109 protein-coding genes, 1 tRNA gene and 2 pseudogenes (2 of these 112 only partly in view) are annotated in these 110,646 nt (G+C 63.7%); 58 read left to right on the forward strand and 54 right to left on the reverse strand.

The genetic code is table 11. The features are described 5' to 3' along the window. From BMG00_RS09485 to cysQ, 7 genes are all read right to left on the reverse strand, one after another. Nucleotides 1–1,526: the 5' portion of a DUF5927 domain-containing protein gene (locus tag BMG00_RS09485; protein ID WP_078574123.1), read on the reverse strand. The gene continues 172 nt to the left of window position 1, outside the view; 1,526 of the gene's 1,698 nt are visible here — the first part of the coding sequence; it begins with the start codon at nt 1,524–1,526; its stop codon lies beyond the left edge, outside the window. A gap of 13 nt (nt 1,527–1,539) precedes the next feature. Continuing rightward, entirely contained in the window at nt 1,540–2,550 is a 1,011-nt protein-coding gene (locus BMG00_RS09490) for a glycosyltransferase family 2 protein (protein ID WP_078526757.1), read from the reverse strand. Nucleotides 2,551–2,745: 195 nt separating this feature from the next. Continuing rightward, nucleotides 2,746–3,768, reverse strand: coding sequence for a glycosyltransferase family 2 protein (locus BMG00_RS09495; RefSeq protein ID WP_078574124.1), 1,023 nt, complete (start codon nt 3,766–3,768; stop codon nt 2,746–2,748). A 27-nt stretch (nt 3,769–3,795) separates the two neighbouring features. After that, nucleotides 3,796–4,782: a UDP-glucose 4-epimerase GalE gene (gene galE, locus BMG00_RS09500; protein ID WP_078574125.1), complete on the reverse strand. Its 987-nt coding sequence runs from the start codon at nt 4,780–4,782 to the stop codon at nt 3,796–3,798. A 3-nt stretch (nt 4,783–4,785) separates the two neighbouring features. Further along, nucleotides 4,786–5,679, reverse strand: a complete 894-nt coding sequence (gene galU, locus BMG00_RS09505; RefSeq protein ID WP_078526763.1) for a UTP--glucose-1-phosphate uridylyltransferase GalU — start codon at nt 5,677–5,679, stop codon at nt 4,786–4,788. 188 nt (nt 5,680–5,867) lie between these two features. Continuing rightward, a complete protein-coding gene (locus tag BMG00_RS09510) occupies nt 5,868–6,668 on the reverse strand; it encodes a 3-deoxy-manno-octulosonate cytidylyltransferase (protein ID WP_078574126.1) in 801 nt (266 codons plus the stop codon). Further along, on the reverse strand, nt 6,668–7,465 hold the full coding sequence (cysQ, locus tag BMG00_RS09515) for a 3'(2'),5'-bisphosphate nucleotidase CysQ (RefSeq protein ID WP_078574127.1): 798 nt from the start codon (nt 7,463–7,465) through the stop codon (nt 6,668–6,670). The genes BMG00_RS09510 and cysQ overlap by 1 nt, the downstream gene beginning before the upstream one ends. Before the next feature lie 128 nt (nt 7,466–7,593). Between cysQ and BMG00_RS09520 the strand changes: the two genes are divergently transcribed. Then, nucleotides 7,594–8,415 carry an ABC transporter permease gene (locus BMG00_RS09520; protein WP_078526769.1) on the forward strand — a complete coding sequence of 274 codons (822 nt, stop codon included), beginning with the start codon at nt 7,594–7,596 and terminating at the stop codon, nt 8,413–8,415. 12 nt (nt 8,416–8,427) lie between these two features. Beyond that, nucleotides 8,428–9,042 carry an SH3 domain-containing protein gene (locus BMG00_RS09525; protein WP_078574128.1) on the forward strand — a complete coding sequence of 205 codons (615 nt, stop codon included), beginning with the start codon at nt 8,428–8,430 and terminating at the stop codon, nt 9,040–9,042. On the opposite strand, the gene BMG00_RS09530 is transcribed toward BMG00_RS09525, so the two are convergent. Continuing rightward, on the reverse strand, nt 9,043–10,071 hold the full coding sequence (locus BMG00_RS09530; RefSeq protein WP_078574129.1) for a LacI family DNA-binding transcriptional regulator: 1,029 nt from the start codon (nt 10,069–10,071) through the stop codon (nt 9,043–9,045). A 260-nt stretch (nt 10,072–10,331) separates the two neighbouring features. Here BMG00_RS09530 and BMG00_RS09535 point away from each other — a divergent pair. Next, a tRNA-Arg gene (locus BMG00_RS09535) sits at nt 10,332–10,408 on the forward strand. Nucleotides 10,409–10,466: 58 nt separating this feature from the next. On the opposite strand, the gene BMG00_RS09540 is transcribed toward BMG00_RS09535, so the two are convergent. The 4 genes from BMG00_RS09540 to BMG00_RS09555 form a co-directional block, all read right to left on the reverse strand. After that, a complete protein-coding gene (locus BMG00_RS09540; RefSeq protein ID WP_078574130.1) occupies nt 10,467–11,714 on the reverse strand; it encodes a saccharopine dehydrogenase family protein in 1,248 nt (415 codons plus the stop codon). A gap of 50 nt (nt 11,715–11,764) precedes the next feature. Continuing rightward, nucleotides 11,765–12,859 (reverse strand): carboxynorspermidine decarboxylase, encoded by a 1,095-nt coding sequence (nspC, locus tag BMG00_RS09545; protein ID WP_078526777.1) that lies wholly within the window; start codon nt 12,857–12,859, stop codon nt 11,765–11,767. A 63-nt stretch (nt 12,860–12,922) separates the two neighbouring features. Beyond that, on the reverse strand, nt 12,923–13,627 hold the full coding sequence (locus BMG00_RS09550) for a hypothetical protein (protein WP_078574131.1): 705 nt from the start codon (nt 13,625–13,627) through the stop codon (nt 12,923–12,925). Then, nucleotides 13,599–13,880 carry a hypothetical protein gene (locus tag BMG00_RS09555; protein ID WP_038075798.1) on the reverse strand — a complete coding sequence of 94 codons (282 nt, stop codon included), beginning with the start codon at nt 13,878–13,880 and terminating at the stop codon, nt 13,599–13,601. The genes BMG00_RS09550 and BMG00_RS09555 overlap by 29 nt, the downstream gene beginning before the upstream one ends. 169 nt (nt 13,881–14,049) lie before the next feature. Here BMG00_RS09555 and BMG00_RS09560 point away from each other — a divergent pair, with 169 nt between their 5' ends. Continuing rightward, a complete protein-coding gene (locus BMG00_RS09560; RefSeq protein WP_078526781.1) occupies nt 14,050–14,598 on the forward strand; it encodes a hypothetical protein in 549 nt (182 codons plus the stop codon). 63 nt (nt 14,599–14,661) lie between these two features. Here the strand turns inward: BMG00_RS09560 and BMG00_RS09565 are convergent, their stop codons facing one another. Then, entirely contained in the window at nt 14,662–15,279 is a 618-nt protein-coding gene (locus tag BMG00_RS09565; RefSeq protein ID WP_078574132.1) for a LysE family transporter, read from the reverse strand. Beyond that, entirely contained in the window at nt 15,276–15,728 is a 453-nt protein-coding gene (locus BMG00_RS09570; protein WP_078574288.1) for an Lrp/AsnC family transcriptional regulator, read from the reverse strand. Before BMG00_RS09570 ends, BMG00_RS09565 begins: the two co-directional genes overlap by 4 nt. A 163-nt stretch (nt 15,729–15,891) precedes the next feature. Between BMG00_RS09570 and BMG00_RS09575 the strand changes: the two genes are divergently transcribed. From BMG00_RS09575 to BMG00_RS09650, 16 genes are all read left to right on the forward strand, one after another. Further along, nucleotides 15,892–16,527, forward strand: a complete 636-nt coding sequence (locus BMG00_RS09575) for a ribonuclease HII (protein ID WP_078526785.1) — start codon at nt 15,892–15,894, stop codon at nt 16,525–16,527. 103 nt (nt 16,528–16,630) lie between these two features. Then, nucleotides 16,631–17,734, forward strand: coding sequence for a site-specific DNA-methyltransferase (locus tag BMG00_RS09580; protein WP_078526787.1), 1,104 nt, complete (start codon nt 16,631–16,633; stop codon nt 17,732–17,734). Nucleotides 17,735–18,149: 415 nt separating this feature from the next. Further along, nucleotides 18,150–19,352, forward strand: coding sequence for a cytochrome P450 (locus tag BMG00_RS09585; RefSeq protein WP_078574133.1), 1,203 nt, complete (start codon nt 18,150–18,152; stop codon nt 19,350–19,352). A gap of 43 nt (nt 19,353–19,395) precedes the next feature. After that, nucleotides 19,396–19,581, forward strand: a complete 186-nt coding sequence (locus BMG00_RS09590) for a ferredoxin (protein WP_078574134.1) — start codon at nt 19,396–19,398, stop codon at nt 19,579–19,581. 6 nt (nt 19,582–19,587) lie between these two features. Beyond that, on the forward strand, nt 19,588–20,805 hold the full coding sequence (locus BMG00_RS09595; protein WP_078574135.1) for an NAD(P)/FAD-dependent oxidoreductase: 1,218 nt from the start codon (nt 19,588–19,590) through the stop codon (nt 20,803–20,805). A gap of 8 nt (nt 20,806–20,813) precedes the next feature. Further along, on the forward strand, nt 20,814–22,130 hold the full coding sequence (locus BMG00_RS09600; RefSeq protein ID WP_158521706.1) for a type I glutamate--ammonia ligase: 1,317 nt from the start codon (nt 20,814–20,816) through the stop codon (nt 22,128–22,130). A gap of 29 nt (nt 22,131–22,159) precedes the next feature. Beyond that, nucleotides 22,160–23,638: a glutamine synthetase family protein gene (locus tag BMG00_RS09605; protein WP_078574137.1), complete on the forward strand. Its 1,479-nt coding sequence runs from the start codon at nt 22,160–22,162 to the stop codon at nt 23,636–23,638. Between the two features lie 30 nt (nt 23,639–23,668). Then, the gene (locus tag BMG00_RS09610; RefSeq protein ID WP_078574138.1) at nt 23,669–24,862 is read left to right on the forward strand and encodes a PAS domain-containing protein; all 1,194 of its coding nucleotides are present in this window, start codon (nt 23,669–23,671) and stop codon (nt 24,860–24,862) included. 14 nt (nt 24,863–24,876) lie between these two features. Then, complete coding sequence (locus BMG00_RS09615) at nt 24,877–26,265, forward strand: sigma-54 interaction domain-containing protein (RefSeq protein WP_158521707.1); 1,389 nt, start codon at nt 24,877–24,879, stop codon at nt 26,263–26,265. A gap of 33 nt (nt 26,266–26,298) precedes the next feature. After that, entirely contained in the window at nt 26,299–27,345 is a 1,047-nt protein-coding gene (locus BMG00_RS09620; RefSeq protein WP_078526799.1) for an ABC transporter substrate-binding protein, read from the forward strand. 107 nt (nt 27,346–27,452) lie between these two features. Further along, nucleotides 27,453–28,550 carry an ABC transporter ATP-binding protein gene (locus tag BMG00_RS09625; RefSeq protein ID WP_078574140.1) on the forward strand — a complete coding sequence of 366 codons (1,098 nt, stop codon included), beginning with the start codon at nt 27,453–27,455 and terminating at the stop codon, nt 28,548–28,550. After that, on the forward strand, nt 28,547–29,413 hold the full coding sequence (locus tag BMG00_RS09630) for an ABC transporter permease (protein ID WP_078574141.1): 867 nt from the start codon (nt 28,547–28,549) through the stop codon (nt 29,411–29,413). Before BMG00_RS09625 ends, BMG00_RS09630 begins: the two co-directional genes overlap by 4 nt. 2 nt (nt 29,414–29,415) lie before the next feature. Next, a complete protein-coding gene (locus tag BMG00_RS09635; protein WP_038073648.1) occupies nt 29,416–30,222 on the forward strand; it encodes an ABC transporter permease in 807 nt (268 codons plus the stop codon). A 19-nt stretch (nt 30,223–30,241) separates the two neighbouring features. Further along, nucleotides 30,242–31,738 (forward strand): aldehyde dehydrogenase, encoded by a 1,497-nt coding sequence (locus BMG00_RS09640; RefSeq protein WP_078574142.1) that lies wholly within the window; start codon nt 30,242–30,244, stop codon nt 31,736–31,738. Nucleotides 31,739–31,791: 53 nt separating this feature from the next. After that, entirely contained in the window at nt 31,792–32,514 is a 723-nt protein-coding gene (locus BMG00_RS09645; protein WP_078574143.1) for a type 1 glutamine amidotransferase, read from the forward strand. Then, entirely contained in the window at nt 32,511–33,761 is a 1,251-nt protein-coding gene (locus BMG00_RS09650) for an RNA polymerase factor sigma-54 (RefSeq protein WP_078574144.1), read from the forward strand. Before BMG00_RS09645 ends, BMG00_RS09650 begins: the two co-directional genes overlap by 4 nt. 111 nt (nt 33,762–33,872) lie before the next feature. Here the strand turns inward: BMG00_RS09650 and BMG00_RS09655 are convergent, their stop codons facing one another. Genes BMG00_RS09655 through BMG00_RS09670 form a run of 4 tightly spaced genes read right to left on the reverse strand, consistent with a single transcriptional unit; the run spans nt 33,873 to nt 36,208 of the window. Continuing rightward, nucleotides 33,873–34,316 (reverse strand): MarR family winged helix-turn-helix transcriptional regulator, encoded by a 444-nt coding sequence (locus tag BMG00_RS09655; RefSeq protein ID WP_078526811.1) that lies wholly within the window; start codon nt 34,314–34,316, stop codon nt 33,873–33,875. Beyond that, complete coding sequence (locus tag BMG00_RS09660) at nt 34,313–35,143, reverse strand: carbon-nitrogen hydrolase family protein (RefSeq protein ID WP_078574145.1); 831 nt, start codon at nt 35,141–35,143, stop codon at nt 34,313–34,315. The genes BMG00_RS09655 and BMG00_RS09660 overlap by 4 nt, the downstream gene beginning before the upstream one ends. A 4-nt stretch (nt 35,144–35,147) precedes the next feature. After that, nucleotides 35,148–35,405, reverse strand: coding sequence for a glutaredoxin 3 (gene grxC / locus BMG00_RS09665; protein WP_078574146.1), 258 nt, complete (start codon nt 35,403–35,405; stop codon nt 35,148–35,150). Between the two features lie 35 nt (nt 35,406–35,440). After that, nucleotides 35,441–36,208, reverse strand: a complete 768-nt coding sequence (locus BMG00_RS09670) for a ComF family protein (RefSeq protein WP_245794979.1) — start codon at nt 36,206–36,208, stop codon at nt 35,441–35,443. Between BMG00_RS09670 and BMG00_RS09675 the strand changes: the two genes are divergently transcribed. Beyond that, a complete protein-coding gene (locus BMG00_RS09675; protein WP_078574148.1) occupies nt 36,207–37,043 on the forward strand; it encodes a methyltransferase domain-containing protein in 837 nt (278 codons plus the stop codon). The genes BMG00_RS09670 and BMG00_RS09675 overlap by 2 nt on opposite strands. Here the strand turns inward: BMG00_RS09675 and BMG00_RS09680 are convergent, their stop codons facing one another. Continuing rightward, nucleotides 37,044–38,390, reverse strand: coding sequence for an alpha,alpha-trehalose-phosphate synthase (UDP-forming) (locus tag BMG00_RS09680; RefSeq protein ID WP_078526821.1), 1,347 nt, complete (start codon nt 38,388–38,390; stop codon nt 37,044–37,046). Nucleotides 38,391–38,392: 2 nt separating this feature from the next. Then, complete coding sequence (gene otsB, locus BMG00_RS09685; RefSeq protein ID WP_158521708.1) at nt 38,393–39,133, reverse strand: trehalose-phosphatase; 741 nt, start codon at nt 39,131–39,133, stop codon at nt 38,393–38,395. A gap of 119 nt (nt 39,134–39,252) precedes the next feature. Here otsB and hemH point away from each other — a divergent pair, with 119 nt between their 5' ends. From hemH to BMG00_RS09705, 4 genes are all read left to right on the forward strand, one after another. Beyond that, nucleotides 39,253–40,308: a ferrochelatase gene (hemH, locus tag BMG00_RS09690; protein ID WP_078574150.1), complete on the forward strand. Its 1,056-nt coding sequence runs from the start codon at nt 39,253–39,255 to the stop codon at nt 40,306–40,308. 62 nt (nt 40,309–40,370) lie between these two features. Next, entirely contained in the window at nt 40,371–41,054 is a 684-nt protein-coding gene (locus BMG00_RS09695) for a lysophospholipid acyltransferase family protein (protein ID WP_245794980.1), read from the forward strand. Continuing rightward, nucleotides 41,044–41,991 (forward strand): phosphatidate cytidylyltransferase, encoded by a 948-nt coding sequence (locus BMG00_RS09700; RefSeq protein WP_078574151.1) that lies wholly within the window; start codon nt 41,044–41,046, stop codon nt 41,989–41,991. Before BMG00_RS09695 ends, BMG00_RS09700 begins: the two co-directional genes overlap by 11 nt. 290 nt (nt 41,992–42,281) lie before the next feature. After that, the gene (locus BMG00_RS09705; protein ID WP_078574152.1) at nt 42,282–42,566 is read left to right on the forward strand and encodes a hypothetical protein; all 285 of its coding nucleotides are present in this window, start codon (nt 42,282–42,284) and stop codon (nt 42,564–42,566) included. A gap of 77 nt (nt 42,567–42,643) precedes the next feature. Here the strand turns inward: BMG00_RS09705 and BMG00_RS09710 are convergent, their stop codons facing one another. After that, entirely contained in the window at nt 42,644–43,249 is a 606-nt protein-coding gene (locus BMG00_RS09710) for a L,D-transpeptidase family protein (RefSeq protein ID WP_078526832.1), read from the reverse strand. A gap of 167 nt (nt 43,250–43,416) precedes the next feature. Here BMG00_RS09710 and dalA point away from each other — a divergent pair, with 167 nt between their 5' ends. After that, on the forward strand, nt 43,417–43,932 hold the full coding sequence (dalA, locus tag BMG00_RS09715) for a divisome-associated lipoprotein DalA (RefSeq protein ID WP_078526834.1): 516 nt from the start codon (nt 43,417–43,419) through the stop codon (nt 43,930–43,932). A gap of 58 nt (nt 43,933–43,990) precedes the next feature. Here dalA and BMG00_RS09720 read toward each other — a convergent pair whose 3' ends face one another. The 6 genes from BMG00_RS09720 to hslO form a co-directional block, all read right to left on the reverse strand. After that, the gene (locus tag BMG00_RS09720) at nt 43,991–44,491 is read right to left on the reverse strand and encodes a L,D-transpeptidase family protein (protein WP_078526836.1); all 501 of its coding nucleotides are present in this window, start codon (nt 44,489–44,491) and stop codon (nt 43,991–43,993) included. 62 nt (nt 44,492–44,553) lie between these two features. Beyond that, the gene (locus tag BMG00_RS09725) at nt 44,554–45,774 is read right to left on the reverse strand and encodes a class I SAM-dependent RNA methyltransferase (protein WP_078574153.1); all 1,221 of its coding nucleotides are present in this window, start codon (nt 45,772–45,774) and stop codon (nt 44,554–44,556) included. A gap of 39 nt (nt 45,775–45,813) precedes the next feature. Further along, nucleotides 45,814–47,640: an ABC transporter ATP-binding protein gene (locus BMG00_RS09730; protein ID WP_078574154.1), complete on the reverse strand. Its 1,827-nt coding sequence runs from the start codon at nt 47,638–47,640 to the stop codon at nt 45,814–45,816. Nucleotides 47,641–47,679: 39 nt separating this feature from the next. Further along, nucleotides 47,680–48,813, reverse strand: a complete 1,134-nt coding sequence (locus tag BMG00_RS09735; protein ID WP_078526842.1) for a CCA tRNA nucleotidyltransferase — start codon at nt 48,811–48,813, stop codon at nt 47,680–47,682. Further along, nucleotides 48,810–49,406, reverse strand: a complete 597-nt coding sequence (locus BMG00_RS09740; RefSeq protein ID WP_078526844.1) for a CoA pyrophosphatase — start codon at nt 49,404–49,406, stop codon at nt 48,810–48,812. The genes BMG00_RS09735 and BMG00_RS09740 overlap by 4 nt, the downstream gene beginning before the upstream one ends. Continuing rightward, the gene (hslO, locus tag BMG00_RS09745; RefSeq protein WP_078526847.1) at nt 49,399–50,415 is read right to left on the reverse strand and encodes an Hsp33 family molecular chaperone HslO; all 1,017 of its coding nucleotides are present in this window, start codon (nt 50,413–50,415) and stop codon (nt 49,399–49,401) included. Before hslO ends, BMG00_RS09740 begins: the two co-directional genes overlap by 8 nt. A 98-nt stretch (nt 50,416–50,513) precedes the next feature. Between hslO and BMG00_RS09750 the strand changes: the two genes are divergently transcribed. From BMG00_RS09750 to BMG00_RS09770, 5 genes are all read left to right on the forward strand, one after another. After that, entirely contained in the window at nt 50,514–50,966 is a 453-nt protein-coding gene (locus tag BMG00_RS09750) for an NUDIX hydrolase (protein WP_078526849.1), read from the forward strand. Between the two features lie 187 nt (nt 50,967–51,153). Beyond that, complete coding sequence (locus BMG00_RS09755; protein ID WP_078574155.1) at nt 51,154–54,306, forward strand: Ig-like domain-containing protein; 3,153 nt, start codon at nt 51,154–51,156, stop codon at nt 54,304–54,306. Nucleotides 54,307–54,321: 15 nt separating this feature from the next. After that, nucleotides 54,322–55,662 carry a TolC family protein gene (locus BMG00_RS09760; RefSeq protein WP_078574156.1) on the forward strand — a complete coding sequence of 447 codons (1,341 nt, stop codon included), beginning with the start codon at nt 54,322–54,324 and terminating at the stop codon, nt 55,660–55,662. Between the two features lie 15 nt (nt 55,663–55,677). Further along, nucleotides 55,678–57,915, forward strand: coding sequence for an ATP-binding cassette domain-containing protein (locus tag BMG00_RS09765; RefSeq protein WP_425444001.1), 2,238 nt, complete (start codon nt 55,678–55,680; stop codon nt 57,913–57,915). After that, nucleotides 57,912–59,084 (forward strand): beta-barrel domain-containing protein, encoded by a 1,173-nt coding sequence (locus tag BMG00_RS09770; protein WP_078574157.1) that lies wholly within the window; start codon nt 57,912–57,914, stop codon nt 59,082–59,084. The genes BMG00_RS09765 and BMG00_RS09770 overlap by 4 nt, the downstream gene beginning before the upstream one ends. Here the strand turns inward: BMG00_RS09770 and BMG00_RS09775 are convergent. After that, entirely contained in the window at nt 59,051–60,346 is a 1,296-nt protein-coding gene (locus tag BMG00_RS09775) for a PP2C family protein-serine/threonine phosphatase (protein ID WP_342745846.1), read from the reverse strand. The genes BMG00_RS09770 and BMG00_RS09775 overlap by 34 nt on opposite strands. A gap of 142 nt (nt 60,347–60,488) precedes the next feature. On the opposite strand from BMG00_RS09775, the gene BMG00_RS09780 reads away from it, so the two are divergent. Then, a complete protein-coding gene (locus tag BMG00_RS09780; protein WP_078526858.1) occupies nt 60,489–60,818 on the forward strand; it encodes an Hpt domain-containing protein in 330 nt (109 codons plus the stop codon). Between the two features lie 6 nt (nt 60,819–60,824). Here BMG00_RS09780 and ilvA read toward each other — a convergent pair whose 3' ends face one another. Further along, the gene (ilvA, locus tag BMG00_RS09785) at nt 60,825–62,072 is read right to left on the reverse strand and encodes a threonine ammonia-lyase IlvA (protein ID WP_078574159.1); all 1,248 of its coding nucleotides are present in this window, start codon (nt 62,070–62,072) and stop codon (nt 60,825–60,827) included. A 183-nt stretch (nt 62,073–62,255) separates the two neighbouring features. Between ilvA and BMG00_RS09795 the strand changes: the two genes are divergently transcribed. The 3 genes from BMG00_RS09795 to mog all read left to right on the forward strand — a co-directional run bounded on the left by BMG00_RS09795 (nt 62,256) and on the right by mog (nt 65,150). After that, on the forward strand, nt 62,256–63,281 hold the full coding sequence (locus BMG00_RS09795) for a hypothetical protein (protein WP_093469962.1): 1,026 nt from the start codon (nt 62,256–62,258) through the stop codon (nt 63,279–63,281). Nucleotides 63,282–63,387: 106 nt separating this feature from the next. Further along, entirely contained in the window at nt 63,388–64,617 is a 1,230-nt protein-coding gene (locus BMG00_RS09800; protein WP_078574162.1) for an argininosuccinate synthase, read from the forward strand. Then, entirely contained in the window at nt 64,614–65,150 is a 537-nt protein-coding gene (mog, locus tag BMG00_RS09805) for a molybdopterin adenylyltransferase (protein WP_078526869.1), read from the forward strand. Before BMG00_RS09800 ends, mog begins: the two co-directional genes overlap by 4 nt. 178 nt (nt 65,151–65,328) lie before the next feature. Here mog and ubiG read toward each other — a convergent pair whose 3' ends face one another. Further along, nucleotides 65,329–66,072: a bifunctional 2-polyprenyl-6-hydroxyphenol methylase/3-demethylubiquinol 3-O-methyltransferase UbiG gene (gene ubiG / locus BMG00_RS09810; protein WP_078574163.1), complete on the reverse strand. Its 744-nt coding sequence runs from the start codon at nt 66,070–66,072 to the stop codon at nt 65,329–65,331. Between the two features lie 67 nt (nt 66,073–66,139). Here ubiG and pip point away from each other — a divergent pair, with 67 nt between their 5' ends. The 7 genes and pseudogenes from pip to infB form a co-directional block, all read left to right on the forward strand. Next, a complete protein-coding gene (gene pip, locus BMG00_RS09815) occupies nt 66,140–67,111 on the forward strand; it encodes a prolyl aminopeptidase (RefSeq protein ID WP_078574164.1) in 972 nt (323 codons plus the stop codon). A gap of 30 nt (nt 67,112–67,141) precedes the next feature. Further along, nucleotides 67,142–67,594, forward strand: a complete 453-nt coding sequence (gene tspO / locus BMG00_RS09820; protein ID WP_211274118.1) for a tryptophan-rich sensory protein TspO — start codon at nt 67,142–67,144, stop codon at nt 67,592–67,594. 140 nt (nt 67,595–67,734) lie between these two features. After that, nucleotides 67,735–68,316, forward strand: a complete 582-nt coding sequence (rimP, locus tag BMG00_RS09825) for a ribosome maturation factor RimP (protein ID WP_078574165.1) — start codon at nt 67,735–67,737, stop codon at nt 68,314–68,316. A gap of 1 nt (nt 68,317) precedes the next feature. Further along, on the forward strand, nt 68,318–69,934 hold the full coding sequence (gene nusA / locus BMG00_RS09830) for a transcription termination factor NusA (protein WP_078526890.1): 1,617 nt from the start codon (nt 68,318–68,320) through the stop codon (nt 69,932–69,934). A 29-nt stretch (nt 69,935–69,963) separates the two neighbouring features. After that, a complete protein-coding gene (locus BMG00_RS09835; protein ID WP_078526905.1) occupies nt 69,964–70,593 on the forward strand; it encodes an RNA-binding protein in 630 nt (209 codons plus the stop codon). Beyond that, nucleotides 70,590–71,025, forward strand: a pseudogene (locus tag BMG00_RS17935) (translation initiation factor IF-2 associated domain-containing protein); the annotation flags it as partial. The gene BMG00_RS09835 and the pseudogene BMG00_RS17935, both read left to right, overlap by 4 nt. Before the next feature lie 191 nt (nt 71,026–71,216). Further along, nucleotides 71,217–73,121: pseudogene (infB, locus tag BMG00_RS09840) on the forward strand (translation initiation factor IF-2); the annotation flags it as partial. Between the two features lie 93 nt (nt 73,122–73,214). On the opposite strand, the gene BMG00_RS17875 reads toward infB, so the two are convergent. The 4 genes from BMG00_RS17875 to BMG00_RS09855 form a co-directional block, all read right to left on the reverse strand. Next, nucleotides 73,215–73,343: a hypothetical protein gene (locus BMG00_RS17875; RefSeq protein ID WP_093469965.1), complete on the reverse strand. Its 129-nt coding sequence runs from the start codon at nt 73,341–73,343 to the stop codon at nt 73,215–73,217. A 127-nt stretch (nt 73,344–73,470) separates the two neighbouring features. Beyond that, nucleotides 73,471–73,869, reverse strand: coding sequence for a (deoxy)nucleoside triphosphate pyrophosphohydrolase (locus BMG00_RS09845; protein ID WP_078574166.1), 399 nt, complete (start codon nt 73,867–73,869; stop codon nt 73,471–73,473). Next, nucleotides 73,866–75,230, reverse strand: coding sequence for a bifunctional glutamate N-acetyltransferase/amino-acid acetyltransferase ArgJ (gene argJ / locus BMG00_RS09850; protein ID WP_078574167.1), 1,365 nt, complete (start codon nt 75,228–75,230; stop codon nt 73,866–73,868). Before argJ ends, BMG00_RS09845 begins: the two co-directional genes overlap by 4 nt. 19 nt (nt 75,231–75,249) lie before the next feature. Next, nucleotides 75,250–76,161, reverse strand: coding sequence for a peptidylprolyl isomerase (locus BMG00_RS09855; RefSeq protein WP_078574168.1), 912 nt, complete (start codon nt 76,159–76,161; stop codon nt 75,250–75,252). A 181-nt stretch (nt 76,162–76,342) separates the two neighbouring features. Between BMG00_RS09855 and secA the strand changes: the two genes are divergently transcribed. Together secA and BMG00_RS09865 are read left to right on the forward strand one after the other, a co-directional pair. Then, complete coding sequence (gene secA, locus BMG00_RS09860; RefSeq protein WP_078574169.1) at nt 76,343–79,054, forward strand: preprotein translocase subunit SecA; 2,712 nt, start codon at nt 76,343–76,345, stop codon at nt 79,052–79,054. Between the two features lie 184 nt (nt 79,055–79,238). Further along, complete coding sequence (locus BMG00_RS09865; RefSeq protein WP_078526917.1) at nt 79,239–80,303, forward strand: hypothetical protein; 1,065 nt, start codon at nt 79,239–79,241, stop codon at nt 80,301–80,303. Here the strand turns inward: BMG00_RS09865 and radC are convergent. From radC to dnaK, 3 genes are all read right to left on the reverse strand, one after another. After that, a complete protein-coding gene (radC, locus tag BMG00_RS09870) occupies nt 80,297–81,058 on the reverse strand; it encodes a RadC family protein (RefSeq protein WP_078574171.1) in 762 nt (253 codons plus the stop codon). The genes BMG00_RS09865 and radC overlap by 7 nt on opposite strands. 85 nt (nt 81,059–81,143) lie before the next feature. Next, complete coding sequence (dnaJ, locus tag BMG00_RS09875; protein WP_078526921.1) at nt 81,144–82,304, reverse strand: molecular chaperone DnaJ; 1,161 nt, start codon at nt 82,302–82,304, stop codon at nt 81,144–81,146. A 75-nt stretch (nt 82,305–82,379) separates the two neighbouring features. Continuing rightward, complete coding sequence (gene dnaK, locus BMG00_RS09880; protein ID WP_078526923.1) at nt 82,380–84,293, reverse strand: molecular chaperone DnaK; 1,914 nt, start codon at nt 84,291–84,293, stop codon at nt 82,380–82,382. Nucleotides 84,294–84,475: 182 nt separating this feature from the next. On the opposite strand from dnaK, the gene BMG00_RS09885 reads away from it, so the two are divergent. Beyond that, nucleotides 84,476–85,111, forward strand: a complete 636-nt coding sequence (locus BMG00_RS09885; RefSeq protein WP_078574292.1) for an alpha-ketoglutarate-dependent dioxygenase AlkB family protein — start codon at nt 84,476–84,478, stop codon at nt 85,109–85,111. 64 nt (nt 85,112–85,175) lie between these two features. Here the strand turns inward: BMG00_RS09885 and BMG00_RS09890 are convergent, their stop codons facing one another. Continuing rightward, nucleotides 85,176–86,318, reverse strand: coding sequence for an alkane 1-monooxygenase (locus BMG00_RS09890; protein ID WP_078526925.1), 1,143 nt, complete (start codon nt 86,316–86,318; stop codon nt 85,176–85,178). A 58-nt stretch (nt 86,319–86,376) separates the two neighbouring features. Beyond that, the gene (gene mutY, locus BMG00_RS09895; protein ID WP_078574172.1) at nt 86,377–87,426 is read right to left on the reverse strand and encodes an A/G-specific adenine glycosylase; all 1,050 of its coding nucleotides are present in this window, start codon (nt 87,424–87,426) and stop codon (nt 86,377–86,379) included. A gap of 85 nt (nt 87,427–87,511) precedes the next feature. Between mutY and BMG00_RS09900 the strand changes: the two genes are divergently transcribed. Together BMG00_RS09900 and BMG00_RS09905 are read left to right on the forward strand one after the other, a co-directional pair. Next, complete coding sequence (locus BMG00_RS09900) at nt 87,512–88,057, forward strand: DUF721 domain-containing protein (RefSeq protein WP_245794981.1); 546 nt, start codon at nt 87,512–87,514, stop codon at nt 88,055–88,057. A gap of 3 nt (nt 88,058–88,060) precedes the next feature. Then, nucleotides 88,061–88,741: a DsbA family protein gene (locus BMG00_RS09905; protein WP_078574174.1), complete on the forward strand. Its 681-nt coding sequence runs from the start codon at nt 88,061–88,063 to the stop codon at nt 88,739–88,741. Nucleotides 88,742–88,792: 51 nt separating this feature from the next. Here BMG00_RS09905 and lpxK read toward each other — a convergent pair whose 3' ends face one another. The 4 genes from lpxK to BMG00_RS09925 form a co-directional block, all read right to left on the reverse strand. Then, nucleotides 88,793–89,782 (reverse strand): tetraacyldisaccharide 4'-kinase, encoded by a 990-nt coding sequence (gene lpxK, locus BMG00_RS09910; protein WP_078574175.1) that lies wholly within the window; start codon nt 89,780–89,782, stop codon nt 88,793–88,795. Beyond that, complete coding sequence (locus tag BMG00_RS09915) at nt 89,782–91,008, reverse strand: 3-deoxy-D-manno-octulosonic acid transferase (protein WP_078574176.1); 1,227 nt, start codon at nt 91,006–91,008, stop codon at nt 89,782–89,784. The genes lpxK and BMG00_RS09915 overlap by 1 nt, the downstream gene beginning before the upstream one ends. A gap of 24 nt (nt 91,009–91,032) precedes the next feature. Beyond that, a complete protein-coding gene (locus BMG00_RS09920) occupies nt 91,033–91,290 on the reverse strand; it encodes a DUF4170 domain-containing protein (RefSeq protein ID WP_078526950.1) in 258 nt (85 codons plus the stop codon). 88 nt (nt 91,291–91,378) lie between these two features. Continuing rightward, nucleotides 91,379–92,200 (reverse strand): sugar phosphate isomerase/epimerase family protein, encoded by an 822-nt coding sequence (locus BMG00_RS09925; RefSeq protein ID WP_078574177.1) that lies wholly within the window; start codon nt 92,198–92,200, stop codon nt 91,379–91,381. 76 nt (nt 92,201–92,276) lie between these two features. Between BMG00_RS09925 and zapE the strand changes: the two genes are divergently transcribed. Continuing rightward, on the forward strand, nt 92,277–93,368 hold the full coding sequence (zapE, locus tag BMG00_RS09930) for a cell division protein ZapE (protein ID WP_078527268.1): 1,092 nt from the start codon (nt 92,277–92,279) through the stop codon (nt 93,366–93,368). On the opposite strand, the gene BMG00_RS09935 is transcribed toward zapE, so the two are convergent. The 4 genes from BMG00_RS09935 to BMG00_RS09950 all read right to left on the reverse strand — a co-directional run bounded on the left by BMG00_RS09935 (nt 93,365) and on the right by BMG00_RS09950 (nt 97,770). Further along, entirely contained in the window at nt 93,365–94,387 is a 1,023-nt protein-coding gene (locus BMG00_RS09935) for an LLM class flavin-dependent oxidoreductase (protein WP_078574178.1), read from the reverse strand. The genes zapE and BMG00_RS09935 overlap by 4 nt on opposite strands. A 93-nt stretch (nt 94,388–94,480) precedes the next feature. Next, nucleotides 94,481–95,752: a bifunctional folylpolyglutamate synthase/dihydrofolate synthase gene (locus tag BMG00_RS09940; RefSeq protein ID WP_078574179.1), complete on the reverse strand. Its 1,272-nt coding sequence runs from the start codon at nt 95,750–95,752 to the stop codon at nt 94,481–94,483. Nucleotides 95,753–95,891: 139 nt separating this feature from the next. Next, nucleotides 95,892–96,821: an acetyl-CoA carboxylase, carboxyltransferase subunit beta gene (gene accD, locus BMG00_RS09945; protein WP_078526982.1), complete on the reverse strand. Its 930-nt coding sequence runs from the start codon at nt 96,819–96,821 to the stop codon at nt 95,892–95,894. A 67-nt stretch (nt 96,822–96,888) separates the two neighbouring features. After that, complete coding sequence (locus BMG00_RS09950; protein WP_158521709.1) at nt 96,889–97,770, reverse strand: CPBP family intramembrane glutamic endopeptidase; 882 nt, start codon at nt 97,768–97,770, stop codon at nt 96,889–96,891. A 194-nt stretch (nt 97,771–97,964) separates the two neighbouring features. Between BMG00_RS09950 and BMG00_RS09955 the strand changes: the two genes are divergently transcribed. Beyond that, the gene (locus tag BMG00_RS09955; RefSeq protein ID WP_078526986.1) at nt 97,965–98,723 is read left to right on the forward strand and encodes a TSUP family transporter; all 759 of its coding nucleotides are present in this window, start codon (nt 97,965–97,967) and stop codon (nt 98,721–98,723) included. On the opposite strand, the gene BMG00_RS09960 is transcribed toward BMG00_RS09955, so the two are convergent. After that, nucleotides 98,720–100,045, reverse strand: coding sequence for a FliI/YscN family ATPase (locus BMG00_RS09960; RefSeq protein WP_078574181.1), 1,326 nt, complete (start codon nt 100,043–100,045; stop codon nt 98,720–98,722). The two genes, BMG00_RS09955 and BMG00_RS09960, sit on opposite strands and share 4 nt — an antisense overlap. Nucleotides 100,046–100,126: 81 nt before the next feature. On the opposite strand from BMG00_RS09960, the gene BMG00_RS09965 reads away from it, so the two are divergent. The 9 genes from BMG00_RS09965 to BMG00_RS10005 are packed head-to-tail and all read left to right on the forward strand — an operon-like array spanning nt 100,127 to nt 104,669. After that, nucleotides 100,127–100,513, forward strand: a complete 387-nt coding sequence (locus BMG00_RS09965; protein WP_078526990.1) for a FlgB family protein — start codon at nt 100,127–100,129, stop codon at nt 100,511–100,513. A gap of 2 nt (nt 100,514–100,515) precedes the next feature. After that, the gene (gene flgC, locus BMG00_RS09970) at nt 100,516–100,908 is read left to right on the forward strand and encodes a flagellar basal body rod protein FlgC (protein ID WP_078526992.1); all 393 of its coding nucleotides are present in this window, start codon (nt 100,516–100,518) and stop codon (nt 100,906–100,908) included. 17 nt (nt 100,909–100,925) lie between these two features. Next, nucleotides 100,926–101,216: a flagellar hook-basal body complex protein FliE gene (fliE, locus tag BMG00_RS09975; RefSeq protein WP_078526994.1), complete on the forward strand. Its 291-nt coding sequence runs from the start codon at nt 100,926–100,928 to the stop codon at nt 101,214–101,216. Continuing rightward, nucleotides 101,216–101,482, forward strand: coding sequence for a flagellar biosynthetic protein FliQ (locus BMG00_RS09980; protein ID WP_078574182.1), 267 nt, complete (start codon nt 101,216–101,218; stop codon nt 101,480–101,482). Before fliE ends, BMG00_RS09980 begins: the two co-directional genes overlap by 1 nt. 1 nt (nt 101,483) lies before the next feature. Continuing rightward, nucleotides 101,484–102,200 (forward strand): flagellar hook-basal body complex protein, encoded by a 717-nt coding sequence (locus BMG00_RS09985; RefSeq protein WP_078574183.1) that lies wholly within the window; start codon nt 101,484–101,486, stop codon nt 102,198–102,200. A gap of 12 nt (nt 102,201–102,212) precedes the next feature. Then, a complete protein-coding gene (flgG, locus tag BMG00_RS09990; RefSeq protein ID WP_078527000.1) occupies nt 102,213–102,998 on the forward strand; it encodes a flagellar basal-body rod protein FlgG in 786 nt (261 codons plus the stop codon). Then, nucleotides 102,998–103,417 carry a flagellar basal body P-ring formation chaperone FlgA gene (flgA, locus tag BMG00_RS09995; RefSeq protein ID WP_078527013.1) on the forward strand — a complete coding sequence of 140 codons (420 nt, stop codon included), beginning with the start codon at nt 102,998–103,000 and terminating at the stop codon, nt 103,415–103,417. The genes flgG and flgA overlap by 1 nt, the downstream gene beginning before the upstream one ends. Nucleotides 103,418–103,427: 10 nt before the next feature. After that, nucleotides 103,428–104,153, forward strand: coding sequence for a flagellar basal body L-ring protein FlgH (gene flgH / locus BMG00_RS10000; RefSeq protein WP_078574184.1), 726 nt, complete (start codon nt 103,428–103,430; stop codon nt 104,151–104,153). A gap of 9 nt (nt 104,154–104,162) precedes the next feature. Next, a complete protein-coding gene (locus tag BMG00_RS10005) occupies nt 104,163–104,669 on the forward strand; it encodes a flagellar basal body-associated FliL family protein (protein WP_078527017.1) in 507 nt (168 codons plus the stop codon). 8 nt (nt 104,670–104,677) lie between these two features. On the opposite strand, the gene BMG00_RS10010 is transcribed toward BMG00_RS10005, so the two are convergent. The 6 genes from BMG00_RS10010 to BMG00_RS10035 form a co-directional block, all read right to left on the reverse strand. Next, nucleotides 104,678–105,019, reverse strand: a complete 342-nt coding sequence (locus BMG00_RS10010; RefSeq protein WP_078527019.1) for a hypothetical protein — start codon at nt 105,017–105,019, stop codon at nt 104,678–104,680. Further along, nucleotides 105,016–106,095: an EscU/YscU/HrcU family type III secretion system export apparatus switch protein gene (locus BMG00_RS10015; RefSeq protein WP_078527021.1), complete on the reverse strand. Its 1,080-nt coding sequence runs from the start codon at nt 106,093–106,095 to the stop codon at nt 105,016–105,018. The genes BMG00_RS10010 and BMG00_RS10015 overlap by 4 nt, the downstream gene beginning before the upstream one ends. After that, nucleotides 106,092–106,868 (reverse strand): flagellar biosynthetic protein FliR, encoded by a 777-nt coding sequence (locus BMG00_RS10020; protein WP_078574185.1) that lies wholly within the window; start codon nt 106,866–106,868, stop codon nt 106,092–106,094. The genes BMG00_RS10015 and BMG00_RS10020 overlap by 4 nt, the downstream gene beginning before the upstream one ends. Beyond that, entirely contained in the window at nt 106,865–108,949 is a 2,085-nt protein-coding gene (gene flhA, locus BMG00_RS10025; protein ID WP_078527025.1) for a flagellar biosynthesis protein FlhA, read from the reverse strand. The genes BMG00_RS10020 and flhA overlap by 4 nt, the downstream gene beginning before the upstream one ends. Beyond that, nucleotides 108,949–109,734 (reverse strand): transglycosylase SLT domain-containing protein, encoded by a 786-nt coding sequence (locus BMG00_RS10030; protein WP_078527027.1) that lies wholly within the window; start codon nt 109,732–109,734, stop codon nt 108,949–108,951. The genes flhA and BMG00_RS10030 overlap by 1 nt, the downstream gene beginning before the upstream one ends. 93 nt (nt 109,735–109,827) lie before the next feature. Continuing rightward, nucleotides 109,828–110,646, reverse strand: the end of a protein-coding gene (locus BMG00_RS10035; protein ID WP_146642595.1) for a hypothetical protein. The gene runs 1,470 nt beyond the window's last position; only the last 819 of its 2,289 coding nucleotides appear in the window; the start codon falls outside the window, past its right edge; the stop codon is at nt 109,828–109,830.

Raw genomic sequence — 110,646 nt, forward strand, 5'->3', positions numbered from 1 at the left:
GCGCGGGGGCTGATCTCGTCGATGATGGTCTGCAAAGGCTCCATCGGGTTTTCGATGAACTCGGCCACTGTCCAGATCCGAACGCGCGCCTTCACATACATGGAGCGCAGGATCTCCAGATGTTCCAGCTCGCGCTTTTGCAGCCGTGCGGCCTCGCGGCGGATCGTGGCGAAATTCTCGTTCATCCGCGAGAGCGGCAAGGCCCAGGCGCCGGTGATCACCGAGATCTGCGCGTTCGGGTCGGTCGCGGTGAACCAGTTGTTGGCCTGATTGTCCCGCGGCGAGAACATGTAGCACTGTCGCTCCCCGCGGGAGTTCCAGATCAGGTTGGTCAGGAAGGCGCGCGGGTTGTAGTCGCGCAGTGCCGGGTCATCGGTCAGGCAGCCGTTGAACATCGTATCACCGCCCGCGAACTTGGCGCCTTCAGGGGCGAAGAGATGGCCATGCACCCGCGCGCCCACGTATTTCGCGAGCCAGCCATCGAAATTCTCGAAGAGATCCGAGAAGCCATGGAAGACCGAATAGGGTGCCGAGGTCTTGCCGTTCTCGTGGTCCTTCTTCGGAAAGCGGCTTTGCATGTAGAGGCCGGGGCGACCGCGTGTGCGCCGCTCGATCGATTTCGAGAAAAGACGGTCGATCTTGGCCGGGTTGGGTTCGGCCATCGCCGGGCTTTGGGCATTCTTCGTCAGGAATGTCTGATAGAGCCGGTCCGCACGCGGCCAGATCTTGCGCGCGATGAAGCAGTCCGAACGGCGCAGAAGCTGGAGGTGGTCGTCGTAGAAGATATGCGGCTTGCCCTGGAAATCGAACTTGGTCAGCGTGAGCGAGCGGCTCTCGATCGAGGTGGCATAGAGCCTTGAAAGGGTCTGGAAATAGCTCTCGTCAGGGATCCAGACGCGCTTGAAATAACGGTCGTAGAGCGGTCGGTCCGGGTCTTGCAGGATCGCGGACAAGGTCTGGCGCGTCAGGCACCACCACTGACTTCCGAGATGCGGCACGAGCCCCGACGGGATGCGGCGCTTGAAGCCGACGCGGCGCTGAAACTCGACATAGCGGTCGAAGAGGCGGCGCTGCTTCTTCCACGAGAAGGGGAACCGCAGGGTGAAACGCTCGATGTCGATGCCGCCGACGGTCCAGCCGACTTCGGTCGTGGTCACGCTCTCGATGAAATCGGTATAGGGGCGCGCGTCGAGATAGTCGGTCAGTTCCTTCAGCGGCCGCAGCGGCAGGCACGAGCCGGAGGCGAGATAGACGTGGCGCACCTCGGCATGGCGTTCCAGCATCTGCTCGGCCGCGGCCTGGCTGGCGGCGACGAGCGACCAGGTGCCCCATTCGCATTTGTAGCGCCGAGAGAAGGAGACATTGTCGAGATCGGCCAGAGCCTTCTGGAAACCCTTGTAATCAGGGGCGCTGACACGGGCATCGACATGGATCACCACCGGCGCGCCACCCTCGGCCCAGAACCGCGCGACCTGAGCCGCACGGTCGAGCGCGGTGTGGCACATCATGATGAAACCGACGGTCACGGGTGAAATCCTCTCATGCCCAATTGCCCTTGGACATCAGTCCGAGGATCTCGAGCTGGCGCCAATTGATATATTTTTCCGACCATTTGCACCACAAATCGGGCTCTTTTGAGATGGTCCGGGCATAAGCGTGATATTCGCGCGACCCTGCATAATGCTGTTTGCGTTGCAGCTCTTCCTCGACCTTGGCGGTGAGCGGCGAGAGGAATTTCGCGTGCAGCAGGCAGCCCGAGGCCATCTCGCCGCCGATCGTGTCATAGACCTGATTGAGCCCGCGCGGCAAAAGCATGTGGGTCGAGGAGAGATAGACATGCCCTCGCTCCCATTTCACCAGCGGGATCTTGTTGAGCGACGGCGCGCGTTTGGGCTCTTCGGGGAAGAAGATCCGGGCCCGCGGCCCCCCCTGAATCCACAAGTTGCGGTATTCCGGGTTGGTCTTGATCATGTAATTGCCGCTATCGAACCAACAGGCCAGATCGAAGGGGTTCTGGCCCTCGCGATAGGGCTGCGCGTCGATCGGGCCTTTCGGATACATGTCCAGAAGCATCGCCGGGAAAGAGCGGATGCCATAGGTGTCGAGCCAATCCGTGAGCGCCTGGATGGGGCGAGTGTCGCAGAACGGGTAGACGAGGAACTCGTCGGGATCGAGCGTCAGCGTCCAGTGCCCGGTGCCGTATTTGCGCAGCAGCCAGTTCATCCAGTCCATGCCGAAATTCGCAGCCTTGTAGGAAGCCGACGTCGTCCAGACAGAGCAATCCTCCTGCTCGGCGAGATAGTCCGCCGATCCGTCATCGCTGCCATTATCGACAAAGAGGAAATGGCGCACCCCCATGTCCCGGTAGTAGCGCAGGAAATAGGGCAGGCGGATGCGTTCGTTGCGCGCGGTGACGAAAACGAGAACGTCATCGGGTCTGATCTGGGCTGTGCGATCGGACAGCGGGCTCAGTTCCCGCCGTTTCCGAATGGCGCGAAACTGTCTCAACCTGCGTTTTCGACGCAGCCTGACCAGATCTCTCAGTCCCACGTGTCGTCCCTTCCGCAAATGCGGCCTGTTATTGCTGAATATACTTAGCAGAAGGTTAACTGTCGCCTTGGCCAAAACGACAAGTTTTCCCCTTTGGATTCAATAGTCTCCTGTGTCTTAGCCTCTTTGTGGGTGCCTGAGAAGAGACGGCATTACCTTTGCGTCACCTTTTGTTGCAAATGTGACGACAATCAATCAGACCCAGCCGCCGCGCGACATCAGGCCCTGTGCCTCGAGCTGGCGCCAGCTGCCAAGCGGCGCGGAGTAGGGCGTCCAGAGCTGCGGGTCGGCGATGAGCGCGTCGTAATAGGGGTCGAACTCCTCCGGACGGCCGAAATGCTCGCGCCGCGCTTTCTCTTCGGAAGATTTCTCGATCACCGTGTCGAGGAACTTGGTGTGCAGCAGGAGCCCCGAGATCGCCTCGCCGCCTCCATCGTCGTAGGTCTTGTTGAGGTGGCGCGGCAGGAGCGCGTGGGTCGAGTTCAGATAGGCGAAGCGACGATTCCAGCGCACGAGGGGAATCTTCGACAGGGTCGGCGCCCGACGCGGTCGCTGCGCGAAGAAGCTGCGCGCGCGTGGCCCGCCCTGGATCCAGAGCGCCTGGCTGCGCTCCTGCCGGGTCATCGTGTAATTTCCCGCATCGAACCAGCTCAGGATCTGGCGCGGATCCTGACCCGCCTGATAGCTCTGCGCACCGATTCGCCCCTTCGGGTAGAGTTCGAGCATCATCGCCGGAAAGGCGGGGATGCCCGAGGCGTCGAGCCAGCCCGTGAGCGCGGGCAGCGGGCGCGTGTCATGGTAGGGGTAGATCAGCAACTCGTCGGCATCGACGGTGAGGCACCAGTGATCGTGACCGTGACGGATCATCAGCCAGGTGATCCAGTCGAGCCCGAAGCGCGAGGCGCGATAGCTCGCCGGCGTCGTCCAGAGAGAGACATCGCGCGCTTCGGCCAGAAGGCCCGTGGTGCCATCGGAGCTGCCATTGTCGACGATGAGGAAGTGATCGACGCCGAGATCGCGGTAATGACGCAGGAAATAGGGCAGGCGCAGGGCCTCGTTGCGCATCACCGCGAAGGCGAGGATATCGCCAGGGCGGATCTTGCGAGTCCGGTCGGAGAGGCGTTCGAGCTGATGGCGCTTGCGCAGGGCACGCCAGAGGAATTGCTTGCGCTTGAGGCGCAGCCTGTAGGCGTCCCATAGCTCCCGGCGCGATGCCATGCCCTCTCCCGATCCGCTCGGCGCGGATCAGTATTCATACTCTTTCGCCTGATGCCAACGCCATGCATCGCCGATCATCACGGAAAGATCGGAGCGTTGCGGTTGCCACCCCAGTTCCTCAAGCGCGCGTTTCGAGCCCGAGACGAGGCAGGCGGCATCGCCGGCGCGGCGCTCGCCCTCGACGATGGGCACATCGCGATTGGTTACCGTGCGCGAGGCGTCGATCACTTCGCGCACCGAAAACCCGTTGCCCGAGCCAAGACAGAAGACGCGCGAAGGCTCGCCGCTCTCCAGCCATTTCAGCCCTAGAACATGCGCATCGACCAGATCGGAGACATGGACGTAATCGCGGATGCAGGTGCCGTCGCGCGTGGGATAGTCCGAGCCGAACACCGTCAGTGCCGGGCGCTTGCCCGCGATCGCGTCGAGCATCAGCGGGATCAGGTGGGTTTCCGGCACATGCTGCTCGCCCAGCTCGGCGTCGGGGTCGGCGCCGGCCACGTTGAAATAGCGGAAGATCACCGAGTTCAGCCCGTGGCTCGCGCCGAAATCGCGCAGCATATCCTCGATGGCGCGTTTCGAGCCGCCATAGGCGTTGATCGGGCGCTGCTCGGTGTCTTCGTCCAGCACCACCCCGTCCTGGTCACCATAGGTCGCGCAGGTCGAGGAGAAGACGAAATTCTTGCAGTCGGCCTCTACCGCCGTTTCGATCAAATTCAGCGCGCAATTGACGTTGGTGCGCCAGTATTTCGAGGGGTTCTGCATCGACTCGCCGACGAGGCTCAGCGCAGCGAAATGCATCACCGCGATGGGCTGATATTTCGCGAAGACCTCGTCGAGCCGCGCCCGGTCGGCGAGATCGCCTTCCTCAAGCGGACCGAACTTCACCGCCTCTTTCCAGCCGGTCGAGAAATTGTCGAAGCAGACCGGAACATAGCCTGCGCGGCTCAGAGCCTTGCAGGCGTGCGAGCCGATATAGCCCGCACCGCCCGTCACCAACACATGAGGTTTCATCGCTTACTCGGCGGCCGTCCGCATGTTCATGATGTCGCCCAGATAGTCGCCGAACTCGTCCTTGAGATCGGACCGCTGGAGACCGAAAGCCACGGTGGCCTGAAGGAAGCCCGCCTTGGAACCGCAGTCGAAACGCTGGCCCTTGAAGCGATAGCCGTAAACCGGATTGCCGTTGGCGATCTCCTGCGCGATCGCGTCGGTCAGCTGGATCTCGCCGCCCGCACCGGTTTCCTTCTTGTTGAGGTTCTTCATGATCTCCGGCGTCAGGATGTAGCGCCCGATCACGGCGAGGTTCGACGGCGCGACGTCGGGCTGCGGTTTCTCGACCATGCCCTTCACCTTCACCAGCGGCCCGTTCACCTCGGAAATATCGAGCACGCCGTAGGACGAGGTCTTCTCTGTGGGCACTTCCATCGCCGCGACGATGTTGCCGCCGGTTTCCTCGTAGGCTTCCATCATCTGCTGGAGGCAGGGCTTCTCGGCCGCGATCACGTCATCGGTCAGGATGACCGCGAAGGGCTCGTCATGCACGAGGCGGCGCGCGCACCAGACCGCGTGGCCAAGCCCGAGCGGCTTGTTCTGGCGCACATAGGCGATGGCGCCGGAATCCATGTTGGTTTTCTTGAGCTCTTCGAGAAGGTCTTTCTTGTCCTTCTTGCGCAGGGCGGTCTCGAGCTCGGGCGCGTCGTCGAAATAATCTTCCAGCGCCGACTTGCCGCGCGAGGTCACGAAGATGAATTCCTTGATGCCGGCCGCGCGCGCCTCGTCGATGGCGTATTGAATGAGCGGACGATCCACCAGCGTCAGGATCTCTTTCGGGATCGATTTCGTGGCGGGGAGGAAGCGGGTTCCAAGGCCGGCAACCGGGAAGATTGCCTTCGTCACCTTGCGTTTCATTCATCACCTTTATCGTTACTGCGCCGAAGCGCTAATTGCCGCCATTGTGGCGAGTCTTGCGGCGCGTAACAAGGAACCTGCCGCACTGCCGCATCATCACGCGCTGTTTGTTGCGCATGTAAGGGGAAAATCGCCCCAATCGCTTCAGGTTCCCGCGAAATGGAAACTTTGCGTGATGCAGGTTCGCGTCAGGCCAGACCCATTTCGCGCATCATCGACTCGATGCGTGGCACGTCCGAAGGGTTGTTGAGTTCCCAGAACTGCCGCCCGCGCGCCTCGACCTCGGTGCACAGCACGGCACGACCGTTCTCGAGAAACCGCAGCTGCTCGAGCCCTTCAAGCGTTTCCAGCGGTCCGATCGGCCAGGTGGCGTAATCGGCGAGCGTGTCGGGACGGTAGGCGTAGACGCCGACGTGATGGAAGACCGGGGTGGGATCGTGCGGTAGGTAGCTTTCGGCGGTGTAGGGGATCACTTCCTTGGAGAAATAGAGCCCGCGATTGCCCGCGCCAAAGACGGCGGTGGTGCCGCCGACTCGGCCGTGATGGCGATCCTCCCGCAGACTGGCGAGCATCTCGCCCTCGCAGCGCAGCACCGGGGTGGCGAGTTCCGCCCAGTCATTCGCACGCAGCCCAGCGACCAGATCCTCGATGAACCAGGCCGGCGTCAGCGGCGCATCGCCTTGCAGGTTGACGACGATCTCGTAGTCACCGCCAAGCGTCTCCGCCGCCTCGGCGCAACGCTCGGTCCCGTTGCGGCAGGTCTCGGAGGTCATCACCACCTCGGCACCGAAGGTTTCGCAGGCCTCGCGGATGCGCGCGTCATCGGTTGCGACGACGACCCGATCGGCGCCCCGCACGTCCTGCGCGGCCTCCCAGCTTCGCTGGATCAGGGTCTTTTTCACGCCCGTCGCACCGGTCAGTTCGACGAGCGGTTTGCCGGGATAGCGCGTCGAGGCGTAGCGGGCGGGGATGACGATGAGAACAGACATCATTTCACCAGAAGAACGCCGGGGGCGTAGGCGATGAAGAACGGGTTCTCGAAGCCGGGCTTGCCATAGGTGAAGGGCGTGTGATCGTCGAAGCGGACCATCTCGCCACCCGCGCCGCGCAGCACCGCGTCACCGGCCGCCGTGTCCCATTCCATCGTGCGCCCGAGCCGCGGATAGAGATCGGCCTCGCCGGTCGCCACGAGGCAGAATTTCAGCGACGAGCCAGCCGAGCGCATATCCTTCACCGCGTATTTGCCGATGTAATCGTCGGTCGCCTGATCGCGGTGCGATTTCGATGCGACCACCATCAGCCCGCGATTGTCGGGCATTGAGACGGTGATCGGCTTGTGCGGGCCCATCGCCTGTTTCGGGAAGTTCGGGCCTTCCTCCTCGACCGCGCGGCCATCGGCCAACGTATAGAAGAGCCGCCCCTTTGCGGGCGCATAGACCACGCCGCGCACCGGCTTACCGTCTTCGACATAGGCGATGTTCACGGTGAAATCGCCGCGGCGCTGGACGAATTCCTTGGTGCCGTCGAGCGGATCGACGATGAGGAAGGTCGAGACGTCCTGATCATGGCTCGCCGCCTGCTCCTCGGTCACCAGCGCGACATCTGGGAAGGCCTCGCGCAGACCGGCCGAGATCAGCGCGTCCGCGGCCTCGTCGGCCTCGGTCACGGGCGAATTGTCGGATTTGGATTTCACTTCGAAGTCAGGGGAATTGTAGATCTCCATGATCCTGTCGCCCGCTTCGAGAGCAAGCCGGCGCATGACTTGCATCAGATGCTCGAAATCCATGATCACTCCGTTCCGCCAAATTCAGGCCTGATTGCTATGATTTATCTCCCCCCTTATGATGCGGCGACAAGGCTTGGGCAAGGTTTGCCCGATAGGCTGGCGGCGCGCCGCACCCGATTGGCAGGAAAATGTTCAAAGCAGATCGCAGCAATTCCACGCTTGGATCGACCTTCAGCCTGCTGGAGCTCATCTATCACGCCACCGTTCGCAAACTGCGCCAATCGCATGGCAATGCGCTGGTCGGCCTGTTGCTGAACATGGTGCAGACGATCCTGCTGATCCTGACCTTCTACATCATGTTCGGCGTGCTCGGCCTGCGCGGCAATTCGGTGCGCGGCGACTTCCTGCTTTACGTGATGAGCGGGATCTTCCTGTTCCTGACCCATACCAAGACCATCGGCGCGGTGTTCGGGGCAGAGGGGCCGACCTCGGCGATGATGAAACACGCGCCGATGACCACGGCGATCTCGATCTCGGCGGCGGCGCTGAGCACGCTCTACATCCAGATGCTCTCGATGATCACGGTGCTCTTCATCTACCATGCGGCGTTTCAGCCGATCGAGATCTACGACTGGGTCGGCGCGCTGGCGATGATGCTTTTGTCTTGGTTCGTCGGGCTTGCGATCGGGCTCGTCTTCCTCGCCGCCAAGCCCTGGGCGCCCGATGTGGTGGGCGTGATCCAGCAGATTTACAGCCGCGCGAACATGATCGCCTCGGGCAAGATGTTCCTCGCCAACAACCTGCCGCACAAGATGCTCGTGCTATTCGACTGGAATCCGCTCTTCCACACGATCGACCAGGCGCGCGGCTATACCTTCATCAATTACAACCCGCATTTTTCGAACTGGCACTATCCGCTCTATGTCGGTCTGGCGCTTTTGATGATCGGGCTGATGGGCGAGTTCTACACGCGGCAATATGCCTCGCTGAGCTGGAGCGCGCGGCGCTAGTAGGCTGACCCGATGAAACGTCTGGTCCTGATCCTCCCGCTCGTCCTCATGTCCCTGGCGGCACCCGCCTTGGCCGAGAGCTTCCCGCATTATGCCGATGTGAGCGGTGTCGCCGCCGATGACGTGCTCAACATCCGCGCCGAACCCTCGGCTTCGGCCCCGATCATCGGGGTGATCCCGCCAGACACGACACTGATCGAGGTGACCGGCGCGTCGGAAGATGGAAAGTGGCGGCGTCTGAATGCGGGTGAGCGGTCGGGGTGGGTCTCGGCGCGCTATCTGGAATCAGAGCCGATGCCGCCCTGGTGGACCGAACGCGTGCCGCTGTTCTGCTACGGCACCGAACCGTTCTGGAGCGTCAGCTACGAACCCGGCCTTCTGAGCCTCGAGATGCCCGGTGAGGAACCGCGCAGTCTCGGGATCGAGTGGAGCGGCGCGCCGCAGAGCGGGGCTTTCGAGACCATCGGCTGGAAGATCCGGGGCGGCGGGGCCGAGGGGTTCTCGGTTCTGCGCAATCGCGAATGCTCGGACGGGATGAGCGACAGGAAATATGCGATCGGGATCGATTTCTTCCTGCGCACACCCGAGGAAGACCTCGTATTCACCGGCTGCTGCGCGCTGAACTGATCAGGTCTTGCGGATTGTCTCGCCGGGTTCGAGCACCGGCTCGAGTTCGATCACCTCGCCGCCGATCATGCCGCTTTGCGATCGGCCCGCGATGATTTGCGCGGCCTTCTTGCCGATCTCGCCGCGACAGGCATCCATCGTGGCGAGCTGCACCGAGAGCCCCTCGAGAAGTTCAAGCCCGTTGAACCCCGCGAGGCCGACCTTGCCCGGAACGTCGATCCCGTTATCGCGACACCACAGCAGGCCACCGGCGCCGATCATGTCGTTCGAATAATAGAGGAAATCGAGGTCCGGCGTGCGTTTGAGCATCGCCTCGGTCATCTCGCGCCCTTTCGCCAGCGCCGAGCCGCCGGCATAGAACTCGGTATCGGCAAGTTCGATGCCCGCTTTCGCGAGCCCTTCCTTGAACCCTTCGAGCCGTTTGCGCGCCCGGTGATCCTCGGGCATCTTCGTGCCGAGAAATCCAATTCTGCGATAGCCAGCGGCGATGATCGCCTCGGCCATGTGCAGACCGGCACGGCGATGCGAGATACCGACGACGGAATCCACGCCCTCGCCATCGACATCCATAATCTCGACAACCGGAATACCGGCGTTTTCCAGCATCGCGCGGGCAGCCGGTGTGTGCTCGAGCCCGGCGATGATCACGCCCGAGGGCCGCCAGGAGAGCATCTCGTAGAGAACCTGTTCTTCCTTCTCGGGCGAATAGTTGGTCACACCCACCACCGGCTGGAGCCCGGTATCCTCAAGCTCGTCGGAGATCGCCGAGAGCACTTTCGGAAAGACGAGGTTCGACAGCGACGGAATGATCACCGCCACGAGGTTCACCCGCTGCGAGGCCAGTGCGCCGGCGATCTTGTTGGGCACATAGCCCAGCGTCTTGGCCGCATGCAGCACCTTCTCGCGCGTCGCATCGGAGACGTCGCCGCGATTGCGCAGTACGCGGCTGACCGTCATTTCCGAAACGCCCGAGGCTTCGGAAACGTCGCGCAGCGTCAGGGGGCGGCGGGAGTCATTGGGACGGGACACGGCGGAATTCCTCCAGTTTCATTCTTGTTAGCGCCAAACATTTCCCTTGCGCAAGCGGATGATGCACCATATGTTAGCGATAACGGCGACCGGGCCAGACTCCAAACAATCCGGCAGCCGGCCAAACTGGACCCGCGTGTAGACTCCGATCGTGGTGACAGATCTAAAAAGGGGATGCGGTGGGCCAATACGCATCCCCTTTTCATTTGCCGCGCTCCCGACTTGCACAGCCGCCGCTTTGGCGGCATCAAGAGGCGCGTGGTCCCGTGGCTCAACTGGATAGAGCAGCCCCCTCCTAAGGGGCAGGTTGCAGGTTCGAATCCTGCCGGGATCACCACTCTTTAAACGAAAAAGGCCCGCATCGCGCGGGCCTTTCGTATGTCTGGCGGTCCGGATCAGATCTCGGTCCAGGCCTTGTCCTCACCCTTGAGGCCGCCCACCAGCACGCGCGTCGGAAGGCCGATGCGGTCGAGCTGGGTGAAGAACGGTTTCGGATCGAGCTCTTCGACGTTCTTCATCGTCTTTGCGTCCCACTCCCCCTGCGCCACGAGGATCGCGGCTGCGACCGGCGGCACGCCAGCGGTGTAGGAGATGCCTTGCGAGCCGACCTCTTCATAGGCTTCCTTGTGATCGGCGACGTTGTAGACGAAATACTCCACGTCCTTGCCGTCCTTGGTGCCCTTCACCAAATCGCCGATGCAGGTTTTGCCCGTGTAGTTCGGTGCGAGCGAGGCGGGATCGGGCAGCACGGCCTTCACCACTTTCAGCGGCACGACTTCCAGCCCTTCGGCGGTTTTCACCGGCTGCTCGGACAGCAAACCAAGATTTTTCAGCACGGTGAAGACGTTGATGTAGTGGTCGCCGAAGCCCATCCAGAAGCGCACATCGGCCTGCGGATAGTTGGTCGCCAGCGAATGCACCTCGTCATGACCCGACTGATAGGCCTGCGACGGACCGACGACCGGCAGATCCCATTTGTGGCCCGAGGCGAACATCGACGTCTCTTTCCACTGCTGGTCTTCCCAGTAATAGACGGTGCCGGTGAATTCGCGGAAGTTGATCTCGGGGTCGAAATTCGTCGCGAAATATTTGCCGTGCGAGCCCGCGTTGATGTCGACGATGTCGATGGATTTCACCTCGTCCATCTGGTCGATCGCGAAACGCGCGAAGGCATTCACCACGCCCGGATCGAAGCCCGCGCCGAGGATCGCGGTCACGCCCTTCTCGGTGCAAAGATCGCGCTTCTTCCATTCGTAATTGGCATACCACGGCGGGGTTTCGCAGATCTTGTCGGGCTCTTCGTGGATCGCAGTGTCGATATAGGCGGCGCCCGTCTCGATGCACGCGTCGAGCACATACATGTTCACGAAGGCGGACCCCACGTTGATCACGATCTGCGCGCCGGTCTTGCGGATCAGATCCGCCACGGCGGCCGTGTCGCGCGCGTTCACCTGATGCGCCTCGAACGTGCCCGCCACTTTCATCGCGCCCTTTTCACGCACGCTCTCGATGATCGCGTCGCATTTCGATTTGGTGCGCGAGGCGATGTGCAGATCGCCCAGGATGTCGTTGTTCTGCGCGCATTTATGCGCCACGACCTGGGCGACGCCGCCCGCTCCGATGATGAGCACGTTCTTTTTCACTTCGGCTGTCTCCTTTTCGACAGGACAGGGGAAGGGGGCGCGAAAGGCCCTCAGGACAATGAGGCGCGGTAGTCCTCATAGGTGAACTCGCGAATCCGGTCGATGCTACCATCTTCGCGACGTATGGCGATGGCGGGCATCGCCACGCCGTTGAACCAGTTCTTCTTGACCATCGTGTAACCGGCCGCATCCGCGATCGAGATCCGGTCGCCGATTTCCAGCGGTTTGTCGAATTTCGCGTCGCCGAAGATGTCGCCCGCAAGGCAGGTCTTGCCTGCGATCTGGTATTCGTGTTCGCCTTGCTGCGGCAGTTTCGCGGTCTCACGATAGATCAGCAGGTCGAGCATATGCGCTTCGATGCTACTATCGACGATGGCGATCTTCTTGCCGTTATCGAGGATATCCAGAACCGTCACCTCGAGCGAGGCGGTCTGCGTGATCGACGCTTCGCCGGGTTCGAGATAGACCTGAACGCCGAAATCGTCTGAGAATTTCTTCAGACGGTCGGCCAGCGCGTCGAGCGGGTAATCCGGCCCGGTGAAATGGATGCCGCCGCCGAGGCTGACCCAGTTCAGGCGCTTGAGGATATCGCCGAACTCGGCCTCGATCCGCGACAGCTGATGGTCGAAGAGCGCGAAATCGGAATTCTCGCAATTGTAGTGGATCATCACGCCCGAGATCCGGCCCATCGCCGCCTCCAGCCGCTCGGTGTCCCATTCGCCCAGCCGCGAGAAGGGCCGCGCCGGGTCCGCCAGGTCGAAGCCCGACGTCGAGAAACGCGGGTTCAGACGCAGGCCGCGCTCGATATGCGCGGCCTTGTCGCCAAAGCGATCCAGCTGGCTCAGCGAATTGAAGATGATCTTGTCGGCGTAGCCGATAGCCTCGTCGATCTCGTCATCGGACCAGGCGACCGAATAGGCATGGGTTTCCTTGCCGAATTTCTCGCGTCCCAGATGCAGTTCGAAGAGCGAGCTCGACGTGGTGCCGTCCATGTAAGGCTTCATGATGTCGAAGGCCGACCAGGTCGCGAAACATTTCAGCGCCAGCAGGGCTTTCGCGCCGGAACGCTCGCGCAGGCGCTCGATCTTGCGCATGTTCTCGCGCAGTCGGGCCTCGTCGATCAGGTAGAAGGGCGTGTCGGACATAGGCTCCCCCGCAGGTCAACAGACCCTGCGATATAGGGCGCATGTAACGGCCACGCAACCGGATCAGTCGACGCGGATCGCGTCCTTGGACACGCTAAGCGCATAGCCCTTGCGGGAAATGTTGCGCACGAGAAGCTCGCTGACGAGCTGATTGCCGAGGCTGTCGCGCAGACGTTTGATCCGGGTCGCGCCCGCTGCCTCGTCGCAATCGGCCTCGTTACGGCCCGAGATCATCGCCTCGATCTGTGCGCCGGTGAGGATATCGTCATCCATCCGGGCTTCGGCCAGCACCGAGAGCGTCTCGATCGCCGCCGGGGTCAGGGTGAAGCCCATGTCGTTGAGCATCACCGCGTTTTCGCTGCGCAGGATGCGCAGGCTTTGCACCTCGATTCCGGCGCGGCGGATCTCGATCATCCGGCGGTTCAGTCCGATCAGCAGAAGCAGGAAGATGATCGCCGCCAGCAAAAGCGCGGCGGCGAAGATCAGCAGGATGAAGATGATCACCCGATAATTCGCCAGCACGTCAGAGAAGGCCGTGCCCGATTGTGCCAGGACCTCCAGCAGCTTGATCTCGGCCTGCGAGGTCAGGTTGTCGTTTTGCACGAAGATCTGCTCGACCCGGGCGTTGAACGCGTCCGCATCGGGGAGCTTGGCAAAGAGGAACCCCGCCGTGGTCGCGAGGATCGCGACCACCGCCACGACCCCGGCCACGACCGCGCGCGAGCCCAGCCGCAGGCTGTCAGTAACGGAGGAAGTATTTTCCGGCACTGGCTTTCCTTTTCTCCAACCCTTCGGGCCCGAATGTGGAGAGGACCGTCAGCAAGGTCCAGCCCGCAGCCTCGAGCCTCGGCGCCAATTCGCGCGCTGCGGCCTTTTTCGAACAGGCCGAATCCGAGACCTGCGCGACACCGTATTGCAGCTGCAACGGGTTGTCGCGCTTGGCCTTGTAATCGGCATAGCACTGGGCCTGAGCGGCCGAGGCCGAGGCGAGAAACGCCAAAATGAGAAATGCGTGTTTCATGCCGTTCACGCTGCGCTCAAAGCCGCTGTTATTCAATAGCCGAAGGGGGTTGCGGGCGCTGTTATCGGATATCAAGCCCCCGTTATTGCCTGACTCCACCGCTTCGCCGCACGGTCGTTCCATCGACTTTATCGCGGCCCTGGGGGCTGCCCGACCGGAGGACCGAAGGATGAGTTTCAAGACAAAGGCGACCGCGCTTTTCACCGCCACCACCGTCGCACTGGGCACGATGGCTGCAAGCACCACGCCTGCCGCAGCGTTGGGTGACAAGGATCGCGACACGCTTGCCGTGTTGCTCGGGATCGGGGCTGCGGCGCTGATCATCGACTCGATGAATGACGACAAGAAAAAGCGGAAGACGGTTCCCCCGTCGGTCTACCTGCCGCGCGAGACCTGGAAACAACGCGAAAGCCGTCTGGAACGCGAGAGGATCGAGCGTGAGCGCCGCGAGGCCGAGGCCCGTCGCGAGCGGGAGCGGGAACGTGAGCGCGACCGCTATGGCCGCGACCGCATTCATCTTCCCTCCTCCTGTGTGCAGAAGGTGAAGACGCGCAATGGCTGGGGTGAGGTCGTCTCGGCTGATTGCCTCGATCGCTACACGCGCACCCGTCTGCCGCGCAACTGCGCTTTCACCATCAAGACCGGTCGCCACGACAGCGAGACCGTCTATGGGCGCAACTGTCTCGAGGATCAGGGCATCCGCCTGTCGCGGCGCTGAAGATAAGGCAGACGTCATCAAGAACGTCGAGCAGCGGGCGGGGACCATCGGTCTCCGCCCTTTTCACATCGCGAGCGACCCGATCGCCCAGAGACCGAAGCCGATCAGCACGAGACCCGAAATCTGCGCGACGCGATGGGCGAAGCCCTCGGGCAGGCGGCGATGGGCCAGCGCGACGCCCCCGCTCAGCGCGGCCCACCAGATCAGGGAACCGCTGAACACGCCCGCCACCACCGGAAACGCCCCGCGCGTGCCCTCGGCCTGTGCCAGCCCCAGCCCGGCAAAGATCGCGGCAAAGGACAGAATCGTCATCGGGTTGGCGCTGGTCAGGGCGAAGGTGGCGGCGATCGTCCCCATCAGATCGCGCGCGCCAACCCGCGCCGCCTGCCGGGCCGGGGCGCTGCGAAAGCTCCGCCATCCCAGCCATAGAAGAAACAGCCCGCCCCCGAGTTTCAACGGCATGTCGATCCGCGCAAGCCCGGCAGAAAAAGCGGCGAATCCCGCGGCCGCCAGAAGGGCATAGGCCGCATCCGCCAGCGCGGTGCCCAGCCCCCCGGCGAGCCCCGCCCAGAAACCGCGTTCCAGCGTGCGCGAAATGCACAGCGCTCCGATCGGGCCCAGCGGTGCCGCGATCGCAACGCCCAACACGAGGCTTTTCGCGAAAAGTTCAGTCCCGGTCATAAGTCACCCCGCGGGCTGAAGCCCGGATCGACTGGTGAAGACAGCGCGATCATCGTTTCGCTGCGGGCGAGGAATCTGCGCTCCTTGAGGGTGGAGAGAAACGCCTCGATGCCCGCGAGAGAGGGCGAATGGATCTTGAGCAGGTAGGACCACGGCCCGGTCACATGGTGGCATTCCGAGATTTCGGGGCGAGTCTGCGCAAAGCTGCGAAAGGCCGCTTCGTCACTGTCTGGCGCAAGGGCGACCCAGATGAAGGCGGTGACCGGCAGGCCGAGCGCTTCGGGATCGGCCTCGACGGTAAATCGCCGGATCGCGCCCGAGGCGGTGAGACGGCGGATTCGCTCATTCACGGCCGAGGGCGAAAGGTTCACCCCCGCGCCGATATCGGCAAGCGACCGGCGGCAGTCTTCGGCGAGAAGGGTGATGATTTTGTGGTCGATTCTATCCATGACCGAAATATCGGCGGCGAAACGCGCATTGGCAATAAATTTTGCTATCAATTCCGCTTCAAAGGGAAAGTTTGCGGAATTTTGCGGTTTGGCCGCAAAAGCGACGGTTCCAGCCGCATAAATCACGGTTGATCGGCGCGGGGATCCGGTGCATCCGGGAGCAATGGTACAAAACCCCGATTTCTCTTTCGAAGAGGCCGCCCTTGCCCGTGGGCTGACCCGCATCGCTGGCGTGGATGAGGTCGGTCGCGGCCCGCTTTGCGGCCCGGTCACCGCTGCGGCGGTCATTCTCGATCCCGCATGCATCCCCGAAGGGCTCAACGATTCGAAGAAGCTCAGCGCAAAGCGCCGTGCGGAGCTCGCTGCGCAGATCATGCAGAGCGCCGACTATTGCGTCGCCCATGCCAGCGTCGAGGAGATCGACGAGATCAACATCTATCACGCCGCACATCTCGCGATGTGCCGGGCGGTCGCGGGGCTCGCGCAAAAGCCCGATCACGTGCTGGTCGACGGCAACCGCGTGCCGCGCGATCTGGGCCTTTCGGCCGAGCCGATCGTGAAGGGCGATGCGCGCTCTTTGTCGATCGCGGCGGCTTCGATCCTGGCCAAAGAGGCGCGAGATTTGCTCATGGTGGATTTGGCGCAACAGTATCCCGGCTATGGCTGGGAACGGAATGCGGGCTACCCCACGAAGGACCATTTGCAGGCCCTTCTAGATCTAGGGGTCACCCCCGTTCATAGACGAAGCTTCAAGCCCGTCCACAATATCTTGTGCCAAGCAAAAAGTGTAACCCCTTGATTCAAAAAAGAAATTGACGGCGAATCACCTTTGACTCATCTTTGACGCCATAGATCGGCACAAGCCGGCATCCCCCGAGGCGGGCAGTTAAGAGGCAAAAAAGATGGCAAAGACGAAGTCCCCGGCGGCGCAGCAGGCGCTGCCCCTGAACCAAATTCTTGCAGGCGATTGCATCGAGATGATGAACTCGCTCCCCGAGAACAGCATTGACCTGATCTTTGCCGATCCGCCTTACAATCTTCAGCTACGCGGCGACCTGCACCGCCCCGACAATTCCAAAGTCGACGCTGTCGACGACGCCTGGGATCAGTTCGGTTCCTTCTCGCATTACGATGGGTTCACCCGGGACTGGCTCACCGCCGCCCGCCGCATCCTGAAGCCCAATGGGGCGATCTGGGTGATCGGTTCCTATCACAACGTCTTCCGCATGGGGGCCGAGCTTCAGAATCAGGGCTTCTGGATCCTCAACGATGTGGTCTGGCGCAAATCGAACCCGATGCCGAACTTCCGTGGCAAGCGCCTGACCAACGCGCATGAGACGCTGATCTGGGCGTCCAAATCGGAAGGCGCGAAATACACCTTCAATTACGAGGCGCTGAAATCGCTCAACGAGGGCGTCCAGATGCGTTCCGACTGGGTGATCCCGATCTGCAATGGCGGTGAGCGCCTGAAGGATTCGAATGGCGACAAGGCGCATCCGACGCAAAAGCCCGAGGCGCTCCTGCACCGCATCCTCGTCGGCACCACCAATCCCGGCGACGTGATTCTCGACCCGTTCTTCGGCACCGGTACGACCGGCGCCGTCGCGAAGATGCTAGGCCGCGATTTCATCGGCATCGAGCGCGAGGCCGCCTATCGCGAGGTTGCCCTCAAGCGCCTCGCCCGGGTTCGCAAGTTCGACAAGGAAGCGCTGGAAGTTTCCACCTCGAAACGCGCCGAGCCGCGTGTGCCTTTCGGTCAGCTCGTCGAACGCGGCATGCTGCGCCCGGGCGAGGAGCTCTATTCGCTCAACGGCCGCCACAAGGCCAAGGTGCGCGCCGACGGCACGCTGATTGGCGACGATGTAAAAGGCTCGATCCATCAGGTCGGTGCCCATCTCGAAGGCGCGCCCTCCTGCAACGGCTGGACTTACTGGACCTTCAAGCGCGACGGCAAGCAGGTCCCGATTGACCTGCTGCGCCAGCAGATCCGCGCCGAGATGAACTGAGGCCAGCCCCCCACGACATTCAAAAGTTACCGCCGGTGTCCGAGGGCCGTCCTGGGACACAGCCTTGCCCCGCCGTGTCTAACGGCGGGGTCTTTTCGCGTTTGGCGAAGTTCATTGAGCATCCTTTTGAGCGCCCATTTTGACGGGCTTTCGTGCTCGGGAGAGCGAAGGATTTCCCCGGGCTCGAACGTCTGAACAGGCGATGCGAGGCGGGTGCTGCATTTCCTCAGCATTGATGCGCCTGTGCAGCGATGAAGGGAATCCGCTGGAATTTGTAATATGCAAAGCTGAGAAATCTTGGTCGAAAATATAAAATAACATTATCTATCAATTAATTACAGATTGACGGAGAAAACTGGAACGTAACTTGCATGAAGTCTCGGTGAAACGCGAGTTTGACCGGGAGTTTCTCCAAATGACGCAAGACAGCCTCGTCGCCGACAATCTGCCCTATCTTGATATCTCGGATCCCGGGTTCTCGATCCGCTCTTCCGAAGTGATGAATGCACGCGAGGCGTCCTGGTGCGCGCGCACGAATTATGGCCTCGCGGTGCTGCGATATGACGATGTGCAAAAGCTTCTTCGTCATCCCAAGCTCCGTCAGGGCTCCTATCGCTGGCCGGCGCTGAACGATGTCACAGGCGAATTCGCGCGCTGGTGGGAAAGCATGCTGCTCAGCCAGGAGGGCGACAACCATGCGCGCCTGCGGCGAATGGCGAACCCGGCTTTCTCGCCGAAGCTCATTACGACGCTCGCGCCGAAATTCACCGAGCTTGCGACGATGCTGATCGACGAGTTCGCCCCTAAGGGCGAATGCGACTTCATCGCCGAATTCACCGAACCCTACGCGACCGGCGTGATCTGCGAGCTTCTGGGCCTGCCCTTCGAACGCTGGCGAGAACTGGCTGATATCGCTGCGGAAATGGGTCTCGCTCTCGGCGTCACCTTCAAGAAGGACCTGCCGACGATCGAGGCGGCAACGAAGCGGCTCTTCGACTATGTCGAGGAGCTGGTCGAGGCCCGCCGCGCCGCGCCGAAAGACGATTTCATCGGCATGCTGATCAAGGCCAACGAGGACAAGAGCCAGCTCTCCGATCAGGAACTGCTCGACATGATCGTTCTGGCGATCTTCGGCGGCATCGACACCACGCGCAACCAGCTCGGCCTCGCGATGGCGACCTTCATCGAGCACCCCGAGCAATGGGCGCTTCTGGCCGAACGGCCTGAGCTGGGCCGCGCCGCGGTCGAGGAGGTGATGCGCGTGCGTCCCACCGTGACCTGGGTCACCCGCGAGGCGGTCGAGGACTTCACCTATAATGACACGCCGATCGAGAAGGGCACGACGCTGCACCTCTTCTCGCAATCGGCGACCTCCGATCCGCGCGTGTTCGACGATGCGAGCTTCGACATCACGGCCGAGCGCAAGCCGCATTTCGGTTTCGGCGGCGGGGCGCATCACTGCCTTGGCCACTTCATTGCCCGCGGCGACATGACCGAGGCGCTCAAGCTGCTTTCGCAACGCCTGAAGAACCCGCGCTTCAACGGTGAGGTCGAGTGGCTTCCCGACAGCGGCAATACCGGCGCGATCCGGATGCCGATCGCTTTCGACCCGGCTTGAGCCACGCAAATCCAGCCGAAAAATTGCAAGAGGGACCAGTAAGATGAAAGTTCACGTCAACATGGATATCTGCCTGCTGCACGGGCAATGCGTGATCGCCGCGCCGGAGATCTTCTCCTTCGACGACAGTGGCGATCTCCATTGGGTCGAGGTGATCGACGACTCTCAGGTTGCCGATGCCGAAGCCGCTTCCGATGCCTGCCCCGAGCAGGCCATCATCCTCGGCTGATCGGTCATGGCAGGGCCCCGGATCACCGTCGTCGGCGCCTCGCTCGCGGGGCTGCGCACGGCCGAAGCGCTGAAGGCGGCGCTTCCGCAGGCGCAGCTCACGCTGATCGGCGACGAGCCGCATGCGCCCTACAACCGACCGCCCCTGTCGAAGGACGTGATGGAGAGCTTCGCAGGGGGCGATGCGGATGAAACCGAGGCTTTCGGCAAGCTCCTGCTGCGTTCGAAGCTGACACCGGAAGACGTGTCGATACGTCTCGGCGTGGCCGCGACGGGTTTCGAGAATGCCGGTGTGCGTCTTGCCGATGGTTCTCTCGTCCGCTCGGACTGGGTGATCGCGGCGACCGGCATCCGGCCGCGCCGGTTGCCACTTCCCGGAAACGAAGACATCCGCCATGTCCTGCGGCGCTTCGACGACGCCCGCGCGCTCGCGCCGATGCTGCAACCGGGCAAGCGTCTGGCGGTGATCGGGGCGGGGTTCATCGGCTGCGAGATCGCCGCGACCGCGCGCAAGCTGGGCCTGCATGTCACGATCGTCGAGCCCGGGCCGCAGCCCATGATGCGCGCGCTCGGCCCGCGTGTCGCGGCTGCGATGGCCGCCTTGCACCGGCGCCATGGGGTGACGCTGCTTACCGGGCGCATGGTCGAAGCGTTCCAGCCGGGCCGTGTGATCCTCGACAACGGGAAGGAAATCGAGGCCGATGTGATCGTCGAGGCGCTCGGCTCGCTGCCCAACACGGAATGGCTTGCCGGGAGCGGCGCGGATCTCAGCGATGGCGTTCTGGTCGATGACACGATGCGGGCGATTGGCGCGCCGAACCTGCTCGCGGTCGGTGACATCGCACGCTTTGCCAATCCGCTGTTCGACGATGTGCCGCGCCGGGTCGAGCATTGGTGCATCCCCGGCTTCACCGCCAAACGCGCCGCCCAGACCATCGCCGCGCTTGAGGCGGGCGATACGCCCGAACCCGGATTTTCGCCGCTGCCGAGCTTCTGGTCGGACCAATACGGCATGCGCGTTCAGGCCTTCGGCGCCCCGGCGCTGGCCGAGACGCAAACCGTTGTCGAAGGCGATCTGAGCCAGATCGGCGAGGCCCCCGTGATCGTCGAATACGCCCGCGACGGCGCGCTGACCGGCGTGATCGGCCTTGGCGCTCCGCCCGCACTGATTGCCAAACACCGCGCCCGCCTGATGGCCGCGCTCACCCCGAAAGAAACCGCATGAGCCCCCAGATGAACGACCCCCTCGAAGCCGCCCTCGCCAAGTTCGACGCCGAGATCGTGCATGTCGGCCAGTTCGATTACGCCTCGGTCCTGCGCGAACGCCGGTTGCGCAAGGCGCAGTTCCTCGACTGGGCCGGGGATGCGCGTTTCGCCAATGTGCTGGCCTATTGGGACAGCGGCGACAATCTCTTCGGCGGCAGTTCCTATTTCACCGAGACGGTCGAGATCGACCCTACCTCGATGCGCGCGAACCCCTCCGAGCCCTATGCGGTCACGGTCATCGCTGAGCTGTCGGGCGAGGCGAAGGAGCTGATGCCGCGCCAGGTGCTGCGCCGCCAGTTGGAGCGCGCCGAGGCGATGGGGTTCAAGGTCGATGCCGCGTTCGAATTCGAGCTGATCGTGCTTGAGGAAGACGCGACGACCGCGCGCGAGAAAGACTTCGCGGGGCTTGCGAAATTCGCCCCCGACAACAAATGCTGGTCGGGCGCCACCGCGAATACCCATGCCGAATTCATCGCCGGCATGGAGGCCGAAATCCTTGGTCATGACGTCTCGCTCTATGCGCTGAGCGTCGAGCTGGGGCCGGGCTGTCTCGAAGCCACGACTGCCGCGACCGAGGGGCTGCGCGCTGCCGACGACGCGAGCTTCCTGCGCTTGGCCGCGCGCTCCTACGCCCGCAAGCAGGGCAAAACGGTGAGCTTCATGCCCTATATGGGCGCGGACTATCCCGGTATCGGCGGCCATTGTTCGATGAGCTTGCGCGATGCGAAAACCGGCGCGAACGTCTTCGCTTCGCCCGATGGCAAGACCAGTGATCTGGCGAAGAAATTCATTGCCGGGATGATGTCGGTGGTGCCCGAGGCCTTCGCCATGTGCACCTCGAGCGTGAATGCCTATCGCCGCCTTGCGCCGGGAAGCTGGGCTCCGAAATCGCTCACCTGGGCGGAATATCCCTTCACCGTCGCGGTGCGTTCGGTGCCGCATTCCGGCGCGCGCGCGCGGCTCGAATTCCGGGTGCCGCCCGCCGATTGCAATCCTTACCTGACGATGGCGCTGATGCTGGGCGCGGGGCTCGACGGGATCGAGCGCGACCTGCCCGCACCCGAACCGAGCGCCGCCGCGCATCCCGATTTCGTCCCCGAAGGCGCAAGCCGCTTCCCGCGCGATCTCGCCGAGGCCGCCGAGCGACTTGCCGCGAGCGACGATGCCGCGCGGATCTTTGGAGCCGCTTTCACCGAGAACTTCGCGGCCGCCTGCCGCGCCGAATACACCAGCCTCGCCAAGGCAGTCAGCGCCGAAGAACGCGCCCGCTACCTCGAAGGCTGAGACACAAGAAAACCAATAGGGAGCCAAGAATGACTACCGATACCGATTATCACCGCGAAGTCGATGCACCCGGCCGGGCCGAACTGGTCGAACGGGTGCGCAAGAAGATCGACGCGCTCGGGGTCGATTACATCTACTATCAATACATCTCGATCACCGGCCGGGTGATGGGCAAGGCCGCTCCGGCACGTCACTGGGAGACGCAGGCGCGCAAGGGTGTTCAGACCTGGATGGGCGGCGTCACCAACGTGCTGCCCGACTTCAAGGGCAACCTCATCGGCTTTGACTCCAACGCGATGGAATGCATCGCGCTGCCCGACCCCGACACGTTCGTCCAGCTCCCCTGGGACAAGCGCGTCGCGCGTGTCTTCTGCACGCTGTTCTACAGCCTCGAGGATCCGAATTTCCCCGGCCAGTATTACGAATACGACACCCGCGGGAACCTCAAGCGTTTCGACCGCGAGTTCCGCGAGGCCCATAACGGTTTGCATCTGCGCGTGGGCCTCGAGCCCGAGATGCTCTGGCTCAAGCCCGAGGCCGGCGAGGTGCGCCCCTATTCCGGCGTGACCGAGCCGCTCGCCTATCACATCGGCCAGTTCGAGAGCGCCCGCGATATCTGGATGCAGGTCTCCGACTACGCCCGCGCGATGGGGCTCGACATGATCCAGGGCGATTGCGAGGACGCGCCCGGCCAGATCGAACTCAACTACCAGTTCGACGACGCGCTGCCGACCTGCGACCGGATGACGACCTATCGCCAGATCTGCGCCGAGGTCGCGCGCCAGCGTGGGCTGATCGCTTGTTTCATGGCGAAACCCTTCATGGGTTACGCGGCCAATGGCTGTCACCACAACTGTTCGATCTGGACCGGCGGCGAACGCGAGGTGCAGGACATCGTGCCGGGCGAATTGCCGGGCATGGAAGAGAACTGGATGTATTCCAAGGGCGGCGTGAACGAGTTCGAGAACACCGAAGGCGGCTGGCTGCCGACGGAGCTCGGGCATCATGTTCTGGGTGGCTCGCTCAAGCATATCAACGCGCTGACCTGTATCGGTGCGTCGACCGTGAACTCCTATCGCCGGTTCAACGACTACGGTCTCTGGGCGCCGATCGGGGCGAATTGGGGCCTGCAGAACCGCTCCTGCACGGTGCGCATCTCCTCGCCCGACCGGTTCGAGTTCCGCGCGGTGGACAGCATGGTCAACCCGCATCTGTTCTGCGGCGCGCTGCTGAAGGCGATGGATGATGGCATCCGCAACAAAATCGACCCGGGCGCGCCCGAGTCGCGCAACGTGACCGAGGTCTGGCAGTCGGGTGGGGAGGTCAAACTCATTCCGCTCAATCTTCGGGACGCGCTCGACGCGCTCAAGGAAGACGAGGTCATTCGCTCGGCACTTCCGGGTCGGCTCTACGAAGTCTTCGACGAATACAAACAGGATGAGTGGACACGCTTCCTGCGTGAGGTCACCAATTGGGATGTGGAGCAATACCTGCATTGCGTGCCGTAACCCGTTGACCCCCGCATAGGAGCCCAGAGCATGACAGATCCAACCAGACCAGAGACCGAGATGATCGACGTTCTCAGCCGGGACGGACGGATCGTGTCTGCATGCGCTGCGCAAGAAACCGTGCTCGGCTTCTCGCCGGGCGCGGTCGAGGACGCGCCATGGTCGGCGGTCTATCCGCTCGACTCCCGCAAACGGCTTGAAGAGGTCTTCACCGAGACCACCGCCGGGCCGCATGTCATCGCGCTTGAGATGCGCACGCAGCAGGGCGCGCGGCTCGGCGTCACCGCGATCGTGACGCGCTTTACCGACCCCGAGCACGGGCTTTGCCTGCGCTCGGTGAAATGGCCCGCGGGCGGGGCGCTCGGAGAGGTTGCGAACCTCGCCGAGGAAAAGGAAATCCTCGAGTCGATCCTCGCAGCCTCCGACGATGCGGGATGGTGCATGGAATGGGCGGAGCCCGTGGACCTCTCGGCCCCCGAACAGGAGATCATCCGTCAGGTCTTCGAGAACGGCCCGCATTGGCGGTTCTGCAACGATGCGATGGCGCGGCTCTATCGCACGCCCGAAGGCAAGGACTTCAACGCGCTCCCCGTGCACGAGACTTTCCCGCGCTCGCCCGAGAACGAGGATTTCGTGCGCCGCCTGATCCGCGCGAGCTTCGATGTCAATGCCTCGCCCTCGCGCGATCTGCGTTATGACGGCGTCTATATCGAGGTCGAGAACGACGTGCGCGGGCACATCCGGGGCAACTTCCTGCACCGCATGTGGGGCACGGTGCGCGATGTCTCGAAACATGCCCGCCGCGCGGCGGTTCTGCGCGACGAGATCGACACTCTGGAGGCGATCCTCGATGCGCTGCCCGACGCGGTTCTGGTCGTCGATCGCGACGCCCGCATCCTGCGCATCAATACCAGCGCCGAGGAATTGCTCGACCTCAATCCCGACCTTCTTCCCGCGAGAAGTCTCGATGACCTGATCGAGCTTCCCGTGCCGCTCGCGGAAATCTTCGCCGATGCGGGCCATCATCTGCCCGGTCATCCGAGCGGGATTTACCCGACCCTTCTGCGCAATCCCGATCGCCCGATCCGCGCCGAACTCTCTGCGCGTTGCGTGGCCTTGCGGGAGACGGAGTGCCTTGTTCTGAGCCTGCGCGCGCGGCTCGGGCCGATCTCGCAGGACGGCGAACTCGCCAAGGTGACCCCGTTCAGGGCGCGGGGACGGTGATGGAGGGGAAGCCGATGAAGCAAAGCTCCGCGACACCGCCCCGCCCGCTCGATCAGGCGCTCGACGCGCTGGCCGACGGGCTCATCGTTCTCAACCCCGATCATTCGATTGCCTTCGCCAACCGTCAGGCCGCCGCATTATGCGGTTTCAGCGCCGCAGAGATGACCGGGATCGAGTTCGCCAAATTCAACGACCTTTCCGCGCTGAACTGGACACTGCTGGGAGAGATGCTTGAAGCAGGCCGAACCGGTAATCTCATCTTGCGCGGCGAAGCGACCGGAGCGGTCTTCATCACCTTGCGGCGAATTTCGACGACCGGCGCCAGTGAGGGCCACGTCATCACGCTGCGCGATCTGGCGGTGTTCGACCATGCCCGCAGACAGGCGACCGGCGCGCGCTCCGCCCCGACATTCACCAGCGCGACCGAACGCCGGATGCGACCCGATTTCGCCCGGCAGAGGGCGATCTCGCCCTGGCTCGACCGGATGATCTCGCGCGGGGAACGCGCGCTCTTGCAGGGCGCGCGGGTCATCATCACCGGGGAATCCGGCGTCGGGAAAACGGAAATCGCACGTCATCTGCACAATTTCGTCGCCAATGGCGTGGACCCGTTCATCGCGGTCAACTGCGCCGCGATCCCCGAAAGCCTCTTTGAATCCGAGCTGTTCGGCTATGAGAAGGGCGCGTTCACCGGGGCGTCGACCGAGGGCAAGAAGGGCCTGATCGAGGCAGCCGAGGGCGGTACGCTCTTTCTCGACGAGATCGGCGAGATCCCCTTGCCCCTGCAGGCCAAATTGCTGTCCTTCCTCGAAGAGGGCACGATCCTGCGGATCGGAGGAACCCGTCCGCGCCGCGTCAACGTGCGGGTGATCTCGGCCACCAATCGCGACCTTCTGGAAATGTCCGAGGATCGCCGTTTCCGCACCGATCTCTATTACCGGCTCGCGGTCGTGAACATGCCGATGAAGCCGCTGCGCGAAGTGCCGGAACTGCTCGATCACCTGATCGACCGCTTTCTCACCGCGATCAACCAGCGCCGTTCGGTCCCGCTTCAGCTCTCCGACGATCTGCGCGCACGGCTGCGGGCCTATCACTACCCGGGCAATATCCGCGAGCTGTGGAACCTGATGCAGCAGATCTCGGTGCTGGGCGATGACGAGGAAGAACTGCCGCGGCGTCTCATGGCGCTCGACCCTGCGCAGAGCGCGCGCCCCACCGGCAAACCCGCCACCTCGGAGGCCGTCGCCTTTTCCGAAGGCACCAGCCTGCGCGAGGCGGTGAGCGAATACGAATTGCGGATCATCGAAGACGCGATCCGTGTGCATGGCAGCAAACGCAAGGCTGCTGCCGCCCTTGGTGTCGATATCGGCACCATTTCCCGAAAGACCCGAAAAGAGCCGTAAACGGCCGAAAAAAACCAACAGTGGAGAGAAGACATGACTATCAAGAAGACGATGCTCGGCACGCTTGGCCTGCTCGCCCTCACCGCATCGCCGGTGCTGGCGGAAGGCACGATCAACGTGCTGACCTGGGAAGGCTATGCCGACCCCTCCTTCATCTCGAAATTCGAGGAGACCTCGGGCTGCCAGGTGAACGCCACCTATGTCGGCTCGAATGACGACTTCGCCCCGAAGCTGATGGCTGGCGGCGGCGTCTATGACCTGATCACCCCGTCGATCGACACGACCAAGCTGATGATCGACCTCGATTTCGTCGAGCCTCTCGATACGGCAAAGATCGAAGGCTGGAACGATATCTATCCGAAGTTCCTTGCCCTCGACGGGATCCAGAAGGACGGCGAATATTACGGGATGCCCTATAGCTGGGGTGCGATCGCCTTCATGTATCGCGACGATGCCTTCGACACGCCGCCGACCTCGATCGCGGATCTGTGGCGCGAGGATCTCAAGGGCAAGATCTCGCTCTGGGACGACAAGAGCGCGATCTATGTCGCGGCGCGCAAGAACGGTGACATGAACATCTATTCGCTCTCCGACGAGCAGATCGCGGCCGCGCAGAAGACGCTCGTCGAACAAAAGCCGCTGATCCGCAAATACTGGGCGACGGCGGGCGAACTGGTCGATCTCTACAAGGCGGGAGAGGTCGTGATCTCGAACACCTGGGCAGGCTATCAATCGAGCCTGCTGGCCGATGAAGGCGTGAAGGTCACCGAGTTCATCCCGAAAGAGGGGGCCGAAGGCTGGCTCGACAGCTGGATGGTGGTGAAGGGCACGCCGAACAAGGAATGCGCCTACAAGTTCCTCAACATGCAGCTCTCCGAACTCGGTCAGTGCGGCGTGGCCAATGTCAACGGCTACTCCGCGGCGAATGCCTCGGCGGCCAAAAGTTGCATGACGCCCGAGCAGTTCGCGGCGCTCCATCAGGATGACCCCGCCTATCTCGACAGCCTGCTGATCTGGACGCCGCTGGGCGATCGGTTCGAGGCCTATACCAATGCCTGGAACGCCGTGAAGGCCCAATAACACCGCGAAAGCTCGGCGACCCCGGAAGTGGGGTCGCCTCAGGGATCAGGGAAACAGGCGACCGGGGAGGGGGCGCCCGTTTCCGGACTAGCAGGGAACAAGGCGACATGGCCGCAATCATCGAGTTGGAGAATATCTCCAAACATTACAGTCCAACCATCATCGGCGTGGATAACGTGTCTCTCACCGTGGAGGACGGCGAATTCGTCACGCTTCTGGGGCCCTCGGGCTGTGGCAAATCCACCCTCCTGCGCATGATCGGCGGGTTCGAGGAACCGACCGGGGGAGCGATCCGGCTCGCCGACAAGGACGTGACCTTCGACCCGCCCTACAAGCGCGAGGTCAACATGGTCTTTCAGGATTACGCGCTCTTTCCGCATATGACGATCGGCGAGAACGTGGCTTACGGTCTCAAGACCTTCAAGCTCGACAAGGATACGGTGCGCACGCGCGTGAAGGATGCGCTGATGCTGGTGGGTCTCTATGACAAGCTCAACCAGCGCCCGCAGCAGCTCTCGGGCGGGCAGCGCCAGCGGATCGCGCTTGCCCGCGCCATCGTGCGCCGCCCGAAGGTCCTGTTGCTCGACGAACCGCTCTCGGCCCTCGATGCGAAATTGCGCGAGCAGATGCAGATCGAGCTCAAGCACCTGCACGAAAAGGTCGGCATCACCTTCATCATGGTGACCCATGACCAGACCGAAGCGCTGGTTATGTCGGACCGCGTGGTCGTGATGGAGAAGGGCAGGATCGCCCAGGAAGGCCGCCCGCAGGATCTCTACGATCATCCGGCGAGCCCCTATGTCGCGAATTTCATCGGAACGACGAGCTTTCTTCCCGGCAAGGTCAGCGCGCTCTCGGGCGGGGTCGCGACGATCGCGGCGGGCGGTACGCAGATCACCGCCCATCCCGATGTCACGCTGAGCGAAGGCGCGACCGTCACCGTTGGCGTGCGCCCCGAGAAGGTGAAACTCCTCGCAGAGGGTGAGACCGCCGATAACGTTTTTGAGGGCACCATCGCCGAGGTTATCTATTACGGGCTGGGCCTGCGGATTTCGGTGACGCTCGCCGATGGCAGCAAGATCGACGCCGACACCTTGCTGCCCGATAAGCTCTCGCATTCGACCTTGCCGCAATCCGGCGCGCCGGTTCGCCTGGGCGTGGCGGCCCATAACGTCTTCGTCTTCGAAGGGACGGTGACGCCATGAGCTTCCTGCGCCGCAACCTTCCAGGCATGCTGGTGATGGGCATCCCGCTCATGTGGATCGCGCTCTTCATGCTGCTGCCCTACGGGATCATCGTCACCTATTCCTTCTGGCTGAAGAAATACCCGACCTTCATCCCGGCCTTCCAGTTCGGGAACTACATCACGATCTTCACCGACCCCCAATATGTGCGGGTCTTCCTGCGCACGCTGAAGATCTCGGTGCTGGTCTCGGCCGCCTCCTTCCTGCTGGCCTATCCCTTCGCCTATTACCTCGTCTTCCGCTGCCGTTCGGCGGCGCTGCGGACCTGGCTTTACATGGCGGTGATTGCGCCCTTGTGGGTGAGCTACCTGCTGCGGGCCTATATCTGGAAGACGATCCTCGGCACCGAGGGCGTCCTGAACTCCTTCCTGATGTCGCTCGGGATCATCAATGAGCCGTCGAGCCTGTTTCTCTACAACCAGTTCGCGATGGTGGTGACGCTCACCTATATCTTCATCCCTTTCATGGTGATGCCGATCTACACCGCGCTCGAGAAGATCCCGACCAACCTGACGGAAGCCTCGGCCGATCTCGGGATGGGGCCGTGGCGCAGTTTCTGGACGGTCACGCTGCCCTTGTCGCTGCCCGGTGTCGCGGCGGGGTTCACGCTGACGTTCTGTCTCTCCTTCGGGGACTTCATCGCGCCCTTCCTCGTGGGTGGGCCTGACGGCAACCTCATCGCCAACGTGATCGCCACGCAGTTCGGCGCGGCACTGAACTGGCCGCTGGGCTCGGCGCTGGCGATCGTGATGCTCGTCGTCGTTCTCACCATCGTCTCCCTCTCCGACCGGATGGAGCGCAAAGGCATGACGGGAGGCGTCTGACCATGGCACAGAAAACACCCGGCCTCCTGTCGCGTTTTGGTGCCGACACGGCCTTCATGAGTTTCGTCGCAATCCTGATGGCGTTTCTCTACATCCCGATCTGGGTCCTGATCGCGTTTTCCTTCAACGACTCGCGCTCGCTTACCTGGCCGCTCTCGGGGTTCACGCTCGACTGGTATCGCAAGCTGTGGAGCAATTCCGACCTGATCGCGGCGATCGGCAACAGCTTCTATGTCGCGACGCTGGCGACGGTCGTGACCCTCGCGGTGGGCGTACCGGCGGCGATGGTGCTGCACAAGTTCGACTTCCCCGGCAAATCCGTGTTCCGCAGGCTGATCCTGCTGCCGATCACGCTGCCGGGGATCGTCACCGGTATCTCGATGCTCAACATGTTCAAGCTGATGGGCTTTCCGCTGAGCCTCGAGACGGTGATCCTGGGCCATGCGACCGCGCTTCTGGGTGTGGTGGTCACGCAGGTCTATGCGCGGCTGCAACGCCTGCCGCCGTCGCTCGAGGAAGCGGCCTTCGATCTGGGCGCCTCGCCCTGGCGCAGCTTCATCGACATCACCTTGCCGAATATCCGCTCGGCGATCATCGGGGCGGGGCTGTTGAGCTTCGTTCTCAGCTTCGACGAGATCCCGGTGACCTTCTTCCTGACCGGGCGCGACAACACGCTGCCGATGTATATCTACTCGACGATGCGCCGCGGCGTGACGCCGGAAATCAACGCGGTGGGCACGATCATCGTGCTTCTGTCGCTCATTCTCATCGTGGTCGCGGTCATCGCGACGCGCGAGCGCAAAAAATAACGACATGGAGGGAACGCCAATGACCATGACTCTGAAGGACTGGCAGGCTCGCGCCGCCGCACTCGCGCCCGAAACGCGGATGTTCATCGACGGCAAGTTCGTCGATGCGGCGTCGGGCGCCAAATTCGAAACCATCAACCCGGCCAATGGGCAGGTTGTGGCCGCTGTCGCGCGCGGCAGTGCCGAGGATGTGGACCGCGCAGTCGCAGCCGCGAAGAAGGCGTTCAAATCGGGCGTCTGGTCGCGGATGGAGCCCACCGCGCGGATGGCGGTGATGAGCCGTTTCGCCGATCTGATCGAGGAACATGCCGAGGATTTCGCGCTGCTCGATACGCTCGACATGGGCAAGCCGATCTCGGACATGTTCAACATCGACATTCCCGGCTCGCTGATGACGATCCGCTTCTTCGCCGAGGTGATCGACAAGATGGAGGGCGTGGTGACCAACACCAATGCCGACGCGCTCCATTACATCCTGCGCCAGCCGCTGGGGGTCTGCGGGCTCGTCGTGCCGTGGAACTACCCGCTGATGATGGCCGCATGGAAGATCGCGCCCGCGCTGAGCGTCGGCAACTCCATCGTGCTGAAACCGGCCGAGCAATCGCCGCTCTCGGCACTGCTTCTGGCGAAACTGTTCTCCGAGGCGGGCGGGCCCGATGGCGTCTTCAACGTCGTCACCGGCTTTGGCGAGGATACCGGCAAGCCGCTGGCGCTTCACATGGACGTGGACAAGATCGGCTTCACCGGTTCGGGCGAGGTCGGCAAGCTGATGATGATCTATGCGGGCCAGTCGAACATGAAGCGGGTCAGCACCGAATGCGGCGGCAAGTCGCCCCAGATCGTGCTGGCCGATTGCGAGGATCTGGCGAAGGCCGCCGCGACCGGCGTCGCGGGGATCTATGGCAATCAGGGCGAGGTCTGCTCGGCCGGCTCGCGCATCCTCGTCGAGCGCGCGGTCTATGACGAATATATCGCGCTTTTCACCGAGGCAGCAAAAGACATGCACATTCCCGGCGATCCGCTCGACCCCGACACCACGATGGGGCCGCTGGTCACGCCCGAACAGCAATCGCGCGTGCTGGGCTATATCGAGGCGGGCCGCAAGGAAGGGGCCAAGCTCGCCTTCGGCGGCAATGTCCCGGCCCAGTTCAACGCGGGCTGCTTCGTCGAGCCGACGCTGTTCACCGATGTGTCGAACAAGATGAAGATCGCGCAGGAGGAAATCTTCGGCCCGGTCGCCTCGATCATCCCGGTGGACAATCTCGACCATGCGATCGAGACCGCGAACGACACGATCTACGGGCTGGCCGCCGCGATCTGGACCTCGAATGTGAAGAACGCGCATCGCTTCGCCCGCGATGTCGAGGCGGGGATCGTCTGGGTCAACGCCTATGAGGCGGGCGATGCCACGACGCCGTGGGGCGGGTTCAAGCAGTCGGGCAACGGGCGCGACAAGTGCCTCGAGGCGCTGACGCAATACACGCAGACCAAATCGGTCTGGATCGAGTTGAGCTGACTTCTCCCGGCCGGGGTGCTGCGCGTCCCGGCCGACCTATCCTCAGGACGACAATGAAACTTTGTATTCTCGAAGCCGATCGCCCCGCCGAGGCGTTCCGGCCCGCCCATGGCACCTATGCGGGGATGTTCGAGCGCTGGCTGGCGCCGGCCTTGCCCGAGGCGACGTTCGACAACATTTTCGTCGCAGGGGGCGATGCGCTCCCCGAAGATCCCGATCTCTATGACGCCTATCTCGTGACCGGGTCGCGCGCGGGCGTCTATGAAGACCATGACTGGATCGCCCCGCTCGAGGTCTTCCTGCGCGAGTTGCGCGCGCGCAATCGCCCGGTGGCGGGGGTCTGTTTCGGTCATCAGGTGATGGCGCAGGCCTTCGGCGGGACGGTCGAGAAATCCGCGGCAGGCTGGATGCTCGGGCGGCAGGAGCACATGCTTTCGCCGGAAGGCGCAGAGGTCTTCGGTCCCGATCCGCTCACCGCCCTGTCTTTCCATCAAGATCAGATCACCGCGCTGCCTCCGGGCGCTGCGCGGCTTTTGTCGAACGATCCGTCGCCCAATGGCGGGCTGGTCTATACCGGCTTTCCCGCACTCTCGGTGCAGTTCCACCCCGAATTCCAGCCCGGCTACATCCACGATCTTCTGATCGCCTATCGGGGCGAGCGCGTGCCCCTCGACCGGGCCGAGACCGCGTTGGCCTCGCTTGACGGGGCGCTCGACAACGACAGAGTGGCAAGAGCCTTCGCCGAGTTCTTCCGCCGCAACGTTAAGAAGACATGAAACTCACCCAGAAAGTCACCCAACGCCTCGATACCGGGTTAAAGCTTACCCAAGACCTGCATCGGGCGATCGGCTTTCTGGAGCTTTCCAATCTCGAACTGGCGCAGACCCTGCGCGAGGCTGCCTCCGATAACCCTTGGTTGAGGGTGCGCATGCCCCCGGCAATGGAGGACGGCGTGGCCGACATCGCCGCGCCCGGGCTGTCGTTGCGCGCGCATGTGCTGGCCCAGATCGACCGTCTTGTGCCGCGCACGTCAGATCGTTCCGTGGCGCTGGCCCTGCTCGATGCGATGGGACCGAACGGCTTTCTCGAGATGCCGGTCGAGACGATCGCCGCCACGTTGCGGGTTACGCCCGCGCGCGTCGAAACCGTTCTTGCCGCGCTTCAGGCAATCGAGCCCCGTGGCCTCTTTGCCCGCTCGCTTGGCGAATGTCTCGCCCTGCAGCTTGCCGAAGAGGAAGAGATTTCACCACAGATGCGCCGGATGCTCGACGCGCTTCCGGTTCTTGCCGATCGAGGGCCCGCCGCGCTCGCGGAGGCGGCGGGCCTCGGAGCCGACGAATTGGCTCCACTTCTGGCCCGGCTGCGCGATCTGAACCCGCGGCCTGCGGCCGGTTTCTCGACGGACACGGCACGCACGCGCATTGCCGATCTTCTCTTCGAAAGAGAGGGCGACAGCTGGATTGCCCGACTTAATCCCGAGAGCCTTCCGCGCCTGGAGATCAATGACTTCAAACAGGGCGCGAGCTCTGCAATGTCGTTCTCGCGGGAGAAAAGCGCGGCGCTTCGGCTCGTCAGCGCCCTTGAGACGCGCAATGAAAACCTGCTGGCGCTTGGTCGCCTTTTGGCCGGTGAGCAGGCGCAGTTTCTTTCTCACGGCCCGGTTGGTCAGCGGGTTTTCACGCGCCGGGAAGCTGCGCGCCGACTTGGTCTTCACGAAAGCACGGTGGGGCGGCTCGCGAGTTCTTCTTCCGCCGCGACGCCCGCGATGGGGGTTCTGCCATTGCGAGAGTTTTTCTCGCGCGCGCTTCGCCGACAAGCGGAAGCCTCTCCGGTGCAGGGCAGCCTGGCCATCAAGGCACGGATCGAGCAGATGATCGCCGGAGAGGACCCGGTACGCCCGCTCAATGATGGCGAATTGAGCGATGCACTTCGCGCGGAGGGGATCAGCATCTCGCGGCGCGTCGTCGCAAAGCTGCGTACCAGCGCAGGCATCCCGAATCGCGCGGTTCGAAGAAGTCGATAGTCTTCAGGTGACGGTGTCGCGGTTTCCCAGATCGTGATGTCACGCCCGGTACGGTTCGGGCGTTCGCTTACTCAGCGCTGCCGTGTCTCCCGGTGGCGGGTACTATTGCGCTCAGTTTTCTTCCAGCCGGGCACGCAATTCGCGCAGGACAGGCAGGGTTGCGCGGACCTTGTCGGGGCCCAGGTCACGTACGATGCCACCAATGATCGGCATGAGCGAGGCCAGCGCCGCATCGCGGGCACGTCGGCCCGAGGGTGAGAGAGAGACCCACTTGCGCCGCGCATCGTCCCAGTCGGGGCGGATATGCACATGACCCGCCCATTCGAGCTTTGCCAGAGTGTTGGTCATCGCGCCGCGCGTGACATGAAGGGCTTCGGCCAATTGGGCAGGGGTGCGCTCTTCGTTGATATGAGCGAGCAGGTTCAGCACCGAGAAATGCGAGATTTCCATCCCTTTGGGCAGGGCGCGGCTGACGACGTTGCGCGCGAGCTGATCGGCCATGAAGACCTCGGCAAAGAGCGTCGCGGCGAGCGGATCTGTTTCTGCGCTACTCATGGCCCGTCGAAGCTCCGGTCATGAAAGAGCGAACGCATGCGAGAACGCACCGCATCGACCTGCCCGAGATCAAGATCGACCAGCGTCACACCGGGTTCGGCGCCGCCATCTGCAAGAACTTCGCCCCAAGGGCCCACCGCCATCGAATGACCCCATGTCCGGCGGGGCTTGTCGCCGTGGGTGGCGTGGCTGCCGCATTGCGCAGGCGCCAGCACGAAGCAGGTGTTCTCGATTGCGCGGGCGCGCACCAGCACTTCCCAATGGGCTTTGCCGGTCGTGTCGTTGAAGGCGGCGGGGATCGTGAGGATTTGCGCGCCGGCCTGCGCCAGCGTGCGGTAGAGATGCGGGAAGCGCAGATCGTAGCAGACCGACATGCCGATCTCGGCGTATTTCGTGGCGGCCAGAACCGCTTCGCGTCCGGGGCGGTAGCCTTCGGATTCGCGATAACGCTCGGTCTCGGACACGTCCACGTCGAACATGTGGATCTTGTCGTAGCGGGCTTTCACATCGCCCTTGCGCCCGATCAGGAAGGACCGATTGGCGAAGCGGCCGTCGTCATCCTCGGTCTTCAGGCAGAGCGAGCCGATCAGAATATAGACGCCATGGGCCTCTGCCTCGGCGCGGATCGCGGCGAGGGTCGGGTCGTGGTATTCATGCTCGAGCACACCGCGCTGATAGGCGCGATCGGACGAGATCAGATTCGTGCATTCGGGTGTCGCGATCAGATCGGCACCGGCTGCGGCGGCCTCGCGGATGAAATCGAGCGTCACCGGCAGGTTCTTTGCCGGATCGTCGGTCACCGAAAGCTGAACGAGCGCCGCCTTCATCCCCTCACCCTGCCAGCATCGCGTCGAGCTTGCCCGCATGTTCGAGGGCGTGCAGCTCGTCACAGCCGCCAATGCCTTCGCCACCGATGAAGATCTGCGGCACCGTGCGGCGGCCATTGGCGCGCTGCATCATCTCGGCGCGCAGCTGCGGCTGGGCCCCGACGTCGGTTTCCTCATAGGCGACGCCCTTCTTGTCGAGAAGGCGCTTGGCCATGATGCAGAAGGGGCAGGTGCGGGTGACGTAGATTTCGACGCGTTTCATTCTCTATTCCCTATGGTCTGCGAGACTATAGGGATTTAGGGCGCCTTCGCAACGCGCGCCAGTGTCACAATGCAGACCCGGGTTGCGCCGGCCTCCAGCGCCGCTTCGGTGGCGGCCGACAGCGTGGCCCCCGAGGTCATCACGTCATCGACGATCAACAGTGCGCGTCCCGCGAGGTTTCCGGCGCGGCGCGGATTGATCCGGATCGCCTCGGTGAGATTGGCGTGACGGTCTTCGCGGCTCTTGCCCTTCTGGCTGGCAGTCGGCCGGGTGCGCAGAAAGAGATCGGCGCAATGATCCTGACCGGTGCGCCTGGCGAGCGCGCGAGAGAGTTCCGCCGCCTGATTGTACCGTCGCTTGAGGAGCCGCAGCCGGTGCAGCGGGATCGGGGCGATCATCATCTCCGGGTGCAGGAGCGGGTCCGCCGCGCGGGCCATCCAGCCCACAAGCGGCGGGACGAGATCGAGCCGGTCGCCATGTTTGAGCGCGAGCACCAGATTGCGCCCGGTGCCCGAATAAAGCATCGCCGTGCGGCCCTGTGCCCATGCACGCGGATGGGCGATGCAATCGTCGCACAGGACATGCTCCTCCTCTGCGGCTTCACCGGGCAGCGGCGTGCCACAGGCGTCGCAAACCGTGCCGCGGGCGAATTCGGTCTCGGCCCAGCAGGTGCCGCAAAGGCCGAACTCGGAGCCGACCGCCTCACCGCAGGCGATGCAGCTCGGCGGGAAGAGGGCGCGTAATCCGACGCGCGCTGCCGCTAGCATCCGTCCCCGAACAGAGTTAAGGATTGCCTCCGACATGGATACGCCGCCCCTTCTCACCGACCGCGAGGCCCTGATCCGCCATCGCCAACGCGCCGCCCGCGCGCCCGAGCTGTTTTTGCACGAGGATGCGGCGGCCGAGCTCGATGAAAGGCTGCAAGAGGTTAACAGAACCTTTACGGCGCCGGCCCTGATTGCGGCTTTTCCCGAACCGTGGCTCGAGATCCTGCCGAATGCCAAAGTGGTGTCCGACGACGAGGTGCTCGATCTCGAAGAGGGCGCGCATGATCTCGTCGTTCATGCGATGGGTCTGCATTGGGCGAATGACCCGGTCGGGCAGATGGTGCAGGCGGCACGCGCGCTCAAGCCCGATGGGCTGTTCCTTGGCGTGATGTTCGGCGGGCAGACCCTGACCGAACTGCGCGCGGCGCTCGCGCAGGCCGAAGCGGCGATCACCGGCGGGTTGAGCCCGCGCGTTCTTCCGATGGGCGAGATCCGCGATCTCGGCGCGCTGATCCAGCGAGCGGGGTTTGCGCTGCCGGTGGCAGATGCGGTGACGCGCAAGGTGACTTACGAGACGCCGCTCCGGCTCCTGTCGGATCTGCGCGCGATGGGTGAGACCAATGCGCTGGCCTCGCGCAACCGCCGTTTCCTGCGCCGTGACGTGCTGGCCGAGGCGCTGCGCCTCTATGTCGAGACCTATCAGGAAACTGACGGAAGGGTGCGCGCGACCTTCGAGATGGTCTGGCTCACCGGCTGGAAACCGCATCCCGACCAGCCCAAACCGTTGCGCCCGGGGTCGGCCGCACAGCGTCTCGCCGATGTGCTGGGCACGATGGAATTGCCGACGGGTCAAAAGCCGCGGCAGCCCTGATCAGCCCAGAGCGGTCAGGAACGCATTCGACCACCAGTGCACATCCTGACGGGTCAGCCCGTCGAGCAGCGCACGGTGGCGCTCGCGCCGCTCGCCCCGCGACATCATCAGCGCGGTGAGCATCGATGTCGCCATCTGTTCGGTGTCATGCGGGTTGACCAGAAGCGCTTCGGTCATCTGCTCGGCCGCGCCCGCGAATTGCGACAGGATCAGAACGCCGGGGTCGTCGGGGTTCTGGGCCGCGACGAACTCTTTTGCCACGAGGTTCATCCCGTCCATCAGCGGCGTGACCAGCGCGACCTGGGCGGCGCGGTAGAGACCGGCCAGCACTTCGCGCGGAATAGGGCGGTTGATGAAGCGGATCGGCGCCCACTGGATGTCGGCGTATTGGCCATTGATGCGGCCCGAGAGGTGCTCGGTCTCTTCGCGGATGTCGTCATAGGCCTGCACGCCTTCGCGCGTCGGCGGCGAGATCTGCAGTAGCGAGACATGGCGATGCCATTCTTCGTGCCGCTCGAGGAACTCGCCGAAGGCGCGGAAGCGATGCGGGACGCCCTTGGAATAATCCAGCCGGTCGACGCCGATCATCAGGTTGCGGTTGGGCTTGAGGATGCCAGAGGGAAGTTTGGCGATCTCGCGTTCCGCCAACTCGGTGAATTCGGCGGTGTCGATACCGATCGGGAAGGCTGCGATTCGACACTGTCTCGGCGAAAGATGGATGAAACCGTTGCCCAGATCGCTGCCTTCGCCGATCTCCACCATCGAGGCGAGACAGGCGCGCACGTCGCGCTCGGCCTGCAGACCGACGAGGTCGTAATTCGACAGCCACTGGCAGATCTCGCGCCCGTTGGGGAGGGCCTGCATCGAGATCGGGCCGGGGAAGGGCGTGTGCAGGAAGAAGCCGATCGGGTTCTGGAGCCCGAGCACGCGCAGCTCGTAGGCGAGCGGGAGCAGATGGAAATCATGCACCCAGATCCGGTCGTCGGGCTGGATCATCGGTGCGATCAGTTTCGCGATCCGCCGGTTCACCTGCTTGTAGGTATTCAGATAGTCCTGGTGGATTTCCATCAGGTCGGTGCGGCCGTGAAAGAGCGGCCAGAGCACCGAGTTCGAATAGCCCGCGTAATAGTTCTCCTGCTCTTCCTCGGTCAGGTCGAAGCAGAAGCGTTTGAAAGGTCCGCCCTCGATCTCGCGCAGGCAGGTGTCGGGCTTCTCGGCGATCTCGCCGGAGGTGCCGATCCAGATCCCGCCGGTTTCGCTCAGCACGTCTCCGAGCGCCACGACGAGTCCTCCCGAGGGGTTCGCCCCGGTCGGAATTCGGTTCGAAAGGCAAATCAGTCGACCCATGCTCACTCCTCCACCGCAGCGGCGAGCCAGTCCCGGATGTCGCTCGGCTCTGCCAAGTGATAGCGCGCGGCGCTTTTCCCGTCACCGATCTTGATGCCGAAGCCGCCATGGGCCTCGGCCCAGGCAAGCGCGGGTTCGTCGGTGGTGTCGTCGCCCGCATAGACCGGCATGCGGCCTGAAAACTGCGGAAGCTGTGTCAGAAGGACGAGCGCGCCATCCTTGGAAAACCCGTCCGGACGCAGTTCCACCGCCATCTTCGCGGGCTGGATCGCAAAGGCCGGGAAGCGCTCGGCCAGGGTTTCGGTGAAGGCCTCGACCTCGGGCTGGCGCGAAGGATCGGCGCGGAAATGGAGCGCGCCGCCATGGCTCTTTTTCTCGAATAGAAGACCCTGTTGCTGCGCAAAATGATCCATCTCGGTTTGAAGCGCTGCCAAATCGTCGGGGCTTTCCTCAAGCGGGGGCGTCATGCCGCGCGCCTCTGCGCCATGGCTTCCGATCATCAGCCCGTCATACCCGAGAAGGAAGCGCTCCAGTTCGTGCAATGAGCGACCGGAGACCACGGCGAGCGCGCCGCCCAATTTAGCGGAAAGACGGGCGAGCACTTGGGGCAGGCTTTCGGGGATCACCACCGCGTCGGGACGCGGCGCGATATCGACCAGACAGCCGTCGAAATCGAGAAATAGCGCGTCCCCGTCGGGATCGAGCGCGGGCGGGGCCGGTTTCTTGCCGGTCAAGTCATCCATTGCCATGTGCAGAACGTAAGTGATCCTGTCCCGGTTGAATAGGCCGCATTGGCACTGATCGGGAAACCCGTTAAGTCGGGTCTAGGTTCCGCTGAAAAAGACGACAGGACAGTGACAAGATGACGAAAGACGCAAATCCGCGCCTCGCCCATGCCCCCGCCGATCACCCGCCCGTCCCCGAGGCGAAGATCGGTCTGCTCGTCGCCAATCTCGGCACACCCGACGCCACCGACTACTGGTCGATGCGGCGCTATCTCAACGAGTTTCTCTCGGACAAGCGCGTGATCGACTATCCGGCCTGGAAATGGCAGCCGCTGCTGCAACTGATCATCCTGTCGAAGCGTCCGTTCACTTCCGGCGCGAACTACAAGATGATCTGGAACAACGAGGCCAATGAGAGCCCCTTGACGACGATCACCAAGCAGCAGGTCGCCAAGCTGCGTGATGCGGTCTCGGCGCGCTATGGTCAGGAAGTGATCGTCGATTACTGCATGCGCTACGGCAACCCCTCGACCTTCGACGTGGTCGACCGGATGGTGAAGCAGGGCTGCGAGAAGATCCTGTTCGTGCCGCTTTACCCGCAATATGCGGGCGCGACCTCGGCCACCGCGAATGACCAGTTCTTCCGTGCGCTGATGAAGCAAAAGCGCCAGCCCGCCGCCCGCGTGGCCCCGGAATATTTCGACAAGCCGTCCTATATCGAGGCGCTCGCGCAATCGGTGGAGCGTGTCTATTCCACGCTCGACGAGAAGCCCGACGTGCTCGTGGCCTCCTATCACGGGATGCCGCGTCGCTACCTGATGGAAGGCGACCCCTACCATTGCCAGTGCCAGAAAACCTCGCGCCTGCTGCGCGAACGGCTCGGTTGGGACAAGGACGGGATCGACACCACCTTCCAGTCGGTCTTCGGCACCGAGGTCTGGCTGAAACCCTACACGGTCGAGCACGTCGCCGAGCTTGCCAAGCAAGGCAAGAAGAACATCGCCGTCATCTCGCCCGCCTTCAGCGCCGATTGCATTGAGACGCTCGAAGAAATCAATGGCGAGATCCGCGAGGCCTTCGAGGAAGCGGGCGGAGAGAAATTCACCTATATCCCCTGCCTCAACGACGACGATCTGCATATCACGGCGCTGATGGAAGTGGTCGAGGAAAACCTCGCAGGCTGGATTGCTTGACGCTTGAACTGACGTAACGTCTCGGGTCTGCTGGCGCCTGAAAGGCTACGCAGGGTCGGGACGTGACGACAGCAAGAGACGCAGGCAAGGCAGGTGGGATCCTGCGCCGGATCGCGGCGCGGATCACCGGGTTGGCGATCGCGCTTTTTGCGCGGTTCATCACCTCGCCGCGTGTCTATTACGCCGCCCCGCCCCATCCCGACCGGCAAACCGTCTATTTCGCCAATCACCGTTCCAATGCGGATACGGTTCTGATCTGGACGGTCCTCGGGGCCGCGACGCGGGCGCACACGCGCCCGGTTGCGGCGGCCGATTACTGGCTGAAATCGCCTCTGCGGAAGTTCGTCGGGCTCGATGTGTTCAACGTCATTCCGATCGAGCGCCTTCGCGAAAATCGTACCGAGAACCCGGTGGAGAAGATGCTCGCAGCGCTCGAAACCGGTGCGTCGCTGATCATCTTTCCCGAGGGTCGGCGCAATGAGAGCGAAGCGCCTTTGCTGGAGATGCGCCCCGGCATCTATCATCTCGGGCAAGCGCGACCCGAACTCGAATTCGTTCCGGTCTGGATCGAGAACCTCAACGGCGTGCTGCCGCGTGGCTCGATCATTCCGGTGCCGCTCTTGTGCACATTGACCTTCGGCGCGGCGCTGAGGGTGGAACCCGGCGAGAGCCGCGACGCTTTCATGGCCCGCGCTCGCGCGGCGCTTCTCACGCTTGCCCCCGAGGAGGTGCGCGATGGATCCTGACCTGATCCGCATCTTCGGCGGGCTGTTTCTCGCGCTGCTGGCGGCGACGCTGGGCGGGCAGTTGCTACGCTGGCAATTCTCGCGCGGTGGTGGCCCGGCGGTGATCGAGAGGCTCAACGCGCGTATCCGCGGCTGGTGGGTGATGATCGTATTGCTCGCGATCACGTTCATGCTCGGCAAGGGCGCGGTCGTTTGGCTCTTCGCGTTCGCCTCTTTCAGTGCCCTGCGCGAGTTTCTGACACTCACCCGTCGCAGCCGCGCGGATCATTCGGCGCTGGTAGCGAGTTTCTTTGTCGTGCTGCCGATCCAGTATATCGCGGTCTGGCGGGACTGGTACGGGTTCTACGCGATCTTCATCCCGGTCTATGCCTTCCTCGGTCTTCCGATCCTCTCGGTCATCCGCGCGCGTATCGATCACTACCTCACCCGCGTCGCGCAGACCCAATGGGTACTGATGATCGCTGTCTTCTGCATGAGCCACGTGCCCGCGCTTCTGGTGCTGCGGATTCCGGGATACGAGGATCGGTCGCTGATGCTGATCGTCTTCTTGCTGATTGTCGTGCAATCGGGCGACTTGCTGCAATTCGTCTGGGACAGGCTTTTGGGCCGGCGCGAGATTGCGCCCGAGGTGTCACGCTCGAAGACTTGGGAGGGGTTTGCGGGCGGCGTGCTGAGCGCAAGCCTGATCGGGGCCGCTCTCTACTGGATCACGCCATTTACGCCCCTCCAGGCCTGGGGGATGGCTCTGGTGATCGCCGGGATGGGGATCTTCGGCAGGCTGGTGATGTCGGCGATCAAGCGCGAGCGCGGGGTGAAGGAATGGGGGCATCTGATCGAGGGGCAGGGTGGCGTGCTCGATCGTCTCGATTCCGTCGTATTCGCCGCGCCTGTGTTCTTCCACCTGACGCGGTTCTTCTGGCAATCGATGCCGGGATGATCCGCCAAGGCGCTGCGCGTCTTGCGAAATGCAGGGCCAGATGGAAAGGATATGGCGACGATAGGCTCTATCTCCGCGTGAAATCGGCTGTTCGGCTCGGTTCCACTCGGCAAAACCGGCGAAAACCTGCCGAAAATCGTCGCTTTTCCGAACGTCTTCGCAATATGCGACATCCCGCCTCACGGTTTCGTAAGACGCGGCCCCCTATCTTCTGCGCGGGGGCAAGGGATGCCGCGAGGTATCCCGGCACCGCGGCAACGTCCGGGGTGTACGAAGCAGAAAGGACGAAAATGAAGAAGACACTGGTGATGGCCGTTGTGGCGGCTCTCTCTGGCGGAGCGGTCTGGGCCGGTCACGCAAACCCTTGGGCGACCGAGGAAGATGACCTGCTGATGCAGAACCACGAGGAGAACCTTGCGCAGTCGGTCGACACACCCGGCGAGGACGAGATGCTCGGCGTCATGGTGCAAAGCGCGCATGGCAAGCTGGATGGGCTCTCTGACGGCTCGAATGGCGGTTTTGCCGAGCACTCGCGCGGTGAATCCAACGGTGGTGGCAAGGGCGGCACTTACTGAGATCCTCAAGCCGGCAAAAAAAAAGACCCCCGGAGCGTGTGGCACCGGGGGTCTTTTATTGTGAACTTTCGCGCGGGTCAGATCAGCAGAACTTGCGTGCCGATCTTGGCGTAGCCGAACAGCTCCTGGATGTGTTCGTTGTAAAGGCCGATGCAGCCGTTCGAACTCTTGCGGCCGATCTTGCGCGTGTCGTGGGTGCCGTGGATGCGGTAATATTTCCACGACAGGTAAAGCGCGTGGGTGCCCAACGGGTTATCGGGGCCCGGCGGCACGAAATCGGGCCATTCGGGATTGCGTTTCTTCATCGACGGGGTCGGCGCCCAGCTTGGGCCCTCGACTTTGCGGATCACCTCGGTGCGCCCGCGCCGGGTCAGCTCCTCCGAGACCGGGACAGAGGTCGGATAGAGCCGGTAGATCGACTGATCCTCGGACCAGTAATGCAGGGCGCGCGAGCCGGTATCGACGAGGATCGCCCCGTTGCGCAGGTTCGAGAAATAGGGCTGCCATTCGCGGTTCAGGAAACCCGAGATGTTGCGGCGCTGGTTGGTGTAGCCGTCAGTCTCGTATTGCACGACCCCGGCATCGGGTGTCTGCGCCTGCGCGGGCAGCGCCAGGCCTGCGCCGAGGCAGGCAGCACCGCCAAGAAAGGTGCGGCGATCAAAGGTGGTGCGTTTGCTGGACATGTCGCGCTCCGAAAACACGGGTTTTCAATCGACGTAAATATAGTGTGACCACCGACGCCCTGCAAATCAAAGATCCTGCGGTGTGCCTGCGCCGCTACAGAGGGGTTTGCGCCTGCACAAGCAAGCGTGTAAAGCAGTCGGACAGGTCAACAAAGGGCTGACAAAAGATGTTGCGCGCCACTGCATTTGCGTTTTCCGCCGTTCTGGCTCTGGCAGCCTGCCAACCGACGAACCAGCAAGCGCCGGTCGGGGCCGACGGGCTCCCGCTTCCGAAGGTTTACAATATCACCGCACGCGATGCGGCCGTGATCCCGCAGCGCGTTCTGGAATCCGTCAACTCCTTGCGCTCTGTACGAGGTCTCGCACCGCTGAGCCTGAATGACGCTCTGACCACCGCAGCTCTGGCGCACTCGAAGGACATGGCGGCGCAGAACCGTCCCTGGCATTGGGGTTCCGACGGCTCCTCGCCGCGTGACCGCGTGGCGCGCGCCGGCTACATGGGCACCTATGAGGGTGAGAACCTCTCGGAAACCTATGAAACCGAGATGGAAACCCTCTCGAGCTGGATGTCCAACGAGGTTACCCGCGACGTGATCCTCGATCCGCGCGCGACGCAGATGGGCTTCAGCTGGTATCAGGAGCCGTCGGGCAAGATCTGGTGGACCATGGTGACCGGCAGCTGAGCCTGCGCTCACCGATTGCCAGCAAGGAAAAAGGGCCCCGTGCGGGGCCCTTCGCATGTCAGGGGAAGATGAAGATCGGTGTGCCGTCCTGCACCATCGCGTAGATTTCCCGGATCTCCTTGTCCTTCACGGCGATGCACCCGGCCGTCCAGTCGCGCCCGAGCCCCTTGTTCTTGCCATCGCGGCCGTGAATGAAGATGTCGCCACCCGCTTGCTTGCCTTGCGATTGCGCATAGGCGACCTGCTGCGGGTTCGGATAGCTGATCCCGATCGACAGGTAATAGGCCGAGTTCGGGTTGCGCCGGTTGATGTAATAGAGCCCTTCGGGCGTCTTGCCGTCACCTTCGAACTGCTTCGGGCCGATCGGATCGCCGCCGAGGCCAATCTTGTATTTCTTCAAAACCTCATCGCCATGGAGCAGATACATCATCCGGTTGGTCTTGAAGACCTGGATCTGCGTCACGACGGGGCCGTCATAGGTGATGAATTTGCCGGAATCGCCGCAAGCTGCGAGCGAGGCAAGGGCGCATCCGCCCAGAAGGAGGGTTCGACGGTTCATGATAAGCCTGTTCACGGGTCACTGCTCTTTTGCCCCGTTCTACCTGATTTCGGCCGCCCCTTCTAGCGGGTGAAGAGCGCCGCAAGCTCGACATGAGCGGAAAAGCGGAACTGATCGACCACGAGCAATTTCTCGAGCGTGAAGCCCGCGTCGAGAAGCGTCTCGGCGTCGCGCGCAAAGGTGACCGGGTTGCAGGAGACGTGGACCAGGCGTGGCAGTGGGGAGGATGCGATCTCGGCGACTTGGGCCTGTGCGCCAGCGCGGGGCGGGTCGATCACCACGGCGTCGAACTTCGCCAGCTCGTCGGGCAAAAGCGGCCTGCGAAACAGATCGCGGGTTTCGGTCGTGACCCGGTGCAGCCCCTGCGCCTGTCGCCATCCCTGATCGAGCGCGTCCGTCATCGCGGCCGATCCCTCGACCGCATGAACCTCCGCCTGTTCGGCCAGAGGCAGCGCGAAGGTGCCACAGCCCGCGAAAAGATCGGCGACGTGCTGGGCCGAGCCCACGGCGGCTTTGGCAAAAGCCACCAGCGCCGCCTCTCCGTGATGGGTCGCTTGCAGGAAAGCCCCCGGTGGCGGCACGACCTGCGCCTTGCCGAACTGCTGGATCGCGGGTCGACGCGCCGCGATCACCTCGGCATTCCAGCTCAGCCGTGCCAGATCATACTGGCGCGCCAGACCGCTCAAAGTCTCGAACTGTGCTGGATCAGGGTCTTTTCCGCCCGATGCGGCTATCTCTAGTCCGGCCTCCGACAGCGTCACCGCGAAAGCGATCTCGCCCTTGCGCGAGCCCGCCAGCGCGGTAGCCTCATGCAGCATCGGGACGATGGACAGCAACTCGCGCCGCAGGATCAGGCAATTCGGGATCTCGACCACCGTATCGGAGGCGCGGGCGTGAAACCCGACCAGCGTGCCCTTCTTGGTGCGCCGCCCCGAGAAGGTTGCGCGACGCCGCGACTGCAGAGGCGAGGTTGCGATGGTCATCTCGGGCACTGCCAGACCGCGCGCGATCAGAGCCTGACGCACGGCATCCATTTTCCACGCGGCAGTGAAACCTTCCGAGGCATGCTGCATCACGCAACCGCCGCAGGACCGATAATGCGGGCAAGGTGCCTTCACGCGTTCCGGCGAGGGGGTGACGATCTTTGGCTGGGCAATGCGCCCGTCCACCACATCGCCCTCGACCACTTCACCCGGCAGCGCCATCGCGACATGCACGGTCCCATCGGGGCCACGCGCTACGCCATCGGCATGCAGGGACAGACGTTCAATCTCGTAATTCATGCGATCCCTCTACCCGTGCCAGCGCGGTCTGAGAAGGCCCTATTCCGCCGCATCTTCGGCTTCGTCGCACAGCAGGAAGCCCCCCGATTGCCGCGCCCAATAGCGCGCATAAAGCCCGTTCTGCGCAAGCAGCTCCTCGTGACTGCCCTCTTCCACAATCCGACCCTCGTCCAGAACCACGATCCGGTCCATTTCGGCGATCGTGCTCAGCCGGTGCGCAATCGCGAGCACCGTCTTGCCCGCCATCACCCGGTGCAGCGCGCTCTGGATCTGCGCCTCGACCTCTGAATCGAGCGCCGAGGTCGCCTCGTCCAGAACCAGGATCGGCGCATCCTTCAGGAAGGCGCGGGCCAGCGCGATCCGCTGTCGCTGCCCGCCGGAAAGCTTCACGCCACGCTCGCCCAGCTTTGCCTCGTATCCGCGATTGCCTTCGTGATCGACCAACTCTCGGATGAACCCATCCGCCTCGGCCTGCCTGGCGGCTGCGATCAGCTCCGCCTCGCTGGCATCGGGGCGGCCATAGAGAATGTTCTCGCGCGCGGAGCGGTTGAACATCGCGGTCTCCTGCGTGACCATCGCGATCTGCTGGCGCAGGCTCTCCTGCGTGACCGTGCGAATATCCGTCCCGTCGATGAGAACGGCGCCTTTTTCGGCGTCATAGAGCCTTAAAAGCAGCGAAACGAGGGTCGATTTTCCCGCCCCCGACGCGCCGACGATGCCGATCCGTTCACCGGCCCGGATCGTCAGGTCGATCCCCTCGACGCCGCCGCTTTGCCGCCCATAGGCGAAATCGACATGATCGAAGCGGATCTCACCCGTCACGCGGCCGAGGTCGCGCGCGTCCGGCGCATCTTTCAGCCCATAGCCGCGCGCCAGCGTCCGCATCCCGTCCTCGACCTCGCCGATATGGGTCCAGAGCCCCATCAGCGCGGTCGACACCCAGCCCGACATCTGAGCCAGACGGATCGCGATGGCCCCGGAGGCCGCGATGTCGCCCGCGCTCGCCGCGCCTTGCGACCAGAGCAGGATCGCCCCGCCGACCAGCATCACAGGCAACACGCCGGAATAGGCCATCTGCACCGTGCGATAGGTGGCCGAAATGCGGCCGAAAGACACTGTTGCTGCCCGAAACCGCTCCATCGCGCCCAGAGCGGCGCGGTCCTCGTGCTCGGCGTGGGCGAAGAGTTTGACCGTCTTGATGTTGGTGATCGTGTCTACGACTTGCCCCGTCACCATCGCCCGTGCCGAGGCCCGGGCCTTGGAGCGGCCACGCACTTTCGGCAGAAAGGCCCGGATCAGAAAGCCCAGGCCGATCGCCCAGAGCACAAGGCCAAGCGCGCCCCAGCGGTCGATCCCGAGAAGAAGCAGTACCGAGCCCAGCACCGAGGCCGCGGCAAAGAGCGCGGTGTTGATCGTCTCGGCCACGGTATCGGTCACGGCGCGCGCAGTTTGCATCTGCTTTTGCGCGATACGGCCGGCGAAATCGTTGTCGAAGAAGGTCACGTCTTGCCCCATTGTCCAGCGATGCAGGCGCGAAAGCACCAGCGGCAGAACGTTGGGGAGGATCAGCAGGTTTGTGCTCGCGGAACTGGCGGCGAAGGCAAGTGGGCGCAGGACCAGGTAGAAACCGATGAAAAGCGCGAGCAGACCCGCATTCTCGGCCAGCACCCGTTCCGGGGCGGAGGAAAGTGCGGCGTCGATCACGCGGCCAAGAAGCCAGGCGGAGACGACCTCCATCGAGCCTGCCAGCACCGAGGCGAGGCCCGCTACCGTCATCACCTTGCCCGCGCCCGAGAGGCACCAGCGCAGGAATGCGCCCAGCGTTTGCGGTGGGGGTCCGGAGGCTTCGCGGAAGGGGTCGATCATCAGCGTCTCGCTTTCATCTCCAGAATATAGACCTGAGGTTCAGCCGAGCAACGCCTCGCGGCTCAGGGTGAAGCCAGACGCGATCCAGCGGGTTTCGAGTTCGCGAAGCCGATCCCCGAGCGCTTTCCCCTGATAGGCGGGCATCAGATCGGCGGCGGCGATGGGAAATCGCTGTTTCGCGCCCGAACAGACCCTGTCTTGCCAATCGTCGGGCATCTCCTGCCCCATCACGGCGTGGCGCAGCAGCAAGGCGTCGGCTCCGGTTTCGATCCCGTAGCGATACCCCAGAACCTCTGGCGCGTCGCCGGTTGCAAGCGCTTCTCGCAGCGCCTCGAGCCGGCGCGTGTCCTTGTTCGACAGGCGCAGGCGCTCGGCCACGTTTTCGCCGCCCAGGGCCGCGAGGCGGCGGATCGCGTCCGCTGGCCGGTCTTCGAGGTGGACCAGCGGCGCAAGTGCCGTCGCATCAGCCCCGGGCAGAACTGCCGCAAGAACGCCGCTCTGTGCCATTGCCGCGACGGCGAAGGACGGGTCGGGCGCGGCCAGCAACTTGCGCATCTCCGCACCGACGCGCTCGCGCGAAAGCGTCTCTATTCCGGCGATATTCGCGGCACAGGCGGCGAGCCCGTCTGCATCGAGATCGCGGCCATACCAGGCGGTGAAACGGAAGAAACGCAGGATGCGCAGGTAATCCTCGCGGATGCGTTCTTCAGCCTCGCCGACGAAACGGACATGGCGCGCCTCGAGATCGGCCATCCCGGTGCCGAGCGGGTCGATCACCTCCCCATCGGCGCGGGCATAGAGCGCGTTCATGGTGAAATCGCGCCGTGCGGCGTCCTCGGCCATGTTGTCCGAGAAGGCGACCGTCGCGTGGCGGCCATGCGTCTCTACATCGCGGCGAAAGGTGGTGATTTCGTGCGGGTAGTGATCGGAGACGACGGTGATCGTGCCGTGGTCGATCCCGGTGGGCACAGGCTTCAGATCGGCCGCCTTGGCAAGCTCGATCACCCGCTCGGGCAGCGCATCGGTGGCAATGTCGATATCATGGACGGGCTGGTCGATCGCGCCGTTGCGCACGCAGCCACCCACGAGATAGGCCTGATGCCCCCCCGCCTCGAGCATCGCCAGCACGCGCTGGGTATGCGCGGCCTCGATCCAGTCTCCGGTCAGTTTCATTGCGCCATCCGGTCCGCCAATGACCGCAATATACGCGCGGTGGCGCCCCAGATGTAATAGGGCCCGTAGGGCGCCACGAAATAGCTGCGCCGCGTGCCGCGCCAGCGGCGGGATTCGGTGCGGAAATTGCTTGGGTCGGCGACATGGGAGAGCGGCACGGTGAAAGCCTCGGCCACTTCGCCAGCCTCGGGGATGACCTCGAAGGGGGTATGGATCCGGGCGAGCACCGGGGTCACGAGGAAAGAGGTCACCGTTTCATGCGGATCGAGTGTGCCGAGGATTTCGACATTGTCCCCCGGCAGGCCGATCTCTTCGCGTGCTTCACGGAGCGCGGCACTCACGGGGCCGTCATCTTCCGGGTCGACCTTGCCGCCGGGAAAGGCGATCTGGCCGGGATGGTGGCGCAGATGCGAGCTTCGCTTGGTCAGATGAAGCCGGGGTTCGCCCTTGAAACAATCGAAAGCCACCAGCACACCGGCCGGGCGCAGCTTCCGGTCCTCGGGCAGGACGATGTCGGGGTTCAGGTCATAGTCGGATGAAGGCCGCCCCGGTCTCGCCAAGGCGGCCAGAACCGGGGCGAGCGGATCACTCATCCGACGCCTCGCGCGGCGTTCCGTCGGGGTTCTTCTGCGCCTCGAAGCCGAGCGTCAGCGGATCGAACTCGTAATGCGCGCCGCAGAACTGGCAATCGGCCGTGACCTTGCCGTCATCGGTGGTCATATGGGCGATGTCGCGTGCCGAGTAGATCGAGAGCGATTGGCGCACGCGATCGGCCGAGCAGGTGCAGCCGAATTCCACCCGCTGCGGATCGAAGACGCGCGGGGCTTCCTCGTGGAACAGACGCACCAACAGCTCGGTCGGCTGCACGGTGGGGCCGATCAGTTCCATATCCTCGACCGTGTCGAGCAGGATATTGGCACGTGCCCAGTTCTCACCTTCCTCGCCATCGAGAATGTCGTCGGCGGTCAGCAGCCCCAGATCGCCCGACCCGTCTTTCGCGGCGAAGGGCGAGGCGGGCGGCATGTGCTGGAGCATGACGCCCCCGGCGCGCCAGCTCTCGCCCTGACCGGGCAGGATCGAACGCCCGAAGGAGAGCGAGAAGCGCGTCGGCAGCTGCTCGGATTGGGCGAAATAGGCTTCGGCGCAGGCACGCAACGACCCTTCGCTGAGCGGCGTGATGCCCTGATAGGGTGTGGTGCCCTTGCCCTGGTCGATCAGGATCGCGAAATAGCCTTTTCCGATCTGCTCGAACGGGTCCGCCTTGGGGTTGAGCCGCTCGGGGTCGAAGCTCGCCCAGGCGCGGATGCGGGCGGGCGCGCCATCCTTCTCGGGGGCGTAGTAATCGGTGGCGATGATCCGGATCGGGCCGTTGCCGCGCACCTGAAGCGAGAGTTTCCAGCGCAGCTTGATGGTCTGGCCGATCAGTGCGGTCAGCAGCGCGGCCTCGGCGACCAGCATCTCGACGGCGCGGGGGTAATCATGTTGCGACAGGACGTTGTCGAGCACGCCATCGAGGCGCGCGACGCGACCGCGGATATCCGAGCGGTCGAGCTGGAACGGCAGAACGGTATCGTCCCACGCGATTTGGGATAGCTTGGACATGGTGCTCCTGAGGGGCTCCTTGGGGGTTTTCGGGCAGCGCGGAGCCTGCCATACAGCCCCAATATAGGCGTCGCAACCACAGACCCAAGGGTGAGCGCATGATCGCACGGTTCGGAGAGACGGTGAAGCAGGGCCAGAGCTATACGCTGCGGCCCGGCGCCTATGCGGTTCTGATCCGTGGCGGGCGTGTGCTGGTGACCTTTCAGGAAGCGCCGGTGCCCGAGTTCCAGTTGCCAGGGGGCGGCATCGACCCCGGCGAGAGTCAGATCACCGCTCTGCATCGCGAAGTCTATGAGGAGACCGGTTGGTCGATCGGGAACCTGCGGCGACTGGGAGCCTATCGCCGGTTCACCTACATGCCGGAATACGACATGTGGGCGGAAAAACTCTGTTCGATCTGGATGGCGCGGCCCGTTCTCTGTCGGGGAGCGCCGACCGAGCCCGGACACAGCGCGTATTGGATGGACCCGACCGAAGCCATTGATCTTCTTGCAAATGATGGCGACCGGGCTTTCTTGATTCGCGTTTTGCAAAATTTCTCGCAAAAGTGACACAACTTTTGGTAGCGCAAAGGCGCCTCGGCGCAACCTTAGTACAAAATTGCCCTGATCGATGAAATTTTCCTAGCTTTGACAGGCGATTGTCGTTTATTCGGTCTTAAATAAATAAATGAGATCACCTTTTAGTGATCAGAGCTGGACGACCAATAAGTCCGGCCTAAGAGGCGGAGCGAGTATAATGGTAAAGTCGGTTGACTTTGCCCTGCGCGATAGCGCGGGCACGGTAATCTACGGTTCGGTTTCCGGTGACGCTGCCGGAGAGTTCATCCAGGTTGGCGCTGGCGAGGACGTCTCGCTCAACCTGCGCAAAGCCAACATCCTCAAATATGAGAAACTCGACGGCGATCTGGTCGTGACGCTGGCTGATGGTCGCACGATCACGCTGCAAGGGTTCTTTCTGGCGCCCGAGGGTCAGGAGAATACGCTGCTGATTTCGGCAGATGGCCAGATCCAGCAGGTCGTTCTCGAGGATATGGGCAGCGGCGTGCTCTTCGCCTCCTATGGGCAACCGGAACTCTCCGACGACAAGTGGAGTCTGAACGACCGTCTGGCCTTTCTCGAAGGCGACGCGATTCTCGCGCCCGTGGCCGAGGATGACACGACCGGCATGGCGGCTTTCGCGCCCGCTCTTCTGACAGGGGTCGGCGGCGGCGGTCTCGCTGCGGCGGGCGTGGCCGGTGCGACGCTTCTCGGCGGTTCGGGTGGTTCGAGCGGCAGCGCGCGGATCGAGCCCATGGTGGACGATCCCTCGAGCGAGGCGGCTCTGAGCGCGCAGAGCGCAACCCAGGAAGCCGTGGTTTCGGGCACGGGTGAGCCGGGCTCGACGGTGACGGTGACGCTTGGCGATCAGAGCCAGAGTGTCGAAATCGGCTCAGGCGGCACCTGGAGGGTGATGTTCAGAGGCGAAACACTTCCCTCCGATGGCAATCACGAAGCGCTTGTCGTGGTGACCGCGCCGGACGGAACCGAATATACGCTCGACGGGCCGGGTTTCCTGATCGACATGACGCCGCCCGAGGTCGCGATCACCGAGGGTGCGAGTTCGACCGGCGATATCGAGAACCTGCTCGATTATGCCGACGGGATCACGGTCTCTGGCGGGGGTGAGCCGGGAGCCGCGATCACCGTCGAGGTCATGGGTCAGCTGCAATCCACCACGGTTGGCGCGGATGGCAGCTGGACGGTGACCTTCGGGCAGGACCAGCTTCCGGGCGGGACCTACGAGGCCGCGATGACGGTCACCGCGACCGATGCGCTGGGCAATGCCACGACCCTCACCGATACGCTCGTCGTCGACACCGAGGCCCACCCGATCAGCTTCGATACGGTTGCGGGCGATGACGTGGTCAACCTTGTCGAACAGCAGGGCGGTGTGACGATCACGGGCCAGTCCACGCCGGGCGCGCAGATGGTGATCTCGCTGGGAGGGGTGGACCTGCCCGCGACGGTCGATGCGAGCGGCCAATGGTCCGTCACCTTCACGGCGGCGCAGATCGGCACCGGCGAGCGCGAGTTGGATTTCACCGCGACGACTACGGATGCGGCAGGCAATGTCTCGACGCAGAGCCATGTGGTGCAGCTCGACACGGTGGGTCAGGTCGCCTTCACGGGCGCCCCGATCACCGCAGACGATGTGATCAACGCGCAGGAGTCCGGTCTCATTACCCTGAGCGGCACCGCGGAACCGGGCACGCAATCGGTGGTCGTGAGCTTCGCCGGCCAAACCTACCCCGCGACAGTTGCCGCCAATGGCAGCTGGAGCGTCGACGTCACCGGTGCAGCGTTGGCCACCGGCACCTACGAGGCGCGCGTCACCGCGGTCGATGCGGCGGGCAACACCTCTTGGGGGATGCGTTCGGTGACCGTCGATCTGGAGACCGATGTCGCGGTTGATGACGGGCAGGCGGGCGGCGACGATCTGCTCACCGCAGCCGAGGCGGCCTCCGGGCTTACCATCACCGGCAGCGCCGAGGCAGGTGCGACGGTTCAGGTGAGCTTCGAAGGCGTGACGCGCAGTGTTCAAGCCGATGGCTCGGGCAATTGGAGCGCCACCTTCACCGCCGCCGAAGTGCCTGCGGGCACCTATGATGCGACGGTCAACGTCCTCGCCACCGATCTCGCGGGCAACAGCGCGCAGGCGAGCCACGTGATCCATGTCGATACCGAGGTGCAGAACCTGACCCATGCCACCCCCACACCGAACGCGATTGTCGCGGATGGCATTGTCAATGCGGCGGAGTCGGCGGACGGGTTCGTGGTGACCGGCACCGTCGAGGCAGGTAGCACGGTCACCGTGCAGCTTGGCTCGGGCGTGACGATCACGGCCACCGTCAACGGCACGAGCTGGAGCGCGACGATTCCCGCCTCGGCCTTGCCGGGAGAGGAAACCCAGCAAGTCCTCAGCGTTCGCGCCACCGATGCGAATGGCAACATGGCGCTCCAGCAGAGCGTGATCACCTTCGATCCGCTGGTACGCGACTTCGCGATCACCAGTGATGTCGCCAGCGATGGCATCGTCAATGCCGAGGAGGCCGCGAGCGGCTTCGCGATTTCCGGCACCGTCGAGCCGGGGGCGACGGTGCAGGTCGTGCTTGCCAATGGCGTGTCTCGCACGCTCGTCGCAGGGGCGGACGGGCAATGGAGCGCGCAGTTCAGCGGCGCGGACCTTCCCGATGCCGAAGGCACCATGAGCTATCAGGTCTTCGCGACGGATTTGGTGGGCAATGTCTCTCGGACCGATGGCAGCTTCGATTACGATCTGATCGCGCCGGAATCGCCCGATATCATCGGGTTCTCGCGTGTCGAAAACGGGCTCGTGGGGCTCCTTCTCGAACATAGCGAAGATCCGCTGGACTTCTCTGCGGTCGATGCCGATGGCGTGGTCTCCGAGGTCGTGCTCGATGGCGCGCCGATCGAGCGCAGCGCCTACACCGCATATGATTTCCAGAGCACGGTTCCGAACGGTTCCTACCTCGTCGTCTCGGATACGGATGCGGCGGGTAACGAGTCGGCGACGCTGCTCGTGGTCGACAACCACGCGGCGGTGACGGTGGATCTCAACCGCGTGGGCCTGTCGGAGTTCGATTTCGCCGAGATCGACCTAGCCTTCGCCCCTGAGGCAGATCTCACGATCACCGAGGCGCAGATCAAGGCGCTTACCGGGTCAAACAACACCATCGCGATCGAGGGCAACGACAACGATCACGTCACCGCTCTGGGCGCGCTGGACACCGGATTGACCACCACGTTCGACGGGCATGACATGAGCATCTACACGCTCGGCGACGCGACCCTGCTGATAGATGACGAAATCACCAACGTGACGATCTGACGGAGGGCAGGGAGTATGCGTCGGACCCAGCTCGTTCTCGATCACCGCTGCGCTCTTCGCGTGACGATGCTGCTTGCCGGCGCGGTCCTTCTGTCGGGGTGTCTGGCCGATGGCGTCCCTTTCCCGACCCGCAACGCAGTAGATCCCGCCACTGCGCCGCTCGCGGCTGGAAGCGTGCGCAAACCCGGCACCGATGCGCAAAGCTCGGCTCTGATCGCCGATCTCGCGGCGCGCCGGTCGATCCTGCCCGCCACCGGCCCCTATGCCGAGGTCGCGCAGGCGGTGCTCGATCATTCTGCCGGGGCGGCCCAGGCGGAATTGCGGGTCGCGCGTCTGACGGCGCAGGCGAAGTCGAAGAACTGGTTGCCTCAGATCGGGCCGAGCGTGAGCCTGTCCAGTCTCGGCGATCTCGTCACCCAGCTGGTGATGGAGCAGGTGATCTTCGACAACGGCGCGAAGAAGGCCGAACGCGATTTCGCGGCCGCTGATGTCGAGGTCGCGGCTGTGGGGCTCTCGCAGGAAATGAACGACACAGTCCATGACGGGCTGAAGTTCTACGTCTCGGGGCTCAAGGCCGAGGCTCAGGCCGAGGTTGCGAGCGCGAGCGCCCGCCAGCTCTCCGAATTCGAGCGTATCCTGCGCGAACGTGCGAAGGGCGGGCTCTCGGATCTTTCCGAGGTCGGGTTCGTCGCGCAGAAACGCCACGAGGCCGAGGCCGAGGCGCAGGCTGACCGGCAGGCGGCGCAGGCCGCAAGGGCGCAGCTCGCGACGATGACCGATCGGCCGCTCGATCATCTTGCGGGGCTTTCTTCCGTAGCGCTTCCCCCGAGCGCGCCTGAACCGCTCGCGGTCAAGCGCGCCGAGGGCGAAGCCGCGCGGGCCCAGGCAGAGGCGCAGCTTGCCAGGGCGGGCCATCTTCCGGGCCTCGGGCTGCGCGCGGGTGCAGGTGAGGGCAAGCCGACGCTTGGTGTGAATATGGGTATGACTCAGATGCTGGGCTTTGGCCGGGGCGACACGCTCGCCGCGATCGACGCCGGGGCCGAGGCGGGACAGGCGCGCGTTGCGAAGGCGCGACAGGATGGGGCCCGCACCCTGTCGGCGCTTCAGGCCCGGCTGGCCGATCAGCGCGCGCGCGAGGCACGCGATGCCGCCCTTGTCGAAGAGGCAGAGTCGGGGCTGGAACTGTTCAAGCGGCAATACAAGATGGGACGCCGCCGCCTGATGGAGCTGGTCGGCAATTACGAAAGCTATGCCGCGATGAAGCGCGCGCAGGTCGGGTTGCGCTACGAAATCTCCCTGACCGAGCTGGAGATCGCGCGGGTGCAGGGGCTTCTGGTCGATGGAAGCCGGATATGAGGAGGTGGCAGGCGGGTGAGTGATCGCGTCATCGCGTTTGACATCAACGCCGCCCGCGTGAGCGGGGCGGCCGATGGAGTCATGCCGCGTGCCGCCGTAGCTCCCGCTGAACCCGGCCCCGATGAGCGTCTTGCCCGGGTGAGGGCGCGCGCCGAACTGGCCAGCGCCTATGCCGGACTTCTGGGCGCGGAACTGCCCGCATCGGACGTGCTCGAACAGATGCTGCTCGCGATCGGAGAGGCCACCGAAAGCGGCGCCACGATCACCCCCGAGAGCATCGCCGCGGTGCTGCGTGTCGCCGGACTGACGGCCTCGGTCGACACGATCGATACGCTCAGCCCCGGCCAGTGGCCCGCGCTCGCGCAGATGGCGAACGGGCAGATGGTGCTGGTCGCCGCGCAGGAGGGCGACAGCCTTTTCATCTATGACAAGACCTGCCCCGATCAGCGCGCCGAAGTGCCGCTGCGCGAGTTCTCCCCGCATTTCTCGGGCCGGATCATTCGCGCGCGCACCTCGCTGCGCCAGCTCGAAGAGCGCCATATCGGCAAAGACACCGAAGGCCATTGGTTCTGGGGGGCGTTTCGCACGCAACGCCGCGCCTTTGCCGAGGTCGCGTTGGGCTCGCTCTTTGCCAACATCCTTGCGGTAGCGGTCGCGTTGTTCTCGCTTCAGGTCTATGACCGGGTGATCCCGCATCAATCCGAAAGCACGCTTTGGGTTCTGGCACTTGGTGCGGGGCTCGCGCTGGTGCTGGAGATGGGGCTGAAGCTCGCGCGCTCCGGCCTGATGGATCTTGCCGGGCGGCGGATCGAGCTCTCGGTGCAAGGCCTGCTGATGGATCGCCTTCTGGGAATGAAGGCGGCGCCTGAGAAGCGCGCACCCAGCCAGCTTTTCGCCGCGATGCGCGAGTTTTCCTCGGTACGTGAGTTCTTCACCGCTTCGACCATCGGTACGCTGGCCGATATCCCCTTTCTCTTCGTCTTCCTGATCCTCGTCGCCTCGATCGGCGGCCCGCTGGTCTTCGTGCTGATCGCGGGGGCGGTGCTGATGGTGGTGCCGGGGTTGTTCCTGCAAAAGAAGATGGTCGCGCTGAGCCAGTCGACGCAAGGCGCCTCGAGCCGCGCGAGCCGCCTGTTGCATGAAGCGATCTACGAGCATGAGACCGTCGCCACCACGCGTGGCGCGGATCGGATCAAGCGGATCTGGGAAGAACTGACGACCCTTTCGGCGGTAAAGAGCTCCGAGCAGCGCAAGCTTGCCTCGGCGCTGACGTACTGGGCGCAGATGATCCAGCAGGGCACCTATATCGCCGCCGTGGTGATCGGTGCCTACATGGTGTTCGCAGGCGAATTCACCGTCGGTTCGATCATCGCCATCGGCATCCTGACCTCGCGCACGCTTGCGCCGCTGACGCAGCTGGCGGGGACGCTCGCGCGCTGGTCGAACGTGAAATCGGCTCTGGTCGGGCTCGATGCGATCGCGGAGGCCGAGCAGGTCCAGAGCGTTGGTCGCCGGTACCTGCGCGCGGAGACGCTGCGCGGCGCGTTCGAGCTGCGCCATCTCGAATTCCGTTATGACCCGGAGGCCGCCCCCACGGTCGAGATCGCGGGGCTTGCGATCCCGCAGGGGCAGCGCGTGGCGGTGCTTGGCGCGAATGGTTCGGGGAAATCGACCCTGCTCAAGCTGCTTGCCGGGCTTTACGAGCCGCAAAACGGGCGGCTCCTGCTCGACGGGATCGATATCGGCCAGATCCACCCGCGCGATCTGCGGCGCAGCGTGGGTTACCTTAGCCAGGACGTGCGGCTTTTCGCGGGCACACTGCGCGACAATCTCAATCTCACCCAGCTCGAACGGGATGACGAACGGCTTTATGCCGCGCTCGACTTCGCGGGGCTGGGGCCGTTCCTGCGCAACCATCCGCGCGGGCTCGACCTGCCGATCCGCGATGGCGGCGAGGGGCTCTCTGTGGGCCAGCGCCAGTCGATCGGCTGGGCGCGGCTGTGGTTGCAGGATCCGCAGGTGGTGATCCTTGACGAGCCGACCGCCGCCCTCGACACCACGCTGGAAACCACGCTGGTCAGCCGCCTGGATGGCTGGCTGGGTGATCGCACCGCGATCATCGCCACCCACCGCGTGCCGATCCTGTCGCTCACTGGTCGTACGTTGATTCTACAAAACGGCCGGTTGGCCGTCGATGGTCCACGCGATGCGGTTCTGGCCCATCTGAACAAGACAAAAGGCGCGCAGGCATGACGACGATCGACCCCGCGGCCCTTCAGGACAGCTCGCGCCGCCTGTCGCTCACGATCTGGATCGTCGTTGCGGCGATCGTGATCTTCCTGCTCTGGGCGTCGATGGCCTGGGTTGACCAGATCGTGCGCGGCCCGGGCGAGATCACCTCCTCGGCCAAGCCGCAGATCATCCAGAACCTCGAAGGCGGGATCCTCGCGGAGCTTTACGTCGGCGAGGGCGATGTGGTCGAGCCGGGGCAGGTCATCGCGCGGCTGCAATCGACGCAATACCAAACCCAGGTCGACGATCTCGAAGATCAGATCGCCACGCTGGAGATCAAGCGCGCGCGTCTCGAGGCGGAGATGGCGGGGCGTGATACCTTCGCGGTGACCGAGGCGCAGCGTGCGTTGGTCCCCGAGATCGTGATCTCGGAAAGCGCGCTTCTCAAGGCTCGGATGGCCGATGTCGCGGCGCGCGCGAAGGGGGCGAAGAACGTCATGGCGCAGGCGCGCGAGGAGCTCGACCTGGTCGAGCGGATGTACAAGAAGGACGTGGCGCCGCTGATCGAGGTGACCCGGGCGCGCAAGACCTTTTCCGATGCCGAACGCGCGTGGCGCGAGATCGGCACGAAGGCCGCGCTGGAACGCGCCGCCGAGCATTCCGACGTTCTGGGCAAGCTTGCCACGCGGCGTCAGCAGCTCAAGCTGGCCGAGGATCAGCTCGATCGCACGGTCCTCACCGCGCCGATGCGGGGGGTGGTGAACAAACTGCCGGTGGCGACGATCGGCGGCGTGGTCCGGCCCGGTGAGGAGATCGCGCAGATCATTCCGCTCGATGAGGCTCTGGTGCTCGAGGCGCGAATTACGCCCCGCGACATTGCCCATGTGCAACCCGGACAAGAGGCGACGATCAAGCTCTCGGCCTATGATTACACCATCTATGGCAGCCTGCGTGGCACGGTCGCGCTGGTCTCTGCCGATACGTTCAAGGACGAGCGCAAGCCCGACGGCGATCCGCATTACAAGGTGACGGTGTCGGTCGACCTGACCGACCTGCCCGCACGCCAGAAACAGCTCGAGATCCGTCCCGGCATGCAAGCGGTGGTGGAGTTGCACACCGGCGAGAAGACCGTGCTGCAATATCTGCTCAAGCCGCTCTACAAATCGCGCGATGCCTTGCGCGAACCTTGAGTGCCGCCCGGTCCTCGATACTCGAAGACCGCGGCAGAGATATCGTCCGTGATGTCGCCTGCGGTGTAGTCCTCGATTTCCCACAAGATCGCGTCGAGAAAAGAGGGCCCCTCAAGCGAGGAGAATTTGCGCAAGAGCGCGGCGAGCCCGGTCTGGTCGATCATCGCGCCCTTCGGATTTGTCGCCTCCGTGATCCCGTCAGAGATCAGGATGAGCCGGTCGCCGGGCGCGAGCAGGGTTGTGACGGTCGCATAGTCCGCGCCGGGGATCAGCCCGATGGGCAAGCCGCCCTCCCCCAGAAATTCGACCTGTCCGCCGTAGCGCTGCACCACCGGATAGGGGTGGCCCGCCTGCACGAGCTCAACCCGCCCCGTCGCCAGATCGATATCTGCATAGACTAGCGTCAGGTAGCTTTCGGTCTGCATCTCCTCGAGCACGAGATCATTCATCATTCGCGCGACTTCGGCGGGCGGGCGGCTGATGAAACTGTCACGTCCCGTGGAGATCAGGGCGATGTTCTGTGCAGGCCATGTCCCCGAAAGATAGCCCGCCACCCGCGCCATCATCAGCGCCGAGGTAATTCCGTGCCCGGAGACATCAATCCCGTAGAGGCCGACGCGCGTCTCGCCGATCGGAAAGAAACCGACGAGATCGCCCCCCACATGGCCGGTGGGGCGCAGCATCAGCGAGGCCACGCCCGCCCCGAAATCGCGATGACGGTCGCGCACGAGGCTTTGCTGGAGTTTGCGCGCCTCTTGCAGGTCGCGCTCGATCACGTCCTGCGCGGCGCGCAATAGATCGTTCTTCGCGCTCAACTCTTCCTGCATCGAGAGGATTCGGCTGCCCGCGCTGAGTCTCGCGCGCAACTCTTCGCCGTTCACCGGTTTGGACAGGAAGTCATCCGCGCCACTTTCCAGCCCATGCGTGACGTCGGTCTTCTCGGCCTTTGAGGTGAGCAGGATGAAATAGCCATAACTGCGTCGATCCATCGCCCGAAAAGCCTGACAGAACTCCGGCCCCGTCATGCCGGTCATCATCCAGTCGGAGATCACGATGTCCGGCTCTGTCCGGGTGCAGATCACCAGCGCCTCCTCCGCACTGGCGGCTTCGCTTACCCTATAGCCCGAGCGCGCCAGCTGCGCCGACAGGATGCGGCGTTGCATGCGGCTGTCATCGACCACGAGGACATGGCGCGGCGCTCCCGGCTCGGGGGGAGAGGGGTCGGGAAAGGGAGCGTCATCGCTCGCAGCCATATGGGTCATCCGCTGTCTCACGCCGCTATCAGGCCGTGAGTTTCCCTAAGAATCCGTGAAAATTCCTTCCCCGATCGCATTTAAGCCTTTCGCAATCTTTGGGCTCTACGGTCGGTCCCCGGTGAAGGTAATTTGGTGGCCGGAGGGTCGAATGATTGATTGGGAACGGGTGCGCGAATTGCGCCATGAAATCGGCGCGGATGGCTTCGCGGAGGTGGTCGAGCTTTTCCTCGACGAGGTCGAATCGGTCGTAATGAGGCTTGGGTCACGCCCCGACCGGCTGGAGGAGGATCTCCATTTCCTCAAAGGCTCGGCCTGGAACCTCGGCTTTCGCGATTTTGGAGGCATGTGCCAGCGGGGCGAACGTCTCGCCGCGACTGGAGAGGGGGGGAAGGTCGAGATAGCCGCGATCCTCGGCTCCTATGGCGAGTCGAAGACGATCTTCATGGGGCGGCTGACAGAATTCACCGCTGCCGCCTGATCGAGCTCAGATCAGGAACTCGGCGAGCGTTTCGTCTTCGGTGATGTCGCGCCAGATGAAGCCCTCGGCATCGAGCTTGGCGAAGAGCTCGGTGAAATTCTCTGCCCGTTTGGTTTCGATCCCGATCAGGACCGAGCCGAAATTGCGCGCGGATTTCTTCAGGTATTCGAAACGTGCGATGTCGTCATCGGGGCCGAGCATCTCAAGAAAGTCGCGCAGCGCGCCGGGGCGCTGCGGCAGGCGCAGGATGAAGTATTTCTTCAATCCGGAATAGCGCTGTGCGCGCTCGCGCACCTCGGGCAGGCGTTCGAAATCGAAATTGCCTCCGGATGTGATGCAGACCACCCGCTTGCCGCGAATTTCCTCGGCCAGCTCGGGCAGGATGTCGATCGACATTGCGCCGGCGGGCTCAAGCACGATCCCCTCGACATTGAGCATCTCGAGCATGGTGATGCAGATCCGGTCCTCGGGCGCGAGATGGATCATTTCGGGCGTGACCCAGCCAAGCTCTGCGAAGGGGCGCGCGCCGATCCGCGCGACCGCGGCCCCGTCGACGAAGCTGTTCACATGATCCAGCGTGACCGGATGGCCCGCCGCGACCGCGGCTGTCAGGCTCGCCCCGCCCAAGGGTTCGACGAAACGGAACTCGGTCGCGGGAGCGGTTGCGCGCAGGTAGCCCGTCACCCCCGCGGCCAGACCGCCCCCCCCAACCGGCAGGATCACCAGATCGGGCGCCTCGCCCATCTGATCGAGGATCTCGACCCCGACCGAAGCCTGTCCCTCTATCACCGAGGGGTCGTCGAAGGGGGCCAGAAAATGCGCCCCGGCCTTTGCGCAAAATTCCTGCGCGGCGGCCAGCGTGTCGTCGAAATAGTCGCCCGTGAGCACGATCTCGATCGCATCACCGCCGAAGGTCTTGGTTTTGTCGATCTTCTGTTGCGGGGTCGTTACGGGCATGAAGATCGTGCCCTTTACCCCGAAATGACGGCAGGCGAAGGCGACGCCTTGCGCGTGGTTGCCCGCGCTCGCACAGACGAAATGGCTGGCCTCCGGGTCGCTCTCGCGCAGTTTGCGCATCGCGGTGAAAGCGCCACGCAGCTTGTAGCTGCGCACCGGCGTCAGATCCTCGCGCTTGAGCCAGATCTCCGCGCCGAACCGCGCCGAGAGATGGTCATTGCGCTGAAGCGGCGTGGGCTCGAAAAGCGCACGCAGGGCACGGGTGGCGGCAAGGGCGGAGAGGGCAAATTCACTCATGTCAAAGCCATGCCCAAGCCGGGGCCATCTTGCAAGGGATAAGGCGATTCGGCGGATCTTCGCGCAGGCGCGACTTCGGTTCGGCAAGGCCCTGCGCATCGTGGAAAATCGCCTCGTTTTGGCCCCAATTGCGGTTTAACCATGGTGAGAGTTTGACTGAAATCAGCGTCTTGGGAGGGCGTGATGAGCCTAAAGAAATATTCGATCGTCGCAATGGTCGCTGCGAGCTTCGTGCTCGCGCCGATTGCGACTAGCCACTTCACTGGCGCGGATATTGCCATGGCCAAGAACGGTAACGGCGGTGGCAACGGTGGCGGAAACGGCGGCGGTAACGGCGGTGGAAATGGGAATGGCGGCGGGAATGGCAACTCCGGCTCGGCTGGTAAGTCCGCTTCGGCCGGCAATGCGTCGACGCGCGGCAATTCGGGTTCGGCCAAGACCACCGGCAGTGGTCCGGCGAAGTTCCTCGATGACCTCTTCAGCGGGGGCAAGGCGCAGAACCGGGCCCAGAACGCGCAACGCACCGCGTCGCGCACTCAGACTTCGGCAGCCAAGCGCTCCACCACGCCGACCGAATATGCGGTTTCGGATTCGCCGCGCCCCCATGGCAAGCCCGCGCTCAGCGAGGATGAGCTGCGCAATCACGGCGCACTCGCCTCCGAGCTCAAGGGGCTGAACGCGGCTCACGCAAGCCCGACGGCGCTCGCCAACGCTTCGCCCAACAGCCAGGTGGGGCGCATCGCTACTTACCAGGCGGCGGTACTCGCAGCCGATGCGCTGGGTGAAGAGCTGACGGCCGCTCAGGAAACGCTCGCCGGTCTTGAGGCGCAGGATGTGCGTACGCCCGAGGAAATCCAGGCTGATCTCGACGGGCTCGATCCCGAGAATCCCGACGATCAGGAGCAGATCGCCACGCTGAACACCGAGATGGAGGCCGCGCAGACCTATGCCGACGATCTCGCGTCGGCCCAGCAGGCCGTGACCGATCTCGAGGGTGAGATCGCGACGGCCGATCTGGCCGAGCAGGATGCGCTCTCGGCGGCGGCGAACGGGCGCACGCTCTCGCCCGAGGCGATGGCCTATCTGCACGAGCTGCTCGACCTGCCCGCGCCCGAGCCGGAGGTCACAGACCCGCCCGCCGCAGAGCCCGTCGCCGAAACGACGGACCCGGGCACCGAAGAGCCGGTGGACACGACCTCGGAGACCTGAGCCGCGTTCGGATGAAATCGGAAAGGGCCGTCCTTCGGGGCGGCCCTTGTCCATTGGGAAAAAACGCACTATCCCGACGCGGAACAAGAAAAACGGGAGTTGCCGCATGTCCGCGCCCAAGAAAGTCGTGCTTGCCTATTCGGGCGGCCTCGATACCTCGATCATCCTGAAATGGCTCCAGACCGAATATGGCTGCGAGGTCATCACCTACACCGCTGATCTCGGCCAGGGTGAAGAGCTGGAACCGGCACGCCGCAAGGCTGAGATGCTGGGCATCAAGCCCGAGAACATCCACATCCTCGATGCGCGCGAAGAATTCGTCCGCGATTTCGTCTTCCCGATGTTCCGCGCCAATGCGGTCTATGAAGGGCTCTACCTGCTGGGCACCTCGATCGCGCGCCCGCTGATCTCCAAGCACCTCGTCGAGATCGCGCATCAGCACGGCGCCGATGCGGTGGCGCATGGCGCGACCGGCAAGGGCAACGATCAGGTGCGCTTCGAGCTGTCGGCCTACGCGCTCGATCCCTCGATCAAGGTGATCGCGCCCTGGCGGGAATGGGATCTGACCTCGCGCACGAAACTGCTGGAATTCGCCGAGGCGAACCAGATCCCGATCGCCAAGGACAAGCGCGGCGAAGCGCCCTTCTCGGTCGATGCGAACCTGCTGCACACCTCCTCCGAGGGCAAGGTTCTGGAAAACCCCGGCGACATGGCCCCCGACTATGTCTACCAGCGCACCGACGACCCGGTGTCGCAGGCCCCGAACGAGCCCGAATATATCGAGATCGGTTTCGAGGAGGGCGACGCGGTGTCGATCAACGGCGAGGCGATGAGCCCGGCGACGATCCTCACCAAGCTCAACGAATACGGCAAGAAGCACGGCATCGGTCGTCTCGATTTCGTCGAGAACCGCTTCGTCGGCATGAAGTCGCGCGGTGTCTACGAGACCCCCGGCGGCACGATCCTTCTGGAGGCTCACCGTGGCATCGAGCAGATCACGCTGGATTCCGGCGCGGGTCATCTGAAGGACTCGATCATGCCGCGCTATGCCGAGCTGATCTATAACGGTTTCTGGTTCTCGCCCGAACGCGAGGCGCTGCAGGCTCTGATCGACAAGACGCAGGAATATGTGACCGGTACGGTCAAGCTGATGCTCTTCAAGGGCGCGGCCCGGACCGTGGCGCGTTGGTCGGATTACTCGCTCTATTCCGAGGCCCATGTGACCTTCGAGGAAGATGCAGGCGCCTACGATCAGAAAGATGCCGCGGGCTTCATCCAGCTCAACGCGCTGCGCCTGAAGCTGATCGCGACCCGCAACGCGCGAGTGAAGAAATGAGCTTTTCGCAGCCCAAGGCCGCCATCGTCACCGTCTCCGACCGCGCGAGCCGCGGCGAATACGAGGACAAGGGCGGTCCGGGCTGCGAGGACTACCTGCGCGGCGTGGTCACCTCGCCGCTCGAAATCGAACGCCACATCATCCCAGATGGGCGCGACTCGGTGGCGGCAAAGCTGCGCGAACTCGTCGCGGCCGAGGCCGACCTGATCCTGATCACCGGTGGCACCGGCCCCGCGCCGCGCGACGAGACGCCCGAAGGCTGCATGGACGTGATCGAGAAGGAGCTCGCAGGGTTCGGCGAAGAAATGCGCCGCGCCTCGCTTCTCGAAGTGCCCACCGCCATCCTGTCGCGCCAATCGGCGGGCATCGCGGGCAAGTCGCTGATTATCATGGTTCCGGGCAAACCCTCGGCCATCGCGACCTGCCTCGATGCGGTCTTCGCCGCGGTGCCCTATTGCCTCGACCTGATCGGCGCGGCCTATATCGAGACCGATCCCGCGCGGATCGAAGCCTTCCGTCCGAAGAAGAAGTAAGGGGGGCGCTGTCCCCGTCGCCCTAGGGTGACAAAACGATAAGAGGGGGCGCTGCCCCCGACTGCCTGAGGGCAGTCTCCCCCGGAATATTTCTACCAAGAGGAAGACCAGACCTCCCCTTCCTCTTGGTAGAAATATCCCGGGGTGAATTCGCGAAGGCGAAGAGGGGCAGCGCCCCTTACCGCTTCACCGCAGCGATGGCGTAGTTCACCGAGAGATCGCGCTCCGAGAGCGACCAGCGCCAGCTGAGCGGGTTGAAGACCATGCCGCGCCGGTCGATCGGGTCGAGCTGCGCGTTTCGCGTCAGATCGTAGAGCTCATCGGGGGTGATGAATTTCGACCATTCATGTGTGCCCTTGGGCAGCCAGCGCATGACATGCTCGGCGCCGATGATCGCGACCATGTAGCTTTTGGGATTGCGATTCAGCGTCGAGCAGAGCATCAGCCCGCCCGGTCTCAAAAGGCTCTGGATCGTGTTCACGAAGCCCTGCGGGTCGGCGACATGCTCGATGATCTCCATCGCCAGGACCACGTCGAACTGCTCGCCGCTGGCGGCCAGATCCTCGGCGGCGCAGTGGCGGTAGTCGATCTCGAGGCCCGATTGTTCGGCGTGAAGCTGCGCCACGGGGATATTGCGTTCGGCCGCGTCGGCGCCCACGACCGTCGCGCCCAGCCGCGCCATCGGCTCGGCCAGCAGCCCGCCGCCGCAGCCGATATCGAGAAGGCGCAGGCCTTCAAACGGGCGGGGTGCTTTCAGGTCGCGGTCAAACTGCGTCGCGATCTGGGTGGTGATGTAGTCGAGCCTGCAGGGATTGAGCATATGCAGCGGCTTGAACTTGCCGTTCGGATCCCACCATTCCGCCGCCATCGCCTCGAACTTGGCGACTTCGCTGGGGTCGATGCTGTTTGCCGGATCTGCCATCTCTCTCCTCGCGCTCAATTGCGATCCGCCCATGGCGGGCGCTTCGTTTGATCTATATAGTTCAGCCATGGACAGAACTGCAGGGCAAAAGCGCGCATCGGGCGCCCATCTCTATCCGCCGGTCGAACCTTTCGATCAGCGCCGGATCGATGTGGGCGACGGCCATGTGCTTTATGTCGAGCAATCGGGTCATCCCGAGGGCCAGCCGGTCGTGGTCTGCCATGGTGGGCCGGGGGGCGGTTGTTCGCCCACGATGCGGCGTTTCTTCGATCCGCGCCATTACCGGATCATCCTGTTCGACCAGCGCGGCTGCGGGCTCTCGCGCCCCCATGCGAGCGTGACGGCCAACACGACCTGGCACCTGATCGCGGATATGGAGCAGATCCGGCAGGAGCTGGGCATCAATCAGTGGATGGTTTTCGGCGGCAGCTGGGGGGCGACACTGGCGCTGCTCTATGCCGAGGCGCATCCCGACCGGGTCGAGGCGCTGATTCTGCGTGGGGTGTTCCTCGCCACGAAGGCCGAGCTCGAGTGGTTCTATGGCGGCGGCGCGGGGCAGTTCTATCCCGATCTCTGGGCGAATTTCCGACGCCCGATCCCGGAAGGCGAACAGCATGACCTGATCGGGGCCTATCACAAGCGGCTCTTCTCGGGCGATTACATGGCCGAGGCGCGCTATGGCCGCCATTGGGCGATGTGGGAGAACGCGCTGGCCTCGGTGGCCTTCGATGGCCCGCCCGGCGAGGCCTCCTCGGATTACGCGCGCGCTTTCGCGCGGCTCGAGAACCACTATTTCCAGAACGGCGCTTTCCTCGAGGAAGACGACCAGATCCTGCGAGACCGGCACCGGATCGAACATATCCCGACGAAGATCGTGCAGGGGCGGCTCGACATGATCTGTCCGCCGATCTCGGCGCATCGTCTGGCGCAGGGCTGGGCGCGGGCGGAATTGCAGCTCGTGCCGATGTCCGGTCATGCGCTGAGCGAGCCGGGGATCACTGCCGGGCTTGTCCGCGCGATGGATGCGCTTAGATCCTGATTCATCGGGATTTCGATCGGAGCCCACCGCATGATGCTCACATTCTTTGCGCTTTTCCTCCTTGCCTCCGCGGCCGCGGCGGCGACCGGCATCATCTTCAAGCCCGGGGATTGGTATCTCGGGCTGAACAAGCCCGGCTTCACCCCGCCAAACTGGGTCTTCCCGGTCGCCTGGACCTATCTCTATGTCTCGGTCGCCTATGCGGCGGCCCGCGTGGCGGGCGTCGAGGGTAGCCAGATCGCGCTGGCGCTGTTTGCCGTGCAGATCGCGCTCAACACGCTCTGGACGCCCGTGTTCTTCGGCGCGCATCGGCTTGGGATGGGGATGGCGGTGCTGGCCTGTCTGTGGGTCGCGGTGGTCGCGATGATGATGGCCTTCTTCCGGCTCGATCTGATTGCGGGGCTACTGGTGATCCCCTATCTCGCGTGGCTGAGCCTTGCCTCGGCGCTCAACTTCCGGGTCTGGCGCGACAACCGGTCCTGAAGTTTAGCTTGCGGAATCTGCCGCGCAGGACTATATCGCCTTCAACAGCGGCGCGCCGGGGTCCAAACCTGACGCCCACCGGAAACGTGTGACGGGCCGCAAGGGCCCGTTTTTTGTTTTGTAGGATCGGAAAGAAAGACATGACCGACCTGATCGCCAAGACCGCCATCGACCGGCGTCTGGCCGAGATCGTGACCCCCGTGATCGAGGGGCTGGGCTTCGAGCTCGTGCGGCTGCGGCTGCAGGGCGGCAAGACGGCCACGCTTCAGATCATGGCCGACCGCCCCGAAGGCGGAATCGTCGTGGACGATTGCGCCGCGATCTCGACCGCCGTCTCGGCCGCGCTCGACGTGGAAGACCCGATTGAGGACAAGTATACGCTCGAGGTTTCCTCGCCCGGCATCGACCGTCCGCTGACGCGGCTCAAGGATTTCGATATCTGGGAAGGCTACGAGGCGAAGATCGAGACCACCGAGCCGATCGACGGGCGCAAGCGCTTCAAGGGTATCCTGCGCGGCACCGAGGGCGACGAGGCCCTGATCGAAATCGAGGACCAGGGCGAAGAGGTCGTGATCGGCCTCAATTTCGACCTTCTCGCCGATGCGAAGCTCGTGCTGACCGACGACCTGATCACCGAGATGCTGCGCCAGAAGAAAGTGGCCGAGGGCATCGACGAAAACGAATTTGACGAGATTGACGAATCCCCCGAGGAGGAGACCTGAGATGGCCATTACCGCAGCCAACCAGCTTGAGCTTCTGCAGACCGCCGAAGCCGTGGCCCGCGAGAAGATGATCGACCCGGATCTGGTGATCCAGGCGATGGAGGAGAGCCTCGCACGCGCCGCGAAGTCGCGTTACGGCGCCGAGATGGACATCCGCGTCTCGATCGACCGCAAGACCGGCAAGGCGACCTTCACCCGCGTGCGCACCGTCGTCGCCGATGAAGAGCTGGAGAACTACCAGGCCGAGCTGACCGTCGAGCAGGCGAAGCAGTATCTTGACGATCCGCAGATCGGCGACACGATCGTGGACGAGGTTCCGCCGGTCGATCTGGGCCGGATCGCCGCGCAATCGGCCAAGCAGGTCATCCTGCAGAAGGTCCGCGAAGCCGAGCGTGATCGCCAGTACGAAGAGTTCAAGGACCGCGTCGGCACGATCATCAACGGCGTCGTCAAGCGCGAGGAATACGGCAATATCATCGTCGATATCGGTCGTGGCGAAGCGATCCTGCGCCGCAACGAGAAGATCGGCCGCGAGAGCTATCGCCCGAACGACCGCATCCGCGCCTATGTGAAGGACGTGCGCCGCGAGACCCGTGGCCCGCAGGTCTTCCTGTCGCGCACCGCGCCGGAATTCATGGCCGAGCTGTTCAAGATGGAAGTGCCGGAAATCTACGACGGCATCATCGAGATCAAGGCTGTGGCCCGTGATCCGGGTTCGCGCGCGAAGATCGGCGTGATCAGCCACGACAACTCGATCGACCCGGTCGGCGCCTGTGTCGGTATGCGCGGCTCGCGCGTGCAGGCTGTCGTCGGTGAACTTCAGGGCGAGAAGATCGACATCATCCCGTGGAACGAAGATCAGGCGACCTTCCTCGTGAACGCGCTGCAGCCGGCCGAAGTGTCGAAAGTGGTGATCGACGAGGAAGCGGGCAAGATCGAGGTCGTGGTCCCCGATGAGCAGCTTTCGCTCGCCATCGGCCGCCGTGGTCAGAACGTGCGTCTGGCCTCGCAGCTGACCGGGCTCGACATCGACATCCTGACCGAGGCCGAGGAATCGGCACGCCGTCAGGCCGAGTTCGCAGAGCGCACCAAGCTCTTCGTCGACGCGCTCGATATCGACGAGTTCTTTGCACAGCTTCTGGTGGCGGAAGGCTTCACCTCGCTTGAGGAAGTGGCCTATGTCGACATGGACGAACTCCTGTCGATCGAAGGCGTGGACGAGGGCACGGCCGAAGAGCTGCAAGCCCGCGCCCGCGACGTGATCGAGGAACAGAACCGCAAGGCTCTCGAAGCCGCGCGCGAGATGGGCGTCGAACAGTCGCTCTTCGATTTCGAGGGTCTGACCCCGCAGATGATCGAAGCGCTGGCCAAGGACGGCATCAAGACGCTGGAAGACTTCGCGACCTGCGCCGACTGGGAACTGGCCGGCGGCTGGACCACGGTCGACGGAGCGCGTGTGAAAGACGATGGTCTGCTCGAGAAATTCGATGTGAGCCTCGAAGAGGCGCAGAACCTGATCATGACCGCGCGCATCCAGCTTGGCTGGGTCGATCCCTCGGAGCTGGAAGCCGAGGACGAGGGTGAAGCGGAAGACACCGAGGAGGAGGCCGAGGCGTAAGCCTCGGGCCCAACCGGAGAGGAAGCAAGATGAGTCGCGGCGGCAAGCCGAAAGAGCATAGTGATCCCGAACGGCGCTGCATCGTCACGGGCGAAGTTCAGCCGAAGGCTGGGCTTGTCCGTTTCGTGCTCGGACCGGACGGGATGATCTATCCGGACGTGGCGGAAAAACTGCCCGGCCGGGGGATCTGGATCACCTCTGATCGGGCCGCGATCGAGACCGCGATGAAGAAGGGGCTATTCGCCCGCGCCGCCAAGGCGCCCGCGAAAACCCCTGAAAATCTGGTGGAAATGGTCGAGCAGGCCCTTGCCAGTCGCGTTGTCGATCTTATTTCTCTGGAGCGAAAGGCTGGCAAGGCAGTTGTCGGCTTCGAAAAGGTCAAGGGCTGGCTGGCCGAAGGACGCGCGAAAGTGCTGCTCCAGGCCAGCGACGGCTCGGACAGGGGAAAAGGCAAGCTGTGGACGCCCGAAGGTGGGCGCTGGTTCGGCTGCCTCACCTCTCAGGAATTGGGTTTGGCATTCGGGCGCGATCGTGCGATACACGGCGCGCTTGCAGCTGGTGGCCTCACCCGGCGTGTGATTGAAGACGCATCGAGGCTTGCGGGATTGCGCAAGCAGGACGGCGGCAAGTCCGCCATGAAGGATACGAAGACGGCATGAGCGATACTGACGGCAAAAAGACTCTCGGACTGGGCGGCGGGCGCCCCGGGCAGGTGAAGCAAAGCTTCTCGCACGGGCGTACCAAGAACGTCGTGGTCGAGACGAAAGGCAAGAAGCGGGTGCTGAACAAGCCGGCGGCAGGCGGAGCCGGCAAGACTGCGGGCGGCAAGCCGGCTGGTGGCGACCCGTCGAAACGCCCCGCCGGGATCTCGGACGCCGAGATGGAGCGTCGCCTGAAGGCCCTTCAGGCCGCCAAGGCGCGCGAAGTCGAAGAGGCCGCTGCCCGCGTTGCCGAGGAAAAGGCGCGCGAGGAAGAACGTGAGCGTCGCCGCGCCGAGGCCGAGGCCAAGGAGCGCGAAGAGCGCGAGCGCGAAGCCGCGCTCAAGGCGAAGGCAGAAGAGGACGAGCGCAAGAAGCGCGAGGCCGAACTTCGCGACAAGAAAAAAGAAGAGATCCGCAAGGCGGGCCCCAAGAAAGACGAGCCGGTCGATCAGGCCGCCGTCGAGGCCGCTGCGGCGCGCGCCGAGACCAAGGGCGTTTCCGCCTCGGGTCCGCGCAAGACCGACCGCGAGCGCGACACCCGCGCACCCGAGCGTGACACCCGTGGCGGCAAGGGCCGTGACGATGGCAACCGCCGCTCGGGCAAGCTGTCGCTGAGCGATGCGCTCTCGGGCGGCGAAGGCCGCCAGCGCTCGCTCGCCGCGATGAAGCGCAAGCAGGAACGCGCGCGCCAGAAGGCGATGGGCGGGTCCAGCCGTGCCGAGAAGCAGAGCCGCGAAGTTCAGCTTCCCGAAACCATCATGGTCTCGGAACTGGCCAACCGTATGGCCGAACGCGGCGCGGACGTGGTCAAGACGCTGATGAAGATGGGCATGATGGTCACGGCCAACCAGACCATCGACGCCGACACCGCCGAGCTTGTGATCGAGGAATTCGGCCACAAGGCAGTGCGCGTTTCGGATGCGGACGTGGAACAGGTGATCGACACCGTCAAGGACAAGGCTGAAGACCTCCAGCCGCGCCCGCCGATCGTGACGATCATGGGGCACGTCGACCACGGCAAGACCTCGCTGCTCGACGCGATCCGTCATGCCAATGTCGTTTCGGGCGAAGCGGGCGGCATCACGCAGCATATCGGGGCCTACCAGGTCACCACCGAGAGCGGCGCGGTTCTGACTTTCCTCGACACGCCCGGCCACGCGGCCTTCACCTCGATGCGTGCGCGCGGCGCCAACGTGACGGATATCGTCGTGCTGGTGGTCGCGGCGGACGACTCGGTGATGCCGCAGACGATCGAAGCCATCAACCATGCCAAGGCCGCGAAAGTGCCGATGATCGTGGCGATCAACAAATGCGACAAGCCCGATGCGAACCCGCAGAAGGTCCGTACCGAGCTGCTCCAGCACGAAGTCGTCGTCGAAGAGATGTCGGGCGACGTGCAGGACGTGGAAGTTTCGGCCAAGACCGGCAAGGGACTCGACGAACTGCTCGAGGCGATTGCGCTTCAGGCCGAGATCCTCGAGCTTCAGGCCAACCCCGATCGTGCCGCGCAAGGCGCTGTGATCGAGGCCAAGCTCGATGTGGGTCGTGGTCCGGTCGCGACGGTTCTCGTGCAGCACGGCACGCTCAAGCGCGGCGATATCTTCGTCGTGGGCGAGCAGTGGGGTAAGGTCCGCGCGCTGATCAACGACAAGGGCGACCGCGTCGATGAGGCCGGCCCGTCGGTTCCGGTCGAGGTGCTCGGCCTGAACGGCACGCCCGAGGCCGGTGACGTGCTCAACGTCGTCGAGACCGAGGCTCAGGCCCGCGAGATCGCCGATTACCGTGAGCAGGCCGCCAAGGACAAACGCGCTGCCGCTGGTGCCGCGACGACGCTTGAGCAGCTTATGGCGAAGGCCAAGGCCGACGAGAGCGTGTCCGAGCTTCAGGTCATCGTGAAGGCCGATGTGCAGGGCTCGACCGAAGCGATCGTTCAGGCGCTCGAGAAGGTCGGCAACGAGGAAGTCCGCGTTCGCGTGATTCATTCGGGCGTCGGTGCGATCACCGAGTCCGATATCACGCTGGCCGAGGCCTCGAACGCGCCGGTCATCGGCTTCAACGTGCGTGCGAATGCGCCTGCGCGTAACGCCGCGAACCAGAAGGGCGTCGAGATCCGTTACTACTCGATCATCTATGATCTGGTGGACGATATCAAAGCCGCCGCTTCGGGCCTCCTGTCGGCCGAGATCCGCGAGAACTTCATCGGCTATGCCGAGATCAAGGAAGTCTTCAAGGTCACCGGCGTCGGCAAGGTCGCGGGCTGTCTCGTCACCGAGGGTGTCGCCCGCCGTTCGGCCGGTGTGCGCCTGCTGCGCGACAACGTGGTCATCCACGAAGGCACGCTCAAGACGCTCAAGCGCTTCAAGGACGAGGTCAAGGAAGTGCAGTCGGGCCAGGAATGCGGCATGGCCTTCGAGAATTACGACGATATCCGCCCCGGCGATGTCATCGAGATCTTCGAGCGCGAAGAGGTCGAGCGTTCGCTCTGACCCTTGTGGCGAGAGAAATGAAAACGGGGGCCTTCGGGCCCCCGTTCTTGTTTGGCAGCAGAATTCGGTTCGGTCTTGCCGCGCCGGGGCAGATCAGGCGCTGACGGGACGACCCGCGAAGAGCGAATCGCCCACGCGAACGAGGATACGCCCACAGTCCAGTTGACGCTCGAAGACGCCCTGGATCGAGACGCTGCTGCCGATCAGAATGGTTCTGAGCATTTTTCCCACCTCCCTATGGCGGGAGATTAAACCTCAAGCCCTTTACGAAACGCAAATGCAATAAACCGGTTTTTCCGGTTTTGTGGGCATTCAGGGGGAGTTTCCGCCCAAACCGCGAGCGGACAGGTCAGAGCCAGTCGCGCAGGATCGGAATCAGGGGGATGTCGGCTGGCGGCATCGGGTAGTCGCGCAGATCTTTCGCGCGGGCCCAGGTGAGGGTCTGGCCCTCTTGCGGAACCAGAGTCCCTTCCCATTTCCGGCAGGCAAAGAGTGGCATCAGCAGGTGGAAATCGTCATAGGCGTGGCTTGCGAAGGTCAGCGGCGCGAGGCAGCTCTCATGGGTGCGGATACCGAGTTCCTCGTCGAGCTCACGGATCAACGCGGCCTCAGGGGTTTCACCGGGTTCCACCTTGCCGCCGGGAAACTCCCAAAGACCTGCCATCGACTTTCCTTCCGGGCGCTGTGCAAGAAGCACGCGCCCGTCCACGTCGATCAGCGCGACCGCCGAAACCAGAACCACCTTCACGAACGGTAATCCGCGTTGATGTCGATGTAGCGATGGGTCAGATCGCAGGTCCAGACGGATTTCGATGCGCGGCCCAGCCCCAGATCGACGCCAATCACCAGTTCCGGATTCTTCATGTAGGCGCTTGCCTTTTCTTCGGAATAATCCGGCACGCGCCAGCCCTTCTCGGCCAGCACCATATGCCCGAACGAGATCGTCAGCTTGTCGCGATCCGCCTTGGCGCCGGACTTGCCGATGGCAGCCACGACGCGGCCCCAGTTTGCGTCCTCGCCCGCGATCGCGGTCTTCACCAGCGGCGAGTTCGCCACCGCCATCGCGACCTTGTGGGCATCCTCGGCCGAGGCGGCGCGGGTCACGCGGATCTCGACGAACTTGGTGGCGCCTTCGCCATCCTTCACGACCTGATGGGCGAGATCCATCATCACCGCGCGAAGACCGGCCTCGAAATCCTTCGCGACCTGACTGCGCAGATCGGAAATCTCGGCGGCTTCGGATTGCCCCGTTGCGGCCACGATGAGCGCGTCCGAGGTCGAAGTGTCGCTATCCACGGTGATCGCGTTGAACGTGTCCTCCACCTGGCGCGAGAGCATCCGTTGCAGCCGCGCGGGCGTGATCTTTGCGTCGGTGAAGATATAGACCAGCATCGTCGCCATGTTGGGCGCGATCATCCCCGAGCCCTTGGCGATCCCGGCGATCTTGATTTCGCCGCCCTCGCCCTGAACGGTCGCGCAGGCGCCTTTCGGATAGGTGTCGGTCGTCATGATCGCGCGTGCGGCATCCTCGATTCCGGCGGGCGACAGGCGCTCGGCCAGAGTGTCGATCGCGAGGATGATCTTCTCATAGGGCAGGGGTTCGCCAATCACCCCGGTCGAAGAGGAAAATACACGGCTCGCAGGCAGATCGAGCGCCTTCGCGACGCCTTCGGTCACAAGGTCCACGGCTTTCTGGCCAAGCTTGCCCGTAAAGGCATTCGCATTGCCCGAATTGACGATGATCGCGGCGCCGGCGCCTTGCGGCACACGTATTTTCAGCTTTTCCTGACAATCCAGAACGCAAGCCGCCCGGGTCGAGGAGGTGGTGAAAACGCCCGCGATCGAAGATCCCGGAGCGACCTTGGCCAGCATCACATCGGTGCGGCCCGCATATTTCACCCCCGCCGCGGCGGAGGCGAATTCAACACCGGCAATCTGCGGCATCGCGGGGAAGGCCTCTGGCGCGAGCGGCGAGACCGTCACGGCCTTCGTCTTGATCGGGGCGGGCGCGGAGGTGGCGAGATCGGACTTCAGCGCCTTTACCTTGGCGCGCAGCTTTTTGACCTTGGTCTTGAGCTCTTTGTCGTCCTTCGATTTCTTCTTGGCCATCGCGCCCGCCTCTTGTCGATCAGTTGCTTCCGAGGATGGACTGATCCTTGAGAATGGACGGATCAATCCCGTCGGTCATCTTCTCGATTTTCGCGCCGTCCACAACATCCTTCACGCGCTTTTCCACCGCAGCCTGACGGATATCGCCTTCGAGCTCGTCGCGCACATCCGCGAGCTTGGGCGCATCGACGAGCTTGGTGCCGATCAGCTTGATCACGTGCCAGCCATATTGCGTCTGGACCGGGCCGACGATCTCGCCATCCTTCATGCCCGCCACCGCATCCGCGAAGGGCTTCACCATCGCGTCAAGCTTGAACCAGCCCAGATCGCCGCCATTGGCCGCCGTGCCGTCGAAGGAGTTCTTCTTGGCCTCTTCCGCGAAATCGGCCCCGCCATCGATCTCGGCCTTGATCTTCTCGGCCTCTTCCTTGGTTTTCACGATGATGTGCGCCGCGTGATATTCCTTGGTCGGTTCGGCCTTGGCGTATTTCGCGTCATATTCCTGCTGCACCGCCTCGTCCGTCACGGCCTTATCCGCGGTGTAGTTGAGCATCGCCCCGGACAGGTAGGCCCGTTTCTGAACCTCGAGCGCGATCTTGTCGCGCTGGGTGATGCGCTTTTCCTCGAGCTGGGCGAGTGCGGTCTGTTGGATCAGCTGCTCGAGAATGCCGTTGAAAAGCTTGTCATCCGCGAGCGACTTGTATTGCGCGGGCAGCCCGTCGCGTACCGTCTGCATCATGCCCAGCGTAATATCCTGACCGTTCACGGTCGCCACGACGGTATCGGCGGTCAGATCGGGGCGCGGCTTGGCGGCTGTCTCGGCCTGGGTCGCATCGGCGGGTGCCGCCGTCTTCGCGTCCTCGGCCATCGCGGCCCCCGAGACCATCGCGAGAACCGCGACGCTTGCGAGAAGTTGGGTCAGTTTCGGCATCCTTGCCACTCCCTTTGGGCCGCGTCTTCTGGCGGCGTTGACACTCTGGCAGTCGCCCCTTACATCGCCAAGGGTCTGTAAGAGCCGTTTCAGCCTTGTTTCGCTCGCTCTTCTAGGCAGCCAAACCCCTCGCAGCAAGGCGTCGGGAATAACGATCTGGTCAGCTACCCTCGGAGATTACATGCTCGGCATCGGAACACTCGCGAAGAAGGTCTTCGGTTCATCGAACGACCGCAAGGTGAAATCGGTGCGCCCGCTGGTGGCCAAGATCAACGCACTGGAAGAAGAGTTTGCACCGCTCACCGATGAGCAGCTCATTGAAAAGACACGCGAGTTTCAGCGCCGCGTGCAGGAAGAAGGCGAAAGCCTCGACAAGATCCTGCCCGAAGCCTTCGCCAACTGCCGCGAAGCCGCGAAGCGCGCGCTTGGTCTGCGCGCCTTCGACGTGCAGCTGATCGGCGGGATCTTCCTGCATCAGGGCAACATCGCCGAGATGAAGACAGGTGAGGGCAAGACCCTCGTCGCGACCTTCCCGGCCTATCTGAACGCGCTCGCGGGCAAGGGCGTGCATGTCGTCACCGTGAACGACTACCTCGCCCGCCGCGACTCGGAATGGATGGGCAAGGTCTATAACGCGCTCGGCCTGAGCTGTGGCGTCGTGGTGCCGTTCCAGCCCGAGCCCGAGAAGAAGCTCGCCTATGCCGCGGACGTGACCTACGCGACCAATAACGAGCTGGGCTTCGACTACCTGCGCGACAACATGAAGACCTCGGTCGACCAGATGATGCAGCGCGGCCATTTCTTCGCGATCATCGACGAGGTGGACTCGATCCTGATCGACGAGGCGCGCACGCCGCTGATCATCTCCGGCCCGTCGGATGACCGCTCGGAGCTTTACGTCACGCTCGACAAGTTCATCCCCCAGCTGACCGAAGAGCATTACACCGTCGACGAGAAACAGCGCACCGCGACCTTCACTGAAGAGGGTAACGAATTCCTCGAGCAGATCCTGCACGAGGCGGGTGTGCTCCCCGAAGGCCAGTCGCTCTACGATCCCGAAAGCACCACCATCGTTCACCACGTGAACCAGGCGCTGCGGGCCCACAAACTGTTCTTCAAGGATCAGAACTATGTCGTCATGGGTGGCGATGTCGTGTTGATCGACGAATTCACCGGCCGCATGATGAAGGGCCGCCGCCTGTCCGAAGGCCTGCATCAGGCAATCGAAGCGAAGGAAGGCGTGCAGATCCAGCCCGAGAACGTGACGCTGGCTTCGGTGACCTTCCAGAACTACTTCCGCCTCTACAACAAGCTCGGCGGCATGACCGGCACCGCGGCCACCGAGGCCGAGGAATTCGCCGAGATCTATTCGCTCGGCGTCGTCGAGATCCCCACGAACCGCCCGATCGCCCGCAAGGACGATCACGATCGCGTCTATCGCACCGCAAAAGAGAAATACGATGCGGTGGTGCAGGCGATCCTCAAGGCGCATGAGAAGGGCCAGCCGATCCTTGTCGGCACGACATCGATCGAGAAATCCGAGATGCTCTCGGAAATGCTGACCCAGGCTGGCATCAAGCATAACGTTCTGAACGCCCGCCAGCACGAGCAGGAAGCGCAGATCGTGGCCGAGGCAGGCCGTCTGGGCGCGGTGACGATCGCGACGAACATGGCCGGGCGCGGCACCGACATCCAGCTTGGTGGCAATGTCGAGATGCGTGTGCAGGACGAGCTCGCCGCGAACCCCGAGGCCGATCCCGAAGAGGTGCGCAAGCGGATCGAGGCCGAGACCGCCGACGAGAAGCAGAAGGTGCTGGAGGCCGGTGGTCTCTTCGTGCTCGCGACCGAACGCCACGAGAGCCGCCGCATCGACAACCAGCTGCGCGGCCGTTCGGGCCGTCAGGGCGACCCGGGCCGCTCGCTGTTCTTCCTTTCGCTCGAAGACGACCTGATGCGCATCTTCGGATCGGACAAGCTTGACGCGGTTCTGTCGAAGCTCGGGATGAAAGAGGGCGAAGCGATCATTCACCCCTGGGTGAACAAGTCGCTTGAACGCGCTCAGGCGAAGGTCGAAGGTCGCAACTTCGACATCCGCAAGCAACTCTTGAAATTCGACGATGTGATGAACGACCAGCGGAAAGCGGTCTTCTCGCAGCGTCGTGAGATCATGGAAAGCGAAGAGGTCGGCGAGATCACCCGCGACATGCGCGTGCAGGTCATCGAGGATCTCGTGGATCGCTACATGCCGCCGAAAAGCTATGCCGACCAATGGGATGTCGAGGGTATGCATCAGGCGGTGATGGAGCAGTTGAGCCTCGACGCGCCGATCGCGAAATGGGCCGAGGAAGAGGGCGTCGATCAGGACGTGGTGATCGAACGTCTCGAAGAGGCCACCGACACGATGATGGCCGAGAAGGCCGAGGCGTTCGGCCCCGAGACGATGCAGCTCATCGAAAAGCAGGTGCTCTTGCAGATCATCGACGCGAAATGGCGCGAACACCTCGTCACGCTCGACCAGCTGCGCCAGACCATCGGCTTCCGCGGCTATGCGCAGCGTGACCCGCTGTCGGAGTTCAAGACCGAGAGCTTCCAGCTTTTCGAGATCATGCTCGACAGCCTGCGCTCGGAGGTGACCCAGCAGCTCATGCGCATCCGTCCCCTGACGGCCGAAGAGCAGGAGCAGATGCAGGCGCAGATGCAGCCTCAGACCGCCCCGCAAGCCGATGTGGCCGAGGCTTCGGCCGTCCCGGCAGAGGAAGCGGAAGTGGTGGCCGAGGCGCTGCCCGGTTTCGACGAATCCGATCCTGCGACCTGGGGCGATCCGGCGCGCAACGACCCGTGCCCCTGTGGTTCGGGCAAGAAGTTCAAGCACTGCCACGGTCAGCTCGTCTGACGAAATACGGCAAAGAAAAGGCGGCGAGGGCCGCCTTTTCCATATCTAGTCGAAATTCAATAGAGATTTCACAATATTTGCGAAACGCTCAACCTTAGCGTGCCGCAAAGTTTTCTCAATTCGCGCCCAGCTTCGCCGCTTTCCCCCATTAATTCTCCGGAAAGTAAGTCTGCCGGAGGCCTTGATGCGCAATATCCGCAAGATATCCATGATCGGCGCGACCTTCCTGCTCGCAGCCGCGACTGGCCATGTCATGCAGACCGTTGGGCCTTCGCCTGCGCTCGATACCGACTACATCGCGCCGATGATGCCGATCGCTGATTGGCAGGACCGGATTGCGCCGCGCCTGCCCAAGCCGATGTTGAAGCCGCCGATCGCGCGCGTGCAGCTCATCAGCCAGACCGTCCTGCGCAATCCTCCGAGCCGCAACATCGTGCGCGACACGGGCGTGGGGATGATCCCCACCATGGCGAGCGCCATGGGAGACGGCTTTGCCATGCCGCGCACCCTGCCGCAGATGAACGCGCCTGAGAGCGCCGCCTCCCCAGCGCCGGGGTTTGCAGAAAAAGGCGCGAGCCTGCCCGATTGCGCACCCGCGCAGCTGAGCGCGGATGCGAGCGGGGCGGGCCTGTTGCGCGTCACTCTTACCGCCCCCTGCCAGCGCAATTCCGAAATCGTGCTTCATGATGGCAAGCTGATGCTCGAAGGGCGGACCGACGGACGTGGGAACTGGTCCGAGATGCTGCCCGTTCTCGATGCGCAGGCGGAACTGACGGTCTTCGCGCATGGTGAACGCATCGCGCGGAACAGCGTCTCCGTCGCCGGCATCGATCGCGTCAACCGCGCGATCCTGATCAGCGCGCAAGGCGACGAGATGCATCTCAACGCCTATGAGAATGGCGCCGGGTTTGACGAGGCGGGGCATGTCAGTATCGCCACGCCGCGCACCTATGATACGCCCAAGGGCGGGTACATGGCGCAGTTCCAGACGGTCGATGGCAAGCAGGTCGAAATCTATACCGCGCCATCGGATCTGACGGAGGTCGGGCTCGAGCTCGATATCGCGCTCAATGAAGATAACTGCGGCAAGACCGTGACAGGGTCTGTTTGGAATGTGGTCGGCGGTCGGGCGCATCCCGAGACGCCTCTCGAGATCGACCTGCCGAGCTGCCCGGCCGATGGCGGGGCGGTCGTGTTGTCGTTGCCCGGTTTCGCCAATCAGATGGCCGCGAACGCCGCCACTCAGTAAAAGCCCTCTGCACGCAGGCTGACCTCGCGATCCTTACCCAGGATCAGATGGTCGTGCAGCACGATCCCGAACAGTTCGGCTGCCTGCGCAATCTGGCGGGTGATCACGATGTCAGCTTCTGATGGGGTAGGGTCGCCCGAGGGGTGGTTGTGCACCAAGATCAGCGCCGAGGCATTGGCCTCCAGCGCACGCTTGATCACCTCGCGCGGATAGACCGGCACATGATCCACGGTGCCGCGACCCTGCTCCTCATCCGCGATCAGCCTGTTCTTTCGATCGAGCAACAGCAGGCGGAATTGCTCTGTCTCGGCATGGGACATGGAGGTGTGACAGTAATCGATAAGTGCCTCCCACGAGCTTAGCACCGGCCGCTGCATCACCTTGGAGCGCGCCAGTCGCTGCGAGGCGGCTTCGACGATCTTGAGCTCCTGGATCACGGCCTCGCCCACGCCGGTCACCTGGCGCAGACGCGCGGGCGGGGCAGAGACCACACGCCCGAAATCCCCGAAACTGTCGATCAGGCGACGCGCGAGCGGTTTCACGTCTTGCCGGGGAATTGCGCGAAACAGCACGAGTTCGAGGAGTTCGTAATCCGGCATCGCCCGCGCGCCGCCCTCCATGAACCGTTCCCGCAGACGTCGGCGGTGATCGATGAGGTAAGAGGGCTGCTTGCCCGGGGCCGCGACCGGCGTGGCGGCCTGAGCGCCAAACAGCGGCAGCGGGGATTCTTGGCAGCTATGCGAGGTCTCGTCCATGCGGGCAGCATGGCCGATTCGCGATGAACAAAGGCTTAACCGGCACGGAATACGGGATATGAAAAAGGCGCCCGAAGGCGCCTTCTCATTGCGTCATGCCATCCCAGAAGTTCTTGACCTTCTTGAAGAAGCTCGCCCCTTCCGGGTTGTTCTCGGCCTCGATCTCCTGAAATTCCTTCAGGATCTCCTTTTGGCGCGCGGTCAGGTTCACCGGCGTCTCGACCGCGAGTTCGATGAACATGTCACCGACCCCGCCGCCGCGCAGCGCCGGCATGCCCTTGCCGCGCAGTCGCATCTGCCGGCCCGATTGACTGCCCGCCGGGATCTTCACGCGCGAGCGCCCGCCGTCGATCGTCGGCACCTCGACCTCGCCACCCAGGGCGGCCGTCGCCATGCTCACCGGCACGCGGCAATGCAGATCGGTGCCGTCGCGCTCGAAGATCTGGTGCGGCTGGACCTCGATGAAGATATAGAGATCGCCCGAGGGACCGCCGCGCAGACCCGCCTCGCCTTCGCCGGCGTGGCGGATGCGGGTGCCCGTCTCCACCCCCGGAGGGATGTTGACCTGAAGCTGGCGATCGGTCTCCACCCGGCCTGCGCCATGGCAGACCTTGCAGGGGTTCTTGACCACCTGGCCCTGGCCACCACAGGTCGGGCAGGTCCGCTCGACGGTGAAGAAGCCGTTTTGCGCGCGCACCTTGCCCAACCCCGAACAGGTCGGACAGGTTTGCGGTTCTGCCCCGCCTTCGGCACCGGTGCCGTTACAGGCGGTACAGGCCGCCGAGGACGGCACGTTGATCGTCTTCTGGGTGCCCTTGAACGCCTCTTCAAGCGTGACGCGCAGATTGTAGCGCAGATCCGAGCCGCGTTGCGCACGCGAGCGCGGATTGCCACCACCACGGCCACCCATGAAGTCGCCGAACAGATCCTCGAACACATCCGAGAAGGCCGAGGCGAAGTCGCCCTGACCCGGACCGCCGCCGAAACCGCCACCGGGCCGCGGGCCGCCGCCCATGCCACCCTCGAAGGCCGCGTGACCGAAGCGGTCATAGGCTGCCTTCTTCTCGGGATCCTTCAGAACGTCGTAAGCCTCGTTCGCTTCCTTGAACTGGGACTCGGCATCGGGATTGTCGGAGTTGCGGTCGGGATGGAGTTCCTTGGCCTTCTTGCGATAGGCCTTCTTGATCTCTTCGGCCGAGGCGCCCTTGGCGATTCCCAGAACGTCGTAATAGTCACGTTTTGCCATTGGCTACCCCTCTTGGGGGAACATGGGAACGGGCCCGCCTAGATTCGGCAGGCCCGCCCGACGTTCCGCGCGCAATTACTTGCGCTTGTCCTCGCCCAGGTCCTCGAAGTCGGCATCGACGATATCGTCATCGACATCGCGCGGCTCGTCTTCGTCCGAGGCCTCGCCCTGACCGGCTTTCTCCTGCTCGGCCTTGTAGATGGCCTCGCCGAGTTTCATTGCCGCGTCCGTGAGGTTCTGGATGGCGCCCTTGATCTTGCCGGCTTCCTCGGTCTTGAGGGCTTCCTCAAGCGCGTTGGCAGCCAGTTCGATCACTTCGACCGTCGAGGCATCGACCTTGTCGCCATGCTCTTCGAGCGATTTGCGGGTCGAGTGCAGGAGCGATTCGCCTTGGTTCTTGGTCTCGACGAGTTCCTTGCGGGACTTGTCGGCCTCGGCATTCGCCTCGGCGTCCTGAACCATTTTCTCGATCTCTTCGTCGGACAGACCGCCCGAGGCCTGGATCGTGATCTTCTGCTCCTTGCCGGTGCCCTTGTCCTTCGCCGAAACGGACACGATGCCGTTTGCGTCGATGTCGAAAGTCACTTCGATCTGCGGCATGCCGCGCGGCGCCGGCGGGATGTTCTCGAGGTTGAACATCCCCAGCAGCTTGTTGTCCGCGGCCATCTCGCGCTCGCCCTGGAAGACGCGGATCGTCACTGCGTTCTGGTTGTCTTCCGCGGTCGAGAAGATCTGCGACTTCTTGGTCGGGATCGTCGTGTTGCGGTCGATCAGGCGGGTGAAGACACCACCCAGCGTCTCGATGCCCAGCGACAGCGGGGTCACGTCGAGCAGGACCACGTCTTTCACGTCGCCTTGCAGAACGCCGGCCTGAATGGCCGCGCCAAGCGCCACGACTTCGTCCGGGTTCACACCCTTATGCGGCTCCTTGCCGAAGAAGTTGGTCACTTCTTCCACGACTTTCGGCATGCGGGTCATACCACCGACGAGCACGACCTCGTCGATCTCGTCCTTCGACACGCCGGCATCTTTCAGCGCGGCGGCGCAGGGCTTGAGCGAGGCCTTGATCAGATCGCCCACGAGGCTTTCCAGCTTCGCACGGGTCAGCTTCATGACCATGTGCAGCGGCGTGCCGTCCTTGCCCATCGAGATGAAGGGCTGGTTGATTTCGGTCTGGCTCGAGCTCGAGAGTTCGATCTTCGCCTTTTCGGCCGCTTCCTTCAGACGCTGGAGCGCCATCTTGTCCTTGGTCAGATCGACGCCATGCTCTTTTTTGAACTCCTCGGCGAGGTAGTTCACGATGCGCATGTCGAAGTCTTCACCACCGAGGAAGGTGTCGCCGTTGGTCGACTTCACTTCGAACAGGCCATCGTCGATCTCGAGGATGGTGATGTCGAAGGTACCGCCGCCGAGGTCATAGACCGCGATGGTTTTCGTTTCTTTCTTGTCGAGGCCGTAAGCGAGCGCAGCCGCAGTCGGCTCGTTGATGATGCGCAGCACTTCGAGGCCGGCGATCTTGCCCGCGTCTTTCGTGGCCTGACGCTGGGCGTCGTTGAAGTAGGCGGGCACGGTAATGACGGCCTGCGTGACTTCCTCGCCCAGATAGCTCTCAGCGGTTTCCTTCATCTTCTGAAGAATGACGGCCGACACCTGCGCGGGGGAGTATTTCTCACCCTTCACTTCGACCCATGCGTCGCCATTGCCGCCATCGACGATGTTGTAGGGGACGAGTTTCTTGTCCTTCTCGACTTCCGCATCGGTGGTGCGGCGGCCGATCAGGCGCTTGACGGCGAAGATGGTGTTCGACGGGTTGGTGACCGCTTGGCGTTTCGCCGGCTGGCCGACCAGACGTTCATCGTCGGTGTAAGCGACGATCGAGGGGGTGGTGCGCGCCCCTTCGGAGTTTTCGATCACTCGGGGTTGCGCACCATCCATGATGGCGACGCAGGAGTTCGTGGTCCCGAGGTCGATACCAATAACTTTACCCATGATGTTACCTCTCTTGGCGATATGGCGGGGTGCGGGTCCAATCAGGCCCCCGGCCCCTATCCCTTGGGTTTCGGTTTCATGTCCTGCCGGAGGACGCTGTGGTCCGCGACCGGCTTCGAAGCGTATATAAGGAGGGCCAAATCGGCCTGCAAGAAGGCTCCCCCGAGGAAGATTGCGAGAAAATGACAGAAATTCCCGAGGACGCAACCGCACGCCCCGCGCCACAGGAAATTCGTGGCTTCCGGCATTATCCCGGCTGGCTGACGCTGGAAGAGCAGAAAAGCCTGATCGAAGAGCTGCGCGGGTTGGTGGCAAAGGCGCCGCTGTTCTCGCCGATGACGCCTTACGGCAAGCCGATGTCGGTGCGGATGACCTCGGCGGGGCGCTTCGGCTGGGTCTCGGACCGGCGGGGCTACCGTTATTCGGAGACCCATCCAGATGGTCATCCGTGGCCGCCGATCCCGCAATCGGTCCTGCGGATCTGGGAAGCGGTTTCGGGCACGACACGCGCCCCGGAATGCTGCCTGATCAACTTCTACGGCGAGAATGCGAAGATGGGGATGCATCAGGATCGCGACGAGGCGGATTTCGATCATCCTGTCGTGTCGGTCTCACTGGGCGATGACGGGCTCTTTCGGATCGGCAACGCGACGCGCGGGGGCAAGACCGAAAGCCTCTGGCTGCGTTCCGGCGATGTCATGGTGATGGGAGGTGAGGCGCGGCTCCTTTATCACGGCATCGACCGGATCGAGCCCGGCACCTGTCCGCTCATGCCGAATGGCGGCCGGATAAATCTCACGCTGCGCGTCGTGACCTGAGACCCGCGCAAACGGCGCGTGAGGGAGCCTCCGGCGGGGATATTTATGCCAAGAGGAAGGGGGGTCAGAAAGATCCACGCGGGAGCGGTGTCGTGCCCTTGTTGTAAGGCGTCCAGTCCTCGATCTCGGGGTAGTATTTGCGGCGCCAGGCGCGCACCCGTGGGTTCATGCGGCGCCGCCAGAGTGGGGGGATCATCGCCAGCGCCGTCATGCCGGGATAGCCGAAGGGCAATTGCGGCGCCTCCTCGGCATCGTAGGTTTGCAAGAGCGGGAAGCGGCGGTCGGGTTTGTAATGGTGATCCGAATGGCGCTGGAGATTGATCAACAGCCAGTTCGAGGCCATGTGATCGGCGTTCCAGCTATGGCGCGGCAGGACATGTTCATAACGCCCGTCGCCCTTGTATTGGCGGGTCAGCCCGTAATGCTCGACATAGTTGGTCAGCTCCAGCTGCCAGACCGCGAAGAAGGCTTGCAGCACAAAGAGACCCAGCCCCATCCAGCCGCCGATCGCGAAGGCGGCGATCAACGCCAGCGCTTGCAGCGCGGCGTAGCGCCAGAACGGGTTGGAGCCATGCCAGACCGGGCGGCCCGCGCGGCTGAGCTTCAGCTTCTCGGCCTTCCATGCCGAGCCGGGGCATTCGAAGAGCACGCGCCAGAAGAAGCGGTGAAAGCCCTCGTTGTAGCGCGCCGAAACCGCATCGCGTGGCGTGCCGACCCAGAGGTGATGGACCAGAAGATGCTCGGTGCGGAAATGGGAATAGAGAACCGTGGCCAGCAGAAGATCGCCGAGCCAGCGCTCGAGCTTGGTCTTCTGGTGCAGCAGCTCATGCGCATAGACGATGCCGATCGTGCCCGAGATCACGCCAACGCCGAACATCAGCGCGACGATTTCGAGCCCGTTCAGGTGGTCCGTATGCGTCACCCACCAGATCGTGCCGAAGATCACCGCCGCCTGTATCGGGAACCAGATCAGGGTGATCGCGCGATACCAGAAAAGATCCGCCTCGGGCGTGTCCGTGTCGGGCTGGTCCTCATTCCGACCGAGCAACTGATCGAGCAGCGTCGTCAGCCACCACGCATAGGCGGGCAGCAGGGTCAGGGTCCAGCCGCCGAACCGTGCCTCGATCATCGCCAGCGGCACGGTGCCGAGCGAGAGCCAGAAGGGCAAGGCGTGGGCGGGGCGGCGGATCTCGTCGCGGCTCGACATGGGGAGGTCCCGGTTGTTGCGCGGCCATCTTAGCCTAAGGCTAACCCGTTTCAATCGCTCAGGCTTGCGGCCAATCGGCGCTTTGGGCGGCGTCCCAGACCTTGCGCATCAGCGTGGGCAGATCGGCGGGGCGGAAGGTGTCGCGGGGGGTGAGGCCGTCTGTATCCGCTCGCGCAACGTGGACGCTCAGGATCAGGTGGAAATGGGTGAAGGTGTGGCGCACCTCCATCGGGGATTCGACCCAGTCCGCTGCGAGCGGGGGCGTCGGGGTCGGCGCTTCGGACCAGTCCGAGCCGGGAAAGCCCAAGGTGCCCCCGAGCAGCCCCTTATCCGGACGCCGTTCGAGCAGCACATCGCCTGCGGCGTTCATCACCACATAAGCGAAGCCCCTGCGTGTCGGTTTCTCTTTCTTCGGTGCTTTACGGGGCAGGGTCTCGGCAATCCCTCGGCTGCGCGCATCGCACTCCCCCACCAGGGGACATCTCCCGCAGGTCGGATTGCGCGGGGTGCAGATCGTGGCGCCGAGATCCATCATCGCCTGTGCGAAGTCGCCCGGCCGGGACCGCGGAGTGATTTCAGCCGTGAGCGCGGTCAGTTCCGGCTTTGCAGCCGGAAGGGGCGTCTCGACGGAGAACAGTCGGGAGACCACGCGCTCCACGTTGCCATCGACCACCGCGACCGGCTCGTCATAGGCGATCGCGGCGATGGCGGCGGCGGTGTAGGGGCCTATACCGGGGAGCTTTTGCAGCTCAGTTGCCGTTCCCGGGAACACGCCATCCAGATCCTGAGCCACCACGCGCGCGCATTTCAGCAGGTTCCGGGCGCGGGCGTAGTAGCCAAGCCCCGCCCATTCGGCCATGACATCCGCATCCTCGGCCGACGCAAGCGCCGCGACATCCGGCCAACGCTCGGTGAAGCGCCGGAAATAGTCTCGCACCGCAGCCACCGTGGTCTGTTGCAGCATGACCTCGGAGAGCCACACGCGATAGGGATCGGGCACCACGCCCTCTGCGAGATCAGCAGGCGACACACGCCACGGCAGTACACGCGCATGAGCATCGTACCATTTGAGCAGGCTTTCGCCGATTGCCCCTTTACCGTCACGCAATGTTTATGCTCCCCTCTTCAGGATCGGTTGGCCCGACCCGATGTGCTGCTTAGAATGGGACGGATCAAGAGGAACTTCGCCCTGTATGAGTAAGAACGATCCGCAATCCCCGCCCGAAAGGCGCATGCGTGGCTTCGAGGCCGCAGGTCGGCTTCTGCGCAACCGGATTCGTTCGGCGGGCGAGGCGCGGGGTTTCGCGGTGTCGCGGCTTCTGACGCATTGGGCCGAGGTGGTGGGCGAGGACACGGCCGCACAATGCCGACCCGTCAAGATCGGCTATTCGAAAGGCGGGCTCGGGGCGACGCTGACGTTGCTGACGACCGGAGCGGCCGCGCCGATGCTTCAGATGCAGCTGCCGCAGATCCGCGAGAAGGTGAATGCCTGCTACGGGTATAATGCGATCTCGCGCATCTCGCTGACCCAGACCGCGCCGACCGGCTTTGCCGAAGGTCAGGCGCAATTCACTCCGAAACCGAAGTCTGAACCGCGCGCGCCCGATCCGCGTATCATGGCCAAGGCGCATGAGCAGGTCGCCGATTGCACGGACGAGGGTCTGAAATCGGCGCTGGAACAACTGGCAAGAAACGTTCTATCGAGGTCCGCAGAGCGGGCCGGACAGAAGAAAGGCTGATACATGAGCAAATCTCTCTCGATCCTTGGCGGCATGGCCGTCGCGGGCGTTCTCGCCGCGGGCGGCTGGTATGCCAGCCAGCACAGCGAGGCGAGCCTGATCACCGCGGCGCAGGCGCAGGAAGCGAGTGCGGAGCAGAGCACCGTGCAAACACTTCCCGACGTGGTTCTGGGCCAGGAAGACGCACCGGTGACGGTGATCGAATATGCCTCCTACACCTGCCCGCATTGTGCGGACTGGCACGCCGGGGAATTCCCGAAGCTGAAGGCCGAATATATCGACACCGGCAAGGTGAAGTTCATCCAGCGCGAAGTGTATTTCGACAAGTTCGGTCTTTGGGCCGGGCTGATCGCGCAATGCGGCGGCGACATGAAATACTACGCCATCTCGAACATGCTCTATGACAAGCAGCGCGAGTGGATCGGCGACGGCAAGCAGCAGACCATCGTGAACAATCTGCACAAGATCGGTCTTCAGGCCGGTCTCACGAAGGATCAGATCACGACCTGCATGAACGATGAGAAGCGTGCCGAGCAGCTCGTCGCGACCTACCAGAAGAACGCTTCGGCCGACAAGATCGACGCGACGCCGAGCTTCATCATCAACGGGACGAAATACTCCAACATGTCCTGGGGTGACTTCAAGAAGATCCTCGACGACGATCTGGCGAAAGCCGCCAACTGATCGCGTCGGCATTCGACGTCAGGCCGGTCCCGCGGGGCCGGCCTTTTTCTGTCAGAGCCCGAGTTTTTCGAGTGCGGCGTTGATCGCGGAGGGCTCGGATATCTCCAGCCGCACCGGCAGCGCCAGCACTTTCGGCCGGAAGCTCGCGGGCAGGCGCACGGCATCTTTCTCGGTCGTCACCATCTGCGCGCCCAGAAGCTGTGCTTCGGTCTCGATCCGGTGCAGGAGGCGTGGGGTAAAGGGCTGGTGATCTTCAAGCGCCTCTCCGCGCACAAGATTGGCTCCGAGGTCGCGCAGGGTGGCGAAGAATTTCTCGGGGTGACCGATGCCGGCAAAGGCGAGCACGGCCAATCCCTCCCAATCCATCCCGGTTTGAAGCGGCGCCAGGAACCCGGTCAGGTGGGGTTTCAAAATTCTGGAACCCCAGAAAGCAGAGAAATCATTCTGCGCTGTCTCGCCGCCGATGGAGAGCACAAGATCGGCGCGGGCCAGGCCAGCTTCCACCGGCTCGCGCAGCGGTCCGGCGGGCAGGCAACGGCCATTTCCGAAACCCTTGTGCGCATCGACCACGACGATCGCGAGATCCTTCTCCAGCGCCGGGTTCTGATGCGCGTCGTCAAAAATGATCGCCTGCGCCCCGGCCGCCACCGCCGCTTGTGCTCCTGCTGCGCGGTCCTTGGCGACCCAGGTCGGCGCGAAAGCCGAGAGGAGCAGCGGTTCGTCACCGGTCTGATCGGCGCTGTGCTCGCGCTCGTTCACCTGCACCGGGCCTTCAAGCGAGCCACCATAACCGCGCGTGACGACATGGGCGTTGACCCCGCGCGCGGCGAGGTGCTGCACCAGCCAGATCACCGTGGGCGTCTTGCCGGTGCCGCCTGCGTTGATATTGCCGACCGAGATCACCGGAACGTTGAGCCGCAGCCCCGCCTGACGTACTCGCTTGCGCGTCATTGCGGCATAAACTGCGCCGAGCGGGCTCAGAAGCCGCGCGCGCAGCGCTGGCGCATCGGGGCGCGTGAACCAGAACGCCGGCGCTCCCATCAGGCTGCCCTCGACGGCTGCGCGCCCGACAGGATCTCGGTCAGATCGCGCGCCACGGTTTCGACAGCTCCCGCGCCGCCGGACGTCACCGCCCAGGCATTATGCGCCAGTTGCGCGGACCGCTCCGGCGAAATGAGATCCGCCAGCAATTCCGGAAGGTCGTCGGAGGTGCGCACGCCGCGACAGGCTTTGGCCCCTTCGAGACGGAGATATTCCGCGCGATAGGGCTCGAGACTGGGTCCATGGACGATAGCCGAGCCAAGCGTCGCGGCCTCGATCGGCGTGCGCGGGTTCTTGGCCTTGCCCGACAGCGTCCCGCCCATGTAGCTCAGTGCGGCCAGCCGGTACCACAGCCCATATTCGAGCGCGTCATCGGCAATGAAGATCTCGGTTGTCGGCTCGGGTTCGCCCTCGAGCGAGCGCCGCGCGACCGACCAGCCCTCGGCGCCGAGGCGTTCGGCAAGGGGGGCTCCGTCCTCCTCGAGATCGGGCGCCAGCAGCAGCAGCAGGCGATGGGCGTGGCGCTGGGCATAGCGATGCGCGGCCAGAACGGCATCGAGCTCGTCCTCGGGCACCGCAGCGGCGAGCCAGACCGGGCGCGCCCCCATCGATTCCGCCATCGAGGCGCGCTCGGCCTCAGAGCTGTAAAGCGGCTCGGGCGGCTCGCTCATCGCCGCATCGCTGACCGAGATCATCGGTCCCGAGAGGCGATCGCTTACCAGCGGAAGGCTGTTGCTGTCGCGCAGATAGATGCGGTCGAATTTCTCAAGCAGCGTCAGGGTCGCGTCGTCGAGGCGCAGGTGCTGCCCCTCGCCGAAATGCGCATCGGCCATGATCAGCGAAACCGAGAGGCGTTCGGCCTCGGTCACCAGCGCCGCGGACATCTCGTCGCCCATCACCAGCACCAGATCGGGGCGCCACGCCTCGAGCACGAGCCGGATCGAGGCGGGACGATCTTCGGGGCGCGGCAGGCAAAGCGCGCCCTCAGGCAGAGAGCGCGGCTCCGATGCCCCCTCGGGCAGGGTCAGCACGATCCGGGCCTCGGGCATTTTGGCCGCGATGCGACGCACCAGCACCGCAGCTGCCTTGGCGTTTTTCCGCCCCGACCAGACCCAGAGGAACGGCCCCTCCCCGCGCGCGATCCCGGCCGCGGCTTTCGCCTGTGGCCCGGCCGGACGCAGCGAGGCCAGTCGCAGCCGAAGCCAGAGGGGAAGGGATCGCACCATCTATCGACTGCCTCGCGCGTCCGCTCAGCCGCCGAGTTCTTCGGTGGTCGAAACTTCGAGCTCTTCGTCGCGCAGACGATGCAGATGCGCGATGAAATAGCGCGTATGGGCGTCGTCCACCGTACGCTGCGCCTCGGCCTTCCAGGCCGCATAGGCGGAGGCATAGTTCGGGAACATGCCGACGATATGGATATCTTCCACATTCTTGAACTCGGTGCGGCTCGGGGTCACGAGTTCGCCGCCGAAGACGAGGTGGAGACGTTGCGGGGTCGGTTTGGCCATGATCACTCCTGTCGGCTTTTTCTGCGGCGCAGAGACTACGCTTTGCCCCCGGGCTTCACAAGGCAGGGACCGGACCTGCACGAAGCCGTTACCGCGCAAGACCCAGTGATGCCAGATAATCCGCGCCCTTGCGCAGGCCAACCTCGTCATTCACCTCGAGGATCAGCCTCGGCATCTCCGGCAACTTGTTCAGCGCGGCGAAGACCGAATGCCAGGCGATCGTGCCCTCTCCCGGATGCCAGTGCCGGTCGCCATAGCCGTCGATATCCTGAAGATGGACGTGTTGCAGCGCGGTGCCCGCCGCATGGACGAACACGTCCACAGGCGGCGCGCCGCAGCGACGGTGCATGAATTGCGCGTGGCCCGTGTCGAGAGAGACTTTCACCGCCTTGCTCTTCATCTTCGCCGCCAGATCGACGCGCAGCCCCGGCGTGATGTCCTCGACATTCTCGATCACCAGCGTCACGCCCAATTCCTCGGCGCGATCAATCACCGGGGTCAGGACATAGCGGACCCGTTCCACCTGGATGAACCCGATCGCCGGGTTTTGTTGCAGGTCGGTCTCTTTCCAAAGCGAATAGGGCGAATGGATCACCATCTGGTCGCCGCCCAGCTCTGCGGTGATCTCCAGCACCCGCAGCATTCTTGTGCGGATAACCTCGATGATTTCGGGGTCGGCGCAATCGATATTGAAGGAGGTGAAAGGCCCGTGCAGCCCCAGCCGCCCCTCATAGCCGTCAAGCAGCTCCTTGGCGCGGGCCACCATCTTGCGCAGGTCGGCGTCGGAGGAATTGGGCCAGCAAAAGCTTTGCAATTCCAGATCCCGCTGATCGGCAAGGATCCAGTCGCGGTGATGGGCGAACATGTCGAGGCTCAGCGCGGCGCCGAGCACAGGCAGATCTTTGGCCATGGGGTCCTCCTTGGCGCCGATGCTCGCGCAAGCGGCGGGGCTTTTCAATCCCGCGAGCGCGCTATATCGGAACCCCATGAAACGCAGCTTGCCCGAATTTTACGACATGATGGTCGCGCAAGGGGATCTGAACCCCGATGCCGCGCAGCGCGCCGTCCTGCCGAAGCTCGAAGAGATCCGCGTCGCGCTCGAAGCGGCCCCCAAACCCGAACCCGCGAAACGCGGGTTTTTCTCGCGAAAGGTGAAACCGGTCGACGGCGTGCGCGGGCTTTATGTCTGGGGCGGGGTCGGGCGCGGCAAGTCGATGCTGATGGACATGTTCTTCGGCCAGACCGACGTGCCCAAGCGCCGCGTGCATTTCCACGCCTTCATGCAGGAGATCCAGGGCAAGCTGGAAGACGCCCGCCGTGCCAACACGATCGACGCGATGCGTCCGGTGGCCGAGGAGGTCGCGGGCTCGCTGCGGCTGCTGTGCTTCGACGAGATGCAGATCACCGACATCGCCGATGCGATGATCGTGGGACGTCTCTTCGAGGCGCTGTTCGAGCGTGGCGTGACCGTGGTCACCACCTCGAACCGTCCGCCGGAAGACCTTTACAAGAACGGCCTCAACCGCCAGCTCTTCCTGCCCTTCATCACGCTGATCCGCGACAAGCTCGACGTGTACGAACTGGCCTCCGAGACCGATTACCGACAGCACCGCCTGTCGGGCGAGCAGGTCTATTTCACCCCCGCTGGCCGCGAGGCGCGCGCGAAAATGGACGCGCTTTGGGACGAGCTGACGGGGCATGACGCGGTGCATACGCTCGAACTGACCGTGAAGGGTCGAAAGGTGGAGCTTCCGCATTTCCATGCGGGCGTCGGGCGTGCGAGTTTCTGGGATCTGTGCGCGCAGCCGCTCGGCCCCGCCGACTACCTCGCCGTGGCCGATGCGGTGCGCGTGTTGCTGCTCGACGATATCCCGCTGTTATCCGCCTCGAACTTCAACGAGGCCAAGCGTTTCGTGACGCTGATCGACGCGCTCTACGAGGCGAAGGTGCGTCTGATCTGCTCGGCCGCCGACGAACCCGAACGGCTCTATGTCGAGGGTGAGGGCACGTTCGAATTCGAACGCACCGCCAGCCGGCTGCGCGAGATGCAAGGCGCGGATTGGGCCGCAGAGGCCTAGGCCAGCATCTCCGCCAGCAGCGGGCGCACCTTCGTGCCGTAAAGCTCGATCGTCTTGCGCAGATGCGCGGGGTCCTGCGGCCCGCCGCTATATTTCAGCGTGAAGCGCGACAGACCCAACGCCTTGACCGTCCGCGCGATCTTGCGCGCCACGGTCTCGGGGCTGCCGATATAGAGTGAGCCGTGTTCGATCTCTGACAGGTAGGCTTCGCGCCGGAACGGCGGCCAGCCGCGCGAGCGCCCGATCGCGTCATGCATGCGCGCATAGCCTTCGTAATATTCCTCGCGGGCGATCTCGTCCGTCTCGGCGATATGGCCCGGGGAGTGCACGCCGATCCTGCCCGGTTTGGTTCCCATCTGTGCATGGGCGCGGTGGAAAAGGTCCACGTGAGGCCGGAATCGGGTCGAATCCCCGCCGATGATCGCAATCATCAGGTCCATCTGCATCGCTGCGGCCTCGACCACCGATTGTGGTGTGCCGCCGACCCCGCGCCAGATACGCAGTGGCGTTTCGGGGCGCGGATAGACGGTGACGTTTCTCAAGGACGGTCGGGTCTGGCCTTCGAAGCTGACCTTCTCTTGCGTGGCCAGAAGGTGCAGCAATTGCGATTTCTCGGAGAACAGCACTTCGTAATCGTTCAGATCGAACCCAAAGAGCGGAAAGCTCTCGGTGAAAGAGCCGCGCCCGATGGTGATTTCGGCGCGTCCGGGCGCCAGCGCGTCGAGCGTCGCGAAACGCTGGAAGACGCGGATCGGATCGTCCGAGGAGAGCACGGTGACCGAGGTGCCCGCCTTGATCTTGGCGGTGCGGGCCAGGATCGCGGAGAGGATCGGCTCGGTCGAGGCGATCGCGAAATCGGGGCGGTGATGTTCGCCAAGCCCGATGTAATCGAGCCCGACCTGATCGGCGAGTTCCCCCTCGGCGAGCGTATCGCGGATCACCTGCGCATGACTGCGCAAGAGCCCGTCCGGCCCGCGTGTCACATCTCCGAACGTGTCGATCCCAAGCTCAAGCTGCATGGCTGTCCCCTTCGCTGTTCGTGCAAAGGATAGGGGCGGGGCAGGCGCAATGCCACCGGAGTTGCTGCACAGAAAGCGTGCGAGCTCGCAGCCTCAGCCGTTCTCGCGCAGGATGCGTCCGGCAAGATAGAGCGAGCCGCAAATGAGGATTCGGGCCTGCGGATCGGCGGCGACGATTTCGGCCAGAGCGACGCCGACGGAGGATGACGGGCTGGCCTGCATCCCGACGGCGCGGGCGGCCTCGGCGGTGGTCTCGGCGGGCAGCGTGTTCGCCTCGCCCGGGATCGAGACGGCATGCAGCATGGCGGCATGGGCTGCGAGCGGGCGCAGGTAGCCGGTCACGTCCTTGGTGTTGAGCATGCCGCAGATCAGGTGGGTCGGGCGTTTGGGCATCCGCGCAAGCGTTGCCGCGATCGTGTCGCCCGCCGCCGGATTGTGCCCGCCATCGAGCCAGAGCTCGGCTTTGGGCGCGGCCTCGACCAATGGCCCGTGGCGCAGACGCTGCATCCGGGCGGGCCATTCGGCTTGTGTCACGGCAGCCTCGCAGGCGGCCTCGTCGAAGCCCAGGTGCCGCAGGGACGCCAGCGCCGCCCCGGCATTCATGATCTGATGCGGGCCGGGCAGGTTCGGCAGCGGCAGGTCGAGCAGGCCGGCCTCATCCTGGAAGATCAGCCGGTCGCGCTCCTCCCAGACCTGCCAGTGCTGTCCATAGGCAAGGACCGGCGCGCCGAGACGCTCGGCCTTCGCCTCGATCACTTCGAGGCTGGCCTCTTGCTGCGGGCCGACAATGCAGGCCACGCCGCGCTTGATGATCCCGGCCTTCTCGCCGGCGATCTCGGGGAGCGTTTCGCCCAGGAATTGCTGATGGTCGATCGAGACCGGCGTGATGATCGTGAGCGCGGGGCGGTCGATCACATTCGTCGCATCGAGCCGCCCGCCAAGCCCGACTTCGAGCAAGGTGAAATCGGCAGGGGTGCGAGCGAAGGCCAGAAGGGCAGCGGCGGTCGTCACCTCGAAGAAGGTGATCGCCTCGCCACCATTCGCGGCCTCGACCTCGTCGAGAAGCGCGGCCAGGTCGGTCTCAGAGATCAGCTCACCGGCCAGACGGATCCGTTCGTGAAACCGCGCCAGATGCGGTGAGGTATAGGCATGGACGCGCTTGCCAGCCGCCTCCAGCCCCGCGCGGATCATCGCCTGGGTCGAGCCCTTCCCGTTCGTGCCTGCGATATGGATCACCGGCGGAAGGTCGTGCTGGGGGTTGCCGAGGGCGGCGAGCAGCCGCTCCATCCGGTCGAGGGACAGATCGATGACTTTCGGGTGCAGCGCCATGAGACGCTCGAGGATCACGTCGGAAGCGTCGGTCATGGGCGGGCCTCGGGGCTGAAACGAAGAAAAGGGAGGGGGCTCTGCCGCCGAGCGCTGAGGCCCGCAGGAGTTGAGCGAGAGGGGGCTCTGCCCCCGCGGCTTGCGCCGCCCCCCGAGATATTTTCATCAAGAAGAAGGATCAGGCCTTCGTCTCGGCCTCCGCCGCAGAAGCCTCGTCCGCGGCCTGTTCGGGCGCGGGCAGATCGCCGACGACGGCGGGCGGCAGGTTCATCAGCATGCGCAGGATGGTGATCAGTTCTTCGCGCATTTTCGTGCGATGGGTCACGCGGTCGAGCATGCCGTGATCGAGCAGGTATTCGGCGCGCTGGAACCCCTCGGGGAGTTTTTCGCGGATCGTCTGTTCGATCACGCGCGGGCCAGCAAAGCAGATCAGCGCGTTGGGTTCTGCGATGTGGACATCGCCCAGCATCGCATAGGAGGCCGTAACCCCGCCCGTGGTCGGGTGGGTGAGCACGACGATATAGGGCAGCCCTGCTTCCTTGAGCATCTGCACCGCGACGGTGGTGCGCGGCATCTGCATCAGCGACAGGATGCCTTCCTGCATCCGCGCGCCGCCTGCCGCCGAGAACAGCACCAGGGGGCGCTTGAGCTTCACCGCTCGTTCGGCCGCCGCGATGATCGCGTTGCCGACATACATACCCATCGAGCCGCCCATGAAGGTGAAGTCCTGCGCAGCCGCGACGATCGGCGTGCGGCCGATCTCGCCCTCGGCCACGAGCATCGCCTCTTTCTCGCCGGTCGATTTCTGCGCCGCCTTCATCCGGTCGGGATAGCGCTTCTGATCCTTGAAATGCAAAGGATCGGTGATCGGCTCGGGAACCTTCACCTCGGAGAAGATGCCTCCGTCGAAGAGCGCTTCGAACCGCGTGCGCGGCGTGATCGCGAGGTGATGGTCGCAATTCGTGCAGACGTTCAGGTTCTCGGCAAGCTCGCGGTGGAACAACATGGTTCCGCATTCGGGACATTTCGTCCAAAGGTTCTCGGGCACTTCGCGGCGCGAGAACAGCGAGTTGATCCGCGGGCGGACATAGTTGGTGATCCAGTTCATCGGCAGGCCTCTCGCAAGGGGCGGTGTTCGCTCCAGCCCAGATACGCCGGGGCGGCGGGAATTGCAATCAGACCCGCAAGGCGAGCCGGGCGATCAGCCAGCAGATCACCACATTGAGCATGTCGAACAGGAGCCAGGGTGCCATATCGAACCCGCTGCGGGTATTGATCACAATCGTGTAGAGGGCGAGCCCGTCGAGCTGGCCATAGAAGCCCACGAGAAAGAGCGATCCGAAATTATTGGCGAAATGAAGTGCCAGGGCCGCTCCGAGATTTCCGGTGCGTGCGGTGAGGTCGGCGGCGAAGCAGCCGAAGGCAAAAGCCCAGAGCGCGGGCCAGATCGCGAGGCTGCCATATTCGCCGGGCGAAAAATGCAGCAGCGCGAAGAGCGCGGAGGGCAGCACCATCCAGACCAGTGGATTGCGCGAGCGCGCGCCGAGCTGCTGGAGAAGGTAGCCGCGAAAGAGCACCTCTTCAGCAGTGATCTGTATCGCGAGAAAGGGCACGGCCATCGGTGCCCAAGTCAATACCACCGGGAGGGGGTTTGACCGACCGGTATCGGCACTCAGGAGCGCCAGCGCAAAGGTGAGCAGGGAAAACAGCAAAAGCCACGGCAGCAGGAGGCGCAGCGAGTGGAGCGTGCCGGGGCCGAATAGCGTCGCGGCGGAACGGGCGTGAAACTTGCGGGTCACGAAAATCGTGCCGAGCAGGAGCGGCGCGAAAGTGAGCAGAAGGATGACCAGCCCACGCGGCGTAGACCCCGACGCGATCTCGTTCATCAGCCGCAAAAGCATGATGTCGGGCATGCTGCGCGACAGGACGATCAGCAGCCCCCAGCCCGCGGCGAGATAGATCATCACGATTGCCGCCGCCCCTAGCCCGCTGCGCCAGAGTTCGGACTGCGGGCGCGCCGGGGCGAGAAAGCCTTCGAGCGCGCTATAGCTGCGCATCAACATATTCACCGAAACACGCCCGGGGGTATCTGGGCCACTGGGGTGGCGGTGTCGGCAAGGGAGATACTCATGATGCGATCCGGCTTCGGTTTCCTTCTGATAGCGGGTCGCTGCGGGGCGAGGCAACGGGCTTTACTTTCGGCAAACTGCGGAGGAGAAGGGGAGGCTTTGAGAGATTGCGCGGCGCTGCGATGTTCGAACTTCCCCTTGATCTGGTCCTGATGCTCGTGGGCGCGGCCTTCGCGGCAGGTTTTGTCGACTCGATCGCAGGCGGCGGTGGGCTGATCACGGTGCCGGCGCTGTTGCTGGCGGGGGCCCCTCCGGTTCAGGCGCTCTCGACCAACAAGGTGCAGGGAACATTCGGGGCGGCGACCGCGGCGCTTTCCTATGCGGCCTCGGGGCGGGTCGATCTGCGCAAACAGATCCCGGCGGCCGGGATCTCCTTTCTCGGCGGTCTTGCCGGGGCGCTTCTGGTCTCGAAGATCCCGACCGAAATGATCGAGCGCGTGCTGCCCTTCGTGCTGATCGCAATCGCCGGTTTTTTCGCATTGCGCCCGGGGCTTGATGACACGGACCGGGTGCAGCGGATCTCGCCGATGCTGTTCATGGCGGCCTTCGTGCCGGTGATCGGCTTCTATGACGGGCTGGTCGGACCCGGCACGGGAGCGTTCTTCATGATCGGCTTCGTCACACTGGCGGGCTATGGGGTGCTCAAGGCCACCGCGCATACGAAACTGCTGAACTTCTCGTCGAATATCGGGGGGCTTGCGGGCTTCATGCTGGTCAGCTCGCCCTGGTGGGGCATCGGCATCGCGATGGGGATCGCGCAGATGGCCGGCGCGCGGCTTGGCTCGCGGCTGGCGATGCGGGTGGGCGCAAAGCTGATCAAACCGCTGCTGGTGACGACCTCGACCCTGCTGGCGCTGAAGCTGATCTGGGAAATGCTTTAACTCTCGACTTGCGCGAGGATCGCGGCGAGGCGGGCGAAACTGCCCGCCGTCCCATCGGGCGCATCCTCGGCGATGAAGGCATCGAGTTCGGGCCAGACCTTGAGTGCAGCATCCACCATCCGATCAGAGCCCGAGGCGTAAAGCCCCGCCTGGATCATCATCTCCGCCCGATCATAAGCGCCGAGCAGCGCACGGGCCTTGCCGATCAAGCGGTTTTCCTCGGCGCTCGCCGCATCGGGTAACGAGCGCGAGACCGATCGCAGGAGGTTGATCGCCGGAAACCGCCCGCGCTCGGCGATCTCACGCTCCATCACCACATGGCCGTCGAGCACGCCGCGCAGGATATCGGCCACGGGTTCGTCCATGTCCGAGCCCGCCACCAGCACCGAGAAGACCGCCGTGATATCGCCCGCGCCTTCCCCACCCGGGCCGGCCCGTTCACCCAGCGCCATGATCTGATAAGAGGTCGAGGGCGGGTAGCCGCGCAGGCTCGCAGGTTCGCCCCCCGCCAGTGCCACCTCGCGATGCGCCTCGGCAAAGCGGGTGACCGAATCTGCGAGAAACAGCACATGTTGCCCCTGATCTCGGAAATATTCGGCCACGGCCATCGCGGCCCAGGCGCAGCGGCGGCGCACGAGCGGAGACTGGTCGGACGTCGCCGCGATGATCACCGCACGCGCCATGCCTTCTGGCCCGAGCGTCTTTTCGACGAATTCGCGCAGCTCGCGCCCGCGCTCGCCAATGAGCGCGATTACCACCACATCGGCCGAAACACCGCGTGCGAAACCCGCAAGCAGCGAGGATTTCCCGACGCCGGACCCTGCGAAGAGACCGATCCTCTGGCCGCGCGCCAGCGGCAGCATCGCGTTGAAGACGGCAAGACCGGTCTCCAGCCGCTCACCCAGCCGCTTGCGTTGCGCGGCCGGTGGCGGGCTTGCGCGCAGCGCCCGCTCTGCCGCGCCATGGACAAGCGGGCGCCCGTCGAGGGGCTTGCCGAACGGGTCCACGACCCGTCCGATCCAGCTGTTATGGGGGGCGATCCCGCTTTGGCCAAGAAGCTCAACCTCGTCGCCGATCGCGACCCCGTCCGCCGCACCATCGGGTAGCACCGTCACAGCCCCGGGTGCGAGCGACAGCACTTCGGCCCCGATCTCGTGCCCACCCTTGCAGCGGATCACGGTGCGGTCGCCAAGGGTTGCGCGCCGCGCGAGGCCCGTCACCTCGATCATGCCGCGCCGCACCTCGGCCACACGCCCGACGGCATGAACCGAGCCGATGCCGCGCATTTCCGCGCGCAGCAGATCAAATCCAGCAAATGCCATTCAGGCCCTCCGGTGTTCTCGAAACGTTTTCTAAACGATTCGCTCTTAAAGCTTGGTTGATAGCTCGGAGGAGAAGCCCCGATGTTCGAGAACCTTGAGATCATGCAAATGGCCCGTGCGATGGCGACCCACGCCTCCGCCCGCCAGAATGCCGTGGCTCAGAATATCGCCAATGCGGATACGCCCGGCTACGCCGCGCGCGACCTGCCCGCCTTCGCCGAGATTTACCGTTCAGAAGCCACCCCTGATCTGCGCGCCACCCGCGCGGGTCATATCGGGGCGGATCATAGCGTGACAACCGGGCCGCAGACCCGGATCGAGCCGGGCGCGACCTCGCCGGACGGCAATGCGGTCTCGCTCGAAGAGGAGATGGTCAAGTCGGTAGAGGTCAAGCGCCAGCATGACCTCGCGCTTGCGATCTATCGCTCCTCGATGACGGTGCTGCGCACCTCCCTTGGCAGAGGCTGACGATGAGTGATTTCACCAATTCCATGGCGCTCTCGGCTTCGGGGATGAAGGCCCAGTCGATGCGGCTGCGCCATACCTCCGAGAATATCGCGAACGCGGACACTCCCGGCTATCACCGCAAGACCACCTCGTTTCAGGAGGTGGTCGAAGGTGGCGAGACGACAGGACGGGTGCAGCTTGGCCCGGTCCAGCTCGACCGGCGCGAACTGACCCGAATCTACGATCCCGGCCACCCGATGGCCGATGAGAGTGGCCACTACGACGGCTCGAATGTCGATCTGGTGGTCGAAATCGCTGACGCGCGCGAAGCGCAGCGCAGCTACGAGGCGAATCTGCGCATGTTCGATCAGGCACGGCAAATGTCGTCGTCGCTGCTCGACCTGCTTCGCCGCTAGGATGGAGGAGATCCAGAATGGATGTGAAAACCTCTCTCGCAACGCAAAGCTACGCCCAGGCCCGCGCCGCAGCGTCCCCCAAGCCGCAATCGGCCGGGCCGGGCAACCTGTTCCAGCAGGCGGCCAATTCCTTCGCCGAGACAGTGAAGGCGGGCGAGGAAACCGCCAAATCCGCGATGACGGGCGGTGCGGACCCGCATGCGTTGGTGGAGGCCCTGGCGCAGACCGAACTGGCCGTGGAGACGGCGGTGACCGTGCGCAACAAGGTCGTCGAGGCCTATCAGGAAATTCTCAGGATGCCGGTCTGATGCACGATGCGATCTTCTTCGACACGCTCCGTCAGGGGCTCTGGATCGCGGTGATGATCGCCGCGCCGCTCCTGTCGGTCGCGCTGATCGCGGGCGTCGCGATCGGTCTCTTTCAGGCGCTGACCTCGGTGCAGGAAATGACGCTCACCTTCGTGCCCAAGGTCGGTGCGATGCTGATCGTCTTCTGGGTGTCGATGTCCTTCATGTCGAGCACGCTGGTCGATTTCTTCCGCAGTACGCTCGTGCCGATGATCGCGGGGTTCTGAGATGGATAACGCGATCTACACCACGCTCACCCGCCAATCCGGCCTGATGCAGGAAATGCGCGCCGTGGCGAATAACATCGCCAATGTCTCGACCACCGGGTTCCGGCGCGAGGGCGTCATCTTCTCGGAATATCTCGCGGGGCTGGAGGGGAACGAGCCCTCGCTCTCGATGGCCTACGCCCACGGACGCCATGTCGACCAGAGCCAGGGCGGGCTGACCCGCACCGGCGGCACCTTCGATTTCGCGATCGAGGGGGAGGGGTTCTTCATGATCGAGACCCCGCAGGGCAATCAGCTCACCCGCGCGGGTAGCTTCATCCCCTCGCCCGAGGGCGAATTGCTGACGCCCGACGGGTTCCGGCTGCTCGATCCGGGCGGCACGCCGATCGCCATCCCCTCAGGTGCAAAGGATGTCGCGCTCGCCGCCGATGGCACGCTATCCGCAAGCGGAGACCCGATCGCTCAGGTCGGCATCTTCACTCCCAATGACCCGAACGGGCTGCGCCATGTCGGCGGCACACGCTTCACCGCCGAGGCTGGCGCCGAACCCGTCGAAGGGGCGGTGCTGATGCAGGGATATCTCGAGGAAAGCAATGTCGATCCTGTCTCGGAAATCGCCCGCATGATCGAGGTCCAGCGTGCCTACGAGATGGGGCAGGCCTTCCTCGACCGCGAGGATGAACGAATTCGCGGCGTCATCTCGACGCTCGGACGCTAACAGGAGGCACCGATGAGAGCCCTTCAGATCGCAGCCACCGGAATGAGCGCGCAGCAGATGCGCGTCGAGGTCATTTCGAACAACCTCGCGAACATGTCGACGACCGGCTACAACGCGCGCCGCGCCGAGTTTGCCGACCTGCATTACCAGCAGATGACCCGGCCCGGCACGATCAACGCGACCGATGGTACGACGATTCCCGCTGGTGTACAGCTCGGTCTCGGGGTCCGGCCCACCGCTGTCACCGTGAACCTCTCGCAAGGTTCGCTTACGGCGACGGGGGGCGATCTGGACGTGGCGATCGACGGCACCGGCTATCTCGAAGTCACGCTGCCCTCCGGTATCTCGGCCTACACCCGCGACGGGGGGCTCAAACGCTCTGCCGAGGGGCAGATCGTGACCTCGGACGGCTATCCGGTCGTGCCCGATATCACCATCCCCGACGATGCGCGCGCAGTTGCGATCAATGCCGACGGCGAGGTCTACGCCTATTTCAACGATCAGGTGCAACCACAGCTTCTGGGGCAGTTCACGCTGGCGAGCTTTACCAATGAGAAGGGGCTCGAGGCGATGGGATCGAACCTTTTCCTCGAAACCGGTGCCTCGGGGCCGCCCAATGTGAACACGCCCGGGCAGGATGGTCTGGGTACGTTGCGTCAGGGCTATCTTGAGGAAAGCTCCGTCGATCCGGTGCGCGAGATCACCGAGCTGATCAAGGCGCAGCGCGGCTACGAGCTCAACGCCAAAGTCATCACCGCGGCTGACCAGATGCTCGCTGCCACGACACAGGTGCGCTGATGAAAAGCGCCCTTGCCCTTTTGCTAATTGCCCTGCCCGGGGTCGTCCCGGCCGAAATTCTTGTCGCGAAGCGGACCTTGCGTGCACAAAGCGTAATCACCGCGGAGGACGTTGTGCTGCAAGCCGGCGAGGCGCCCGGCATTCTCGCAGCGCCCGAGGAAGCGGTGGGTTTCGAGACCCGCGCGATCATCTATGCCGGTCGCCCCATTCGCTATGGCGATCTTGGCGCCCCCGCGATTGTCGAGCGCAACCAGATCATAGCGTTGGTCTATCGACAGGCGGGGCTCGAGATTCGCACCGAGGGCCGTGCGCTGCAACGTGCCGGCGCGGGGGAAACGATCCGCGTGATGAACGCCGCCTCCAAGGCCGTCGTGAGTGCGCGGATCGCGCCCGATGGCTCCGCCCATGTTTCAAAGTGAGGACCTGCCGATGAAATCCCCCGCCCTCCTCCTCCTGTCGATCGCGCTCATGGCATGCGGGCGGCTCGAACAAGTCGGCAAGGCGCCGGCCTTCACTCCGGTCGAGAACGGAAACGAGTTCTTCGCGATGTCGGCCCAGCCGATGCCCCGGACCACCGAGGCGCACCCACCGATGCAGGAAGCTTCGCTCTGGTCGGGCGCGCGAAACTCGCTTCTGGGCGATCGGCGCGCGGCCCAACGCGGCGATATCCTGACCGTCGTGATCGAGATCGACGACAAGGCGGAGATTTCGAATTCCACCGGGCGCTCGCGGGCGGGCACAGACAGTATGGGCATTCCCTCGATGCTCGGGATTCCGCAACGCATCGACGGACGTCTTCCCGACGGTGCCTCCATGGCCGATGCCTATGCGACGAATTCGGCCTCGAGCTACAAGGGGGACGGGCAGGTCTCGCGCAACGAGAAACTCACGCTTCGTATCGCCGCGACGATCATCGAGACCCTGCCGAACAGTGTGCTACGTATCCAGGGCAGTCAGGAGGTGCGCGTGAATTACGAGGTGCGCGAGCTGATCGTGACCGGTTTCGTGCGCCCCGAGGATGTCAGTCGCCAGAACGAGATCACCTATGACAAGATTGCGGGCGCGCGGATTTCCTATGGCGGGCGTGGCCAGATCAGCGATGTGCAGCAGCCGCGCTATGGGCAGCAGGTCGCCGATATCCTCCTGCCGTTCTGAGGTGTTGCGATGCTGGGCAAGATCCTCCCCGTTCTTCTGGCGTTGATCGGTCTCGCCGGGGGTGGCGCCGCAGGCTATTTTCTGCGCCCGCCACCCGCCTCGCCTGAAACGGCGGATGAGTGCGCACCTGCCGATCTTCATGCCGCGCCGGTCGGGCAAGCGCATGGTGACGGTCATGGCGACGCGGTCGCGACTTCCGAATTCGTCAAGCTCAACAACCAGTTTATCGTGCCACTCGTGACCGACGGGCGTGTGTCGGGGCTGGTGATCTTGTCGCTCTCGCTCGAGGTGAGGGTGGGCGAGACCGAAACCGTCTATCGCGCCGAGCCCAAACTGCGCGACGCTTTTCTCCAGGTGCTTTTCGACCACGCCAATGCCGGCGGGTTTCGCGGGGTCTTCACCGGCAGTGCGAATATGGACCTGCTGCGCACTGCGCTCACCGAAACCGCACGACAGAACATCGGCCCCGGTGTGATCGCCGTTCTAGTCTCCGACATCGTGCGTCAAGACGGCTAAGCCACGGTTCAGCGGGTCTTGGCGAGCTTTCGCAATACATCGTGACGACCGAGCGCCCGCGCGGCGGCTGCTTTCTGGGCTGCGATCTCTGGTTGCAAAAGTTGGCGTGCGGCCATGATCCGCCTCTCCTCGACCGAGAGCAGCCGCAGATAGCCGAGCGCGCAAAGCCCCGCTTGCGGATCGGTCGCGAGATGGGCATGAGTTTCTTGCTTTTGCGCCTCCAGCATCCCGAGGTGATCGCGCATCTCGCAATCGCGGGCGGTTAGGGCCGCGAGCTTTGCTAGCTCTGCTTCGCGCTGCATCTGTGCCAGCCGCGCTAGCGCTGCCAAGCGGTTCGATTTCTCGCTCATAGCCCGCGCTCCTTCGCGCGCTTGCGCATCCGCTCGGCGAAGCGGATCGCGGCGGCAACGGGTTTATAGTGCTCGGGCCGGATCTCGGCGCCGATATCGATCACCGCAAAAATCGCGCGCGCGGTCGGTGGATCGGAGTGGATGGGCACGCCGTTCTCGGCCGCGACTTCGCGAATGCGCGCGGCGATCTCGTCGACACCTTTCGACAGACAGACCGGTGCCCGACCCGAAGCCCGATCCCATTTCAGCGCAACCGCGTAATGGGTCGGGTTTACGATCACCACATCGGCCTTGGCGGTCTCATGCACCGATTGCCCCAGCGCGAGCTCCATCCCCCGTTGGCGACGTTGCGCTTTGAGATGGGGATCGCCCTCGGACTGTTTCATCTCGTCCGTCAGTTCCTTGCGGGTCATCCGGTTGCGGCGCAGAAACTCCGCCCGCTGCCAGAGGTAATCTGTCGCCCCGATCGTCGCGGCGAGCGCTGTGACGATCAGCAGAAACTCCACCAGCATCCTGAAAAGCGCTTCGGTTGTTTGCGCGGGCGCAAGTCGCTGCGTGAGCAGGATCATATCCATGCGATTTGCGAGAAAGATGCCCAGCACGATTGCGATGACGGTGAGTTTGGTCACGCTTTTGGCGAATTCGAACAGACCCGTGCGACCGAATTTCTGGCCCGCATTCGCGATCGGGTTGATGCGGTTGAGCTTGGGACGGATTTTCTCCGGGGCGACGACGATGGCGCGTTGCGCCCAATAGGCCACAAGCGCCGCGATCATCGGCAAAAGCAAAAACGGGGCTGCGGGGAGGAGCAGACCCAGGATCAAACTTGCCCCGGAGGCGGTCCCCCCTGCGAGCAGCGTATCAGATAGCCCATCGGCTTGCTCGAGCATCACCATGGCGCGGGTTCCGAAACTGGCGAGACTATGCGCCCCGATGCCCAGGATCGCGATGAGGAAAGCCCCATAGACTGCCGCCACCGAAATTTCCGAGGACCGCACGAGGTCGCCTTTGCGGCGCGCTTCCTCAAGTTTGTGAGGTGTCGGCTCGTATTCTTTTTCGCCAGCATCCTCGCTCATCTTGGTGTCCCGAACGGGTTCATGAGGAAGTCGAGCACAGCCTCGCGCCAGATCACGATCGCACCGGGGGCGGCGATAGCGAGAAGGATGAGCCCGCCTGCAGTCAGCGCCGGCGCGCCGACGAAAGCGACCATCAGTTGAGGCATGGCGCGGTTGATCGCGCCAAGCGCCACATTGTAGATCAGCCCCGTCACCACGAAAGGCGCGGCGAGAATGAAGGCCAGCGAGAAAGCGTGGGCGATGCCAGAGAGCCCCCACTGGCGTAAATCGTCGGCCGCGGGCAGCCCACCGGCCGGAAGGACCCGATAGGATCCGAGCAGAAACTCGATAAGGTGCAGGTGATAGCCGAAGCTCATCAGCGTCGCGATGCCCGCGATCAGCAGGAGGTTTCCGATCGCCGGTTGCGGCTCGCCCCCCATTCCGCCGAGAAGTTGCGACAGTGACGTGGCCTGAGCCGCGATCGTGCCCGCAATCTGTAGCGCGAAGACGAAGGCGCGAAGTCCCAGCCCGAGAAAGAGGCCGACCGCGATCTCGGTCGCGATCCAGAAAGGTGGGCCCGAGCGGCTGGAAAGCGGCGCGAGATCCCGGGTCGCTGCGGGCAGAAGGACGAGAGTGAGGCCGAGGGAAATCACGGTCTTGATCCGTGCGGGCAAGCTCGTCTCGCCAAATCCCGGCGCCATCGAAACGAGACCGCCGATGCGCAGCAAAAGGGCAAACCCGGTGAACAGGAACACCTCTGCGTTGCGCAACAGCTCGGCGAGCAAATCCGTCACGCCGCCACCACGCCGACCATTGCCGGTTGCGCCTCGAGCCCGATTTCCTCGTAGCTCAGGACTGGCGCGCTCAACCCTTTTGCGGTCATCACCGTCTTGAGGAAACGTCGCCGCCGGCCCGAGGTGACGAGAGCGGGAAACACCCCTGTCTTGCCGGCCATCGCGAGCCGGTCCGAGATATTCGCGGCCAGCTTGTTGAACAGATCGGGCGGCAGCGCCACATCGCCCGCGGCGTCGCCACCGATGGTATAAGTACCGAAGCGCTCTTCCCAGTCGGGTGCGAGCTGGATCAACGGGATCGTGCCATCCTCGCGGCGCAGTTCGGCCACGAGTTGGAAGCCGAGCCTCTGGCGGACATGTTCGCTGATCAGCTCGGGCGATTGCAGGGCACGGACCTCGGCGATGGCCTCGATGATCAGGAGCAGATTGCGGACCGACACGCGCTCCTCGAGCAGCAGCCGCAGCACGGCAAGCAGCAGGTCGACCGGAACCTTGTCCGGGATCATCTCGTCGAGCACCCGACGATTGGCCTCCGCGCGCACGGGATCGGAAAGGTTTGCGACCTCGGCGAGCAGGCGGCGCAACGCGCGCAGCGTCATCAGTCGTGAAAAATTCGCCTTGATCACCTCCAGAAGATGCGTCGCGAGCACCTCCGTCGGCCCGACCACGGTCGAACCCGCGAGCGCTGCATCTTCCTGTCGCGTCGCGGGCACCCACAGCGCCGGCGCTCGAAACACCGGCTCGCGCACCTCTGTGCCTTCGGGCAGAAAATCGCGATTGTCGGCGATCAGCGCGAGCACATGATCAGGAAAAAGCCTGTCGCGGGCCTGCTCGACACCTTGAATGCGGATCCGGTAGTGACCCGTTTCGAGCGTTGCGTCATCGGTCAGCCGAATTTCGGGCAGGATCAGTCCGAAATTCGCCGCAACGTGATTGCGCATGTTCGAAATGCGCGCATCAAGCCCGGTCGCGGGGTCGAGTGCCATCGCCACGAGATCGGGTGCAAATTCGACATGGATGTCGTCGATGTCGAGCACATCCCCCATCGATTTGCGCTTCGGCTCGACCTCCGGGCCAGGCATTTTCATCGCCTCGCGCCGCGCGCGCGCCTTCGCCGCGCGGTTCAGCATATAGGCCGCCCCACCGAGCAGCGCCGCGCCCATACTGAAGGGAATGAAAGGAAGGCCCGGCACGAGACCGAAAAGGGCCATCAAGACAGCGACCGTGGTAAGCGCAGGTGGGTATTTTCCGAGTTGACGGAACAGCTCGAAATCGGCCGAGCCCTTGGCGCCGCCGCGCGAAAGCAAAATCGCCGCTGCGATCGAGATGATGACTGCGGGGATCTGGCTAACCAACCCGTCGCCGACTGTCAGGATCGAGTAGGTTTCGAGCGCGCGATTGAGCGGCATCCCGTGGACGACCGTGCCGATGATCAGTCCGACGACAAGGTTGAGCATCGTGATCAGCAGTCCCGCGACCGCATCGCCCTTGACGAATTTCGACGCGCCATCGAGCGAGCCGAAGAATGTGGTTTCCGCCTGTTCGCGTTCTCGCCGTTCGCGCGCCTCGGCATGGTCGATCGCGCCGGCATTCATGTCGCTGTCGATGGCGAGCTGTTTTCCGGGCATCGCATCGAGCGCAAACCGCGCGCCGACCTCGGCCATCCGTCCTGCGCCTTTCGTGATCACGATGAAGTTGACGATCAAAATCACGCAGAAGACTACCAATCCGATCAGGACGGAGCCGCCCATGATGAAATTCGCGAAGCCTTCGATGACGTCGCCCGCTGCGCCGGTCCCGGTATGGCCCTGTCCGATGATGAGTTTCGTCGAGGTCACGTTGAGCGAAAGCCGCAACATCAGCGAGGCGAGGAGGATCGTGGGAAAGGCCGAGAAATCGAGAGGACGTTCGATGAAAAGTGTGACGGTGAAAATGAGGATCGCGAGGGCGAAGGACGCGGCCAGGCCAACATCAAGCACCCAGGCGGGCACCGGCAGGATCATCATCGCGATGACGGCCATGAGGGCGAGTGAAAGCAGGATGGTCGGTTGGAAGATGCGGCGCAGCAAAAGCGAAGGCATCACATCTCCCCATGCTTCGCGACCGCGGCTGCGAAGAGCGAAGCCCCGGATGCTCCGCCCATGGGTGGGGGCTCACCGCTTTTTTGCAGGAGCGGGTAGGAATTCATGCGCGGCCGTGACGGGACGACGGCCTGTTGAGCGGAAACGATGTCCGGAATCTCCGGAACCTCGGAGAAATTTGCCTGTACTGGTTGAAGATCTCGCGCTGGTCCCGTCGGGACGTTCGATTGTGGGCGGTCTTCGCGATGAAGCTTCGCCCGGAAACGGTCAAAGCGCGCCGCATAGCGCTCTGCATGGATTTTCGTGCGCGAGTGATAGGCCCCCGCGGCGCGTGACCAGTCTTGCATTTCATCATGGAGCTCGCGCAGAAATCGGGCCGCATAGCGCGCATTCGCAAGCGGGTCGAACATCTCCTCGATCGAGGAAAAATGCTGCCCGTGCCATTTGTAATTGATCTGAAAACAGCCGACGTCGAAGCTGCGAGCGCCGCGCTTGTACTCCTTGAAGACGTAGCGCAGGGCTTCATCCCGCGTTTCAAACCAATGCCCCGCGCCTTCCATATTCACAGTCCAGGCCCAGGGGCGAAAACCGCCTTCGGATTTGCGCCCCGTCTCGTTTAACGAAATCGCCTTGAGAACGGAGACAGGTACATTGCTTTCGCTGGCGACTTCTTCCGCGACTTTCTCACAAAGAGAAGCAGGCGTCTCGGCGTGACCCGCCCGTGGAATGGCCGCCGCGATTTCAAAGACACCAAAGGCGAAGACTGCCCGACCGAGCCTGTGCATGGGTTATCCCTTTGCGTCGCAATTCTTGCTCAGCTCAGGATTAGGGCGCATTCATTGAGAATTCGTTTGCAGCAACAGGGTATCTTCCCACGCTCACTCGTCCGCGCCGGATTTTCCGAGGCGATCGAGCATGTCTTGCAAGGCTTTTCTCTCCTCTTTGCTGGCAGCGAGCAGGGATCTTGCTGCGCGGATCGGACCCGGATCATCTCCACCCCCGATGTTCCTTTGCGTGTCGAATGCTTCGATGAAGTTTTTTTCGACCGCATCCCCGCCGTGGCGAAGCGTGTTCCAGTCGCCCTGATGCCAGGCTTCGGCGCGCGCTTTGTCATCTTCTCCTGCACGCAGATAGGCCGAGCGAGCGCCATCATGCAGCCCGAGACGGGACAGAGCATCGCCGCGCAATTTCTCGGCCTCGATGCCGTCAACTCCACCGAGATGGGCAAGCGCGGCTGCCGGGTCGAGCGCAACAAGGGCCGCGCGTGCAAAAATCAATTTGTCGGATTGTGTGAAATCACGTGACGTCTTCAGAATCTCAGTCGCCGTATCAGCCATGCCGAGCTCGATCAGACGATTGGCGAGCGCGGTCCGGACAGGTTTGCCCGGGGGCGATTTCAAGATCCCTTCGCGTTGCGAAAAGTAGAGACGGAGGAAGAGAGCGTCATCTGGTTGCTCAAGGAGCATTGTAAGAACTTTTTCGTGCGTCTCCGCTCTCATTAGAGGCTCGACCGACTGCGGCCACGCCGCGAGCGTGTCAAAAGCTGCGTCGAATTTGTGTTGCGAAGCATAGCCCAAAGCCGCCGCGCGCACCAATGCCGGGGCCTCGGGGGCGCCTGAAAGCTCGAAGGCGAGTGCGAGTGCTTGCTCGACCTGAGCCGGCGGAACCGTTTGACGATCAGCCAGCTGTTCATCGAC

The sequence above is a fragment of the Thioclava marina genome (genome assembly GCF_002020135.1).
GTDB classification, from domain to species: domain Bacteria; phylum Pseudomonadota; class Alphaproteobacteria; order Rhodobacterales; family Rhodobacteraceae; genus Thioclava; species Thioclava marina.

What these genes read in the sequence shown, in the direction of transcription:
- mog (WP_078526869.1), top strand. Translation starts at nt 64,614, where the DNA reads ATGAGCTTTTCGCAGCCCAAGGCCGCCATCGTCACCGTCTCCGACCGC.
- BMG00_RS09655 (WP_078526811.1), bottom strand. Translation starts at nt 34,316, where the DNA reads ATGAGTAGCGCAGAAACAGATCCGCTCGCCGCGACGCTCTTTGCCGAG.
- nusA (WP_078526890.1), top strand. Translation starts at nt 68,318, where the DNA reads ATGGCCATTACCGCAGCCAACCAGCTTGAGCTTCTGCAGACCGCCGAA.
- BMG00_RS09760 (WP_078574156.1), top strand. Translation starts at nt 54,322, where the DNA reads ATGCGTCGGACCCAGCTCGTTCTCGATCACCGCTGCGCTCTTCGCGTG.
- BMG00_RS09890 (WP_078526925.1), bottom strand. Translation starts at nt 86,318, where the DNA reads ATGTCGAGCCGCGACGAGATCCGCCGCCCCGCCCACGCCTTGCCCTTC.
- BMG00_RS09755 (WP_078574155.1), top strand. Translation starts at nt 51,154, where the DNA reads ATGGTAAAGTCGGTTGACTTTGCCCTGCGCGATAGCGCGGGCACGGTA.
- BMG00_RS10030 (WP_078527027.1), bottom strand. Translation starts at nt 109,734, where the DNA reads ATGCACAGGCTCGGTCGGGCAGTCTTCGCCTTTGGTGTCTTTGAAATC.
- BMG00_RS09580 (WP_078526787.1), top strand. Translation starts at nt 16,631, where the DNA reads ATGGCAAAGACGAAGTCCCCGGCGGCGCAGCAGGCGCTGCCCCTGAAC.
- BMG00_RS09855 (WP_078574168.1), bottom strand. Translation starts at nt 76,161, where the DNA reads ATGCCGAAACTGACCCAACTTCTCGCAAGCGTCGCGGTTCTCGCGATG.
- BMG00_RS09720 (WP_078526836.1), bottom strand. Translation starts at nt 44,491, where the DNA reads ATGAACCGTCGAACCCTCCTTCTGGGCGGATGCGCCCTTGCCTCGCTC.
- secA (WP_078574169.1), top strand. Translation starts at nt 76,343, where the DNA reads ATGCTCGGCATCGGAACACTCGCGAAGAAGGTCTTCGGTTCATCGAAC.
- BMG00_RS09740 (WP_078526844.1), bottom strand. Translation starts at nt 49,406, where the DNA reads ATGAGTGATCCGCTCGCCCCGGTTCTGGCCGCCTTGGCGAGACCGGGG.
- dnaJ (WP_078526921.1), bottom strand. Translation starts at nt 82,304, where the DNA reads ATGGCAAAACGTGACTATTACGACGTTCTGGGAATCGCCAAGGGCGCC.
- BMG00_RS09570 (WP_078574288.1), bottom strand. Translation starts at nt 15,728, where the DNA reads ATGGATAGAATCGACCACAAAATCATCACCCTTCTCGCCGAAGACTGC.
- BMG00_RS09915 (WP_078574176.1), bottom strand. Translation starts at nt 91,008, where the DNA reads ATGGTGCGATCCCTTCCCCTCTGGCTTCGGCTGCGACTGGCCTCGCTG.
- BMG00_RS09610 (WP_078574138.1), top strand. Translation starts at nt 23,669, where the DNA reads ATGACAGATCCAACCAGACCAGAGACCGAGATGATCGACGTTCTCAGC.
- dnaK (WP_078526923.1), bottom strand. Translation starts at nt 84,293, where the DNA reads ATGGGTAAAGTTATTGGTATCGACCTCGGGACCACGAACTCCTGCGTC.
- flgC (WP_078526992.1), top strand. Translation starts at nt 100,516, where the DNA reads ATGAGTGATTTCACCAATTCCATGGCGCTCTCGGCTTCGGGGATGAAG.
- BMG00_RS09635 (WP_038073648.1), top strand. Translation starts at nt 29,416, where the DNA reads ATGGCACAGAAAACACCCGGCCTCCTGTCGCGTTTTGGTGCCGACACG.
- BMG00_RS09645 (WP_078574143.1), top strand. Translation starts at nt 31,792, where the DNA reads ATGAAACTTTGTATTCTCGAAGCCGATCGCCCCGCCGAGGCGTTCCGG.
- ubiG (WP_078574163.1), bottom strand. Translation starts at nt 66,072, where the DNA reads ATGGCAGATCCGGCAAACAGCATCGACCCCAGCGAAGTCGCCAAGTTC.
- BMG00_RS09905 (WP_078574174.1), top strand. Translation starts at nt 88,061, where the DNA reads ATGAGCAAATCTCTCTCGATCCTTGGCGGCATGGCCGTCGCGGGCGTT.
- BMG00_RS09680 (WP_078526821.1), bottom strand. Translation starts at nt 38,390, where the DNA reads ATGGGTCGACTGATTTGCCTTTCGAACCGAATTCCGACCGGGGCGAAC.
- BMG00_RS09950 (WP_158521709.1), bottom strand. Translation starts at nt 97,770, where the DNA reads ATGCGCAGCTATAGCGCGCTCGAAGGCTTTCTCGCCCCGGCGCGCCCG.
- BMG00_RS09900 (WP_245794981.1), top strand. Translation starts at nt 87,512, where the DNA reads ATGAGTAAGAACGATCCGCAATCCCCGCCCGAAAGGCGCATGCGTGGC.
- BMG00_RS09725 (WP_078574153.1), bottom strand. Translation starts at nt 45,774, where the DNA reads ATGAATTACGAGATTGAACGTCTGTCCCTGCATGCCGATGGCGTAGCG.
- BMG00_RS09780 (WP_078526858.1), top strand. Translation starts at nt 60,489, where the DNA reads ATGATTGATTGGGAACGGGTGCGCGAATTGCGCCATGAAATCGGCGCG.
- BMG00_RS09935 (WP_078574178.1), bottom strand. Translation starts at nt 94,387, where the DNA reads ATGCAGCTTGAGCTTGGGATCGACACGTTCGGAGATGTGACACGCGGG.
- BMG00_RS09700 (WP_078574151.1), top strand. Translation starts at nt 41,044, where the DNA reads ATGGATCCTGACCTGATCCGCATCTTCGGCGGGCTGTTTCTCGCGCTG.
- BMG00_RS09620 (WP_078526799.1), top strand. Translation starts at nt 26,299, where the DNA reads ATGACTATCAAGAAGACGATGCTCGGCACGCTTGGCCTGCTCGCCCTC.
- BMG00_RS10010 (WP_078527019.1), bottom strand. Translation starts at nt 105,019, where the DNA reads ATGAGCGAGAAATCGAACCGCTTGGCAGCGCTAGCGCGGCTGGCACAG.
- argJ (WP_078574167.1), bottom strand. Translation starts at nt 75,230, where the DNA reads ATGGCCAAGAAGAAATCGAAGGACGACAAAGAGCTCAAGACCAAGGTC.
- fliE (WP_078526994.1), top strand. Translation starts at nt 100,926, where the DNA reads ATGGATGTGAAAACCTCTCTCGCAACGCAAAGCTACGCCCAGGCCCGC.
- radC (WP_078574171.1), bottom strand. Translation starts at nt 81,058, where the DNA reads ATGGACGAGACCTCGCATAGCTGCCAAGAATCCCCGCTGCCGCTGTTT.
- BMG00_RS09865 (WP_078526917.1), top strand. Translation starts at nt 79,239, where the DNA reads ATGCGCAATATCCGCAAGATATCCATGATCGGCGCGACCTTCCTGCTC.
- BMG00_RS09510 (WP_078574126.1), bottom strand. Translation starts at nt 6,668, where the DNA reads ATGTCTGTTCTCATCGTCATCCCCGCCCGCTACGCCTCGACGCGCTAT.
- zapE (WP_078527268.1), top strand. Translation starts at nt 92,277, where the DNA reads ATGAAACGCAGCTTGCCCGAATTTTACGACATGATGGTCGCGCAAGGG.
- BMG00_RS09735 (WP_078526842.1), bottom strand. Translation starts at nt 48,813, where the DNA reads ATGAAACTGACCGGAGACTGGATCGAGGCCGCGCATACCCAGCGCGTG.
- BMG00_RS09705 (WP_078574152.1), top strand. Translation starts at nt 42,282, where the DNA reads ATGAAGAAGACACTGGTGATGGCCGTTGTGGCGGCTCTCTCTGGCGGA.
- BMG00_RS09965 (WP_078526990.1), top strand. Translation starts at nt 100,127, where the DNA reads ATGTTCGAGAACCTTGAGATCATGCAAATGGCCCGTGCGATGGCGACC.
- BMG00_RS09640 (WP_078574142.1), top strand. Translation starts at nt 30,242, where the DNA reads ATGACCATGACTCTGAAGGACTGGCAGGCTCGCGCCGCCGCACTCGCG.
- ilvA (WP_078574159.1), bottom strand. Translation starts at nt 62,072, where the DNA reads ATGAGTGAATTTGCCCTCTCCGCCCTTGCCGCCACCCGTGCCCTGCGT.
- flgH (WP_078574184.1), top strand. Translation starts at nt 103,428, where the DNA reads ATGAAATCCCCCGCCCTCCTCCTCCTGTCGATCGCGCTCATGGCATGC.
- BMG00_RS09835 (WP_078526905.1), top strand. Translation starts at nt 69,964, where the DNA reads ATGAGTCGCGGCGGCAAGCCGAAAGAGCATAGTGATCCCGAACGGCGC.
- BMG00_RS09630 (WP_078574141.1), top strand. Translation starts at nt 28,547, where the DNA reads ATGAGCTTCCTGCGCCGCAACCTTCCAGGCATGCTGGTGATGGGCATC.
- BMG00_RS09940 (WP_078574179.1), bottom strand. Translation starts at nt 95,752, where the DNA reads ATGACCGACGCTTCCGACGTGATCCTCGAGCGTCTCATGGCGCTGCAC.
- BMG00_RS09710 (WP_078526832.1), bottom strand. Translation starts at nt 43,249, where the DNA reads ATGTCCAGCAAACGCACCACCTTTGATCGCCGCACCTTTCTTGGCGGT.
- BMG00_RS10005 (WP_078527017.1), top strand. Translation starts at nt 104,163, where the DNA reads ATGCTGGGCAAGATCCTCCCCGTTCTTCTGGCGTTGATCGGTCTCGCC.
- BMG00_RS09920 (WP_078526950.1), bottom strand. Translation starts at nt 91,290, where the DNA reads ATGGCCAAACCGACCCCGCAACGTCTCCACCTCGTCTTCGGCGGCGAA.
- BMG00_RS09660 (WP_078574145.1), bottom strand. Translation starts at nt 35,143, where the DNA reads ATGAAGGCGGCGCTCGTTCAGCTTTCGGTGACCGACGATCCGGCAAAG.
- flgG (WP_078527000.1), top strand. Translation starts at nt 102,213, where the DNA reads ATGAGAGCCCTTCAGATCGCAGCCACCGGAATGAGCGCGCAGCAGATG.
- BMG00_RS09730 (WP_078574154.1), bottom strand. Translation starts at nt 47,640, where the DNA reads ATGATCGACCCCTTCCGCGAAGCCTCCGGACCCCCACCGCAAACGCTG.
- rimP (WP_078574165.1), top strand. Translation starts at nt 67,735, where the DNA reads ATGACCGACCTGATCGCCAAGACCGCCATCGACCGGCGTCTGGCCGAG.
- BMG00_RS09670 (WP_245794979.1), bottom strand. Translation starts at nt 36,208, where the DNA reads ATGTCGGAGGCAATCCTTAACTCTGTTCGGGGACGGATGCTAGCGGCA.
- hslO (WP_078526847.1), bottom strand. Translation starts at nt 50,415, where the DNA reads ATGTCCAAGCTATCCCAAATCGCGTGGGACGATACCGTTCTGCCGTTC.
- BMG00_RS09985 (WP_078574183.1), top strand. Translation starts at nt 101,484, where the DNA reads ATGGATAACGCGATCTACACCACGCTCACCCGCCAATCCGGCCTGATG.
- BMG00_RS09575 (WP_078526785.1), top strand. Translation starts at nt 15,892, where the DNA reads ATGGTACAAAACCCCGATTTCTCTTTCGAAGAGGCCGCCCTTGCCCGT.
- BMG00_RS09525 (WP_078574128.1), top strand. Translation starts at nt 8,428, where the DNA reads ATGAAACGTCTGGTCCTGATCCTCCCGCTCGTCCTCATGTCCCTGGCG.
- flhA (WP_078527025.1), bottom strand. Translation starts at nt 108,949, where the DNA reads ATGCCTTCGCTTTTGCTGCGCCGCATCTTCCAACCGACCATCCTGCTT.
- BMG00_RS09560 (WP_078526781.1), top strand. Translation starts at nt 14,050, where the DNA reads ATGAGTTTCAAGACAAAGGCGACCGCGCTTTTCACCGCCACCACCGTC.
- tspO (WP_211274118.1), top strand. Translation starts at nt 67,142, where the DNA reads ATGATGCTCACATTCTTTGCGCTTTTCCTCCTTGCCTCCGCGGCCGCG.
- BMG00_RS09625 (WP_078574140.1), top strand. Translation starts at nt 27,453, where the DNA reads ATGGCCGCAATCATCGAGTTGGAGAATATCTCCAAACATTACAGTCCA.
- dalA (WP_078526834.1), top strand. Translation starts at nt 43,417, where the DNA reads ATGTTGCGCGCCACTGCATTTGCGTTTTCCGCCGTTCTGGCTCTGGCA.
- BMG00_RS09615 (WP_158521707.1), top strand. Translation starts at nt 24,877, where the DNA reads ATGAAGCAAAGCTCCGCGACACCGCCCCGCCCGCTCGATCAGGCGCTC.
- BMG00_RS09605 (WP_078574137.1), top strand. Translation starts at nt 22,160, where the DNA reads ATGACTACCGATACCGATTATCACCGCGAAGTCGATGCACCCGGCCGG.
- BMG00_RS09775 (WP_342745846.1), bottom strand. Translation starts at nt 60,346, where the DNA reads ATGACCCATATGGCTGCGAGCGATGACGCTCCCTTTCCCGACCCCTCT.
- BMG00_RS09590 (WP_078574134.1), top strand. Translation starts at nt 19,396, where the DNA reads ATGAAAGTTCACGTCAACATGGATATCTGCCTGCTGCACGGGCAATGC.
- pip (WP_078574164.1), top strand. Translation starts at nt 66,140, where the DNA reads ATGGACAGAACTGCAGGGCAAAAGCGCGCATCGGGCGCCCATCTCTAT.
- BMG00_RS09800 (WP_078574162.1), top strand. Translation starts at nt 63,388, where the DNA reads ATGTCCGCGCCCAAGAAAGTCGTGCTTGCCTATTCGGGCGGCCTCGAT.
- otsB (WP_158521708.1), bottom strand. Translation starts at nt 39,133, where the DNA reads ATGGATGACTTGACCGGCAAGAAACCGGCCCCGCCCGCGCTCGATCCC.
- BMG00_RS09750 (WP_078526849.1), top strand. Translation starts at nt 50,514, where the DNA reads ATGATCGCACGGTTCGGAGAGACGGTGAAGCAGGGCCAGAGCTATACG.
- grxC (WP_078574146.1), bottom strand. Translation starts at nt 35,405, where the DNA reads ATGAAACGCGTCGAAATCTACGTCACCCGCACCTGCCCCTTCTGCATC.
- BMG00_RS09960 (WP_078574181.1), bottom strand. Translation starts at nt 100,045, where the DNA reads ATGGCATTTGCTGGATTTGATCTGCTGCGCGCGGAAATGCGCGGCATC.
- BMG00_RS09565 (WP_078574132.1), bottom strand. Translation starts at nt 15,279, where the DNA reads ATGACCGGGACTGAACTTTTCGCGAAAAGCCTCGTGTTGGGCGTTGCG.
- lpxK (WP_078574175.1), bottom strand. Translation starts at nt 89,782, where the DNA reads ATGGGAGCGCCGGCGTTCTGGTTCACGCGCCCCGATGCGCCAGCGCTG.
- hemH (WP_078574150.1), top strand. Translation starts at nt 39,253, where the DNA reads ATGACGAAAGACGCAAATCCGCGCCTCGCCCATGCCCCCGCCGATCAC.
- BMG00_RS09650 (WP_078574144.1), top strand. Translation starts at nt 32,511, where the DNA reads ATGAAACTCACCCAGAAAGTCACCCAACGCCTCGATACCGGGTTAAAG.
- BMG00_RS17875 (WP_093469965.1), bottom strand. Translation starts at nt 73,343, where the DNA reads ATGCTCAGAACCATTCTGATCGGCAGCAGCGTCTCGATCCAGGGCGTC.
- nspC (WP_078526777.1), bottom strand. Translation starts at nt 12,859, where the DNA reads ATGTCCGACACGCCCTTCTACCTGATCGACGAGGCCCGACTGCGCGAG.
- BMG00_RS09595 (WP_078574135.1), top strand. Translation starts at nt 19,588, where the DNA reads ATGGCAGGGCCCCGGATCACCGTCGTCGGCGCCTCGCTCGCGGGGCTG.
- BMG00_RS09495 (WP_078574124.1), bottom strand. Translation starts at nt 3,768, where the DNA reads ATGGCATCGCGCCGGGAGCTATGGGACGCCTACAGGCTGCGCCTCAAG.
- galU (WP_078526763.1), bottom strand. Translation starts at nt 5,679, where the DNA reads ATGAAACGCAAGGTGACGAAGGCAATCTTCCCGGTTGCCGGCCTTGGA.
- BMG00_RS09795 (WP_093469962.1), top strand. Translation starts at nt 62,256, where the DNA reads ATGAGCCTAAAGAAATATTCGATCGTCGCAATGGTCGCTGCGAGCTTC.
- BMG00_RS09925 (WP_078574177.1), bottom strand. Translation starts at nt 92,200, where the DNA reads ATGGCCAAAGATCTGCCTGTGCTCGGCGCCGCGCTGAGCCTCGACATG.
- BMG00_RS09555 (WP_038075798.1), bottom strand. Translation starts at nt 13,880, where the DNA reads ATGAAACACGCATTTCTCATTTTGGCGTTTCTCGCCTCGGCCTCGGCC.
- flgA (WP_078527013.1), top strand. Translation starts at nt 102,998, where the DNA reads ATGAAAAGCGCCCTTGCCCTTTTGCTAATTGCCCTGCCCGGGGTCGTC.
- BMG00_RS10015 (WP_078527021.1), bottom strand. Translation starts at nt 106,095, where the DNA reads ATGAGCGAGGATGCTGGCGAAAAAGAATACGAGCCGACACCTCACAAA.
- BMG00_RS09675 (WP_078574148.1), top strand. Translation starts at nt 36,207, where the DNA reads ATGGATACGCCGCCCCTTCTCACCGACCGCGAGGCCCTGATCCGCCAT.
- BMG00_RS09885 (WP_078574292.1), top strand. Translation starts at nt 84,476, where the DNA reads ATGACAGAAATTCCCGAGGACGCAACCGCACGCCCCGCGCCACAGGAA.
- galE (WP_078574125.1), bottom strand. Translation starts at nt 4,782, where the DNA reads ATGAAACCTCATGTGTTGGTGACGGGCGGTGCGGGCTATATCGGCTCG.
- BMG00_RS09980 (WP_078574182.1), top strand. Translation starts at nt 101,216, where the DNA reads ATGCACGATGCGATCTTCTTCGACACGCTCCGTCAGGGGCTCTGGATC.
- BMG00_RS09600 (WP_158521706.1), top strand. Translation starts at nt 20,814, where the DNA reads ATGAACGACCCCCTCGAAGCCGCCCTCGCCAAGTTCGACGCCGAGATC.
- BMG00_RS09585 (WP_078574133.1), top strand. Translation starts at nt 18,150, where the DNA reads ATGACGCAAGACAGCCTCGTCGCCGACAATCTGCCCTATCTTGATATC.
- BMG00_RS09955 (WP_078526986.1), top strand. Translation starts at nt 97,965, where the DNA reads ATGTTCGAACTTCCCCTTGATCTGGTCCTGATGCTCGTGGGCGCGGCC.
- cysQ (WP_078574127.1), bottom strand. Translation starts at nt 7,465, where the DNA reads ATGGATTTCGAGCATCTGATGCAAGTCATGCGCCGGCTTGCTCTCGAA.
- BMG00_RS09770 (WP_078574157.1), top strand. Translation starts at nt 57,912, where the DNA reads ATGACGACGATCGACCCCGCGGCCCTTCAGGACAGCTCGCGCCGCCTG.
- BMG00_RS09520 (WP_078526769.1), top strand. Translation starts at nt 7,594, where the DNA reads ATGTTCAAAGCAGATCGCAGCAATTCCACGCTTGGATCGACCTTCAGC.
- accD (WP_078526982.1), bottom strand. Translation starts at nt 96,821, where the DNA reads ATGAACTGGATCACCAACTATGTCCGCCCGCGGATCAACTCGCTGTTC.